The following is a 113,723-nucleotide window of genomic DNA, read 5'->3' as shown; positions in this document are numbered from 1 at the left end:
AGAGCGCGCCAGGGATCTCTTCGAGGGTGAAGAGTTGTTCGCGAACGCCGTCGGACGACGTCTCAGAGATGAAGCGCAATGCGATTCACGCCTTTCGGGATGCCTACTGCGGGCACTCCCCTAGGCCATGCGACGGAGGGAGCCCCGACCTGTCACAGCGTTGATCGGTCTCACCTCCTCAGTTCGCAGCGATGCGCGGCGGTGGCGAACTTATCACGGATCTCGCAAGGCAGGGCTCCTCCCCCACCACGTAACGAATGGGTACAGATGTGGTGTTGCCACATTCCTGAGGTGACGATAACGTGAAAACCATGACTGCCGGGTCGGCCATGGGCCACAAGCGAGTGAGGCACCCGGCCTCGGCGTGAGGGCCGGGCGGGCGCGAGGCCCGCCGCATTTCTCTGACCTCCTGATTCGGAATTCTTCTTCCCGCGTATCGGCGTGCCCGCGTATCGGCAACCCCTCGGCGTCGGCGAAATCGCAGCCGCGCCGTCCCTTCGCCGTGCGCGTTTCCGTCATTCCTTCATAACCGCCGGTCCTCATTCGGCGACGCGGTCGATTCGCCATGCCCGAAACAAGAAAGCAGAGAATGCCGTACGACTTCAACCAGCAGATCATTCAGGAATTCCGCGCGAACCGCGGAATAGTGGGCGGCCCTTTCGAGGGAGCCAGGCTGCTCCTCCTGACCACCACCGGCGCCCGCTCGGGAGTCCGCCACACCGTCCCCCTCGGCTACCTGCATGACGAGGGGGGCCGCATGCTGGTCATCGCCTCGGCCGGCGGTGCGCCGCACCACCCGGCCTGGTATCACAATGTGCGCGCCGACCCCCACGTCACCGTGGAGACGGGCGTCTTCACGATCGAGGCCGAGGCCACTGTTCTGGAAGGCGAGGAACGCGAGCGGCTCTTCGCCCGTGCTGTGGAGGCGGACTCCGGCTGGGCCGACTATCAGGCGAAGTCCGGCCGCGTCCTGCCCGTCGTCGCGTTGACTCCGCGCTCCGCTTCCTTCCCGGACCTTCCGGAAGGCGAGGTGCTGAAGGCGATCCACGACGCCTTCCGGCGGGAACTGGCCTTGATCCGCGCCGACGCCGCGGTCTCGGGCCCGCGTGTGGGCGCGCAGTTGCGGGTCAATTGCCTGGCCGTGTGCGGTGGGCTGCGTCACCACCACACGGCGGAAAGCGGCCAGTTGTTTCCGCACCTGCGTGACCGCCACCCCGAACTCGACGCGGTCCTTGATCGTCTGCACGCCGAGCACGCGGTCCTGGACCGCCTCCTCGACGACCTGCAGAAGCTGCTCTCATCGGGACCGGCCGACCTGCTGACCGAGGTTGACCGGCTCATCGCGCAGATCGACAACCACCTCTCCTATGAAGAACGGCACCTGCTCCCCCTGTTGAACGCACTGCCGCCCCGGCACGAGGACCATCTGAACGTCACGCGCGTCCCCGCCACCTCCGACGACAACGCTGCCGTGACGGCCGCGATCCGGGCTCTGTTCACTCGCACCCCGGCGCTCGCCGCCGATGTGACGCCCGCGCTCGCTCATACCGGAGGCGTACCAGGACAGTGGGTCAGCGCCGCCGGAGGGTCGGCCACCGAGGACGGCGTCACGCTGTACGTGCACGGAGGCGGCTTCGAGCGCACCCAGCCGACGCTGGAGCCTCTCATGGCCTGCCGCCTTTCCCAGGCCACCCGGCGTCCCGCGTTCAGGGTGGACCAGCGCCTGGCCCCCGACCATCCGTACCCCGCCGCCTTGGACGACGTCGTGGCCGTCTACCGGAGCCTGCTGGAGCAAGGCGTTCCCGCCGAGCGCACCATCGTGTGCGGCGAGTCGTCGGGCGGCACGCTCGTCCTGTCGGCGCTGCTGGCGCTCAGGCAAGCGGGCGATCCCCTGCCCGGCGCGGCCGTCGCGATTTCCCCGCTGACCGACCTGACCCTGTCGAGCCGGTCCCTGGACACCAACGACGGCCGCGATGTGATCAACCGCCGTGTCGCCGAACACGTCACCGCCCAGTATCTGGCGGGGGCCCGCGCCGATCAGGCTCCTCAGTCTCCGCTGCACGGCGACCTGCACGGCCTGCCTCCGCTCCTGCTCGTGGCCGGCACCGCAGAGGTGCTGCTGGACGACACCCGTCGCTTCGCCGCAGCCGCCTCGGCCGCCGGCGTCGACGTGGCCCTCGACCTGTATGAGGGCATGCCGCACGCCTTTCACGCGAGCGTGATGGCACAGGACCTACCCCCCATCGCCGTGACGTTCCTGCGCCGCCTCACCGACTGGGTCGCTGAGACCCAGGCAGGGGGCACGAGGCGTTGATCAGCCCATAGACGCCCCTGACCGCCCGAGCAGAACAACCGGCTCAGCGCCCCATTCCGAGAGGGACGCTCGAGAATCGCGGCTGCTCGGGCGGTCACCTCGGGGTCCACGTCTCTTGCGGGGTTGAAGAAGAAGCCCGGAAGGCCGACCGTGTCACCGCCCGATATAGTTTCCAAGGAATATAGTGCAGTGGAAGCTACTTACGGCGGGAGTACACCCATGAGCAAGGAACAGCGCGCTCAGATCGACGCGATGCTGCGACAGCCCCGGCCCGCCGGCCCCCGTTCGGTCGAGGCGATCCGAGCCGGATTCAGGGCGATGATGGCCCAGATGATCGTGCCCGGCGGCATCCGCGTCACGCAGACGACGTTGGGCGCCCGGCCCGCACTGCATGTCGAGCCGGACGACGGGCGCCGCGCCGGGACGATCCTGTACTTCCACGGCGGCGGCTGGGTTTTCGGCTCTCCAAAGACGGCCCTGTCGCTGACGGGAAACCTGGTGGCCAAGACTGGCTTCGGGGCGTACTCGGTGGACTATCGGCTTGCCCCCGAGCATCCGTTCCCGGCCGCGATCGAAGACACCCTGGGCGCCTACCGCGCCCTCCTCGACAGCGGCAGAGATCCCTCGACGATCGCGTTCGTCGGCGACTCCGCGGGCGGCGGCCTCACCGTCACCACCTGCCTCGCCGCCCGCGACGCGGGTCTTCCGCTGCCCGCCGCCATCGTGGCGTTCTCTCCGGGCCTCGACGCCACCCGGACGGGCGAGAGCATGGACACCAAGGAAGGACTCGACCCGATCTTCACCCGTGAGGCGGTCGAACGCACCGGGGCCATGTACCTCGCCGGAGCCGACCCGCACCAGCCCCTGCTCAGCCCGGCCGTCCTCGCCGATCTGACCGGCTTCCCCCCGATGCTGCTCCAGGTGGGCACCAATGAGATCCTGCTGGACGACTCCACGCGCCTGGCCGCGCGCGCCAGGGCGGCCGGAGTGGATGTCATCCTGGACATCACCGCCGACGTGCCGCACGTGTTCCAGTCGTTCGCCGGTGTCCTGGACGAGGCGGACGAGGCATTGGACCGCGCGGCTCTCTTCCTCGGTCAGCGCGTTCGCACTGGGGGCGCGGCGCCCACGCCGGAATAGGACCGGCCCCGGCCCTGGGCCGCCGCCTCGCACCGGCCGCCGCCACCGCGCGGGTCAGGTCAGGTCCGGCGCCGCCTGTTCGCTGGTTGGCGCCGACGTGTCGTCGGGGACGGTGTACGAGGTCTTCCGGCGGGTGCCGAGTGTGAGGAGCAGCGAAGCCGCTGTCAGCGCCACACCGAACCAGACGACTTTCGTGACGCCCAGATGATCGGCGATCAGTCCGCCGAAAAGCGCCCCGAGGGCGATGGACGTGTTGTACGCCATGGTGTTGAGTGACATCGCGGCTTCGAAGGTGTGGGGCGCGGCGGCTTGCGTCATGTTGACCTGGGAGAGCTGGACGACGCCGAAGGAAACACCCCACAGAATCAGCGTGATGATCGACCCCGCGTGCCCGTGGGCGATCGTGAGCAGCGACAGCAGGGACGTCACGAGTCCCCCGCAGCCGACGATGAAGCCGCCCCGCGGATTTCTGTTCACCGTGTATCCGGCGACGAAGTTCCCGGCCGCGCCTCCCGCGCCGTAGACCATCAGCGCCGCGGTGATGAAGAAGGGCGTGGCGGACGCGCTTTGCTCCAGGTAGGGGCGCACGAACGTGTACGCACCGAAATGGCCGAGCACGAAGAGTACGACGGTGAACAGCACCAGACGTAGCGGCACGTTCTTCAGCGGGAGCCCGAAGACTTCCCGCACCGAGACCGCGTTCGTCGACGGCAGGGAGGGAACGACGGCGACGACCGCGAGGAACACCAGCGCGCTGAGGCCGGCCCAGATCAGGAACGTGGTTCGCCAGCTGGTGAGGCTTTCCAGGACTGTTCCCAGTGGTATGCCCACGACCGCGGCGATCGAGATTCCGGACATCACGATCGCGGCTGCCCTGCTCGCGTGGCGTTCCCGAACAAGGCGCATCGCCATGCTCACGCCTATGGCCCAGAACACTCCGCTGGCGAAGCCCATGATGAGCCGTGTTGTCAGGACCAGTGGATAGTTCGGCGAGATGGCGGTGATCGTGTTGCCCAGGGTCAGTGTCGCCAGGAGCGTGGACAGTAGGACGCGTCGGTTGACGCGCCTGGTCCATGCCACGATGAAGGGCACGCCGAGCCCGGCTGAGACACCGTACAGAGTGACCATCAGCCCGGCGGTGCCCACGGATATGCGCAGGCTTGCGCTTATGGGAGTGAGCAGGCCGACGGGCATCAGCTCGGTCGTGAGGAAGACGAAGAGACTGGCGGTGATGGCCGCGACGCCGAGCCATGCTCTCAGGGTCGAGTGCGCGTGTGTGTCGTAGGTGACCAATTTTGTTCTTTCTGATGGTTGATCGTCCGCGAGCTCAAGGGCCGCCGGTGTCAACAAGGGTGCGCGACCATCGATCGATGAGTCCAACACATACTTTTCATCGATATCGATCGTGGTTCACTATGGTCGGGTGGAGCTGCAGCAGCTGAGGTATGTCGTGGCGGTCGCGGAGACCAGGAACTTCACCCGGGCGGCCGAGCGCTGCCGTGTGGTGCAGTCGGCGCTCAGTCATCAGATCGCCGCTTTGGAGCGGGAGCTGGGCGCGCGGTTGTTCGAGCGGACCAGCCGGCGTGTACGGCTGACGCCGGCCGGAGAGGCGTTCCTCGCCGCTGCCCGGGAGTGTCTGGAGGCCGCGGACCGCGCGCGTGCCGAGGTGGCGGCCGCCGCCGGGGAGATACGCGGGCGGCTCGCCGTCGGCACAATCCCCACGGTGACGGCCGTCGACCTGCCGGCCGCCTTGAGGGACTATCGTCGGCGCTATCCGCGGGTGCATATCACGCTCGCCGCGGCGGGCAGCGATGAACTGGTCGAGCGGGTCCGGCAGGGTGGCGTCGACATCGCGTTCCTCGGCCTGCCACCGCGTGCGGAACCCAGGGGTGTGCAGAGTCGCCGCCTCGGCGGAGGCGAGCTGGTCGCCGTGGTCGCGCCCGATTACCACCGGGTGGAGAACGAGGTGGATCTGCGGAGCCTGGCGGACGAACCGTTCATCGACTTCCGCGTCGGCGCGGCCGGTCGAGCGCAGTCGGACGAGGCCTTCGCGGCCGCGGGGGTGCGACGTGAGGTGCCTTTCGAGGTGTCGTCCGCCGAGCTCATGGTCGATCTGGTACGGCAGGGTCTCGGCGTCGGCATGCTGCCTGCCGCGTACGCGCCACGCTTTCCCGACCTGCGGGTCATTCGCCTTCGCGATGCTCCCACGCGGGTGGAGTACCTGATCTGGGACAACCGGCCGTCCCCGGCGGCCACGGCCTTCCTTGAGCTGATTCGCACTGATCCTGCGGACTCCGCGTGATCAGCCATGTGTAGCGGAGCCGAGTCGTCGGTCTGCCCACTCTAGAGGGAGTTACATGATTACAATGCAATCATGATCTTATCCTTCGACAGCGCGGCCCCCGGGGCGATGCTCACATGATCGTCGAGTACATCCGCTACCGGATCGGCCGGCAGGACGCGGAAGAGTTCGAGGCCGCCTACGAACGTGCCGCGGTTCCCCTGGCGGCCGCGCCGCAGTGTGTGGACTACGAACTGTCCCGGTGCGTGGATGAGCCCGAGTGGTACATCCTGCGTATCACGTGGACCTCGGCCGACGATCACCTGCAGGGTTTCCGCGGTGGCGAGCACTTCGCGGCGTTCTTCTCCGCGATCAAACCCTACGTCCGGCAGATCGAGGAGATGCGGCACTACGAGCGCACCGCCGTGCGCGGCACCGGCTCCTCGGTCCCGAGCCTGTACGACTGGGCGGGTGGCACCGAGGCGTTCGAGCGGCTCACCGAGACGTTCTACGAGCAGGTTCTCAAGGACGATCTGATCGGTCCCCTCTTCGCCCACATGGACCCGGGACACCCCAAGTACGTCGCGATGTGGCTGTCGGAGGTCTTCGGCGGGCCGTCCCGCTACACCGACGAGCGGGGCGGCTACCACCACATGCTGGTCCAGCACCTCGGCAAGGCCATCACCGAACCTCAGCGCCGCCGATGGGTGAATCTCCTCATGGACGCGGCCGACGTGGTCGGCCTGCCCGCGGACCCCGAGTTCCGCGCCGCCTTCGCGAGCTACATCGAGTGGGGCACCCGCCTCGCGTTCGCCAACTCCCAGCCCGGCGCCCGCCCTCCGCAGCAGGCTCCCGTTCCCCGCTGGGGCTGGGGTGTGGCCCCGCCCTACTCCCCTACGTCATGATCTGACGAGGCCGGCGGGGGTGATCGATCCCCGCCGGCGCGGTACCGGACATCGACGCGGTGGGTCAAATGAGCGGCACGCCGAGCTGGGCCAGCAGCTCCAGCTGGTCGAAGTAGAGGCGCAGGCTGACGATCAGCCCGTTCTCGATGGCGCAGACATAGCAGCAGCGGAGATTCAGCGGACGGCCTGTCGGCGGGATGACCCGGCCGCCCGGTCCCAGGTAACGCCCCTTGTGGGTGCCGATGAGCACCAGTTCGTCGACCGTCATGTCGTCGACGTCGAACGACTCCAGGACCACCGTGTGCACGTCCGGGAAGGCCGCCCAGAACTCCTCCAGGTAGGAGCCCAGTTCCTCACGGCCCTCGGCCATGCCTTCCGGGGTGAGGAACGCCCCGTCAGGGCTGACCGTGCCGAGCAGCGCGTCGATGTCGTGCGCATTGAACGCGGCGTTGTATCTGTCTCGCACCCGGCGGGCTTCGCCCACGATGTCGATCCCCTCCCCTCTGGGAGGAATGCCCTCAGAACACGACAAGGTGTCCCTCCCGCCGTAGTCTTTGCCGGGGGTTGTTCACGGCCGTTGCCCGCCGGGGGCGTCGTCGTCTCGTACGGTGAAACCGCCCCGGTCGTCGAAGATCACCGTGTGGACCGCGTCGAATCCGTCCGACGGGCGTGGGCGGCGCAGGCGCTTCACCGTGGCGTGGATGCCGACCTCGGGCACTCGCGCGCGGCCGGGCCGCCGCGCGTTGCGGTCCAGGGACGCCGTGAGGTCGGGAGGGAACCAGTAGGCCACAACCCGGGCGCCGTGTTCCTTCGCGGCGACGACGAGCGGGCCCCACTCCTCGGGGGAGGGATTGGTGTTGTCCACGGCCACGTTCCGCCCCTCCTCCAGCGTCTCGGCGATGACCCGGAGCTGGCGTCGCTGCCGGTGGCGGGCGTTGGGCCAGTTGTCCTTGCTGACGTGGGCGTGTGTCGCCGCCAGCCGCTGCAGGTAGAAGGTGGTCTTGCCCGATGCCTGCAACCCGACGAGGACGGCGACCTCCCGGCTCGTCATGGCCGCGTCTTCCGCGCCGGGGTCATACCTCATCCTCCCCCGGGGAGGTCCGGTGAGGTCCCGGTGGGGGCAGGGGGCCGCGCTCTGGTCCGGGGCGTCCGTCCGGGGGCGGGTGATCGGCCACTTCGGGAGTGTCGCCGCCGCTCCCCTGGCCGTGCAACGGGATTTCCCCGCGGGTGGTCTCGTACGATCACGGCATGTCGGATGGGCCGCTCCCCCACGCCAGGGAAAACTTCGATGTCGCCGCGTACGTGCGGCGTGTCAGGGGTGGTCCCTGTTTCGTCTGCGCGGTGGTGGCGGGCGACCCCGCGTACGTCTTCGAACAGGTCGTGTTCGAAGACGATCTTCACATCGCGTTTCTCGACCGTTACCCCACGTTGCCGGGGAAGGTCCTGGTGGCGCCGAAGGCCCACGTCGAGCATGTGGTTCGCGACCTGGACGAGGAGGCGTACGTGCGGCTCATGCGGACGGTGCGCCGGGTCGCCCTGGCGGTCGAGGCGGTCGTCCCCTCGGAGCGTACGTATCTGCTGTCACTGGGCAGCGGGCAGGGCAACGCCCACCTGCACTGGCACATCGCGCCGCTGCCGCCGGGGATTCCGTACGAGCGGCAGCAGTTCCACGCGCTGATGACGGAGAACGGGGTGATCCCGTGGTCGCCGCGGCAGGCGGCCGACCTCGCGGAGAGGCTGCGGGCGGCGCTCGCCGGTCCGGCCGGACCGCGTTTGCCCGAGGGGCGCGAGGAGGAGCTGACCGGGGGTGGGGTCAACCGTGTCGTGCGGGTCGGGGGCACGGTGCGCCGGCCGGCCCGCCGGTGGACGCCGGCGGTGCACGCTCTGCTGGACCATTTGGCGGCGGCCGGGTTCGGTGGCGCGCCGAGAGCTCACGGGTGCGACGGCGAGGGCCGGGAGGTGCTGGATTTCCTCCCGGGTGAGGTGCCGAACTATCCCCTGCCGGCGTACGCGATGACGGATGAGGCGCTGGCCGAGGTCGGGGCGCTGCTGCGGGACTATCACGACGCGACGGTGGGTTTCGCGCCTCCGGAGGGCGCCGAGTGGTACTTTCCGCCACGCGCTCCGGCCGAGGTGATCTGCCATGGTGACGTGGCGCCGTACAACTGCGTGTTCCGGGAGGGGCGGCCGGCGGCGTTCATCGACTTCGACACCGCGCATCCGGGGCCGCGGGTTTGGGATGTGGCCTATGCCGCCTACCGGTTCGTGCCGTTGCATGATCCAGGCCGTGACGAGAGCGCTCCGGGGGTGGAGGAGCAGGCGCGGCGGCTGCGTGTGTTCGCCGATGCCTATCGGCTTGGAGTGGAGGCCCGGGAGGCGCTGACGCGGACGGCGCGGGCGCGGCTGGAGCATCTGGTCGCACACATGCGTGCGGAGGCGGCGGCGGGTCATGAGGCGTTCGCCGCTCATGTCGCGGAGGGGCACGATCTGCTGTATCTCACCGACAGCGCGCATATCGCGCGTCATGAGGTGCTGTTCCTGGCGGCGCTTTCGTCGGAGGGGCAGGGCGGCAGGGTGGGGATGTCGGCGGGGTAGAGCGAGAGCAGCAGCCCGTACGGCTCGCCGCCGGGGGGCGGGGTGCGGCCGGGAGGGGGCAGGAGGTCGCGGAGACGGGCGATGAGCGCGTGGGCCTCCTGCTGGGTGAGCCAGAGGTGGTTCAGCAGGGTGTGCTCGGCCTGTCCGGGCCGGGCGGGCAGCATCTCGGCGAGGGCGGCCCTGACGAGGAAGTCGGGGCCGGCCGCGGCCTCCTCGTGCAGCCGGAAGCCTCGGCTGACCAGGGCGAGGGTCTGTTCGGTGCCGCCGCGTACGTGCCGGGTGCCGGCGAGGCGGACGATGCCGGCTTCGCGCAGGACGCGGACGTGGTAGCCGATGGTGCCCTTGGCGGCCCGCAGTGCCGCGGCCAGTTCGCCGAGCGTCGCGGGGCGCTGGCGGAGCAGGTTGACGATGCGGTGACGGACGGGGTGGCCGAGAGCCTTGAACTGGGCGGGGGTACGTAGCTCCAGGAGGTCGGGCTCGTGCGGGGGTGTGGCGGGGTGTTCCCCCGTCGTCGTCTCGTCGCTCACGGGAGAAAGTGTCGAGGATCGTCGATGCTTTGACAAACGGGTGGGCGGGCCAGCAGAATCGGCGGGCCGGAAGCGTCGAAAACTCTCGACGCTTGATGTGTCAGATGGAGGAAGCCGATGCCTCATTCGACGGCGTACGTCGTCACCGACAGGCCCGAGCGCTACATCAAGCAGCTCGTGTCGCACATGGGCCACAAGGTGGAGACCGTGCTCGGCGGCGACGGCCGGGCGGTGATCGAGCTGCGGTCCGGGCGTTGCGTGCTGAGGCCGCGCGGCGGCGGGTTCGAGATGATCGCGACCGCGGCTGCCGAGGAGGCGCTGCTCGGCGTGCGGGACGTGGTCACCCGTCACCTGCTGCGGTTCGCCACCCAGGAGGAGCTCGTGGTCGACTGGTCGCCGCCGGTCGGGGGTGACGCGGCGTGGACTCTGTCCCCCGTCGTGGACGACTACCTGCTCACGCACTGCTCTCCCGCGGACGAGGTGCTGCGGGATCTGGTGGTCAGGACGCGGGAGGAGACGGGCGGCGCGGCCGGGATGCAGGTCTCGCACGACGAGGGCGCCCTGCTGACGATGCTGACGCGGATGTCGGGTGCCCGCCTGGCCGTGGAGGTGGGGGTGTTCACCGGCTACTCCTCGATCTGCATCGCGCGGGGGCTGCCGCCGGAAGGGCGGCTGCTGGCGTGCGACGTGAGCACGGAGTGGACGTCGATCGCCAGGAACTACTGGGAGCGCGCGGGGGTGGCCGACCGCATCGACCTGCGGATCGGGCCGGCGCTGGAGACGCTGCGCGCGCTTCCGGCCGAGCCGGTCGTCGGTTTCGCCTTCATCGACGCCGACAAGGTGAGCTACCCGGATTACTACGAGGAGGTGGTGACGCGGCTGAGTCCCGGCGGCCTGGTCGTGCTCGACAACGTGTTCCAGGGCGGGCGCGTGTTCGACCCGGCCTTCCAGGGGGACGCGCAGGTGGCCGTACGCCGCCTGAACGACACGATCGCACAGGACAGCCGGGTCGAGTCGGTGATGCTGCCGGTGCGCGACGGCGTCACGATCGCCCGGCGGGTGGGCTGACCCGCCGGGGCCGCCCGATCACCCGCCCACGGGGCTCAAGCTGGGGATCCGCTACCCCGACTCCGCGGCAGGCGCGGCGACGAAGCGGGACATCGGCTACCACGACGACTCCTTCTGCTACCGAGAGGGCTCGCCGCCGGCCGGTGTCACGCTGCCGCAGGCGCTCGGCGGGGCCGGCCTCCTCCGCGGGCCGGCCACGCAGGCGTGCTCAGGCCAGGGCGAGGAGGCTGACGGCGACGGCGGCGGCGCCCAAGCCGACGAGCTGGGCGCGGTGGATGCGCTCGGCGAGCACGCCGCGGGCGAGCAGGACCGTGCCCGCCGGGTAGAGGGCGGTGACGACGGCGACGACGGAGAGGTCCCCGAAGGCCGCGTCCGTGTCGTGGCCGCCGACGCCGTCGCGCCTCCCGCCACGTTCGACGCCGACGCCCCGCACGTCTACCGCTCCTCGGGCACCGGAACCTGCAGCCTGATCATGACTGTCCACCTGCCTCCCGGCCCCGCCTGACGAACCGGCCAGGAGCCGGAAGGGCTGACTGTTCCTTGGGGCGGGGCTTACGATCACCGCATGCCTAACATCGGTCCGTTCGAGCTGTTGGTCCTCGCCGTCATCGTGATCGCGCTTCTCGGTGTGGGGCTCGCCGCCGTGCGGGCCGGTGCCCGCCCCGCCGGGCCGCTGGCGTGGCGCAGCCCCGGCCTGCTGCCGCCGGTCTCGGCCGACCTGCAGCACCGGGTGCGGGAGCTGTACGCCGACAACAAGAAGATCGAAGCGATCAAGCTGATCCGCGAGCAGACCGGGCTGGGCCTGAAGGAGGCCAAGGATCTGGCCGAGGCCCTGGTTTCCGGACGGCCGCTGCCGGTGGCCCCGGGCCACGCGCGGCCCGATCTGGCGTCGCGGGTGCGGGAGCTGAAGGCGGCCGGACGCGGCGAGCAGGCGGTGTTCCTGGTGCGCGGCGAGACGGGCATGGGCCAGTCGGAGGCCGAGCGGTTCGTCGACGCGATCGACGCCGTCGACGCGGAGGGCGGCGAGGGGTAGGAGAGCGCCGTCGCGGCGTTTGCTGTCGGTGCGGCTCGGTACGGTGTCGATCATGCTGCCCGTACAGGTGAACAGGCTGACCGTGCAGGAGGCCGGGGACCGCTATGTGGAGCTGGTCCGGGCCAAGACCGTGACGGGTGCGCTGTCGCCCGCCACGGCCGAGGTCTACGCGCGGGACGTGGCCACGTTCGTACGGCTGGCCGGGCCGGACCGGGTGCTGGACGACCTGACCGGTGAGGACGTGGACGCGGTGCTGCTGGCCTTCGCGCGCAAACCGGACGAGCGCAGGAAGGGCGACGGCCAGGGGAAGGGCACGGGGAAAAGCACGGGGAAGGACACCGGGCAGAGCGCGGCGTCGCAGGCGCGGTTCCGCCGGTCGGTGTCGGCGTTGTTCCGGCACGCCACGTCGGCGGGCTGGGTGCATCTGGATCCGATGGCGGCCTCGTCGGTGCGGGCGCGGGAGCGGGGCGGGCTGCGGCCGGAGCGCCGGGCGCTGACACGGGAGCAGGCCGAGGGCCTGATCGAGGCCGCGGGCTCCCCCGCCGCGCCGCCCGCGGAGGCGACCGGCTCCGGCGCGGGGCGCCGCAGGCGGGCCGACCAGCGGACGGACGTGCGTGACGCGCTGGTGGTGCTGCTGCTGACCACACTGGGTCCGCGGGTGTCGGAGCTGGTGCGGGCCAACGTGGAGGACTTCTACACCAACGACGGGGTGCGTTACTGGCGGATCTTCGGCAAGGGCGGGCGCACCCGGGATGTTCCGCTGCCCGAGGCCGTCGCGGCGGCGCTGGACGCGTACCTGGCGGTGCGGGCGGGCGAGGACGGTGAGAAGGCGCTGTTGCTGTCCTGGCGGGGCAGGCGGCTGGCGCGGGGCGATGTGCAGGCGGTCATCGACCGGGTGCAGCGGCAGGTGGATCCCGGGCGGCGCCGCGCGGTGACCCCGCACGGGTTACGGCACACCACGGCGACGCACCTGCTGGCGGACGGCACCGACATGGACGCGGTGCGGCGGGTGTTGGGCCACAGCGATCTGTCGACGCTCGGCCGCTACCGGGACGACCTGCCCGGGGAACTGGAGGTGGCGATGGGGTCGCATCCGCTGCTGCGCCGCCGGCGCGGCCGGGCCGGGCGGAACGACCAGGCCGGGCCGGACGCCTGACGGAGGGTGTTCAGGCGCTGCGCACGGGTTGCCGCAGGATGGTGCGGATGGCCGCGGGGTCGGTCTCCTGGACGCCGCTCAGGTAGATCTCGTGGTGGAGCCCGGCCGGGACGAGGCCGTGGGCGCGCATGAACTCGTCCATGAGCGCGAGCGACTTCGGTTCCTCGGCGAAGGAGCCGTGGTGGGTCATCTGGACGCACCGCCCGTCGGTGAAGGTGACGAGCTGGACGGCGTCGATGCCGGGGGCGGGGCGGGCGGCCTCGCGGGCCTGTTCGGCGAGGGCGGGGTCGAGGGTGGCGGGCAGGCGCAGGAACAGGTGCCAGTGCCATTCGTCCCTGGGAACGTCGAGGGGATGGCGGGTGACGTCCTCGACCCACCAGCGGCCTTCGAGAACGGGCATGGGCAGTCCCCCGGCGAGGCCGGTGAGGGGTCCCGCGACGGCGTACAGGGCGGTGATCGCGGCGAGGTGCGCGGGCCCGCCGGGTGCGCCGCGTCCGGTGACGCCGAGTCCCGTTACGGGGCCGAAGTCGGCGATTTCGGGGGTGTCGGCGGCGGAATACCAGTTCATTCTTCGTCCTCCAGTCGGATCATCAGATGGGTGACCAGCCGCTCGGGCGGGGTGGTCGCGGGGTCGGAGACGTAGGCCTCGCGGAGGGGGCCGGTTGGGGCGTGCCCGCGTTCCGCGCACCAGGTGAGCAGGGCGTGGGCGGTGAGCGAGATCTGGTCGTAGGGACCGACGTGGGCGGCGGTGGCGAACGTGCCGCCGGGCAGGATCTCGGGGTAGGCACCGGGCACCCGCGGCAGGCCGGTGCCGGTGAGGGCGACGGCGACGGGGATGGACTCGCCGTAGTCGAGCGGGAACAGTCCGACGAGGGCGGGTGCGGGTGGCTCGGCGGCTATCAGCCGGGCGACGCAGGCGGAGGTGGCGCGGCCGATGTCCTCGGGGGTGGCCGCCAGGTCGCGGACGACGATCGCGGGGCGTGGGGGTTCGGTGACGATGGTGACCTCGGCGCCGGGCAGGCCGGTGGCGAGGATGTGTTCGAGGCTCTTGAGGGTGCGCCTGCGCCGGGCGAGTTCGGCCTCCAGGTCGTCCCTGACCCGGGCGAGCGCGGCGGCCGCGGAGTCCCGTCCCCGGGCGTCCTCCCCCTCGTCGCCGTGGGACAGCACTTCCGCGACGACGGGCAGCGGGACGTCGAGGGAGCGCAGCAGGCCGATGACGAGCGCGTCGCGGGCCTGGGCGGTCCGGTAGTAGCGGTAGCCGCTGGCGGGGTCGATCCAGGCGGGTTCGAGCAGGCCGAGTGTGGCGTAGTGGCGCAGTTGCTTGACGCTGAGCCGGGCGAGGCGGGCGAACTGCCCGATCGACAGGAGGTCGTCGTTCACGTGCCCCAGCATGGCCTCTCCCCCAGTGGGAGAGTCCACCGCGGGATTTCTTGAAAAGATGTCGCGCCGGGTGTCGAGAACGCGGCGCCGGCTCCGTCCCAGGGGCAGGAGCGGCGACGTCCGGCCGCGTGAGGAAGAAGGAGAACCACCGTGAAGTACCTGCTGCTGAAGCACTACCGAGGTGGCCCGGCCCACGTCGTCGACTACGGGTCGATGGACCAGTGGACGCCGGAGGAGGTCGACGCGCACATCCAGTACATGCGCGACTTCGCGGCCCGCTTGGAGGAGACGGGTGAGTTCGTCGGCGAACAGGCGCTGGCGCCCGAGGGCACGTTCGTGCGCTATGACGGCGAGGGGCGCCCGCCGGTGACCGACGGTCCGTTCGCCGAGACCAAGGACCTCATCGCCGGCTGGATGATCATCGACGTGGACTCCTGGGATCGCGCGGTCCAGCTCGCCGGGGAGCTGTCCGCCGCTCCCGGGCCCCGCGGCGAGCCGGTTTACGAGTGGCTCGAGGTCCGGCCGTTCCTCACCGAGCCGCCCACGGTGACGGAGTGACGGGTGACGCGGTGAACGAGTCGCTGCTGCGGGAGCTGGTGCCCGCGGTGATCGGCATCCTCGTCCGGCGTGGAGCCGACTTCGCCTCGGCCGAGGACGCCGTGCAGGAGGCCCTGATCCGGGCGCTGGACACCTGGCCCGGCGATCCACCGCGCGATCCGAAGGCATGGCTCGTCGCGGCCGCCTGGCGCAGGTTCCTCGACGCCGCGCGCGCCGAGGCGTCGCGGCGGGGGCGGGAACTGACCGTGGAAGCCGAGCCTCCCGCCGGTCCTGCGCCCGCCACCGACGACACGCTGCGGCTGTACTTCCTGTGCGCGCACCCCACCCTGCCGCAGAGCTCGGCCGTCGCGCTGACGCTGCGCGCGGTCGGCGGCCTGACCACGCGGCAGATCGCGACGGCCCACCTCGTCCCCGAGGCGACCATGGCGCAGCGGATCAGCCGGGCCAAGCGGCGGATCGCGGGGCTGCCGCTCGACCAGCCCGGCGATCTTGGAACGGTGCTGCGGGTGCTCTACCTCGTCTTCAACGAGGGGTACGGAGGAGACGTCGACCTGGCGGCCGAGGCGATTCGCCTGACCCGCCAGCTCGTCGCCTTGACCGACGAACCCGAGGTCGCCGGGCTGCTCGCGCTCATGCTGCTGCACCACGCGCGCCGCGCGTCTCGCACCGGCCCTGGAGGTCGCCTGGTGCCGCTCGCCGAGCAGGACCGGTCGCGCTGGGACACCGGTCTGATCGCCGAGGGGGTGACGATCCTGCAGGGCGCGCTGGCCCGCGACCGGCTGGGCGAATACCAGGCGCAGGCCGCGATCGCCGCCCTGCACGCCGACGCCCGCAGCGCCTGCGAGACCGACTGGGTGCAGATCGTCGAGTGGTACGACGAACTGCTGCTCCTCACCGGCAGCCCGGTGGTGCGGCTCAACCGCGCGGTGGCGGTCGGCGAGGCCGACGGGCCGCGGGCCGGGCTGGCGGCGCTGGCCGGCGTGGACCCCGGTCTGCCCCGCTACGCCGCGGTGACGGCGTACCTGCACGAACGCGCCGGCGACCTCCAGTGCGCCGCCGAGCTGTACGCCGAGGCCGCCCGCGCCGCCACCAGCGTGCCCGAACGCGACCATCTCACCCGAGAGGCCGCACGGGTGCGGCAACTGCCGCGTCGGTGAGGACGGCACGGGGAGGACGGCACACCCGGGCGCCGGGGTGTGCGGCCCCCGGCGCCCGGGTGTTCACACGCCGATATCGGCCTGGGCTGCTCGGCTTGACCCTCACGTCGCGGGAGGCCGCAGGCTTGGACCCCGGAAGGGAGGAGAGCCCATGGGCTACTCGGTCGGCCAGGTCGCCCGCTTCGCGGGGATCACGGTGCGCACGCTGCACCACTACGACGAGATCGGGCTGCTGCGGCCCAGCGAGCGGTCGGCTGCCGGATACCGGCGCTACAGCGATCCGGACCTCGACCGGCTGCAGCAGGTGCTGTTCTACCGGGAGCTCGGGTTCTCCCTGGAGGAGATCGCCGTCATCGTCGACGATCCGGGCGGGGACCCGGTGACCCACCTGCGCCGCCAGCACGAGTTGCTGCGGCGCAGGATCGGGCGGCTGGAGGCGATGGCGGCGGCGGTCGAACGTGCGATGGAGGCGAGGAAGATGGGGTTTTCCCTCACGCCGCAGGAGCGGTTCGAGGTCTTCGGCGACTTCGATCCCGAGCAGTACACCGAGGAGACGGAGGAGCGCTGGGGCGGCACCGACGCGTTCGAGCAGAGCCGCCGCCGGACGGCCCGCTACACCAAGGACGACTGGCGGGCGATCACGGCGGAGGCCGGCGAGGTGCTGCAGGCGTTCGCGGCGGCTTTCGCCGAGGGGGCGCCTGCGGACGGCGAGCGGGCGATGGACGTGGCCGAACGGCACCGTGCGCACATCACCCGCTGGTTCTACGACTGCACCTACGAGATCCACAAGGGTCTCGGGGAGATGTACGTGACCGATCCGCGCTTCGCGGCGAACTACGAGCGGGTCGCCGAGGGGCTGAGCCGCTATGTCCGCGACGCGGTCCACGCCAACGCGGCGCGGCACGCCTGACCCCGGGTGGTGGCCCACTCAGGACGTCCACCCAGGGGTTCAGGGGGTTCAGGCGGTCCGGTGGGGGTCCAGGCGGTCACAGTACGGCGGCGAGCGAGCCGGTCATCAGGCGGCGCCATCCGCCGTCCATGATGGAGCGGGCCCGCCGCTGCATCTCGTTGCCGGGGTCGAAGCCCTCGTGGGTGAGGAACAGCCGGGTGCCCCGGCCTTCGGGTTCGAGCGTCCAGGTGATCGTCCAGTCGGCGCCGCCAGGGCTCGCGGGGTCGGCGTCGCGCCAGCCCAGCCGGAGCATGCGCTCGGGCTCGAAGGCCAGCACCTCGGCCTGGACGGTCCCGGAGAACCCGGTGCCGGGCATGGCCGTCCCGCCCATCGTGTAGCGGTGTCCCACGCTGAGGCGGAAGTCGCCCGGCATGAACCACCGAGCGAGCAGGTCCGGGTCGGTCAGGGCCTGCCACACGCGGGCGGGCGGGTGCGCCAGGTATTCGTCGAGGCGCAGCACGGTCGGGTCGTCGGCGTCGGTCATGGTCTCTCCTCGTCCTGGTCCGTCCGGGGGCCGCTGCCGCTGTCGTGCGGGCGGCCTCCGGCGCCGGTTTCGTCTGTGGTTTCGGTTTCTGTGGTTTCGGTGTCGTCGAGCAGGTGGCGCAGGGCGGACAGCCTGTCGCGCCAGAACCGCTCGTAGGGGTCCAGCCAGTCGCGGACCCGTACCAGCGGGACGGGCTCCAGACGGTAGAGCCGGCGCCTGCCGTCCCTGCGTTCGCTGACCAGGCCCGCCTCGCGCAGCACCCGCAGGTGCTCGGAGAAGCTGGGCCGGGCCATGGAGAAGCAGGAGGCCAGCTCCTGCACGGACTGGGGGCCGCGCTCGCGGAGCAGGCGCAGCACCTCGCGCCGCACCGGGCTGGCGAGTGCGGCGAAGATCTCGTCTTCCGCCGGTGACGACTGCCGTACGGCGGTGGGGGTGACGTCCACGACCCCATAATAGGTAGGAAATTTCCTACCTGTCATCTCCAGTGGGCTTCACAGTCAGGAAACGCGCTGGAAACACGACCCAGTCAAGATGGGGACTCGTGATCAGGGCCATTCTGTTCGACCTCGACGAGACCCTCTTCGATCATCGCCGGGCGGTCGCGCACGCCGCGACCCGCTGGACCGAGTCGGTCTGCCCCGGTCACGAGCTGCTGCCGGAGACGCCGGCGCTGTGGCTCGACCTGGAGGACAAGCACGTCCCCGCGTGGCAGGCCGGGGAGTGCTCGTTCGCCGAGCAGCGGCGCCGGCGGCTGCGTGAGTTCTGCCGGCGGCTCGGGCTGCGCGAGCCGTCCGACCCGGACGCGGCCTTCGCCGGCTTCCTGACCCACTACGAGTCGGCCTGGGCCGCCTTCGCCGACGTGCCCGAGACACTGGACGCGCTGGCTGCCCTCGACGACGCCCCCGTGCTGGGCGTGCTCACCAACGGTGTGGCCGTGCAGCAGGAGGCCAAACTGCGCCGCATCGGGCTGATGGACCGCATGGAGGTGGTGCTGACGCCCGACACGCTCGGCGCGTTCAAGCCCGTCCCGCGGTGCTACCACGAGGCGGCGGCGAAGCTCGGCCTGCGCCCGCAGGAGGTGCTCATGGTCGGCGACAACCTCCTGCTCGACGCGGTCGCCCCCACCCGGGCGGGGATGCGCGGGGTGTGGCTCGACCGCTACCGCGCCGAGCCCGGCACCTCCTCCCCCGCCGTGACGAGGATCACCACGCTGCGCGACCTGCCCGACGTGCTGGCCGCGCTGAGTCCGCGCCTGCTCGGCCCGTCGCGCGCCGCCTGAACCGCGAAAGGCTCAGCCGCGCAGGCCGGTGGCGGCGACGCGGTGGCGGGCGAAGCCGAGCCGTTCGTAGACGACGACGGCCGCCTGGTTCCAGTCGTCCACCATCAGCGCCGCGCGCCCGTGCTCCGCGAGCAGCGCGGACGCCACGAACCTGCACACCCGCTCCCCCAGCCCGCGTCCCCGCGCCGGTGCGGCGGTCGCGACGCCGGCGAGCAGGCCCACCGTCGGCGCGGACCACGCGTCGGCCGCGACCGCCAGCAGAGCGCCCGAGCCGTCCCGGACGCCGGCCCAGCGGCGTACGCGCGGCAGGCCCGGCACGGCGTAGGAGTCGGGGCTGGCGGCGGCGAGCAGCGCCGCCACCTCCGGGGCGGCGGAGTCCGCCAGCCAGGAGGCCGCCCCCTCCCGGGCTGTCGCCTCGTGACGGGGCGGGGCGAGCTTCTCGGTGCCCATCCAGGAGAAGCGGACCGCCGGCTCCAGCTCCGGCACGGCCTCGACGACCTGTTCGATCAGCGCGGCGTCGCCGAGGGGCCGGTACGACGGCCCGGCCTCGGCCAGGGCGTGCCGCACAAGCGGGACGACCTGGGCGGCCGTGCCCCGCACCACCAGGCGGTCGCGCCGGGACGCCCCGGGGCTGGCCACCGCCACCGCGTCCCCGTACGCCCAGGCACGTACGCCGGGCCGCATGCCCTGCGCCGCCCACACGACGAGGTCGTCGTCGCCCGAGGCGGCGACGACCTCGGCCTCGCTCACCAGTTCACGCACGCGCGTCCCTAAAGGATCGCGCCCGGGACGTAGGCGGCGTCATCGGGATGGCGCGCGGTGATCTCGCCGACCCGCGCGGTCACGGCCGCCACCTGACCGGCGGCCGCGCCCGCGAAGGAGGCCCGGTCGCCCAGCAGCGTGTCGAGCTCGGCCCGGCCGAGCGGGAAACGCTCGTCGGCGGCCAGGCGGTCGAGCAGCTCGTTGCCCACGCCGCGTGATCGCATGGCCAGCGCCGAGGCGACCGCGTGCTCCTTGATGATCTCGTGGGCGGTCTCGCGGCCGACCCCGGCCCGCACGGCCGCCATGAGCATCTTGGTCGTGGCGAGGAACGGCAGGTAGCGGCCCAGCTCGGCCTCGATGACCGCCGGGAACGCGCCGAACTCGTCCAGCACGGTCAGCATGGTCTCCACCAGGCCGTCGAAGGCGAAGAACGCGTCGGGCAGGGCGACCCGGCGGACGACGGAGCAGGACACGTCGCCCTCGTTCCACTGGTCGCCGGCGAGCTCCCCGGCCATCGAGGCGTACCCGCGCAGGATCACGGTGAGGCCGTTGACGCGCTCGCAGGAACGGGTGTTCATCTTGTGCGGCATCGCCGACGAGCCGACCTGGCCTTCCTTGAAGCCCTCGGTGACCAGCTCGTGCCCGGCCATCAGGCGGATGGTCTTGGCCAGGGAGGACGGCGCGGCGGCCAGCTGCACCAGCGCGGTCAGCACGTCGTAGTCCAGCGAGCGGGGGTAGACCTGGCCGACGCTGGTGAAGCGGCGGGCGAACCCCAGGTGCGCGGCGACGCGGTCCTCCAGCGCGGCCAGCCGCTCCTCGCCGCCGAGCAGGTCGAGCATGTCCTGCGCGGTGCCGACCGGGCCCTTGACTCCGCGCAGCGGGTAGCGCTCCAGCAGGTCCTCCAGCCGTTCGTAGGCCACCAGCAGCTCGTCGGCGGCGGTCGCGAAGCGCTTGCCGAGCGTGGTCGCCTGCGCGGCGACGTTGTGCGAGCGCCCCGCCATGACGGTCGAGGCGTGCTCGGCGGCCAGGCGGCCCAGGCGGGCCAGCAGCGCCACGACCCTGCCGCGCACCAGCAGCAGGCTGTCGCGGATCTGCAACTGCTCGACGTTCTCGGTCAGGTCGCGGGAGGTCATGCCCTTGTGGACGTGCTCGTGCCCGGCCAGGGCGTTGAACTCCTCGATGCGGGCCTTCACGTCGTGCCGCGTGACCTTCTCCCGCTCGGCGATGGAGGCCAGGTCGACCTGCTCGGCCACCTTCTCGTAGTCGGCGATCGCCTGCTCGGGCATCTCGATCCCGAGGTCGGCCTGGGCCCTGAGCACGGCGAGCCAGAGCCGGCGTTCCAGCACCACCTTGTGCTCGGGAGACCACAGACGGGCCAGCTCCGGCGAAGCGTAACGGGCGGCCAGGACATTCGGGATACGCGGCTTGGCATTCACGTTGGCCCAGTCTATTGAGCCCGTTCCTTCCGGCTGTCCGCAGGTGCCGGACACGCACGGGGGGCCTCACGCCACAGGCTCGGCCGCCCGCGACTCCCGAGCGCCCCGGCCGCGCAGGCGGTCCATCTCACGCCACTGCGGCAGCAGCGCGGCCAGGTTGGTGGTCAGGAAGTACGCCGCGCCGGCCGTCAGCAACACCGGTGCGAGCCCGGACCACGCCACCGCGGCCCCGGCGATCAGCCCGCCCAGAGGGATGCCCGCCCACGCCATCGAGTCGCCCAGGGCGTTGACCCGGCCGCGCAGGCCGTGCGGCACCCGCTCGAAGGCGATCGCCCCGAGGATCGGGTTGAGGAAGCCCCCACCGGCCCCGCTCACCGCGAAGACCGCCAGCGCCGCCCACATCGGCGGGTCGGCGGCCAGCACCAGGAACCGCGGCGCCCCGGCCAGCAGGAACCCGGCGAAGAACACCACCCGGCGCGGCATCCGGTGCGCGACGGCCGCGGCGACCAGGCTTCCCGCGACCGCCGTGGCGCTCCACACGCCGTTGCTCAATCCGATCGCGGTCGGGCCGTTGCCGGATCGCTCGGCCCACACGGGCAGCAGGACGGTGTTGAACGCCGCGTCCAGCAGGTTGGTGATCCCGACCATGACGATGATGGTGAGCAGCAGCGGTTCGCCGCGCAGGAAGGCGAAGCCCTCGCCGAACCGCCGCCAGTAGCCGGAAGCGGCCGGGGCTTCGTCGGCCGGGTGACCCATGCCGCGCGGCAGGGCCAGCGAGATGATCAGCGACCCGAGGGCGAAGCACGCGGCGTTGAGCACGAGACCGGTCAGCGGGCCCAGCAACGCCACCAGGAGGCCGCCGGCCGCCGGACCGACGGTCGAGGCCAGCCGCTCGGTCACGCCGGACAGGCCGGTGGCCCGCTCCAGCGGCACGCCGGCTCGCTCGGCCGCCTCCGGGATCATCACCTCCTTGGCCAGGTCGCCGGGGCCGCGTACGGCGCCGATCACCGCGACCAGGGCCAGCAGCACGGGGAAGGACAGCAGGCCCACGGCGTGCAGCAGGGGAATCGCGCCGGCCGCGGCCGCGCTGACCGCATCGGTGCTCCAGGAGACGACCCGCGGGCCCGCCCGGTCCACCAGCGGTCCCGTCAGCGCCTTGACCACCACGTACGGAGTCATCTCGCAGAAGGCCACCAGCCCGGTCTGGGTGGCGCTGCCGGTCGTGACCAGAACGAACCACGGCAGCGCGATGGCCGAGACCCGGGTGCCGGTCAACGCGACCGCCATGGCCGCGAGCAGCCCGCCCAGCGGCCGCAGCCTGCGCGCGCGGGAAGAACCTCCGGTGGACGCGTCCTCTTCCGTCATCGGGCGTCGTCTTCCTGAGCGATGGGCGCGTCCAACTCGGGCAGGATGTGCATGATCACCGACACCCGCTCGGCGTCGTCCGGGGCGCCGGCCGCCTCCGGGCTGTCCCTGCGGTACCGCGTCACGACCGCCCACAGCTCCTCCCGCAGGGCGGTGGCCTCCTGCGGGGTCAGCCGCAGCGCCCAGTCGCTCATGTCGGCCGCGTTCCGCCATGCGCGCGGCATCGTCTGGAGCTCGTTGATCGTCCGCTGGGCGCGCATGGTGTAGATGGCGGCGACGGACTGCAGGTACGCCAGCGTCGCCTCCGGCTCCCGCTCGGCCAGGTCCAGGTCGTCGAAGTGCGTCGACTGATGGACCGCACGCCACCAGCGTTCCCGCGCGTTCCCGCGCCCGGCGTCCTCCTCGACGAAGCCGGCGGCGGCGAGCCGGCGCAGATGGTAGCTGGCCGCGCCGGAGTTGATGCTCAGCAGCTCGGCGAGCCGGGTGGCCGTCGACGGGCCGTGCTTGCGCAGCAGGCCCACCACCTGCACGCGCACCGGATGCGCGAGGGCGCGAAGCCCCTTGGCGTCGAGGACGACCGCGTCCTCCGCGTTCGGAGAGAAGGGCGTCTCGCCAGGATCACTCATGCCCCCACCGTAAACCGCAAACAGTTCTTCGCAAAGACTCCTTCGCGAAGAACCGTTTGCGGTTATATCTGTGTGGCGGCCGGGCTCACTTGGCCGGTTCGAGGGCCTCCTCGCCGTACACGGTCAGGTCACCGTCGCCGTCGCCCGACGCGGGCTGCTTCGGCGTACGGCGCATGCGCTCCTTCAGCCGCTCCACCATCGTGTAGAGCGTCGGCACCAGCACCAGCGTGAGCAGCGTCGAGGAGATCAGGCCGCCGATCACGACGATGGCCAGCGGCTGGGAGATGAACCCGCCCGAACCGGTCACGCCCAGCGCCATCGGGGTGAGCGCGCAGATCGTCGCGATCGCGGTCATCAGGATCGGGCGAAGCCGCCGCCGGCCGCCCTCCATGACCGCCTCCACCACGCCCAGCCCCTGCTCGCGGTACTGGTTGATCAGGTCGATCAGCACGATCGCGTTGGTGACGACGATACCGATCAGCATCAGCATGCCGATCAGCGCGGGCACGCCGAGCGCCGTGTCGGTGATCAGCAGCAGCCCGATCGCGCCGGTGGCCGCGAACGGAATCGACACCAGCAGGATCAGCGGCTGCACCAGGCTGCGGAACGTCGCGACCATGATCATGAAGACGATCGCCACCGCGAGCAGCATGGCCACCCCCAGATCGGCGAACGCGTCCTGCTGGTCGGAGCTCGCACCGCCGATCTTGTACGTCACCCCGGCCGGCAGCGTCAGCGTCTTCAGCTTGTCGGTGACCTTCGTGGTGATCGCACCCAGGTTGGACGCGTCGGCCGTGCCCGACACCGTCGCGGTGCGGTCGCCGTCCTGCCGGGTGATCTGGGTCGGGCCGTCGGCCTTCACCACGTCGGCGACGTCGCCGAGCTCCACCATGCCCGTCGCCGTGGGAATCGCGATCTTCCTGATCGCCGCGATGTCGTCGGGCGCGTCACCGCCGGCGCGCAGGATCACGTCGCTGGAGCGGCCGTCGACGTCGATCGAGCCGATCGGCGCGCCGCGGAACGCCTGCGCGACCAGCTGCCCGATCCCGGCCTCGGTCAGGCCCCTGGCGGCGGCCTTCTCCCGGTCCACGTGCACCTCGACCCGCGGGACGCTGTCTTCGAGGTTGGAGGCGACGTCCCGCAGCCCGTCGATCCCGGCCATGGTGTCGCGCACCGTGGTGGCCGCCGTCTTCAGCGCGGCCTGGTCCGCGCCCTGCACGATGACCTGCACCTGGTCGGAGTTGAACCCGCCGCTGCCGCCGACTGTGATGTCGCCGATCCCCGTCAGGCCCTTCAGCCTCTCCCGCAGCCGGTCCTCCAGGGCGGAGGTCTCCACGTCCTCCTTCAGCGTGACCGAGAACGACGCGCGGTCGGAGCCGCCGCCGACCCCGCCGAGGAAGCGGTTCCCGCCGCCGACCGTCACCTGGTAGGACTTCACGCCCCCGTCGGCCGCGAGCACCGCCTCGACCTTCTTGGCCGCCGCGTCGGTGGTCGCCAGGTCGGTCCCGGCCGGCATCCGCTGGCTGATCTGCGTGGTGTCGTTGCCCGAGTTGTCGAGGAAGTTCGTCTTCAGGTTGGGCGCCAGCGCCATCGTGGCGACGAACACCACCACCCCGATCAGCACCGTGACCAGGCGCCGCCGCGTCGCGAACCGCAGCACCGGCAGGTAGATCCGCTGCAGCGGGCTGCGCAGCTCCCTGCGCTCGGCGTCCTCGCGTACGGCCTGGGCCTCCTGCGGTGTGAGCGCCGGCGCCTTGAGGAACCAGTACGCCAGCACCGGGATGACGGTCAGCGCCACCAGCAGCGACGCCAGCAGCGCCACGGTCACCGTGATCGCGAACGGGCTGAACAACTGCCCCACCATCCCGCCGACGAAGGCGATCGGCAGGAACACCGCGACCGTCGTGAGCGTCGAGGCGGTCACCGCGCCGGACACCTCGCGCACCGCGTCGAGGATCGCCCGCCGCTTCTCCTCGCCGTAGGCGAGATGGCGCTTGATGTTCTCCAGCACCACGATCGAGTCGTCGACCACCCGGCCCACCGCGATCGTCAGCGCCCCCAGCGTCAGCAGGTTCAGCGAGTAGTCGCCGATCCACAGCGCGATCAGCGCGATCACCACCGACAGCGGGATCGAAACGGCCGTGACCAGGGTCGAGCGGACCGACAGCAGGAACACCAGGATCACGAGCACGGCGAACGCCAGACCCAGCAGGCCCTCGGTGGTGAGGTCCTCGATGGACCGCTCGACGTACGGCGCCTGGTCGAACACCACGGTCAGCTCGGCGCTGTCGCCGAGGGCGCGCGTCAGGTCCGGCAGGGCGTCGTTCACGTCGTGGGAGATCTGCACGGCGTTGCCGTCGGGCACCATCGTGATCGACACGCCGAGGCTCGGGGTGCCGTTGGTGCGGGTGAGCGTGGCCGCGGAGGCGTCCTCGACCTTGATGTCGGCCACGTCGCCGAGTTTGACCGGCTTCGGCCGGGCCGCGGCGGCCCGCGCCTGAGCCTGCGCCGCCGACGACGCCGCGCCCTGCCCGGCGGCAGCGCTCTGCCCCGCGCCCTGTCCTGCGGACTGTCCGGCGCTCGCGCCGGCGCGCTGCCCTGCCGCGGCACCCTGCCCTGCCGCGGGCGCGGCGGGGGTCAGGTAGAGGTTCTCGAGGTCCTTCACCGTACGCACCGGGTCGCCGATCTGCACGGTCAGCGACTTGCCGTCCTCGGTCAGCGTGCCTGCGGGGATGGACACCCCGTTGGCCCGCAGGAGGTCGGGGATGGCCGCGGCCGACAACCCCCGCAGGGCGAGCCTGCCCTGGTCGGGGGTGATGACCACCTGTTCCTCGCTGGCGCCGCTGACGGTGACGTCCCGGACGCCCTCGATCGACTGCAGCTCCGGCACCATGATCTTGTCGATCTTGTCGACCATGGCGTGCTGGTCGCCGCCGTCGCCCACCGCGATCGCCATCACCGGGATGTCGTCGGTGCTGCCCGCGACCACCTGCGGATCGACATCGGCCGGAAGCTGCGCCTTGATACGGCTCACGGCCTGTTGCATCTTCCCGATCATCTGGTCGATGTCGGTGCCGTACTCATAGGCCACCTGCACCTGGGACATCCCCTCCCGCGAGGTGGAGGTGATGTCGGTGACGCCGGCGATACCCTGGAACGCGCTCTCGATCGGTTTGGTGACCTGCTCCTCCACGATCTCGGGAGCGGCACCCGGATAACTCGCCACCGTGAACGCCGCCGGGAACTCCAGCGACGGGAAAAGCTGTTGCTTCAGCGAGGGAATCGCGAACAAGCCGAAACCCGCGAGCACCAGCGTGATCATGATCACGAGAGTGCGGTTGGCAAGGCTCAGCCTGGCCAAGGAGGTCATCCGAGCTCCTGACATCGGGGGAAGTGTTTGCCCAAGCCTAACACTTCGCCTTGTCCGAACATTCAGCTGTCGCATTAACGGCTGGTAACCTCTTGACCCGAGAGGTGACAGTGAACGACAGCCCAGCCGATCGCCGCGCCGGAACCGGCGCGGCGGCCACCCCCCGCCCGCAGGACGAACCCGCCACCCTCAGGGAGAGCGGTGAGGACCCCGAGCGCGGATGCCTCATCGCCCGCCTCGCGGAGCTGCAGCGCAGCATGGGCCGGTTCTTCGCCCGCGACCGCTCGATGCCGCTGCTGGCCTCCACTCTCACCATGCAGCAGCTCAAGGTCGTCATGTTCCTGTCGTTCGCCGGGTCCACCTCCGGGCAGGAACTCGCCCGCCACCTCGGCGTCGGCCTGGCCACCGTCACCGGCATCGTCGACCGCGTGGTCGCCCAGGGCCTGGCCAGCCGTCACGAGGACCCCCACGACCGCCGCGTACGCCGCGTCCAGCTCACCGAGGCCGGACGGCGGCTCACCAGCGAGATCATCGAAGCCGGCACCGGCGGCTACATCCGCCTCCTGCGGCGCCTCGACACCGAGACCCTGCGCACCATGGAGACGGTGATGCGCAAGATCGAGGACGTGATGCGCGAGATGCACGCCGAAGACGCCGAAGACGCCGGTCCCGCCTGACCCGTCCGCAGGTCCCGCCCCGGCCTGCTGCTACCTTCCGGCGATATGCCGATCTACATCCAGGAACTCTTCTCCCTCAACGGCCGGGTCGCCCTGGTCACCGGAGGCAGCTCCGGCATCGGATACGCCATCGCCGAGGCACTCGGACGCGCCGGCGCGGCCGTGGTCCTGGTCGCCCGGCGGCGCAAGGAACTCGCCGAGGCCGTCGGCGGGCTCGAAGGCCACGGCGTGCGCGCGGCCGCGATCAGCGCCGACCTCGGCGACCGCGCCGACGTCGCCCGCGTATGCGAGGAGGCGGGCGATTTCTTCGGTGAGATCGACATCCTGGTCAACGACGCCGCCAACAACATCCGAAGGCCCATGGCCGAACTGACCGTCGACGACTACGACCAGACCATCGCCGTCAACCTCACCGCGCCGTTCCTGCTCGGGCAGCACTTCGGTCCCCGCATGGCCGCCCGGGGCCGGGGGCGGATCATCAACATCGGCTCCCAGCAGTCGATCAGCGCCTTCGGCGACAGCGGCGTCTACGGCGCGGCCAAGGCCGCCGTCTGCGGCCTGACCCGTTCCCAGGCCGAGGCGTGGTCGGCGCACGGGGTCACCAGCAACACGATCATCCCCGGCTTCGTCCTGACCCCGCTGACCGCGCCCGCCCAGGCCGTCCCCGGGCGGGTGGAGCAACTGGCCGCCAGGTCCATGACCGGGCGCAACGGCGTCCCCGACGACTTCCGCGGCGTGGCCGTCTTCCTCGCCTCCGACGCCTCGTCGTACGTCACCGGCCAGGCCATCTGCGTCGACGGCGGCTTCAGCGTCCACTAGCGGCGCCGTCGCCGCTCGTCCGCGATCGGGGTGGTGCGACCGCGGCAACACACCCCGACCGCGTGGTCGAGCGTGTCCGGCCGAGCCGGCAGTCGTATGCCGCGACGCCACCGCGAACCGGCGGACACTGCCGGCTCCGGTGACGAGTGCGCGTTGATCATCGGTCTACCTGCGGGTTTCCGGGGCCGTGGGCGAGAGCTGATCGCTACTTGGCCCCGCGCCGCAGCTACGGAGATCCAGGCCGGGTATGAGGGTCACGTCCCGGCGGAAGCGGACGAGCGACAGCGAACGCCGGGTCAGGAACAGGAAGGCACCTACCGAGATGTCCCGCTCCCGCACGCGCGACCCGCGCGACACCAAGGTCCCCGCGATGGGCCTCTCGACCCGGCGGCTGGCCATGGTCGCGCTCGTGATCAGCGCGGCGGGGATCACGCTCGCGCGGCCCGCGATCGCCCGTGTCGCCCCGCATCACCCGCGCGAGGGACTCACCGCCCTCCGCAACCCCGGCCCGGGCGGAGGCGGCGGTCAAATGATCAGAAGGGGGCGCTCGGGTGGCGGACAGGTGATCAAGGGAGGGCGCGCGGGCGGTGGCCAGGGGCACTCCGGCGCGGGCCGTTCCAATCAGAACCTGACCGGCGTCGTCAGCCCCGCCTTCGTCCGGGGACAGGCACAGCAGGCCATCACCGACCAAGGCGGGTTCGAGGTGCAGGCCACCTTCTGCGGATCCCAGCCGGACGTCTGCTGGATCGGACAGAACATGCCGGTCCGCCACGGGTCGTGACACCGCGGCGACCCGGGCGCGTCAGCGCGCCAGGCTGGGCGTGAGCTCGTCGGCCACCGGCCGGGTGACCCTCCGGCCGATCAGCGCCATGAGCTTGCGCGGCCGGCGCGGCATGAGGTGAGCCATCATCAGGGTGCCCCGGCCCGGTGCCACGTAGCCGCGGTCACGGTCGAAGGCCCTCAGGGCCGAGGTGACGACCTGGTCGGGTGTGGTCATCTTGGCCCCGATGGCGGCCTTCCTGGTGCCGATCCGGTCGAAGAACGCCGTCTCGACCGGTCCGGGCGTGACGGCGAGCACCTTCACGCCGCTGCCGCGCAGTTCGCTCCACAGCGCGAGGCTGAAGTTGAGCACGAAGGTCTTGGACGAGCCGTAGGTGGCGAAATACGGGGTGATGCTGAAGCCGGCCGTGGATCCCACGTTGATCACCCCGCCGGCGCCCCGCGCGAGCATCCCGGGCACGAACGCGTGCGTCAGCCCCACCAGCGCGACGACGTTGACCATGAGCTCCCGATGCTCGCGTCCGGGGGCGATCTGAGCGAAGTGACCGGCCGTGCCGAAGCCCGCGTTGTTGACGAGCAGATCCACCGTGAGTCCGCGGGCGGCGACCTCCTCGGCGACCCGCGTGGCCGCGTCGGGGGCGGACAGGTCCTGGACGATCACCTCGGCCCGTACGCCATGGTCGCGGCGCACCTCGTTCGCGAGCGCTTCGAGCGCCGGCGCGGACCTGGCGACCAGGACGACGTCGTGGCCGCGGGCGGCGAGCCGGCGCGCGAATTCGGCGCCGATGCCGGAGGAAGCTCCGGTGACGAGGGCGGTTCCCTGAGAAGTCATGAGCAGAAAGGTAACAGATCTCCAAATATCTGCAACATATAGTCTCAGTTAGTGGCGGTACTGTTTCCCGTGTGGGACACAACAGGCCGCTGAGGGCGGACGCCGAACGCAGCATGCGAGCGATCATGGCGGCGGCGGAAGAGGTGTTGAGCGGCAACCCGCTGGCCACGATGGAGCAGGTCGCCGAGGCGGCGGGCGTGGCCAGGGCCACCGTGCACCGCAGGTTCGCCAGCCGCGAGGCGTTGATCGAGGCCATGGAGCTGGCCGCGTGGCGGGAGATCCAGGAGGCGGTGCTCGCCGCCCGCCCGCACACCGCTCCTGCCCTGGTGGTGCTGCACCAGGCCACCGCCACCATCGTGCAGATCAAGCTCGGCTGGCGCTTCACCCTGGCCCGCGAGCTGCCGCTCAGCCAAGAGGCCCAGGCTGTGCAGGCCGAGGTGATGAAGGTGTGCGAGGCGGTCTTCGGCAAGCTGCTGGGCCCCGACGCCGACATCGTGTGGGCCAGGCAGGTCTACCTTGCGCTGCTGGGGGAGGCCGCGCACTCCGCGCTCCCACACTCCGATCCCGACGCGCTGGCCACGAAGGTGATCGACACCCTCATGCACGGCGTCTCAGGTCGTAGGTGACGGTCCTGGCGGGTTGCCGACGATGCGAGCGCCGGGCGGGAGCCGTGGGCGTGAACATGTCGATCAGGCGGTGAGGTGCGTCCGGCGTGATTCGACTGTCGCTGCATCCGGTCGCCAACGACAGGCCGCGAACCGCACGGTGATGGACAGGCCGCCTTCGGGGCGCGCGCCGGCGGTGAGGGTGGCGCGGTGAGCTTGGGTGACGGCATCGACGATGGCCAGGCCGAGGCCGTAGCCGTCGCGGCGGCCGTGACGTTCAGGCGCGAGTTTCTGGAAGGGGTGGAAGAGGCGCTGGATCTGGTCTCCGGGGACGACCGGCCCGGTGTTGGCCACGGTAAGGGCCACCTGCGCGCCGGAGGTCTGCGTGGTGACCTTCACGTGCCCGTCTGCGTGGTTGTGGCGGATGGCGTTGTCGATGAGGTTGGCGACCAGGCTTTCCATCAGTCTCGGGTCCCCGGCCGTCACCGCGGGCGCCAGATGTTCGGCAAGGTCGATGCCTGCCTCCCTTGCCTGGTCGCGGCGGGAGGCGAGCACTCCTTCGACGACGTGGGCGAGGTCGACGGTGTCCCAGCGGGTGACGCCGCGCTCGCTGGTGGCCAGGGTGAGCAGTGCTTGGACGAGCCGCTCCTGGTGTCCGCCCAGAGCGAGGGCCTCCTGGCAGGCCGAGCGCAGGGCTTCGGCGTCGGCGTCGGGGTCGGCGAGGGCGACTTCAAGAAGGGTGCGCAGACCGGCGAGCGGGGTGCGCAGCTCGTGGGAGGCGTTGGCGACGAAGTGGCGCTGGGCGTCGAAGGACGATTCAAGGCGCGCGAACAGGTCGTCCAGGGTGTGGCCGAGTTCGGTCAGCTCGTCCGTGGGCTCGCCGAGGTCGAGACGCCGGTGGAGGTTTCCGGCGGAGATGACTTTGGCGGTCGCGGTGATGGCGCGCAGCGGGCGCAGGAACCGGCCGGCGACGTACCAGCCGAGAGCCAGGGCGACGGGAATCAGAACGACCAGGGCGACGGCGGATCCCGCGAGGAGCTGGGGCAGGCTGATCCCGGACCCGGTTTCGGTGATCGCGCTCGATGAGGGGTGGCCCTCGGGCCTGGCTGCCTGGATGCTGACGAGCGGGAGGTCGACGAATACGAGCACCACGACCCCGGCCGCGTAGATGCCCGCCGCGTAGGCGAGCGCGAGCCGCTTCTGCAAGGACCTTCTGGCGAGTTGCCGGCAGGTCATGACGGTCCGATGCGGTAGCCGCCTTCGCGGATCGTCTCGATGACGGGCGGGTCGCCGAGCTTGGCCCGTAAGCGGTGCATGGTGTGCTTGACGGCACTGCTGAAGGGGTCGGCGGCCTCGTCCCAGACGCGTTCGAGCAGTTCTTCCGCGGAGATGACCAGGCCGGGCACCGCGAGCAGGCATTCCAGCAGGCCGAACTCCCGCGGGCTCAGCTCGAGGCGCCGGCCGGCCCGGAACGCGATACGACGGGCCGGATCAAGGGTGATGTCCCCGCACACCAGGGTGGGCGGTAGCGGCGGGGTGGCGCGACGGGCCAGTGCGCGGACGCGGGCGACCAGTTCGGCGAACGCGAAAGGCTTGGGCAGATAGTCGTCGGCGCCGAGGCTGAGCCCGTCGACACGGTCTTCGATCGTGCCGGAGGCGGTAAGCATCAGTACGCGGGTCTCGCAGCGGCCGCGGGCGAGTCGCCGGCAGATCTCGTCCCCGTGGACGCCCGGCAGGTCGCGGTCGAGGATCACCACGTCGTAGCGGGTGACGGCCAGGCGGTCGAGGGCGGCGGTTCCGTCCAGGACGACGTCGACGGCCATGCCCTCGCGGCGCAGCCCGGTTCCGATGGAGCGGGCGAGGACCTCGAAGTCCTCGACGACGAGGACCCTCACCGCCGCTCACCGCCGGCCGTCGTGCGGGCGGTGCGGCCGGGTTCAGGTGCCATGCCCGCCACGATGCCAGATTCCCGGTCGCAGCCGGGTCGCAGCCGCTGGGACCTCGCCGAGACCGGGTGCCCCGTACAACCGTCGGCATGAATCCATTCACGCCTCACCGCTCCGGCCGGCGGGCCGGGCAGGACGGCTTCCCCCGTGTGCTGCACGCGGAGTGGACCACGTTCCGCACCGCGCGCGGCTGGGTGCTCGCCATGGCGGCCTCCGTGCTGGTGACCGTGTCGCTCGGACTGCTGGTCGCCGGGGGCGTCCGCACCGCTTGCGTGACCGGGAAGGGCGAAGGCCCCTGCCCCGCGCCCGTGGTGGGACCCGACGGCACGGCGGTCAGGGACAAGTACTACTTCGTGCACCAGCCGCTCAAGGGAAACGGCAGCATCACCGCCCGTGTGTCGGACATGACCGGGCAGATACGGCGGCCGGACGCCGTACCCGGGGTGCGCAACATCGAGGAGGGGGTGGTGCCGTGGGCGAAGGCCGGGCTCCTCGTCAGGCAGAGCCTCAAGCAGGGCACACCGTATGCCGCCGTCATGCTCACCGGAGATCACGGCGTGCGGATGCAGTACAACTACGTCCACGACGTGGCCGGCGGTCCGCACAACGGCCCGCAGTGGCTGCGGCTGACCAGATCGGGCGACACCATCGGCGGCTACGAGTCGGACGACGGCAAGACGTGGACCGAGGTCGGCACGGTCAAGCTGACCGGGCTGCCGGAGACGGTCGAGATCGGGCTGTTCGCCACCTCGCCAGGCGTGCTGTGGGATATGGCGAAAGCCTTCTCCCAGGTCACCGCCACCTTGGACCAGATCGGACTGCAGGGCGCCAACGGTTCGTGGCGCCGCGACGACGTCGGCGTCGGCATGGAGTCCGACGGCAAGACCCCGCACCACCCGGGCGGGGCCGTCGAGTCCGGCGACAAGCTCATCGTGACCGGGGGTGGTGACATCGGGCCCGCCACGGTGGAGGGCGGCATACGCGCCGACCTCGTGCTGATCGGCGGGGCCGTGGGGCTGATCCCGGTGCTCGTGGTGGCGGTCACGTTCTTCACGGCGGAACACCGGCGCGGGCGCAACAGGACCAGCCCGCCGGCCGCGCCGCATCCGGCGCGGCCGCTGGCGGCCAAGGCCATGGTGGTCGGCGTGGTCACGTTCGTGGCGGGGCTGGTGACCTCGGGGGTCGTGGTCCCCGTCGGCCTGGCGATACTGCGCGCCAATCAGAACCCGGTTCAGCCGATCACCTTGAGTACCGAGCTCCGGGTGATCGTCGGCTACGCGGCGCTGGCCGCGGCCGCCGCCGTGCTGGCTCTGGGCCTCGCCGCGCTGGTCAAGCGGGCCGTCGTCGCCATCGGGCTGGCCATCGCGCTGGTCGTCGTGCCCTACCTGCTGGCGACCGCGGGCTGGGCGCCATGGCTGCTGATGATCACCCCTGCCGCCGGGTTCGCGATCATGCAGAGCGTCCCCACGTTCGCACATGTGGACGTCGGCCCGTCGCTACTAGAGGGCTATTACCCGCTCCCGCCCTGGGCTGGTTTGACCGTGACCTGCGGATATGCCGCCCTCGCCCTCGGGGCGGCGATAGCCGTACACGCCCGGCTGGATCACTCGGAGCCTGGGTGAGCCGCCCTGAGCTCCCGGCACAGCCGGGCCGTGCCGCCACCTGCGGCATTCTGCGTGAAAGTTGCACGACCCGCCTAACTCTGCCGCAGCTCAGGGCCCCACCGGGGGGCTTCTGCTTGACCGCTCCAGACGTCCTGATCATGATCACACGGGCAAGATCCTCCAGAAAAGGGACGTAATGAGCACCCTGCGCATCGCCAGGCCGGCCATCGCACTCCTCACGGGCGCAGCGGTGGCCGCCCAGGTCCTCACCGGCGTACCCGCCGCCACCGCCGACACCGCGCCCGTCAACGTCACCGTCAACACCCGCGCGGGCCTGGCCGCCGCGTCCGACACCGCTGTGGGCGCCAACCATGCGATCTGGGACAGCAATCTCGGCACGAACGAGACCGCCGACCTCCTCAAGGCCGCCGGCGTCAAGATGCTGCGCTACCCGGGCGGGTCGTACGCCGACATCTACCACTGGAAGACCCACACCGCCCCGGGCGGCTACGTCGCCCCCGGCACGGACTTCGACACCTTCATGCGGGCTGCGCAGCGCACCGGCGCGCAGCCTCTGGTCATCGCCAACTACGGCACAGGAAGCGCCGCGGAGGCCGCCGACTGGGTGGAGTACGCCAACGTCACCAAGAAGTACGGCGTGAAGTACTGGGAGATCGGCAACGAGAACTACGGCAACGGCCACTACGGGGCCAACTGGGAGGCCGACGACCACGCCGACAAGAGCCCCGCCGAGTACGCCAGGAACCTCGTGCAGTACGCGGACGCCATGAAGGCCGTCGACCCGACCATCAAGATCGGCGCGGTGCTCACCACCCCCGCCAACTGGCCCGACGGCATCGTCGCCGCCGGCGACCAGGCCACCTGGAACGACACCGTCCTGTCGGTCGCCGCCTCGAAGATCGACTTCGTCATCCTGCACTGGTATCCCGCGCACAACGACGTGGCCGACGTCCTCACCAAGACCGCGCACATCCCCGACATGCTCTACCTGGTCCGCAAGCAGATCGCCAAGCACGCCGGCGCCCGCGCCGGCGACATCGGCATCGCGATGACCGAGATCAACAGCGGGATCGCGCCGAACACCCAGCCCGGCGCGCTGTTCGCCGCCGACGCCTACGCCGGCCTCATGGAGCAGGGCGTGTTCACCATCGACTGGTGGAACGTCCACAACGGCGCCGGCACCATCAGCACCGTCGCCGGCCACACCGACTACGGCGACTTCGGCATGCTGTCCAGCGGCACGTGCTCGGGCGACACCTGCGAACCCCCGCTGAACACGCCCTTCGCCCCCTACCACGCGCTTTCCATGATCAGCGCGTTCGCCCGCCCCGGCGACCGGTTCGTCCGCGCGGCGACCGACGAGCCGCTGGTCGCCGCGCACGCCGCCCGCCGCCCCAACGGCGACCTCGCCGTCCTGCTGATCAACCGCGATCCGGACGGCGAACACCAGGTGAAGATCGACTATGACGGGTTCACCCCCGCCGGCGAAGCGCCCACGGTGCAGACCCTCATCAACGGCGCCACCTCGGTCAGCACCGGCCACGGCGGCACCGCCACCACCCAGACCCTCCCGCCGTACTCGCTGACCACGCTGGTGCTGCACCCGGCCACCGCCACCACGGGCGCCCCCGCGGCCCCCGGGCAGCCCACCGCGAGCGACGTCACCGACAAGACCGCCGCCATCTCCTGGCCCGCCGCCGCCCCCGGCGCGAGCCCCGTCGCCAAGTACGAGATCCACCGCCAGAACGGCGCCGTCACCGAGCAGCTCGGCGAGACCTCCGGCACCTCCTTCACGGTCCGCAACCTCGTCCCCGGCACCCGTTACACGGTCAACGTCATCGCCCGCGACACCGCCGGCCGCGTCTCCTGGGCCTCCGCGCCGCTCACCTTCACCACCGGCACCCCCGGCGAGAGCTCCTGCTCGGTACGCCTGAGGGACACCAGCGACTGGGGCAACGGGTTCGTCGCCACCGTGGATGTCACCAACACCGGCACGGCCGCCGTCGACGGCTGGACGCTCCACTTCACCTGGCCCACCGGGTGGCAGACCGTCAGCAGCGGATGGAGCGCCAACTGGACGCAGAACGGGACCTCGGTGAACGTCACCAGCACCCCGGACAACGGTAAGCTCGCACCCGGCGCGAGCACCTCCATCGGCTTCGTCGGCGCCTACAGCGGCCCCAACGTCTTGCCGGCCGCCTTCACCCTGAACGGCACCCTCTGCACCGCCCAATGAGGTGCGCCCGATGATCTCCAGCTTGACTTAGAGCGCGCTCTAACTCCCAGACTGGTCCCCATGGACGACGGCATGACCATCGCGCAAGTAGCGCAGCGTACCGGCCTCACCGCCCACACGCTGCGCTACTACGAACGCGCCGGCCTCATGCTGGAGCCGCCGCCGCGCGGCGACAACGGCCACCGGCGCTACACCGAGCGGGACGCCGAGTGGATCGCGCTGCTCACCCGCCTGCGGGCGAGCGGCATGCCCATCGCCGCGATGCGCCGGTACGCCGAACTCGTCCGAAGGGGCCGGGACACCTACGTGGCCCGCAAGGAGCTGCTCGAGGCCCACCGGGCCGACGTCATCGCCAAAATCGAGCAGCTCCGAAGCGATCTCGAGATCGTCGACTACAAAATCGACCTCTACAGCCGCAGAATCATGGGAGAAGAATGAAGCAGCACACGCTCGGCCAGGGCCTTCGAACCTCGGCGCTCGGCCTGGGCTGCATGGGGATGAGCGACTTCTACGGTCCGGGCGACGAGTCCGAATCGATCCAGACCCTTCACCGCGCGCTCGACCTGGGGATCACCCTCCTCGACACCTCCGACGCGTACGGGCCGTTCACCAACGAGAGGCTCGTCGGCAAGGCCGTCGCCGACCGGCGCGACCAGGTGGTGCTGGCGACCAAGTTCGGCATCGAGCGTCTGCCCGACGGCACCCGTGTGGGCGTCAACGGCCACCCCGACTACGTGCGCCGCTGCTGCGACGCCTCGCTGCAACGGCTCGGGGTCGACCACATCGACCTGTACTACCAGCACCGCGTCGACCCCGGCGTCCCCGTCGAGGAGACCTGGGGCGCCATGAAGGAGCTGGTCGAGGCCGGGAAGGTCCGCCACCTCGGCATCTCCGAGGCCGCGCCCGCCACCGTGCGCCGCGCTCACGCCGTCCACCCCATCACCGCGGGACAGTACGAGTACTCCCTGTTCACCCGGGACATCGAGAACGAGCTGCTGCCCACGCTCCGGGAGCTCGGCATCGGCCTGGTCGCCTACAGCCCCCTCGGCCGCGGCCTCCTGACCGGTGCGATCACGAACACCGGGGAGCTGTCCGGCGACGATTTCCGTCACCACAACCCCCGCTGGCAGGGCGACAACTTCGCCGCCAACCAGGCCCTGGTGGCCAAGGTCGGCGAGATCGCCGCCACGCTCGGAGCGACCCCGGCCCAGGTCGCCCTCGCCTGGGTGCTGACCAGAGGCGGGGACGACGTCGTGCCGATCCCCGGCACCAAGCGGGTCACCCGGCTGGAGGAGAACGTCGCGGCCCTCGAGATCAAGTTCGAGCCGGACCACCTCGACGCGCTCGACGCCCTCGCCGGTCAGGTCTCCGGCGACCGGTACAACCCGGCCGGAATGAGCACCGTCAACCACTGACCGGGCACGGAGGCCCGGCACGAACCTCGTGCCGGGCTCCACCTGTTGCTGGTGGCCATCAACAGGATCAGCGTGGCGCGCTCCGCCGGGACGACACCCCGCTCAATACCCTGGGCATTTTGGGCGTCACGGCCTCCACTGCTCCGTCGGCGTCAACGGCCTCGCCGGCCACAGGCGAAATAGTCACAGATCGCTACCGCTGATTGCTTTACTCAGCCTCCTCGAAGGCCGTCAGGGCTCGGTGGCGAGCACGGTCACCGGGTCGCCGACCTGGATTTCGCCGTAGTCACGGGGGACGAAGCGGACACCGAACCAGGTCTTGCCGTCCCAGCGGCGGTGGCGGGCCAAGGTGCGGAGGGGTTCCTTGCCCTTTTCCAAGGTGGTGGGGTCGTAGGTGGGCACGGCGCAGCGGTCGCAGAGTTCGGACATGCGGAAGCGGAGGGCGCCGATGCGGATCTCGCGCCAGGTGTCCTCGACGTAGGGGGCGAAGCCGTCCACGACGAGGTTGGGGCGGAAGCGGGCCATGTCGAGGGGGGCGGGGACCTCCTCCTGACGTTCGAGGGCGCCCTCGGTGATCCAGTCGTCGAGCCGGCGGAGGGAGGAACGGGAGGTGAGCAGGAAGGGGGCGTCCCCGGCCAGGCTGACGACGTCGCCGGGAAGGCCGCCGTGGGAGGCCGGGACGGCGCAGCGGCGGGGGTCGTCGAGCCAGACGAGGCGGGCGGGTTTCCCCAACAAGCGGGTGAACCAGGCGTGGGCCTCCGGGTGGGCGAGGACCACCGTGTCCACTTCCACGAAGTGGACGGGGACGTGCTCACCGGTGGCCGGGGGGACCTTCAGCTGCGGCAGACCGGGGGCCTCAAGCAGGAGGCCGTCCTCGGCGGTGGGGGTGGCCACGACGGAGAGCAGTCGCGGATTCTCCCCGACCCAGTGCAGGTTGCCCGATTCGTCCACCACGGCCCACCGGCGATCCCCCGCCAGCCCCCACGGCTCCACGACCGCCGAATCAACAATCCACCCAGAAACCGACTTAACCGGATATCTGCGGATCTCGGCCAGCTCCATTTCGCCAGCCTACGTCCGAGAATCACTCCTCGAAAGCCGTGAGCTGCGGTCGTTTCGCCGTCATATTGCCCACGACGAAGTGCCGCGCAGCCGTCGCCCCAGCCACTGCCCGGGGTGTCCCCGCAGGCACGCCGCTTCCTTTCGGCGCTTGACCCGCGCATCCACCCGCTCTCTGTACGGCGCGCCTTTCGCCGGCCGTCCTCCGCCGGAGAACGGCGAATCACACAATCACAGAGTGGACCTCATTGGCAGGAAACCACCGGCGCCGAAATTCCGCAGGCGCGAGTGGGCACTCGTGAACGTTTCACCATGGAGCCGGCCGGTCTCGCTCTCAGGAGTGAGGCCACGGCCACCGGGTGTCGGGGATACTGGCCGGATGCGTCGTGTACCTCCCACGGTGGTCGACGCGGTACTCGCGATCGGGTGCTTCCTCAGCATCATGATCATGGCCGTGCTCAATCATCGCCTGGAGTGGTGGGTGGCCGCCCTGGCCGCGGTGAACACGCTGCCGCTCCTGTGGCGGAGGCGGTTCCCCCTGCTCGTGAGCACCGTGACGGGGATCGGCACCGGCGCTCTCTTCCTCACCGACTCGATGGGCGGGATCCCCGCCGCGTCGCTGATCGCGACCTACGGCCTGGCCTCACTGTCCCCGGCCGCGCGGATGCTGGCCGGGGTGCTCGGCACCATCGCGGGGTTCGCCTCCGCGGCGGTGCTGCAGCATCACCAGCCGCTCAGCTACGGGCCCACTGCGGCGGCGTTCGTCGTCGCCTACGCCCTGGGCACCGGCGCGCGAGCGCGCAGGGACCGTATCGCCGTCCTCGAAGAGCGTGCGCGGCGGCTCGCCGAGGAGCGGGAGGTCGCCGCCGTACGCGAACGGGAGCGCATCGCACGGGAGATGCACGACATCGTCGCCCATGCGATGAGCCTGGTGATCCTGCAGGCGGAGGCCGGGCCCGTGGCGCTGCGCACCGACCCGGCCAAGGCCGAGCGGATCTTCGACACGATATCGACGACCACCAGGGACGGCCTGTCCCAGCTCCGCAGGGTGCTCCTCGCACTCAGGTCCGAAGGGGCCGAGCGCCACCCGCAGCCCGGCATCGAGTCCCTCCCCTCCCTGATCGAGGGGGTGCGGCAGGCCGGGCTCGACGCCACCTTCGAGGAGCGCGGCGAGCCCCGCCCCTGCCGCTCCGACCTCGCCGTCACGGTGTACAGGATTGTGCAGGAGGCACTGTCGAACACGATCAAGCACGCCGAGGCGACCCGGGTGCGGGTCCGCCTCACGTGGCGGGACGATGCCCTCGACCTGGAGGTCCACGACGACGGGCGCGGCGTGAGCGGAGAGCGCGGGCATGGCGGGCATGGCGGGCACGGACTGATCGGCATGCGCGAGCGCGTGGCGGTGGCCGGCGGCCGGCTCGTCACCGGCTCAGACGGGACGGGCTTCCGCGTTGCCGCCAGCCTGCCGCTCGCCGGCGCTCTCACAGACTCGCGGGCTCCATAGACTGAGGCGTGCCGACGCAGAACAGCATCCGGGTGCTCATAGCCGACGACCACACCCTCGTCCGCGACGGCCTGGCCATGATGCTGGCAGAGCAGCCCGACCTCGAGGTGGTGGGCGAGGCCGCCGACGGCGCCGAGGCGATCAGCGCGGCCCGCGAACTCGAGCCGCACGTGGTGCTGATGGACGTACGGATGCCGAAGGTCGACGGCATCGCGGCGACCGCTGAGATCTGCCGCGACACCACCGCGAAGGTGCTGGTCCTGACCACATTCGACCTCGACGAGTACGTCTACGACGCGCTGCGTGCGGGCGCGAGCGGCTTCCTGCTCAAGGACATGCGGCGAGCCGAGCTGGTGGAGGCGGTCAGGGTCATCTCAGCGGGTGAGTCGCTGCTCGCGCCGACGGTGACCAGGCGGCTGATCGGCGACGTGGTGGGCCGCTCGCGCCCCGCCGCCGCACGCCCCACCGCACACCCTGCCACCGCACACCAGGCCGACGACCGCAGGCTGGCCGCGCTCACCGCCAGGGAACTCGAGACACTGCGCCAGGTCGCGCGAGGCCTGTCCAACGCGGAGATCGCCGCCGAGCTGTTCGTCACGGAGCACACCGTGAAGACGCACGTCAGCAGCGTGCTGGCCAAGTTGGGCCTGCGCGACCGGGTGCAGGCGGTGGTGCTCGCGTACGAGTCGGGGCTGGTCACGCCCCGCTCTCAAGAGTGAGGCGGGATCCCGCTCCTACGGGTGATCCACCGGCCCGTGCCCTACGCCCAGCATGAGGACATGAAGCGAAAGTTGCTCGTGGCCGCCTCCGCGCTGACGGTCCTGGTGATAGGAGGGATGGGAGCGGGTGCCTGGTATGTCAGCGACGTCACGCTGGTGCCGAAGCACCCGGAGACGATCACCTATCCCGAGGTCGTCCTGGGCGTGACGGACAGGACCATCACCGTCACCGCGTCCGCCGCCACCACCCGCCCTGGCACGTGGTCGCTCAACTGGAGCAGCGGCTCCGCCATGGTTGGCGACATCGTCAAGAGGTCGGCCGGCCGGGTGGAGCGCGTGCGTGTCAGCGGTCAGACCCCGCCGACCGGGATCCGCGCGTAGATGTACATGACCTACAGCGGCGACCCGAAGACGGCGCTCGGCCTCGACTTCACCGAGATCATGGTGCGGACCGAGTTGGGCGACGCGCCCGCATGGTACGTGCCCGCGCGTGGCGACACTTGGGCGATCACCGTGCACGGCAGCAACGCCTACCGCAACTCCAGCCTGCACGCCATCGCGACCATGCACCGGGTCGGCATGCCGGTGCTCGACATCACCTACCGCAACGACCTCGGCGCGCCCGCGTCGCCGGACGGATTCCTGCACCAGGGCGAGTCGGAGTGGCGTGACCTGGAGGCCGCGATACGCAAGGCGCAGTCCATGGGCGCCAGGCACATCGTGCTCTACGGCGGCTCGATGGGCGGCGCGATCGTCGGCCAGCTGCTCACCCGCTCTCCCCTGGCGGACGTGGTCTCGGCCGCCGTGCTGGAGAACCCGGAGATCAGCAGCCGGCGTACCGGTGAGTTCGCCGCTGCCCAGATGCACATGCCGTCGTTCATGGTGCCGGTCATGGAGCAGGTCATCGACTGGCGCGGCGGCTTCGACATCGGCACGATCGACCTGCTCGGCCACCCGCCGCGGGTGAAGCCGCCCACGCTGCTGCTCATGGGCGACGCCGACAAGGAGCATCCGGTGGAGACGGCACGTGAGCTGGCCAAGGCGTCGAGCGCGATGAACTGGCCGATCCAGTACGAGGAGTTCCCCGGCGCCGGCCATTCCGAGATCTGGAGCACCGACCGCGAGCGCTACGACCGCACGCTGGCCGCCTTCCTCACCCGCACCGAGAGGTGAGCACCTCAGTGCGACTGCGGCGTTGGACAGGGTGCGGATGGCGTCTGCGCGTACGTCATGTCGCCGCGCCGCTTGACCCTGACGCTGGGTCAATCTCTCAGCATCGCGGCATGACCACGAAACCCAGTGCAATCGAGATCCACCACGACGGCGTCACGATCCCGGTGTCCCGCGACGGCCAGGGACGACCGCTGGTCCTGTGCCCTGGGCTGAACTCGACACAGGCCGACCTACACGAGCTGGCCGAGCTGCTACGGCGCGACTACGACGTGGTGACCTTCGACCTGCGGGGACACGGCCTCGCCTCGGCCGCCGACCGGTACTCCTTCGAGGCATTCCTCGGCGATCTCGGCGCAGTGATGGCGGAGCTGGGAAACCGAGGCCTGCCCGCGGCGCCCGTACTGGTGGGCTACTCGCTGGGCGCTGACCTGGCGGTTCACTATGGCGCCGAGCATCCCGGCACCGTCGCCGGGCTCGTTCTCATCGACGGGGCGAACCCGGTGCCCGAACCGTTCATCACCGAGGCCGTCCTGCCGGAGTTCCGCGCCATGTGGGAGGATCTGGCGGCGCAGCGGGAGGCCGAGCGGGCGGACACCGCACGTCAGGTGTCGCTCACCGCCCAGGACATCCTCGACCTGAACCTTGAGATCGATGTGATTCGGTCCGAGATCCTCGACCGGTACAAAAGGATCGACCGGCCCATCAGCATGATCATGTCGACCTCGATGGCCGGCGACAGCGGCGAAGGGCACGCGCCGCGGTTCAACCGGATCTGGCGTGCCGGCGTCGCGCGGCTTGTCCGCGAGCACCCGCACATCGCCACCACATGGCTCGACGCCGACCACCGGCTGGTCTTCACCCACGCCCCGGAAATCGCCCAGATCATCCGTAGTGCAGAAGGCCCAGCCGGCCAGGCGACCTCTTAAGCGACTCCTGGAGACTGGTGTCATGCTGACCATCGGCGAGCTGGCGTCCTACGCCGGAGTAACGGTGCGCGCGGTGCGGCACTACCACGCCAAGGGGTTGCTGCCGGAGCCAGAGCGGGACCGCTCCGGCTACCGCAGATACGGCGCCGGCGCCGTGATCGAGCTGATCAAAATCCGAACCCTCGCCGAGGCCGGGGTCCCGCTGGCGCGAGTGAGGGAGCTGCTGCGGGTCGGCGAGGAGGAGTTCGCCGCGGCGATCGAGGACATCGACAGGCGGCTGCGTGCGGAGATCCGGGAACGGCAGCGGCACCGCGAGCGGATCGCCCGCCTCGCCTCCGGGGACAGCCTGACGCTACCCCCAGAGGTGGTCGAGTATCTCGACCGGCTGCGGGCGCTCGGGGTCGACGAGCGGATCGTCCAGGCCGAGCGTGACGGCTGGATCCCGCTGGCCGCGCACTCACCCGCGCGAGTCCCGGAGTGGATGGCACGCAAGCGGGAGCAGCTCGACGACCCGCGGCTCGTCGACTTCTACCTCACCCTGAGCCAGGCTCTCGACCGAGCCGACGACGACCCGCGGCTGGTCGAGCTGGCCGACAAGCTGGCCGTCTACATCACCCGTATGGCCGACGAGCGAGGCGAGGACTATGTCGACGACACCGATATCGAGTCACCGCTTGTCAAGCTGATGGACAGACTGGCGTTCGACACTGTGCCGCCGGCGCGCCGGCTGATCGAGCTGCTGAAGCAGCGAGGCTGGACCGGCTGGACCAAGCTCGTGCGCGTGGCCCCGAGACCGGGTGCGGCTCCCCCCACGGCTTCCTAACGCGACTGGCCGTTCGGTTGCTTCTCGGCCCTCGCCGCTCGGCTGCTTGCGGTCTCGTCGTTGTGCACCGGCTTCGCGGCCGGCCGGTGGCTCGCCGGCTTATCGGCCGGAAGAGTCATGGCAGGGATGACCGCGGCCGTGGCGATACCGATCGCCCACCAGAACGCGCCCCGGAAGGCACCGGTGGCGCCGTGGCCGAGGAGCGACTGCAGGACGACGGCCACGATCGCGGTGCCGAACGAGGCGCCCACCTGCTGGACGATGCGGGTGCTCATAGTGGCGTGCGGGATGCCTGCCGGTTGGACGTCCTGGTAGGCGATGGACATCGGCGGGATCAGCACCGCCCCGATCCCCAGACCGCGAACCAGCAGCACGGCTCCCAGCCACCACAGGCTCGTGCCCGGCCCGGCAAGCGCGAACGGAACGGTAGCGACGGCGGTGAGCAGGAAGCCGGCGATCGTCAGGGCCCGCGCCCCGAACCGGTCGACCAGCTTGCCGATCACGAAGCGCGAGGCGAGCGCACCCACACCCTGCGGGATCATCAGAAGCCCGGCATCCAGCACACTGTCGCCCCGCAGCTGCTGGTAGTACAGCGGCAGTAGGAACATGCCGGCGTACATCGCCGCACCGGCGGTGAACAGGACCGCGGAGGCGCTGCCGAGCGAGCGCACGCGCAGCAGCCGCACGTCGACGATCGGCTCGCGCTCACCAGGCCGTGACGCCCAGGCGATGAACGCGGCAAGCAGGACGACCCCGGCCGGCAGCGGCACCGGCACCCCGGCGTGGCCGATCCCGCCATCCTCGGACAGCTGCGAGAGGCCGAGCAGGATCCCCGTCAGCGCCGGCGCGAGCAGCACCAGGCCGATCCAGTCCAGGCGCCCGCGCCCGGCCGAGGAGCCGGGGCGGTCGCCGGGCAGGAACCGCCACGCCAGCAGCAGCCCGGCGGCGATCACGGGCACGTTGATGAGGAACAGCCAGCGCCAGCTCAGCCAGTTCAGGATCACGCCGCCGATCACCGGGCCGAGGATCGGGCCGAGCGCGATCGGCAGACTGACGGCCGCCATCAGCCGGCTGCTGACATGCCCGCCCGCGGCTCTCACTGCGAGCGTCTGCATCAGCGGGAAGATCAGCCCGGCACCCAAGCCCTGCAGTGCCCGGAAGCCGATCAGGCTGGCGTCGTTCCACGCCACCGCGCACAGCACCGAGGCGAGCACGAACAGCACCAGCGCGGCCATCCAGACCCGCTTGCCGCCCCAGCGGCGCTCCGCCCACCCGGTGACCGGGATCGCGACGGCCATCGCCAGCAGGAAGCCGGTGGTGACCCACTGGATCGTGTCGGCGGTCGAGTGCAGCTTCACTGCCAGCGTGTGGATCGCCAGCGTCACCATCGTCGAGTCGAGGATCGCCGCGATCCCGCCCACGACCAGCGCGATCAGCGCGTTTTTCACCTGCGACGGCAGCTTCGCCTCGGTGGTCTCCGTCATCGCCCTGCCTCCGAAATAAGAGTTGAATCCATCTCTTATGCGGAGAGTAGAGCGCCTTGATAGGGAATGCAAGCCTTCCTTATAGTGGACCCGTGACCACATCCGCCGCCGCGACCTCTCGCCAACGCCGACGCGGGCCCGAGCTCGAGGCCGCGTTGCTGGACGCAGCCTGGGACGAGCTGGTCGAGATCGGCTTCGCGAAGCTGACCATGGAGTCCGTCGCCTCCCGCGCCAGCACCGGCATCGCCGTGCTGTACCGCCGCTGGGCCAACAAGGACCAGCTCGTGCTCGCCGCGCTCGAGCACTACCGGAACAGCCACCCGGTCGACGTCCCCGACACCGGAACCCTGCGCGGCGACCTCCTCGCCGCACTGACCGGCATGGGCGAGGCCCGCGCCGCCTTCTTCGCCATCGCCGCGGCCGCCGCCTTCTCTGGGCTAGTGGCCGACACCGGGCTCACCCCCGCCGAGGTGCGCGACCGGATCATCGGCGGCCAACGGCTTTCACGCGTTCGGAGCATCTACCAGCGGGCCCATGACCGGGGCGAGATCGACCTGGAACGGATCCCTTCCGCGGTGCTCGCCATGCCGTTCGACCTGGTGCGCCACGACCTGCTGATGGACCTCGAACCCCTGGAGCCCGCACGCATCCAGTCGATCATCGACGAGCTCTTCCTGCCCCTCGTCCACAGCCACCACAACGCGCCGGGTTCGGCAGGAGCCGCCTGACCTCACTCATGCCCCGGCGCCCGGAGGGGTTCGGGCCGCCTGGTGACGGGGTCCTGGTAGCCCTGGCCGATTGCGCCCGGCCGCTGTTGAGCCGAGCCTGTGCCCATGACGGGTTCTTGAGGGGCTGGGTAAGGTTCCGGGTCAGGCCGAACGGCGAGCCGCCATGTGCGTGGGCTTGGAGGAGCGAGGCGGGGAGAGGAGTGGGCCGGCATTCAACTGCCGAGGGTGCGCTTTTGTGGGTGGATCGCCTCGCCGCGGGCGAGCATGTCGACGAACTGGGTGATACGGCGGGCTCGGGTCTCGGCGCGTTTGGCGTTCGCGATCCGATAGAGAACGGCGTAGCGGTTTTGGGAGGTGAGGATGTCGAACATCGCTTGTGCCTGGGGTTTCGCGGCCAATGCGGCGGCCAGGTCGGCTGGTACCTCGATGCCGGCTTGTCCCGCGTAGGCCGTGTCCCAGCGGCCGTCGGCCTTGGCGCGTTCGACCTCGGTCATTCCGGCCGGATGCATCCGGCCCTCGCTGATCAGACGGGTGACGATGGAAACGTTCCGCGCTGACCAGGCACTTTGCCTTCCGCGAGGGGTGAAGCGCCGATAGAAGGTGATCTCATCCCGCCGTCGTAGCCGACCATCGATCCAGCCGTGGCACAGGGCTTCGTCGAGCGCCTGGTCATAGGTCAGGCTGGTGGGCTGGGTCGTGTTCTGCTTGGCGAGGACCAGCCACACCCCTGCCGAGCTGTCGTGGTGCCTGCTGAGCCACTCCCGCCAGGCTCGGGCATCGGTAACGGTCAGTTCCAGTAGTTCGTTACTCATCGTCATGTGCCCCTGGTGATCATCAAAGGTATGGTTGTCGGCGGTCACCCGAAGGTGGGAGTCCAGGACGGGGGCCTGCCGGAAGTGGCGCTGGATCGGTCAGCGGTGGAGCTGGCCGATCACACCCTTCGCCACGTCGCCACCGCGGCCTCTGGACGGATGACGCCCGCCCGCCTTCACCAGGTCTTGCCGGCCTGCTCCCGGATCGTGTGGTTGATCCGGTTGAAGAAGTTGGTGATTGCGATGTTCAGGATGATCGCGGACATCTGTTTCTCATCGAAGTGGGTGGCAGCAGCGTCCCAGATCTCGTCGGTCACGCCCGGCGCGCCGTCCTGGATCCGGGTGGCGGCCTCGGTCAGCGCGAGCGCCGCCCGCTCCGCCTCGGTGAAGAACGGGGTCTCGCGCCACGTCACCACGTTGTGCAGCCGCTCGTCGGTCTCTCCGTGCTTCTTCGCCGATGCGACCCCGGCGAACACACACGGGCTGCAGCCATTGATCTGGCTGGCCCGCAGATGGACCAGCTCGAGCACGAGCGGGTCGACGCCACCGGCGTGAATCGCCTTGTGGAGATGCTGGATCCCTGTGATCACGTCGGGATTCGCCACGCTCTTCATGCGTGCTTCCATGGGTCCTGCCCCTCGTCGGTTGACGTGCACCCATCCGGGCCCGTCATCTAACAACGCACCTCGGCGGAGGTCATCGTCGTCGTAATGGACTTTTCGGCCGAGGAGTTCTCGGTCATGCCGGCGACGTTACGGTATGACCCGGTCAAAAACGGTCCTGGTTATCGAGCAGACTGTTAGCCGTGGTCAACACCTCGGCGCGGCTGCTGCGGCTGCTTTCTCTGCTGTCAACGCGGCAGTCCTGGACGTGCGCTGATCTTTCCGCCCAGCTGGAGATCACCGAACGGACGGTTCGCCGGGACATCGCCCGGCTACGTGAACTCGGCTACGGCATCGAATCGGAGATGGGCCCATGGGGCGGCTACCACCTCGGGCCCGGAACCAGCATTCCGCCACTGATCCTTGACGAGGAGGAGGCCCTCGCGGTCGCTGTCGGGCTGCGCACCGCCGCCTTCAGCGGAGTCTCCGGCAGCGACCAGGCAGCCCTGTCGGCGCTGCTGAAACTACGCCAGGTGCTGCCGGCCAGGATCGCAGGCCGGCTCGGCGAGCTGGACGCCGCGTTCACCCACACCGCACGACCCGACGACAGCCAGATCTCCCCCGCGCTGCTGCTCGACCTGGCCACCGCGTGCCGGCGAGGCGAACGCACCCAGTTGACCTACCGCGACAGGGCCGGAACGACGTCCACCCGACGAGTAGACCCCTACCGGCTCATCTACACAGGCCGCCGCTGGTACCTACTCGCCTACGACCCGACGCGGCAGGACTGGCGCACCTTCCGTACCGATCGCATCATCGATGCCACAGCCACCGGGCAGGCCACTGCCCTGCCCGACCCACCAGATCCAGCACAGATGGTGAGCAGGGGGATCGCGCTGAGGCCCTACCCGGTGCGGGTGACCATCCGCCTGGCCGTACCGGCCGATGAGGCCCGCAGGCTGGTGCCACCAACGGTCGGCGTCCACCACCCGGACGGCGATGACGCCACGATCATCGACATCGGGGGGCCAGACGCCGACAGCCTGGCCCGCTACCTGCTCAGCCTCGGCCGACCACTCCAGATACTGCAGCCAGAAGAGGTCCGCCAGGCATTCCTCGCCCGCACACGACAACTCCTCAAGGACAACCAGTAACACAAACCCCCGCCGCCGGAACCCCGTGACGAACCCTTTTCGGCACGTCACGGTCCCGCCTTTCTCGACGCCCAAAGCGCGGCGGAACTCCATGTCGAGGTCATCGCGGTGGCACGCCCCTCCGACCGGGCGCGTTGTATACACAACCTTTGACTACGCGCTCAGACGAAGTACCGGGCCTGCAGGCGGAACAACTCGGCGTAAAGTCCGTCGGCCTCACTCAGCGTGTCGTGAGTGCCGACCTCGACGACCCGGCCGCCGTCCAGAACCACGATGAGATCAGCCGCCCGGGCGGTGGTGAAGCGATGCGTGACGAGGATGGTCACCCCGCCTTCCAGGCGGCTCAAGTCGGCGTACCGCTGGAACAGCCACTCCTCGGCCCGTGCGTCGAGGCTGGCGGAGGGCTCGTCCAGGACCCGCAGCAGCGGCGCCTGCCGCATCGCCGCCCGGGCGTTGGCCACCGTCTGCCACTGGCCCCCTGACAACCCCTCGCCGGCCCACGATTCTCGCCCGAGCCGGGTCTCCAGGCCCTCGGGCAGCGAAGCGCGAAGCTTGTCCCCGCCGGCCGTCCGCAGCGCCTCGAGGATCCGCTCCGAGTCGTCGCGATGCTCGAGCCAGCCCAGCCCGATCGTGTCCTTCAAGGACATCTCGATGTGTACCGGCTCCTGGAAGGCCACCGTGATCCGGGCGCGCCAGTCCTCCGGCGCGAACTGCGCGAGATCGGTCCCGTCCACCAGGACGCGCCCCGCGCTCGGCCGGTAGAGGCCGCTGAGCATCTTGACGAGCGTCGACTTCCCCGCGCCGTTCTCGCCGACCAGGGCCACCACGGCGCCGGCCGGGAGCTCGAGGTCGATGTCGTTCAGTGAGGGCTGATCGCGGTTCCAGTACTGGAAGCTGAGACCCTCCACCTTGATGCCGCCGTCCAGCCGGGCCGGCACCGTCACCGGCGTGGCCGGCACGACGGCCGCCCGCTCCACGGCGCCGTCCTCCACCACGTCGAGGAACGCCCGGGCTGCCCGAAGCGACTCCAGTGTCCAGAAGGTCAACGTCAACGAGCTCTGCACCTGCCCGGTTATCTGGCTCGCGACGGCGATGGCCGCGACGACGAGGCCCAGCGAGGCCTCGCCGGCCAGGCCGGCCCGCACCATCAGGACGATGGCGGTCGCGTACGCCAGCACGAAGAACAGCCAAGCCAGCGCGACCGGCACCCGGGTCCGTCGATCGGTCCGGGCGATGTCTCGGCCTCCGGAGTCCCACTCCTCGCGGTGCCTGCGCCGCAGCTCGCTCGCCAGTCCGAAGAGGCGGGTCTCGCGACCGGGTGCGGCCGCGGTGGCGAGCGTGAACAGATGACCGGCCAGCCGGGTCCGGGGCGTGGCGCGCTGCACGGCCCGACCGCGCTCCCTGTCCGCCGCCTGGGTGGCCAGCACAGCGGGGACGGCGAAAAGCGGCAGCACGGCGAGGATGGGAACGACCGAGGCCATCAGGACGGCCGAGGCGATCAGGGCCAGCGCGGCTCCGGCCAGCCACAGCAACCGGTCGAAGGCCGGCCCGATGTCGCCCCGCGCACCACGGACCGCCGCCGCCTTTTCCGAACGGCTCGAACGCTCGTGGATCTCCAGCGTCGGCGTGGTGCCGACCACGTCGATGAACTGGCGCTCGACTTCGTTCTGGATCTCCTCCTGCAGGCGAAGGCGGGTGAAATAGCCGGCGATGAAGGTGCCCTGGGTGAGCATCACGAAGATCGCCACACACAGCGCAAGTGTCACCGCACCGCTGGTCGAATGCCGGCTCGCCACCTCGCTGAACAGTCCGAGCAGCACCGCGAGACCGACCCCGGTGACCTGTTCGAGAATCGCCACCGCCACCACGAGCAAGGACCGGACCCAGTCGATGCGGGGTCCGGTCGTGAGGACGAAGCGCAGGGCGCTGATCAAGACGGGGTCTCCTCGAAACGCTTCGCCTGCAGGCGGAACAGCTCGGCGTACCGGCCGTCGGCAGTGATCAGATCCTCGTGCGTGCCATCCTCGACGATCTGGCCGTTATCGAGCACGACCACCCGCTCCGCCTTGCGCACGGTCGCGAACCGATGCGAGATCGCGACGGTGGTGGCGCCCGCGGTGAGCTCGTGGAACGTGTCGTAGAGCTGAGCCTCGGCGCGGGCGTCAAGGCTCGCGGCCGGCTCGTCCATGATCAGCAGCCGTGCGCCGTGCCGCAGACCGAACAGCGCCCGGGCGATGGCGATGCGCTGCCACTCCCCGCCCGACGCGTCGACCCCGCCGTCGAAGCCACTGGACATCACCGTGTCCCAGCCCTTCGGGAGTCCCTCGATGAACTTCAGGAGCCCGGCCTGGCGCGCCACAGCCCGCAGGCCCTCCTCGTCGTCCGCATGGTCCAGGGAACCGAAGGCGATGTTGTCCCGCACGGTCAGCTCATAGCGGCCGAAGTCCTGGAAGACGGCGACCACCTGACGCTGCCAGCTCCGGCGGTTGGCGTCCTCGATCGGTGTCGCACCGACGCGCACGCACCCCCCGCTCGGAGCGTCCAGGCCGGCGATGAGCCGGGCCAGCGTCGTCTTGCCGGCCCCGTTGAGACCGACGACGGCGAGCGACTGACCCGCGGGAATGGCGAGGTCGATACCGTGGAGCACCTCGCCGGAGGCGCCACCGTAGCGGAAGCGCAGATCCTCGCAGGAGATGGTCTCGACCGGCGCCGGCCAGGGATCGGTGTCAGGCCCGACCGGCGTCGCCACGACCGGAAAAGCGAACGCCTCGGCGGCCGCCTTCGAGCCGAAGCCGATGCGAAGGTCGTCCTCGTCCGCCCGGAGCACCTGGAGGAGCGCCCGGACGGCAAGGCCGCCGAGCGCCATATCACCCACCGTCGAGCCTCCGGTTGCCGCCCGATACCCCAGGTAGTAGAAAACCGAGGCGACCGTGACGCCGGTGACCACGACCACAGTGACAACGAACAGGCGATGCTCACGCCGCCGTTGCCAGACCTCCATCATGTTCACGCGCCACTCCGACTGGTAGGCATCGCGGAAGAAGGCCGCGAGGCCGAACAGACGGACTTCCCGGGCCACACCCGGCGTGGTCGGCACATCCCGCAAGTAGGACGTACGGCGCAGTTTCGTCGTCTGACTCACGGTCTCGATGACGGCGATCCGGTAGTTCCGGACCAGCCGGGAGTGGATCACGACGAAGACCGCGAAGACGATGAGCCCCAGCCCCCAGGTGACACGGGTAAGCAAAGCCGCGGAGCCGATGCTGGTCACCCACAGCGAGGCCCTGGTGGAGAAGCCGAAGATCGCTTCCCCGGGCGGCATGTCGATGGTCCCATTGCCCCGGGCACGCTCGATCCGGCCGAGGTAGGCCGGATCCTCGAGGTGGCCGATGGTGGCCGGCCCGGAGGCGGCCATCATCACTCGCTCGCTGAGCCGGCCGGTGACCCGGCGGCCGAGTGCCCGGCCCAGAGCCGTCCGCGCGGACTCGGTGATATGAGTGAGGAAGAACAGCACGACGATGAGGACGACCCAGCGATAGCACTCCCGCGCCGCCGGGGTGCCCAGCCCTTGGCCGATCGCCGAGGTGAGCCCGTCCACCAGCTCACCGATCCCAATGGTGATGCCGACCGGGGCCGCACCGGCGAGGACGGCCAAGACCGTGGTCAGGGTGGTCAAGGCCGGTGCCACCGAGAAGGAATATCCGACCAGGGCGGGCATCACCCATCGCGTCGCCGGAGGCGGCAGCCGACTCGTATGCGCGCTCACGCCTGCCCTTCCGGCCTTGTCTGCCGGGGTTTTTGCAGATACCGCGGCGACCTCTTTTTTCTGCGGCAAGCGGGCGCCTTTACAAAGTAGATTAGGAAAGGAATCCGGCCAGCAGACGGGTGACCTCGGCGGGGCGCTCCAGGCTCGGCAGGTGACCGGCCCAGTCGAGGTCGAGCAGCGTCGCGTCCGGAAGCGCCTCCGCCATGTGACGCCCGCTCTCCCGGAAGTACGGCAGGTCGTGGCCGCCCGTCACCACCAGCGTGGGCGCGGTGACCACCGTCAGGTCGATCGGTTCCCTCCGCCTCTCGGGCTGCGGATCGGCGGCCAGTTGCACCTCGAACGCGTGCCGCTGCATCGCCGCCAGCCGCGCCCTGTCCGGCTCGTCCGCCTCGGGACCCAGCCACGTGCGGACGTTGAGGTCCACCGCTCCCTCGACGTCGCCCGCCTCGATCAGCCGGTCCTCCTCTCCCCCGAACGCCTCAAGGTCGGGGGACGGAGGCAGGCCGCAGCCCGCGTTCAGCAGCACGAGCCGCGACACGAGATCGGGATGGCCCGTCGCGAGCTCCAGCGCGACCCGCCCGCCGTACGACGATCCGACGAGCCCGACCCGGCGCAGCCCGAGCGCCGCGAGCAGGTCCGCGACGTCGCCGGCGTCCGAGTACGGCCCCTCCGCAGCGCACGGTGTGCGCCCGTGCCCCCGGAAGTCGAGCCGGATGACGCGGAACCGCTCCCCCAACGGCTCCCACTGGGGATCCCACATGCCCGAGTCGGCGACGCCGGAGTGCAGCAGGACGACGGGCTCACCGGAGCCCCGTTCCTCGTGCCAGACCGTCACCGGGCCTCCAGCGCGACGCGGACGCCGAGGGCGACCAGGACCGTCCCCGACACCTGCTCCAGACGGCGGCGGACCGCGGGTCTGCCGAGCACGGCACCGGCCCGGCCGATCAGCCAGATCACCCCGACATACCAGACGACGTCCACGACCACCCAGATCACCGCGAGCATCGTCAGCGTCAGCGGCACGTGGGCGCCCTGGGGCACGAACTGCGGCAGGAACGACATCGCGAACACGGCGGCCTTGGGGTTGGCGCCGCACGTGGCGAGCCCCAGACCGTACGAGCGGCGCCATCCGCCCGCGGTCCGCACCTCTGCCCCGCCGTACGGCACGGACGCGTCGAGGGCCGCCGGCGCGCGCCTGGCCTTCCACAACGACTGGACGCCCATCACGATCAGAAGCGCCGCGCCCACCGCCTTCATCGCGCCGTAGGCCACCTCCGAGGCCACGACCAGCGCCGACAGACCGAACACGGCGGCCATCGCCCACAGGAAGATGCCGGTTTCGTTGCCGAGGAGGGCGGCGACTCCAGACGAGCGCCCGGCCCTGAGCGTCTGCCGCAGGATCACCGCGGTGCTGACACCCGGGATCATCGCGAGCAGGAGGCAGGAACCGACGAAAGCAAACCAGATCACGTGCTCATCGTTCCGGTGGGGGTTCGAGCACCGCAACCGCTTTCCCACCCGGTGCACCGCGCCGGCGCGGCCGAAGGGCGATGTGGCGACGGGAGGGTAGTCCGTCCGCAGCGGACGATGCAAAGGAAGGGGACTCCTCACTCCCTTCCATTCTCAACGTATAGCGGACAGGGGGGCTTGCGGCAAGACCCAGGTCGTGCCGCACAATCGTCGGCCGGAAGCAGCGCATGCGGAAACGGGGGACGCGACGTGCGTGTGGTGTCGTCGATGTATGGGTCAGGCGGGGAGTGTTGCCCGTCATGGTCACCAGGTCGTCACGGCGGTTCGGGCGCCTCGGTGCGCGTAACGGTGCAAGCAACCCAGATCGGAGCTGATGACGTGAACCCGCTGCCCACCAGCGCGTTCGACCTTCCCGACCGCCTCTCCCACAAGGCCGATCCGAGGCTGATCGCCGCCGACGAGCAGCACTTCGCAGCCATCGCGGACAGCCTCGAACAGTCGATCGCCGACCTGGCCGGCCGCCTCGAGGCCGAGCTCAAGGCACCCGGCGGCAAGGGCCGGCAGGCGATGGACCGGGACCTGGAAGTCCATCGGCTGACCGCTCGCCTGCGCGTGCTGCGTCGTTTCGGCCTGGACCTGTGCCTCGGGCACATGGTCGGCGAGGACGACCCCGAGCCCGTGTACATCGGACGGCTCGGCCTCACCGACAGCGCGGGTCGCCGGCTGCTGCTCGACTGGCGCTCCCCGGCGGCCGAGCCGTTCTTCGGAGCCACCCACGCCAATCCGATGGGTCTGACGAGCCGCCGCAGGTATCGGTGGAGCCGCGGCCGGATCAGCGACTACTGGGACGAGGTGTTCACCCCGGACGGGTTCGAGGGGCACGCCGCGCTCGACGACCAGTCCGCCTTCATCGCCAGCCTCGGCAGCAGCCGGTCGCCGCGGATGCGCGACGTGCTCGGCACCATCCAGGCCGACCAGGACGCCATCATCCGCGCGGGATCCCAGGGCGCTCTCGTCGTCGACGGCGGTCCGGGAACGGGGAAGACCGTCGTCGCCCTGCATCGCTCCGCCTATCTCCTCTACTCCGATCCTCGCCTCGGTCACCGCCGGGGCGGCGTGCTGTTCGTCGGCCCGCACCAGCCCTACCTGGCGTACGTCGCCGACGTCCTGCCCAGCCTCGGAGAGGAGGGCGTGCAGACCTGCACCCTGCGGGATCTCGTCCCCGAAGGAGCGGCGGCGACGATCGAGACCGACCCGGACGTGGCGCGCCTGAAGTCGTCCGCGGATCTGGTGAAGGCGATCGAGCCGGCCGTCAGGTTCTACGAGAATCCGCCCACCAAGGGGATGACGGTCACGACCCCCTGGTCCGGCCTCTGGCTGAGCGCCGAAGATTGGGCCGAGGCGTTCGAAGCACCCGACCCGGGCACTCCGCACAACGAGGCGCGCGACCAGATCTGGGAGGAGCTGCTCACCATCCTGGTGGACAAGTACGACGGCGACGCGCCGCCTGACCTGGTCCGCAAGTCGCTGCTGCGCGACAGGGAGCTGCTCACGACCTTCAACCGCGCGTGGCCGCTGATCGAACCGACCGATCTCGTCGGAGACCTCTGGTCGGTGCCCGCCTACCTGCGGCTGTGCGCACCCTGGCTCAGCCCCGAGGAGATTCGGAAGCTGCAGCGCGCGGACGCCCAGGCCTGGACGGTGTCCGACCTGCCGCTCCTGGACGCGGCACGACAGCGGCTCGGCGACCCGGAGGCGTCACGGCGCAAGCGCCGGCGGGACGCCGCTCTCGCCGCCCAACGCGAGCACATGGCCCAGGTCGTCGACAACCTGATCGAGGCCGATGACGACGGTGAAGGCCTCGTGACGCAGCTGCGCCGAGAGGACCTCCAGCGAAATCTGGTCGACGAGTCCGAGCTGCCCGCCCTCGACCCGGACGTGCTCGCCGGCCCGTTCGCGCACATCGTCGTGGACGAGGCTCAGGAGCTCACCGACGCGGAGTGGCAGATGCTGCTGCTCCGCTGCCCGTCCCGGAGCTTCACCATCGTCGGGGACCGCGCCCAGGCCAGGCACGGGTTCACCGAGTCGTGGCAGGAACGGCTCAAGCGGATCGGGCTCGACCGGATCGAACTCGCCTCTCTGAGCATCAACTACCGGACGCCGGAAGAGGTCATGGCGGAGGCCGAGCCGGTCATCCGGGCCGCGCTCCCGGACGCCAACGTGCCGACCTCCATCCGCAGCGGCGGCGTCCCCGTCGTCCACGGATCCGTTTCGGAGCTGAGCGCGATTCTCGACACCTGGCTCGCCGAGCACGCCGAAGGGACCGCCTGCGTCATCGGCGATCCCGCGTTCGAGGGGACCTCCCGCGTCCGGTCGCTGACCCCGGAGCTGTCGAAGGGGCTCGAGTTCGACCTGGTCGTCCTCATCGACCCGGAGAGGTTCGGCGAGGGCATCGAAGGAGCGGTCGACCGCTACGTCGCCATGACCCGGGCGACCCAGCGACTCGTCATCCTTTCGAGCTCCTGACGCCGGCCGGGCGGGCGACGGCCCTGTCCGGCTCGGGGCGGGGGCCCGGCTCGTATCGCACGGCCGGGCCCTGCTTCCCCTCAGCGGAGGCGATCACGAAGTCGCCAGGTGCGCGGCGGTCACCACGCGACGGGACCGAGGCGGTCGGTGAAGGTCCCCGTCGGCCCGTCGGCGTCGATCATCGCGAGTCCGACGATCGAGTCTGTGCCCTCGGTGACCGTCAGCTGACCGGTGTGATTGTTCATGTCGGTGGCGGCGAACGTGTGGTTCGCGACTTCTCCGGGAGTGGTCGCATTGAACTTGATCTTCGGGAGTGCCTGGGCGTACCGGACGGTGATCATGTTCAGTGCCGCTTTCGACGAGCTGTAGGCGAGCTCGTGCATTCTCGAGACCGGCTGCTCCGGATCGGTCACGACCGCGAAGGAGCCGCCGGCGCTGGACACCATCACCACGCGCGGGTGGTCCGCCGCCTGCAGCAGGGGAAGGAACGCGTGCGTGACCCTGATCGGTCCGTACACGTTGGTCTCGTAGACGGAATGGATCTCGTCCGCCGTCGCGTCCGCGGGCGCGACGACCCTTCCCGGCGCGCCGGCGTTGTTGATCAGGACATCCAGCCGGTCGGTGTGCTCCCGGACGAGCCGTACGGCGCCGGCCACCGACTCGTCCGAGGTCACGTCCAGCGGGACCATGACCACGTTGACGCCACCGGCGGTCAGCTTGTCGGCGGCCGCCCGCCCCCGGTCCTCGTCACGCGAGCCGAGAAAGATCGTCCACCCCTCTTCCCCTAGCCGCCGGGCCGCTTCGAAACCGAGTCCCTTGTTGCCTCCGGTGATCAGCACCGAGGTCTGCTCCGAGTTCGTCATCCGTCCTCATTCCGTGGAGTCGCGTGCCGCTCGTTCGCGCGGCCGTCCTGACGAACACGAGATGCCGGCGTCCACCTCCCTGTGACAGCACGGCGATGTGACGTACGCCACCGGTCGCGGGAGTCACAGAGCCGCGAGGAGCGGCATCTTGTGCGTGTGGCACAGTCGAGACTGATCAGGCAGGAGCCGGTGATGAACGGGGGACAGGTGGACGCAGCCGAGCCGCTTGCATATGGGGAACCCGTGGACTCCTTCGTGGACCCGGCCACGGAGGTGTTCGTCGCTCATCGCAACCTGTTGTTCACCGTCGCCTACGAGATGCTCGGTTCGGCCGCCGACGCCGAGGACGTGCTGCAGGACACCTGGCTGCGATGGGCGGGCGTCGACCTTGGCGCGGTGCGGGATCAGCGTGCCTACCTGGTGCGGATCGCCACCCGCCAGGCGCTGATCCGGTTGCGTACGCTTGGCCGGCGCAGGGAGTCCTATGTCGGGCCGTGGTTGCCCGAGCCGTTGTTGACGGCGCCGGATGTGGCCGAGGACGTCGAGCTGGCCGACAGCGTCTCGATGGCGATGCTGCTGGTGCTGGAGACGCTGTCGCCGACCGAGCGGGCGGTGTTCGTGCTGCGCGAGGTGTTCGATCTGGACTACGACGAGATCGCCGATGCAGTCGGCAAGAGCCAGGCCGCGGTCCGCCAGATCGCCCACCGCGCACGCGCGCACGTCGCCGCCCGCCGGCCCCGCGACGTCGTCTCCCCCAACGCGACCCGCGACGCGCTCCAGGCTTTCCAGCAAGCGGTCGAGACCGGCGACCTGCAACGCCTGCTCGACATCCTCGCCCCCGACGTCGTCCTCCTGAGCGACGGCGGCGGAATCAAGAAGGCCCTGACCCACCCCGTCGTGGGGGCCGGCAAGGTGGCTCGTCTCCTGGCCGCCGGCCTGGACAGGTTCGGCACCGAGGTGTCGGTCGAGCCGGTGCAGGTCAACGGCCACCCGGGTCTCGTCATGCGGATCGACGGGGAGATCGACGGCGTCGTGGCGATGCGAATCGAGGACGGCCTCGTCGCCGGGGTCTACTTCATCCGCAATCCCGACAAGCTGTCGCGTGTGGAACGACAGACCGTGCTGAGCCGCTGAGACCGGAACGACCCGGCAGTCCGCGCCGGGACCCGGTGCCGGTCGCTTCAGCTTTCGTGGGCGGCGCCGGACTCGCTCTCCCTGACCGCGCCGTACATGCGAGACAGGTCCGCGACGGCCTCGGCCATCAGCGCGCGGAGGTCGGCCGGCTCCAGCACCTCGACGAGGGCGCCCATGCGCAGGAACAGCCATCGGGCGTGCGTCAGGGACTCGATCGGCAGCGTCAGCCGGGTCCAGCCGCCGGGCTCCGGCTGCCCGTCGGCCAGCGCCTTGTCGACCACGTCTCCCCCGAGGGTGTATCGCAGCAGGTCCTCCGCGCCCGGCGCGAGCCGCACCACCGCCTCGGCCGTGTACATGCGTGAGGCGAACTCCGCGGCGAAACCGCGCCAGAAATCGGCGAGATCGAAGTCCTGCGGCCGTTCGAAGCGCTCCGGCAGCACCTCGGCCTCGATGATCCGGCTCACCCGGTAGGTCCGCACCGTGCCCGAGCAGGCGGCGGCGAGATACCAGGAACCACCCTTGAGAACCAGCCCGTAGGGATCTACCAGCCGTTCCACCTCGGTCGGCCCCCACCGGCGGTAGCGCAACCGGAGGACCCGCTCCTCCCATACCGCCTCGGCGACCTCCGTCAGGAACGGCGCCTCGTCGGCGCCGCGATACCAGCCCGGCACGTCGAGGTGGAACCTCTCCCGCATCCTGGCCGCATGGGAACGGGGTTCGGGCGGCAGCGCGGCCAGCAGCTTCAGCTCCGCCGCCGCGGCGAAGTCGGCGAGCCCGAGTTCGGCGGCCGGGCCGGGCAGTCCGGCCAGGAACAGCGAGGACGCCTCCTCCACGGTGAGCCCGTTCAGACGGGTACGGTAGCCGTCGAGCAGCCGGTATCCGCCGAGCGGCCCACGGTCGGCGTAGACGGGCACGCCGGCGGCCGACAGGGCCTCGACGTCCCTGTAGACCGTGCGGACCGACACCTCCAGCTCGTCGGCGATTTCCGTGGCGGTCATCCTGCCGCGCGTTTGCAGGAGGAGCAGCAGGGACAACAACCGGCTCGCACGCATGCGACCAGTCTGCCACCTTTACAAAGTAGATTTATTTGCTTTCGCACATGGGCTGTGTTCAAATGCACGCATGGAAAGTGCCGATCGGATCCGGGCCATCATGAACGCGCTGCGTACGTCCGACAGCGTCTCGGTGGCCGAACTGGCGCTGGCATACGGTGTCTCGGAGATGACCATCCGGCGTGACCTGGACGAACTCGCCCAGCAAGGGGTGGTGCGGCGGGTTCGCGGCGGCGCCCTGAGCCTGCTGTTGCGCGGCGAGGAGCCGCCGTTCGGCGTGCGTGAGCGAGAGGCGATCGACGCCAAGCGCCGCATCGGCGCCGAGGTCGCCGGTCTGCTGGCCGACGGCGAGGCAGTGCTGCTCGACGGCGGCACGACCGCGCTCGAGGTCGCCAGGGCCGTGCACGAGCGCCGTCTGACCATCCTGCCGCTGGCACTGCAGGCGGCGCAGGAGCTGGCGGGCGCACCCCGCATCCGCCTGGTCCTGCCCGGCGGCGAGGTGCGGCACGGGGAGATGAACTTCGTGGGACCGCTCACCGAGACGTCGATCAAGGCCCTCCGGTTCGACACCGCGGTGATCGGCTGCTGCGGCCTGTCGGCCGAACACGGCCTGACCGCGCACGACCTGCCCGAGGTGGCCATCAAACAGGCCGCGATCGCCTCAGCCCGCCGTGTCGTCGCCGTGTGCGACTCGGGCAAGTTCACCCGTACGGCGTTCGGCGCGGTCTGCGGGCTCGATCGGCTCGACGTGGTCGTCACCGACGAGAACATCCCTCGGGACCAGCACGACGCTCTCACCGCCGCCGGCGTCGCCGTGCGCACCGTTCCCGCCTCCGTTCCGGTCACCTGAGCACCCCCTCGCCCCCGCGGGAACCAGCGCCGTCCGGGTCGCGTCGGTCCGGGTCGCGTCGGTCCGGGTCAGGTCGGTCCGGGTCGGTCCGGGTCGCGTCGGTCCGGGTCACAGGGTGCCGCCGTCCGGGGGTCGCACCCCGCGTCCGACCTCGGGTCAGAGGGATGCGCGAGGCCGGAACACGCCCCAAATCCTGCCCCCCCGGAGTCTCGCCCCCAGATCCCGCCTCCCAACTCCCGCCCCCCGAGTCCCCGCTTCGGAGCGGTCGCCAGGCCGGGCGTCCCCGCGAGGGAGGCGCGAACACCTCCCTTGATCGTTCGCACAGCTCGCCGGCGCAACCGGTTCACCCAGCCCGTCCACACAGCTCTCCATCGCACACCCCGATCGCACGCGAGCGTGCCGGACCCGATGCCCCGCAACCCCGCACCGGCCACCGCTCTCTCCGGCCACCGCTCTCTCCGGCCACCGTCCGCGATCACGCTCCGCCACGACACCCGCGGCGACACCCGCGACACCCGCGAAAACACAGACGAACCTTCCGGTACGAACCTCTCAGCGCCCTGAGGAGCACCACATGGCCCTGTCCGCCCCCGCCCGCCCGGCGCTCCTGCGCGCTCGCGTGGCCGTCTACGGACTGTTCCTGCTGGCCGGCATGGCCATCGGCACCTGGACAAGCCGGATCCCCGCCATCAAGGCGGACCTGCGGCTGAGCGACGGCGCGCTCAGCCTGGGGCTGCTCGGCATCGCGGCCGGGGCCATCACCGGCATGCAGGTCGTCGGCCGGTTGGTGGACCGCTACGGCAGCTACCGGACCATGCTGCCGATGGCCATCGCCCAGGGCCTCGTCCTCGTGGTTCCCGCCTACATGCCGAGCCTGCCGGCGCTCGCTCTCTCCCTGTTCGCGTTCGGTGCGGTCAGCGGCACGCTCGACGTCGCGATGAACGCCAACGCCGTGGTGGTGGAGCGGGCGTCGGGGAAATCGATGATGTCGTCCTTCCACGCGGTGTTCAGCGTCGGAGGGTTCGCCGGAGCGTCCGCCGGCGGCATGTTCGCCCACGCCGGGATGAGCCCGGGCGTCACCTTCGCGGCGATGGGCGCGGCGATCCTGCTCATCGCCCTGCTGAGCGCCCGCTGGGCGATGCGCGACGACCCGGCGCGGGAGGCGGCGCAGGCGGGCTCCCCCGAAGGCGGGCCCGCGCGCCGGCGCGTCGGCGGCGGTGTGCTGCTCCTCGGCGTCCTCGCGTTCTGCTGCATGATCGGCGAAGGCGCCGCCGCCGACTGGGGCTCGGTCTACCTGCGCGACAACCTCGGCTCCTCCCCCGGTTTCGCCGCGGCCGCGTACGCCGCGTTCTCGATCATGATGACGGCCGGCCGGTTCGCCGGGGACCGCCTCGCCGCCTGGCTGGGGCCTGTCACGCTGGTGCGCTGCTGCGGAGGTCTCGCCGGGGCCGGTCTCGCGGCCGGGATCGTCGCCGGCGACCCGGTTGCCGGGGTCGTCGGATTCGGCCTGTTCGGCGCGGGCCTGTCGTGCATCATCCCGCAGGTGTTCTCGGCCGCCGGACACCGCGATCCGGCTCAGTCGGGCCGCGCGCTCGCCGCCGTGGCGAGCCTCGGGTACACCGGCTTCCTCGCCGGGCCCGTTCTCATCGGGGGCCTGGCCGAGGCCGTCACCCTTCCGCACGCGCTGCTGGTGCCCGCCGTGCTCGCGTTGTTCGTTGCCCTCACCGCTCCGGCGATGCGCTCGCCCCGTCCCGAACCCGCGACCGAGCGCCATGCCGAGCCTGCCCGCGACTGAGGCGGGCGCCGTCTACGGCGCGTAAGCCGAGGGTTGGATCGGGCGGGGCCGGGCAGTGGTGGGGCGTGGCCGTCACCAGCGATCCCGAGGAGCCGGTCCCCGCATACCGGCGGCTCGCGGCGATGCTCCGCGAGGAGATAGTCCACGGCCGGATCGAGCCCGACCGCCCCCTGCCGTCCGAGGAGCGCCTCGTGCGCGAGCACGGGTTCGCCCCCGAGGACGTCCGCCGCGCCGTCGAGGTGCTCAGCGGCGAGGGCCTCGTGTACACGATCGAGGGACAGGGAGCGTACGTGTCCACCCGGGCCGAGGAGACGGGCGGCGGCTGAGGGGTCAGCCGGCCGTCCCGTCCCCGGCCGGTACGGCTATCCGGCCTGAGCGGACGAGCGGGGCTCGCGCCACATGGGGTACATGACCGGGCCGCCGGGCAGCCGCAGCAGCTCGGGCATGTCGACGTAGCCGTGGCGGAGATAGAGCCGCCGGCTCGCCTCGCTGCTCGCCTCCAGGTAGGCCGGGACCCCTTCGGCGTCGAGCCTGCGGTGATGCTCCTCCAGCAGCAGGCTGCCGAGGCCGCGGCCGGTCCTCCCCCGCTCCAGCGCGATGAACGCCAGATAGTGGTGCGGCTCCCGGGGGTGGAGCTTGTCCGCCAGTTCCCCGAAGACGCGGTAGCGTTCGGCGTTGTCTCCCGCGAAGGACGCGATCGCCTCCTGCTCCCCGGAGATCTCGGGGAACGGCGCGGCGAACCAGACCGCCACACCGGCCAGTTCGCCCGACTCGTGGATGCCGTAGACGTCGCCGTGCTCAAGCGCGTGCGCGGCCCACATCGTGAAGAACAGCCGCTGCATCGGCAGCCGGTCTTCCGCCCGCGGGATGAGCCATCCGGTGATCTCGTCGGTGTGGAAGGTGTCGGCGATGAGTCCGCCGGCCGCGGCCGCGTCGGTCATCCGGGTGATCTCGATCGTCACTTGCCACCCCCGTTGACGGCCTGGGCGCCCAGGCCGATGTTGGCGTACACCTCGGGCCGGATCGACTTCAGCACCCGCCCCCAGATGAGGCCGAAGACGATCGCGACGACGAAGATGCCGGGCAGGATCCAACGGAGGACCGAGTCGGGCTCGACCCCGAGGACCGTGTCGAAGTTGATCAGGGTGAGGCCGATGATCACGCAGAGCGCCACGATGGCCAGGGCCGGGGCTATGCGGGTGCGCCAGGCCGTCTCCCCTCGCGGATCACGGGCGAAGAACACGATCACCGAGATCGAGGTGACGGTGAGCAGGGCCAGCAGCCCGAGACCGCCGAAGGTGCCGAAGATGAAGAACATCTTGGTGACCGGGTCGAGGCCGGAGACCGCGTAGACGGTGATCACGATCAGCCCGAGCACCGTCTGCAGCAGCGACCCGGAGATCGGAGCGGCGGTGCGGGCCGAGGTGCGGCCGAAGATCGAGGGCAGGACGTTCTCCCGGCCCAGGGCGAAGATGTAGCGGGCCGTGGTGTTGTGGAAGGCGATCATGCAGGCGATGCTGCTGGTCACGAACAGCACCGAGCCGATCGTCGAGACGGCGGTGCCGAGGTGGAGGGCGGCCTGGTTGAAGATGAGCCCGGTCCCCTGCTGCTCGGCGGCCTTGACGATCCTGTCCGGCCCGGTCGGCACCGTCTGCGCCCAGGCGGAGACGGAGTACAGCACGGCGATGATCGCGATGCCCAGGTAGGTGGCGATAGGCACGGTCCTGTGGCGGTCCTTGGACTCCTCGGCGAAGACCACCGACGACTCGATGCCGGCGAACCCCGCGACGACGGTGGCGAGCGCCGCGCCCACGCCGGGCACGAACAGCGCGCCGGGGGTGAAGCCCTCGAAGCTGATACCTTCCGGGGCGACGTGGGTCACGTCGCCGAGGTCGAACAGCAGCACGATGGCGATCTCACTGACGAGCAGGATGGACAGGATCTTTCCGTTGACGTCCACCCGCAGCAGGCCGAGCACACCCGTCAGCGCCCAGGCCACGAGCGCGATCACCCACCACGGGGGCGAGCCGCCGAACCAGTCCACGAGCAGCGGCTCGGCCGCCGAGCCGATGATTCCGTAGAGGCCGAGCTGCAGCGCGTTGTACGCGAGCAGCGCCACCCAGGCGGTCGCGACTCCCTGGGTCCGGCCGAGCCCTTGGGCCGCATAGGCATAAAAAGCACCCGCGTTCACCACGTGCCTGGCCATCGTCACGTATCCGACGGCGAATAGCGCGAAAATAGCGCCCAGCATCAGGAATGCGAACGGGACACCGATGACGCCCGTCACCGTGTACGCCGTCGGGACCGAACCCGCGACGACCATCAGCGGCGCCGCCGCGGAGATGACGAAGAACACGATGGACGGCACGCCGAGCCGATCCTCGGCCAGTGCGGCGGTGACGGCGCTGGGCCGTTGCTGTGTGAGGGACACCTGGAACTCCGAGTGAGGGGGGGTGGATGTCACCGGCGGCTGATGACGGCCTGACCGACGGCGACCTTGGTCTGGGCGATGAGTCTCCGCAGGGGCATGGGAAGCATGGCGGTCGCGGCGGCCACGAACCGGGGATCGTGCTCGGACAGGACCCGCTGGGCGCAGCCGGCCGCGACCAGGAGCCCCAGGAGGACGCAGTCCCGGTCCACCGGCGGCCTGCGCCGCTGGATGGCGAGATTCAGGCGGGCGAGCGGCCACGCGGCCGTGTTCATGTCCGCAGGGGCGGGGGGCTGCTGCTTCAGCAGGTGCCTGACCGGCGGCTTGAGCAGCTTCGCGGCGATCATCCGGGCGGCGACGTCGGCGTAGATCGTCCGGGCGAAGAAGAGGAGCCACGTGCCGATCGGATGGTGCGGTTCGGCGATGACGTGCCCGAGAACGGCACGGGTGAGCGGGTCGCCGGAGATCTCCCCGGCCGTCGGGTAGAGGCGTTCCGGGTTCGCCGCGAAGTCGAGCGCCACGCGCTCGGCGAGCATCAGTTCACCGAGGACCCCGCCGGCCAGCGCCAGCCCCGTGAGCCGGGAATGAAGCAACGGATGACCCGTCACATTGTCGTGCAGGACAAAGTACAGGTCATCGACAAGGGACGGGCTCGAAAGATCGCTTTCAGCCACGGTCGGCGATGATATAGGCGAAATGTTCAATCTGTCATCGCGCAAATGCACGGCCGAGCGATCTGTACGCGGAATGCGAGAATTGTGCCAACCGGAACGCACTTTTCGGCTAATGCAATTATGGCCCGTCTCATATAGGGTCACAACGGGCGATCAACTTCGGCCGGAGGCCCCCGCGGCGAATGCCTGCGATTGGGCCGGGAGGACAAAGGCGGTGCACCGTCCGCGAGGAGCCCGCCGGGCCTCTCATCGGAGCAGGGCGTTGGCCAGGACGGTGAGCAGGATCGACGCGACGATCGAGATGATGATCATCAGGAGGCAGCCCGCCGCTCCCCCGAGTGGCCGAATCTTGATATTTCCGGGCATGGCGTCCTCCCCCAGGCTGTCTCGATTTGCGCCTACCCCCGGCCCCCCTGCCGAACCGAGCCCGGTTTGTCCGTTTTGCGGCCGGGCATCGTCGGCCTATGACCATCCAGGACGACAGGGGCGCGGCGGCCCTGGCGCGCGCCCACGGGCTCTTCAACATCGCGGGCGGCCTGTGGCCGCTGCTGCATCTGCCGAGCTTCGAGAAGGTGTTCGGCGCGAAGACCGACCGCTGGCTGGAGCGCACCGTCGCCGGGCTGCTCGTGGGCATCGGATGGACGCAGATCCGGGTCGCGTCCACTCCCGGCGGCGCCGACCACGCGCGCCGTCTCGGCATGGCCACGGCGGCGACGCTGCTCGCCGTCGACCTGGTCTACGTGCCCACGGGCCGCATCCGGCCCACCTATCTTCTCGACGCGGCGGCCGAGGCGATGTGGCTGCGTGCCTGGCGAGCCCGCGCCGTACGGCCGGAGCCTCCGTCCACCCGCGCCGGCTCGGCGTTCGCCGCGGCGGCGGCGCTGGCCGCCGGATGTGTCACGGGCGGTGTGCTGGCCGCGCGGCTGCTGCGGCGGCGACGGGCGGAGCCGGACGAGTCCGAGCTCACCCGGGCCCGGTACATGCGCCACCCCGCGGCGCGGTGAGCGCAGGTTACGGACCACGACGGCGGGTAGAGCGAACGGCAGTTCGACAATGGAGGAGTCATGGACCGAGGACCTGTGGAGAAGGACCCCGAGGAGTGGGCGACCGGGGACGAGCCGATGACCGCGCCGCAGGAGTCCTACCTGCGCACGCTGGCCAGGGAGGCCGGGCGGGACGTGCCGGAGACGGAGGGGCTCAGCAAGGCCGAGGCCTCCAAGCTGATCGACGAGCTGCAGGACCAGAGCCGCCGCCTCAGCGAGAACGGGTGAAGGAAGTCCAGGGGCCGCCCGGGAAAGACCTCGGGCGGCCCTGTGACATCGACCCGTGACATCGGCCCGCGACATCGACTCGCAACGTCGGCCGGCGCCGTCATCCGGGTAGCGTCTCGCCGCCGATCGGGGCGAGGACCTCACCCGTGTAGTACGACGACAGCCGGTTGGCGGCGAAGAACACGTACGAGGGAGCGATCTCGTCCGGGTCGGCCGGCCGGCCCATCGGGGCCTGCCGGCCGAACTTCTCCACCTTCTCCTCGGGGAACGTGGACGGGATGAGCGGCGTCCAGACCGGGCCGGGGGCCACGGCGTTGATCCTGATCCCCCGCTCGACCAGCACCTGGGCCATGGAATAGGTGAACGCGTTGATCGCGCCCTTGGTCGCCGAGTAGTCGATCAGGGTCTTGTTGCCGCGCAGCCCGTTGATCGACGAGGTGTTGACGATCGAGCCGCCCTCGGGCATGTGCCGCAGCGCGGCCTTGGTCACCCAGAAGTAGCTGTGAATGTTCACCGCGAAGGTGCGCTCCCACTGCTCGTTCGACAGCTCTTCCAACGACTGCACCGGGGACTGGGTGGCCACGTTGTTCACGAGCACGTCGAGCCCGCCGAGCTCGCGGACCGTGCGTTCCACGACCTCCTCGCAGTGGCGGGGGTCGGCGAGGTCACCCGGGACGATCAGGCAGCGGCGGCCCTCCTGCTCCACCAGCTTCCTGGTGTGCTCGGCGTCCTCGTGCTCGGTGAGGTAGGCGATCGCGACGTCCGCCCCCTCCTTGGCGAACGCCACGGCGACGGCCCGCCCGATGCCGGAGTCGCCGCCGGTGACGAGGGCCCGCTTGCCCGCCAGCAGGTCGCGTCCGGTGTAGTCGCGCATCTCGTCCCTGGGCTCGGGCGTCATCTCGCCCGTCCGGCCGGGATACGGCTGCGTCTGCGGTGGCGGTGTGGAGTTCGACTGCTCAGACATGCACGTCGGGTACCCCTGCCTGTCCAGGGCAAACGATCGGCACGCCACGCGGCGGCGATCGCCCGATGGATACACACTGTTACCTATCCATCACGCTTTAACGTCCTGAGACGGGACATCGGGTATGACGTTGCCATGACACCCCGGTCGCGGATCGCTCCGCTCGACGTGGTCTGGAGAACGTGTGACGCCGCGCCCGAGTGCCTCGGCGTCGCCCACGAGCCGTACGGCAGATGCCTGGCGCACCTCACGCCGGCCGAGGCGGCCGAGCTCCTGCGGGGCCTGACGCCCGGCCAGGCCCTCGATCTGCGTGGCACCCTCCTGTCGGAGGACCTGCTCGCGCGGGTCCTCGACCGCATGGAGCGCCACCTGGGCAGGGCGAGGTTCGACCGCGCGGTCTTCACCGGCCCGGCCCGCTTCGGCGAGGTCGTCTTCGCCGGTGACGCGACCTTCGACCACACGAGGTTCGACCGCCTCGCCTCGTTCTACGGCGCCCGGTTCCTCCGCAACGTCTCCTTCCGCGAGGCCCGGTTCCTGCGCGAGTTCTCCCTGCACGACGCGCGGGTGTGCGGCCACGCGACGTTCGACCACGTCACGGTGCGCGGCGACGCCCTGTTCGGCGCGGCGCGGTTCGGCGCCCCGCCGCCCACGGTCGCGGGGAACGCCTCCATCCAGAAGCCGTCGTTCCAGCAAGCCTCGGTCCAGAAGGCCTCGTTCCAGAAAGCACAGTTCCACGGATTCGCCGCGTTCGACGCGGCCACCTTCCACGGGGACGCCTGCTTCCGCGGCGCCCGGTTCCACCGGGCCGTGTCCTTCCGCGGCTCGGACTGCGGGGCGAGCGCCGAGTTCCAGGGCGCGCGCTTCGAGGGGGCGGCCTACCTCGGCCCGATGCGGATCGTGCGGCGCCTGTCGCTCGCGGGCGTACGGGCCTGCGCGCCGTTGCACATCGACACCGGCGGGTGCCGCGTGGTGCTTCGCGCGGCGGCCGTCCTCGGGCGGCTCGCCGCACGGCTGTCCGACGCCGAGGTCGACCTGCGGGACGCGACGCTCGCCGGGCTGTCGACGGTCACCCGGCGCTCCGGCCGGCTGCGCGTGACCTCGCTCGACGGCCTCGACGCGGACGCGCTCACGCTGACGGGGGTGGACCTGCGGGGATGCGGGCTCGGCGGGCTGCGCCGTCCCGAGGGTCTGCGTCTGCGGGAGTGCGTGTTCGCCGCACCCCCGGGCGGGCTCGGGCTGCGCCTGGGATGGCCGCCCGTACGGTGGTGGAGCCGCCGCCGGGTCATCGCCGACGAGCACCTGTGGCGGGGATGGGCGGCGCAGAGCGCCGACGAACACGCGGCAGGTCCGGCCGGCGACCGAGCGCCCGACCCGGCGCGCCTGGCGGTTCTGTACGAGCGGCTGCGGCCGGGAGTCGACGACACCCACGTGGCCGCCGACTTCGCGTTCGGCGCCATGGAGATGCGGCGGCTCGGCAGCCCGCGCGGCCGGATCAGGCTGCTGCTGTCGCTGTACTGGCTCGCCTGCGGGTACGGCCTGCGCGCGGGGCGGGCCCTCGGATGGCTCGCGCTGGTGGCGGCCGTCGCCGCGGGCGCGGTGTGCTGGGCCGCCGGGGCGCGCCCGGAGGGCAAGCCCACCGTCCACCGTCCTCGGGTCGCGGTCGTACGGCCCGCCGCGTCGGTCTCCCGCCCGGCGCACGGGCTCGGGGGCTGACAACCAGAGGCTCTTGGGGCCGACGAGCCAGAAACCCCTGCAGTCGCCGTGAAGTACTCGGGGTCCGTGCACCGGCCGGTGATCACCGGCTGCGCCGCACCCGACCCATCAGCATCGAAGACTTCGATGCTGAGGACCACAAGCGTTCACGATTGTTACGGCTGTTACCTCCTGTCGCCAGCATAAGCTCAATCGTTCGCAAAACAGGAGGTTCCATGACAAAGCGCCTATATGTGGCCATAGTCGGCGCGCTGGTCGTGTCGGCGCTCGCCGGCGGCTGCGGGCGTTCGTCGTCGGGGACCGCCGCGGGCGAGAACGCGGCGGCGACGACGGGCAAGACCGCGAAGGACCTGGTTCCCGAGGACGTGCGTAAGACGGGCACGCTGCGGGTCGCCACGTCGGAGGGCTACCCGCCGATGGAGATGTACAAGAAGGGCACCCAGGAGCTCACCGGTGTCGACCCCGACCTCGGCGCCGCCATCGCGGCCAAGCTCGGGCTGAAGTTCTCGATCACCAACGCGGCCTTCGACGGGCTCATCCCCGGCCTCCAGGGCGGGCGCTGGGACATCGTGATGTCCTCGATGAGCGACACCGAGGAGCGGCGCGCCGCGGTCGACTTCGTCGACTACTTCAACGCCGGCGGCGCCATCATGGTGAAGAAGGGCAACCCGGAGGGCATCAAGAACCTCGATGACCTGTGCGGCCGCACGGTGGTGCTGGCCAAGGGCAGCTCCAACCTCGCCATCGGCGAGAAGCAGAACGAGAAGTGCGCCACGAAGATGAAGATCATGCAGAGCGAGGACGCGCCCACCGGCCTGCTCTCGATCGACTCCGGGCGCGCGGTGGCCACGATCGTGGACTACCCCGTCGCCGTCATGTACGCCAAGGACACCGGCAAGTACGACGTGCTGCCCGAGCAGTACGAGGCCGGCCCGTGGGGCATCGCGATCGACAAGCGCAAGACGGCGCTGCGCGACGCGGTCGCCAAGGCGATGGAGGAGCTCCAGGCCGACGGCGGCTACACGTCCGTGCTGGACGAGTACGGCGTGACGGCCAACGCCGTCGACGGCGTGCTGGTCAACACCCAGCCGTGGAAGTGACCCGAGAGGAGGCGGCCGGCGTCGAGCTGCCGATCGAGGCCGTGCGTCCCGTACGGCCCGGCCGGTGGCTGGGGGCGGCCGTCGCCCTCCTCTTCCTCGTCTGGCTGGCCTACACGGTCATCGTCAACGAGAACCTGCATTGGGACGTCATCGTCGCCTACCTGGCCGACGGCAGGATCCTCGGCGGTCTGTGGGTCACGATCCAGCTCACCGTGCTGTCCATGGCCATCGGCCTGGCGCTGGGCGTGCTGGCCGCCGTCATGCAGCTGTCGGACAATCCCGTGCTGCGCGGCACCTCCGCTCTCTACACGTGGTTCTTCCGCGGCACGCCGCTGCTGGTGCAGCTCATCTTCTGGTTCAACATCGGGCTGGTCTTCCCCACCTTCGCGATCGGCGTGCCGTTCGGCGGGCCCAAGCTGATCGAGTGGCAGGCGAACGCGGTCATCACGCCGTTCACCGCCGCGCTGCTCGGCCTGGCCATCAACGAGGGCGCGTACATGGCGGAGATCGTCCGCGCGGGCATCCGCTCCGTCGACCCGGGTCAACGGGAGGCGGCCGAGTCGCTCGGCATGTCGCACCGGCAGGTGCTGCGCCGCGTGGTGCTGCCGCAGGCCATGCGGGTGATCATCCCGCCGACCGGCAACCAGTTCATCTCGATGCTGAAGACCACCTCGATGGTCTCCGTGATCGCCGGGGCCGAGCTGCTGACCGTGGCGCAGCGCATCTACCTCGGCAACTTCGAGGTCATCGCGATGCTCGTGGTCGCCTCGATCTGGTACGTCGTGCTCACCACGATCGCGAGCATCGGGCAGCACTTCATCGAGAAGCGGTTCGAGCGCGGGCATGTGCGGCTGTCCTCCCGGGTGCGCCGCAACCTGTCTCCGCTGCCGTCCAAGGAGCCCCTGTCGTCCAAGGAGCCACTGTCGCCGAAGGAGCCCCCGTCGTCGAAGGAGCTGTCGTGAACGCGCAGGACCAGCCGATGGTGCGGATCCGCTCCGTCCGCAAGTGCTTCGGGTCGCTGGAGGTGCTCAAGGGCATCGACCTCGACGTCCCCGCCGGCGAGGTGGTGTGCGTCGTGGGCCCGTCGGGGTCGGGCAAGTCGACCCTGCTGCGCTGCGTCAACCGCCTGGAGACCATCGACTCGGGCCGGATCTGGGTGAACGGCGAGCTGATGGGCTACGCCGAGCGCGGCGGCCGGCTGCACGCGCTGCGCCCCCACGAGCTGTCCCGGCAGCGGCGCGGCATCGGCATGGTGTTCCAGCGCTTCCACCTGTTTCCGCACCGCACCGCGATCGAGAACGTGATGGAGGGGCCGGTCACCGTGCTGGGCACGTCCGCCGCCCAGGCCAGGCGGCAGGCGCAGGAGCTGCTCGATCGGGTCGGCCTGGCCGACCGGGGGCACCACTACCCGGCCCAGCTGTCCGGCGGCCAGCAGCAGCGGGTGGCCATCGCCCGCAGCCTGGCGATGCGGCCCAGCCTGATGCTGTTCGACGAGCCGACCAGCGCGCTCGACCCCGAGCTCGTGCAGGAGGTGCTGGCCGTCATGCGGGACCTCGCGGCGACCGGCATGACCATGATGGTCGTCACCCACGAGATGAACTTCGCCCGCGAGGCCGGCGACCAGCTCGTGTTCATGGACGACGGCGTCATCGTCGAACGCGGCAACCCGCGCGAGGTGCTCGCGGCACCCCGCCACGAGCGGCTGCGCGCCTTCCTCGGGCAGGTCCAGTGAGCGGTTTCGATCTGCTCATCCGGGGCGGCCTGCTGGTGGACGGCACCGGCCGTCCCGGCAGGCCCGCCGACGTCGGGGTCGCCGCCGGGCGGCTGACCGTGCTGGCTCCGGGTGAGGCGCCGCGTACGGGCGCGGCCGAGGTGATCGACGCGCGCGGACGCGTGGTCGCCCCCGGATTCGTCGACGTGCACACGCACTCCGACGGCGTCACGCTGCTCGGCCCGTCCGGCGGCCGCTCCGCGCTGGTGCGGGCGTCGGTGCTGCAGGGCGTGACCACCGAGATCTGCGGCAACTGCGGGTCCAGCCTCTTCCCCGGGCTGCCGGAGCGGCTGCCCGCCATGCGGGCAGAGACGCGGATCACCTTCGGCGGCGACGTCGGCGCGTACGCCGACTTCGCGGGCTTCGCCGCCGCGCACGCCGAGGTGCCCCGGGCCAACCATCTGGCCTCGCTCGTCGGCCACGGCACGCTCCGGGCGGGCGTGCTCGGCCCCGTGGACCGGCCCGCCCGGCCCGACGAGCTGCGCACGATGTGCGCGCTGCTCGACGCCTCCCTGGCACAGGGCGCGGCCGGGCTGTCCACCGGCCTGATCTACACCCCGGGCTCGTACGCGGGCACCGACGAGGTGGTGGCGCTGGCGGCGGTGGCCGCCCGGCACGGCAAGCCGTACGTCACCCACCTGCGGGACGAGATGTCGCGCGTCGAGGAGGCGCTGGAGGAGGCGATCGAGATCTCCCGGCGCAGCGGCGCTGCGCTGCACGTCTCGCACCACAAGACCGCGGGACGGTACGCCTGGGGCCGCACCGAGCGCACGCTGCCGCGCATCGCCGCGTTGCGCGCCGAGGGCATGGACGTCACCTGTGACGTCTATCCCTACACGGCGGGCAGCACGGCACTGGCCGCCATGCTGCCGCCCTGGGCGAACGACGGCGGCCTGGGGGCGCTCACGGCGCGGCTCGGCGACCCCGCCCAGCGCGACCGCATGCGCCGCGCCATCGCGGAGGGCGTGCCCGGCTGGGAGAACACGGTCGGCAACGGCGGCTGGGACCGGATCTCGGTCGCCTGCGCGCCCCGCCACCCGCAGGCCGAGGGCAGGACCGTCGCCGACCTCGCGGCGTCGGCGGGCGCCGACCCCCTCGACGTGGCCGCCGATCTGCTGGTGGCGGAGGCCGGCGAGGTGACGATCATCAGTCACTCGATGGTCGAGGAGGACGTGCGGCGGGTGCTGGCCGCGCCGTACGCGATGATCGGCTCCGACGGCGTGCCGAAGCCGGGCGGGCGCCCGCACCCGCGCTGGGCCGGGACGTTCCCCCGGGTGCTCGGCCGGTATGTCCGGGAGCTGGGGCTGCTGCGGCTGGAGGAGGCGGTGCACAAGATGACCGGGATGGCCGCGGCGCGCTTCGGGCTGACCGGGCGCGGCGTGGTCGGCGACGGAGCGCACGCCGACCTGGTGGTCTTCGACCCCGCGGCGGTGGCCGACCGGGCGACGTTCACCGAGCCGCTGCTGCCGCCCGCCGGGATCGACGCGGTCGTCGCGGGCGGTGAGGTCGTGGTGCGCGGCGGCGAGGAGACCGGCGCCAGGCCGGGAAAGGTACTGACCCTGTGAGAGGGACGAGGTCATGAGCGGAAAGGCCACCGGCGGCGTGGGCGCCACCGGCTCCCGCGGGTCGGAAGCGGTGCGGCTGGAGGAGGTGGCGGCCTCCTGTCCGGGCACGCTGGCCGTCTGCGTGCCCGGGGCGCTCGGCCTGAACGAGGACGTGGTGCTGCCGCTGGCCAGCACCGGCAAGGTGCTGCTGCTCGCGACGCTCGCGCAGGACGTGGCGGCGGGCGTCGTGGACCCCGACGAGCGCGTGACGCTGCTCGACGAGGACTACGCGGGCGGGTCGGGCCTGCTGACCGTCCTGTCGGCCCGCGATTGGACGACCGGCGACCTCGCGCTGCTCACCGCCGCCGTCAGCGACAACACCGCGACCAACGCGCTGCTGCGGCGGCTCGGGCTCGGCCGGGTGGACGCGGCCGCCGCCGCGCTCGGGCTGGCCAGGACCCGGATCCACGACAAGATCCGTGAGCCCCGGTTCCCCGAGCATCCGCCGTCCTTCGCCACCGGGACGGCACGCGAACTGGCGGGCCTCACGCGGTCGCTGGCGTACGGGCGCGAGCCGTGGCAGCGGCTGCTGCTCGGCTGGATGGCGCACAACACCGACCGCGCGCTGGTCCCCGCGCTGCTCCCGCACGAACCCGAGGACCGCGACCCGCCGGCGGCCCTGCCGTACGCCGCGGGGGTCTGGGTGGCGAACAAGACCGGCACGGACGCCGGGACGCGGGCCGACGTGGGCGTCATGGCCGGGGCGCGGTGGGAGGGCTACGCCGTGCTCGCGCACGGGCCGGCGGGCCGCGAACACGCCCTGGTCCAGGCGATCCGGCAGGCCGGTCTCGCCATAGCGGAAACCGTCCTCCCGGCCGCGTGACAGGGCCGCAGCGCGCGCTCATCATCGGCGGCCTCTTGCGCGCCATCATCGATCGGCCGGCCAACCCCGCTGTGCCCCTCCCTGCCAGCGCTGCCGAGCCACCCGCCAACGATGAAAAGGGTGACGGCAGTCAGAGCAAGGACACCGGGGAAGGGGCCCCTGCTCCCGCAAAGCAGGGGCCGTCCTCCTAATCGGGGCGTAGAGTTCTTCGGGTCGCTAAATCGTCAGCTCACCTCCAACCTTGCCAGGTTCGTGGACGACGACCACGCGGCACTGCGGCGGCTCCTCCTGCGAGGAGTGAGTCACCAGGTAGAACACGGCGCAGGCGCCTGCTGCGAACAGGCACACCGCGCCGAGCCGGGCGGTCTTGGGCCAGCTCTCGATAGCAGCCCGGACCGTCCGGCCCGTTTCCTCGGCAACACCGCCGTCCGACGGTGGACCGTCTTCGTCGGTCATGGGCGATTTCACTCCTTCCCTGGGGCAACAGAAAAGCGCCCATGCGGATGTCCCTAGCACGTGGGTTTCCTGGTAACCCACTAGGTCCAGCCGTATAGACGCTCGGTTTGTATTCAATTATGTGTGGTGGTTCTCAGCGCTGTCTCACCAGGAGAGACGGTCCCTTCCCTGAGCCCCGCCCCGGGGAAAGGGGGCGGTAAATCAGGTGCGCTTCCTCAGGCGCTCGCTCCACGCTTCGAACGCTTGAGTGGGCACCAGTGTGCCAGAGGGCGCTCCGGCGCGGAGGTGGAATTCCCGAGAAAGCGGCGGTATTCCGGCGGCGGATCGTGCACCGTCCGAGACTCGGCCGTCGACACGGCGTGGTGCACCCACTCGTGGAGCAACGCGAGGGCCACCCAGACCATCCGCGAGTCGCTGTCCGGCGACCCGTGGGCCGCCCCCGAGGCGCCGATGTTTGGCAGCCTGACGGTGCCGGGCGCCAACTCGGTCTCGAACCGCGGGCCCCCGGGCGACCCGCACCTCTGATCACATATGACCAGGTCCGATGCCAGGTCGCCGATACTGGGGGAATGCTCAGCAGCCACCGCCTCAAGGTGCTCCTGGAGGTCTTCAGGACCGGGAGCATCGCCGGAGCCGCCAAATCCCTGCGGCTGTCGCCCTCCGCCGTCTCCCACCAGCTCGCCCGGCTGGAGGAGGAGGCGGGGGTCGGGCTGGTGGAGCGGGCCGCGCACAGCCTGCGGCTGACCGCGGCGGGCCGCCGCCTGGCCGGGCGGGCCCAGGAGGTGCTCGACCTCATCGAATCCGCCGAGAAGGACCTGCTCGCCCAGGCGCGGGCGGACGCCGGGCAGCTGCGCATCGGGTTCTTCGCCTCGGCCGGCTACCGCCTGCTGCCGATGGCGTTGTCGTCCTTCACCGCGCGCCACCCGGGCGTCGAGCTCGATCTGGTGCTCGGGCAGCCGCACGAGCTGCTGCCCGACGTGGAACGCGGCGAGCTGGACGTGCTGGTCGTGTTCGAGCACGCGCTGGATCCCTGGAAGGCGCCGAAGGGCGTCGAGGTCGTCCACCTGTTCGACGAACCGCAGCTCCTCGTCATGCCGCTCGGCCATCCCGCGGGACACCGGCCCCGTGTGCGGCTGACCGACCTGGCCGACGAGCCGTGGATCACCACGTTCGGCACCGAGACCCCGGTGTCGGTGCTGGAGCGGGCCGGCGCCCTGGAAGGGATCACGCCCACCATCCGCTGCCGCAGCGACCACTACGAGGTGACGCTCGGCCTGGTCCGGGCCGGGCTCGGTGTGGCCCTGGTGCCGAGCCTCGGCGTGCAGGGCGCGGCGGGCATCCAGGTGTGCCAGGTGGAGGGACCCAAGCTCTACCGGCGGGTGGGCGCCGCCCTGCGCCCGACCAATCCCAATCCCGCGCTGCGCGCGTTCGTCGACTACCTCAGGGACGCCTCGGCCCGCCTCAGCGTCACCCTCCGCTGAGCCCCCTCCCGGCTCGACAACGAAATTACCCTTGGTTTCTTGCGAATACCCGGTTCCGGCACACCGATCTCCATCGCCTTTCCGGGACCACGAGAATTTCTTTCAGCCGCACAACCGACGCCCGGTGCAGGGGGGTGGGCTGACTGTATGAAAAGGCTTTACAAGCTGCTCGGTGCTTTGACAATGCCGCACTGCTTAACCTGGCGGACATGCGGATCGAAGACTATGCCCTAGTAGGGGACATGCAGTCGGCGGCCCTCGTCGGACGGGACGGTTCGATAGACTGGCTCTGCCTGCCCCGCTTCGACTCTCCCGCCTGCTTCGCCCGTCTGCTGGGCGACGAGTCCAACGGTTTTTGGCGCCTGGCCGCCGTGGGACAGCACATGGCCTCCCGCCGATCGTATGTCGGAAACACGCTCATCCTGGAGACGATCTGGGAGACACCAACGGGAACGGCCAGAGTTCTCGATTTCATGCCACCACGGCACGCCAATCCCGATCTAGTACGAGTGGTCGAGGGCGTCTCGGGAACCGTCGAGATGACGACGGAGATCCGCATCCGCTTCGACTACGGTCACTTGGTCCCGTGGGTGCGCAGGGAGGGCGGCCACCCGCTCGCCATCGGCGGCCCGGACGCCGTCTGGATCCATACGCACACAGACGTTCCCTTCCAGGGCGGCGACTACCGGCATACGGCGACATTCACGGTCACCGCCGGAAGGCAGGTGCCGATCGTGCTCACCTGGCGCCCCTCTCATGAGGGGGAACCGGAGCACATCGACGCTCTGGACCAGCTTGAGCAGACCAGGCTGATGTGGGAGGAGTGGTCCTCCCGGTGCCAGTATCGCGGGCGCTGGCGCGACGCCGTGGTCCGTTCGCTGGTCACCCTCAAGGCGCTGACGTACAAGCCGACCGGTGGCATCGTCGCGGCGCCCACGACCTCGCTACCCGAGCACATCGGCGGCGAACGCAACTGGGACTACCGCTACTGCTGGCTGCGCGATGCGGCGATGACACTCGACGCGCTCCTGCGGGCCGGATACGTCGAGGAGGCCGACGCCTGGCAGACCTGGCTGCTGCGCGCCATCGCCGGCCGCCCCGAGGATATGCAGGTCCTGTACGGCGTGGCCGGCGAACGCCGGGTGCCGGAGATGACGCTCAAGTGGCTGTGCGGATACGAGGGGTCGCGGCCGGTCCGCATCGGCAACGACGCCACCGATCAGCTGCAGCTCGACATCTACGGTGAGGTCGTCGACACGCTTTACCATGCGCGCAAGCAGGGGATAACGCCCGACGGTCGGGCGTGGGCCATGGTCACCGAAATCATGGAGTTCTTCGAGAGCCACTGGACCCAGCCCGACGAAGGGCTCTGGGAGGTACGCGGCTCTCGCCGGCACTTCGTCTACTCCAAGGTCATGGCCTGGGTCGCGGCCGACCGCATGGTCCGCATCATCGAGGAGCTCGGCCAGCACGGCGAGGTCGAGCGCTGGCGTGCCCTGCGCGACCGCATCCACGCCGAGGTCTGCGACAAGGGCTACGACCCCGAACGCAACACCTTCACCCAGTCCTACGGCTCCCGCGAACTCGACGCCGCCCTCCTGCAGATCCCGATCCTCGGTTTCCTGCCCCCCGACGACCCCCGGGTGATCGGGACCGTAGAGGCCGTCGAACGCGAGCTCATGGTCGACGGCCTCGTCCTGCGCTACCCCGTCGCCGAGCAGAACCCGATCGACAACCTGCAAGGCGGCGAGGGCGCCTTCCTCGCCTGCAGCTTCTGGCTCGCTGAGGCACGCGCCCTGATCGGTCGCCACGACGACGCCGTCGAACTGTTCGAGCACCTCATCGGCTTGTCCAACGACGTCGGCCTGCTCGCGGAGGAGTACGACACCCGGTCCGGCCGCCAGGTCGGCAACTTTCCCCAGGCGTTCACCCACATTCACCTGATCCGCACCGCGCTGGCCCTGGGGTGATCCCGCCGCCCGCCGTCACAAATGCCGCGGTTGGAAAAGGAACGGCACTGGTTTCTTTCCCGGGACTGAACCGCGCCGGCTATTCACGAACGCGTGTCCGCGCCCTGAGCGTTTCCGTTGACGCTCTCCTGGAGGACTCTGAACAGATGTGAACTCTGGCAATGCTCCCGCGAGACCCGGGTCTTCCTAGCGTGGATTTCGTGGAAGACAACGCGCCGCTCCTCATACAGTCCGGGAATCCGGACCAACTCCGGGAGCTGTACGCCTGGCTGGCGGAAGAGCCCGACCTACGCGGCCGTGTACAGGTGGCCGAGCAGGAGCCGGCACCCGGGACGATGGGAGCGCCCGTGGCGGCGCTGGAGATCGTGCTCGCCGGCGGAAAGGCGATCGTCGCCGTGGCCTCGGCCGTCGTCGCATGGCTCCACACCCGTTCAGGTGAGGTGAGCATCAGGCTCAACCGCGGCGGGCAGGAGATCGAGGTCAGCGCGAAGGGGGTGAAGAACCTCGACTCCGATGGGGTCGTCGACCTGACGAGACGGGTCGCCGCGAACCTGGAGGCGCCGCATGGTGGATGATCGGCCCTGTGCCACCGGCACGAGCCCCCAACCCCCCGCTTTCCCTCTCATGCTCTCCGCGCCCGGAGCGAGAGTGCTCCTCGCGGGGACCGGCGTTCATGACCCTCCATCACGATTGCCGGGGATACCCGCCGTACCGGCCACTGTCCGCGATCTGGGCGATCGCCTGATCAAGCGGGCCGGGCTCGACCCGGCCGCGCTCACGCGCGTGGTCGATCCGCCCGATCCCCGGGCGCTCAGCGACGCCCTGGTGCGCACGGCGGCCGAAGCCACATCGGTCGTGATGTTCCATTACGTCGGTCACGGGCTGGTCAGCCCGCGCAACGAGCTGCACCTGGCCACTCGGGCCACGGCTGACCTCACCCGGGGCGTCCCCGCGTACCAGGCGTTGCCCTTCGCCGTCGTCCATGAGGTGCTCTCCCAGTGCCGGGCCGAACTCGTCGTCATCGTGCTTGACTGCTGCTTCGCCGGTCGCGCGCACGGCGTCGCGCATGACTCCGTGAGCGCGGTGTTCGACACGGCCTGGTCGGGGGCCTACCTGCTCACCTCCTCCAGTAGAGACGAGTCCTCATGGGCGTTACCCGGCGAGCGGTACACCGCGTTCAGCGGAGAACTGATTCGGTTGGTGGACGAGGGTGATCCGGCCGGTCCGCCGCTCCTCACGCTCGACCACGTCTACCGGAGCCTGGTCCACGCTCTCGCGGAGAAGGGATTTCCCCGGCCGCGTCGGCAGGCGACCGACCTCGGAGACCGTTCCCCATTCCTGGCGAATGCCGCCTATCGTACGCCCGCCGCGCCAGGGGCTCCGGAGCTGTCACCCGACGAGGAGGAGAGTCCCTACCGGGGCCTGGCCGTGTTCGGTCCCCAGGACGAGGACGTCTTCTTCGGCCGTGAAGAGCTGACGCGGACGCTCGTACGGCGGGTGGAGGCACGGCGCCGCAGAGGCGGCCCGCTGCTGGTTACCGGTCCGTCCGGCTCGGGCAAGTCGTCGGTGCTGCAGGCAGGCGTGATTCCCGCCCTACGGCGCGCGTCCGGCGACCTCTGCTGTTCGATCTTCACTCCGGGAGCCGACCCGTTGCGGGAGCTATCCCGGCGGGTCACCGCGCTGACCGACGGCGATCCGGACGACTTCAGGACAAAACTGGAAGCCGATCCATTCGCGCTGCGCCGCGCCCTGCAGGGCTGTCCCAGTCCGCCGCTCATCCTGGCCGACCAGTTCGAGGAGCTGTTCACCATCTGCGGGGACGAGACCCAGCGGCGCATCTTCGTCGAGGCTCTCACCGACGCCTGCCGCCCTGGCGACCGGCGGGAAGAGCCGCCCGCGACGGTCGTGATAGGCATCCGGGCCGACTTCTTCGGTTACTGCGCCGCCTATCCCGAACTACTTGAGGCGCTCAAACACCCTGAGATCGTCGGCCCGATGACCAAGGCTCAGCTCCGCGAGGTCATCGAGAGGCCGGCGGAACGCTACGGGCTGGTGTTGGAGGAAGGTCTGGCCGACCTGCTGCTGGAGGATCTGAGGGCGGACGACGTGTCCGGGCCGGGACTTGCGGGCGTGCTGCCCCTGCTCTCCCATGCCCTGCTGTCCACCTGGCAGCGCCGCAGCGGCCGTCTCCTCACCATGGCCGCCTACCGGGCGTCCGGCGGCATCTCCCGATCCCTGTCCCTGAGCGCCGACGAGACCCTGAGTCGTCTGGGACCGGACGCGCAAACGGTCGCTCATCAGTTGCTGTTACGGCTGGTCCACCTCGATGACAGGACCGACGACACCCGGCAGCGCGTCGCCCTGCGCAATCTGCTCGCCAGTCAGGAGCCGGTCGCGCGCGACGTGCTCGGCGCCTTCGTCCACGCCCGTCTCGTCACCGTGAGCGAGGACAGCGCCGAGCTCACCCACGAGACCCTCATTCACGCCTGGCCGCGCCTTCGTTCGTGGATCGACGCCGACCGGGCGAGCCTGCTCGTCCGCCAGCACCTGGTGGCGGACGCCGAAGCGTGGGACGAACACGGACGCGACCCCGCCTACCTCTACCCCGACAGCCGTCTCGCCGCGGCTCAGACCGCCGTATGCGACGCTCCGGACACGGAGCTGACCGGCCTGGAACAGAATTTTCTCGCTGCGTCGGCGCGCCGCGGCCGTAGGCGCAGGCGTACGGCGGCCGCGGTGATCGCCACGCTCACGGCCCTGCTCCTGGCGGCGGTCTCGACAGGCGTTCTCGCTGTGGTCAAGCAGACCGAGGCGGAGCGGCAGCGCAACGAGGCGGTCGCCCGCCAGTTGGTGGACACGGCGCAGAAAGCGAAGGACCGGAGCCTCGCCGCCTACCTCTCCCTCGCGGCGTACCACATAGCCGACCTGCCCGAGACCCGCGGCGCCGTCGTCGGCTCAAGGCGCTGGCCGATCAGCGGCAGGCTCCACGGCCACACGGGATCGGTGCTCGACGTCGCCTTCACTCCCGACGGCCGTACCCTCGCCTCCGTCTCGGTGGATCACACCCTTCGCCTGTGGGCGACAGGCGAAGGGCGCGCGAGGCAGGTGTTCCGGCATGTGGGCCGCGACGAGATGCGCGCCGCCGCGTTCAGCGCCGACGGCGGGACGCTTGCCGCGTCGTCCCGCGACGGCATGGTCACGCTCTGGAACTCGGCCGATCCACGCCACCCTCGCCTGGTCTCCTCGTTCCGCGCAAGTGCCCGGCCGTTGAACGAGATCGCCTTCAGCCCGCGGGGACGCCTGCTCGCGGTGTCCTCGGCGGACGGGACTGCGACGCTGTGGGAGGTGCGCGACCCGCGGCGTCCCCGGCTCGCCGGGGTTCTGCATGGCCATGCGGGCGAGGTGCGGGACGTCGCGTTCAGCCCGGACGGCAGGTGGCTCGCGACCGCATCCTTCGACCGCACCGTCCGCCTGTGGGACATCGCCGATCCCGGGTCGCCATGGCTGTTGTGGGAGTCGCAGAGGCGCGCGAAACCGCTGGAAGCCGTCGCATTCTCCCCTGACGGCGACGCGCTGGTCGTCGGCGGGCAGGCCAGCGAGGTGCTGAAATGGGATCCGCACAACCTGGCCAAGCCGCCGGTCCTCCTGCCGCTCGACGGCGAGACCCCCATTCACGATCTGGCATTCCGCCCCGGCAGCCGCACTCTGGTCGGCGCGTCGAACGACGATTTCGCCCACATCTGGGACGTCCCCCGTAAGGGCCGTCCACGGCAGACCTACAGCCTGCAGGGACACACCAACGGGTGCCAGGCGGTCGCCGTCGATCCGAAAAACGGCACGATAGCCACCGGATCGACGGACCGCACCGTACGGCTGTGGCACGTCGGCGCCCCCGGGTTCGTTCCCACGCTGCCGCCGGCGCCCACGCGCGACAGATCAGAAGTCAATCAGGTGGCCCTCAGCCCCGGCAGAGGCACACTGGCCAGTGTGTCGGCGGACAAGACCGTGCAACTGATCGACGTTCGAGATCCGCGGCATCCGCGTCCGCTTTCCGTGCGCACAGGTCACACAGCAGGCGTCACCAAGGCGCGCTTCAGCCCGGACGGTAATCTGCTGGCGACCGCCTCCGACGACGCAACCGTACGGCTGTGGGACGTCCGCGATCCGAGCCGGGCTTCGAGAGCCCTCGCCGTCGTCCGGCCCGGTGTGCTCAAGACGTGGGCGGTGGAGTTCAGCGCCGACAACCGGACGCTCGTCACCTCCTCCGAGGACATGACGGTGCAGCTCTGGGACGTCTCCGACGCCCGGTCGCCGCAGCCCCTTCTCACCCTGCCGAACTTGTCAGCGCCGGTACGCGACCTGGCGCGCAGCCCGGACGGGCTGCTCCTTGCCCTCGCCTCGAGCGACGGCAACGCCTACCTCTACGACATCGGCACACCGCGGCTGCCGGTCCGGATCGCCGTCCTCTCCGGCCACACCCAGAGACTGCAGGCGGTGACCTTCAGCCCCGACGGGCGCACGCTCGCGACGACCGCCACCGACGGCACCGCACGCCTGTGGGACGTGACCGATCCCCTCAGGCCGCGCCCGCTGGCCACGCTCCCCGAGCAGACGGAAGAAGTCGTCGCCGCGGCCTTCAGCCCCGACGGGCGGAGACTCACCACGGCCGGAGTCGGCCTGCTGCACCTGTGGGACGTCGCCGACAGGAGGCATCCGCGATCCAGGCTGCTTCTCGGCGGCAGCAGGCACCTGGGAGAGGGACTGTACGGCGTGGTGTTCCTCACTCCCAGCATGTTCGTGACCGCCGGGCAGCGCGGCGACGTCCAGGTGTGGGAGGACGACCTCGGCCAGGCGCTCAGCTACATCTGCCAGAGCACCGGGACCGCCGGGATAACCGAGGATGAGTGGCACCGGTACCTGCCGGGCAGGGAGTACGACCCGCGATGCCCGTGAGCGGCCGGGCCGCCGGTCGGCCCCGCTTGACGCCCGGCCCGGCCTCACACGCACACCGGCGATCGCCGTGGGCGGCCGGCCGCCTCCTGGGCACGATGATGATCACGCTACTGCTTCTGGCCTGCGGCTTCGCCGTCGTTCCCCGGCACTCGACGGCCATCGGCTCGCGGGATCTGACGACCGGGTGGTTTCTCAGACCCGCGGACGAGACACGGGACGGCGGCGCCGCCGTCTCCCGGACCGGCTACGACACGACGGGCTGGAAACCGGTCGCACTGCCGTCGACCGTGCTCGCCGCGCTGGTGGCGAACAATCTTTACAAGGACATCTATGTCGGAACCAATCTGCGGTCCGTCCCGGATCTGACCCGGCGGCGGTGGTGGTTCAGGGGCGAGTTCACCATTGCCGCCGCCGGAGGGAGGCATGTGCGATGGCTCCGGTTCAAGGGCATCAGCTACCGGGCGCAGATCTGGCTGAACGGCAGGCTGCTCGACCCCGGCGCCGCGGGCAGCATGGTCGTCCACGAGTACGACGTCTCCGGCCGGCTTAGGCCCGGAACCAACGCACTGGCCGTCCTGGTGACGCCCCCGCGGCACCACTGCGCGGACCTTTCCTTCTGCACCGTCGACTGGAACCCCGAGGCCCCCGACATGAACGCCGGCCTGTGGGGGAAGACCTCGATCATCACGAGCGGTCCCGTCGCGTTGCGCGAGCCGTACGTGAAGACGAAGCTGCCGCTGCCGAGAACGGACAGCGCGGACCTGACCGTCTACGTCGAAGCGGTCAACGCCACGAACAGGCCAGTGGACGCCACCGTGAGCGGAAGCGTCACCAAGCCGGGCCGTCCGGCAGTCATCTTCAGCCGGAACCTTAGGCTGAAGCCCGGTGAGCGGCGCGAGATCGCGTTCACGCCCGAGACGCACCCAGCGCTGCACCTCACCGATCCCGCTCTCTGGTGGCCGCATCGGTTCGGCTCCCCGGAGCTGTATCGGCTCACCATGTCGGCGCACACCGGCACAGCCCTCTCGGACATCGCAGCCATCCATTTCGGCATCCGGCAGTTCACTGCGTACCGGACCGTCGTGAACGGCACCTCGTTCGTCGGCTACCGAGTCAACGGACGCAATCTGCTCTTCCGGGGCGGCGGATACACCTGGGACCTGCTCCAGCGGTGGGACACCCGCACCAACGCCACCCATATCAGGTATGCCAAGGAGATGGGGCTGAACATGATCCGCCTCGAAGGCACGCTCGGCAACGAGGAGCTGTACGACCTGGCGGACCGTTCCGGCATCCTGATCATGGCCGGCTTCGCGTGCTGCAGCGCCTGGGAGAACGACCGCGGCTGGTCCGCCGAGCAGGAGCACATCGCGCTCGCCTCCCTGAACAGCCAGATGCGCGCCCTGCGAACGCACCCGAGCGCCTTCGTCTGGGCCTACGGCAGCGACAAGCCCGTGAGTGCGGCTCATCTGGCGGCCTACAAGAAGATCGCCCATCACCTCCACTGGCCGAACCCCACCCTCGACAATGTCGCCACCTGGTCCAACCCGCAGGCGGGCGTCAAGATGGACGGCCCCTATCAGTGGGAGCCGCCCGTCCTCTGGTGGGACGAGACCAGGGCGGGCGGCGCGTCCGGCACGACCGCCGAGGCCGGAACCGAGGTGCCGCCGCCCCTTGAGAGCCTGCGGCGGTTCATCCCACCCCGAGATCTATGGCCGATCGGTAGCGTCTGGAACTACCACGCGGGCAGGCCGGGCAGCCCCTTCGCGAGCATCGCCCCCTTCACCCTTGCTGTGATGCGCCGGTACGGCGAGGTCACCGATGCGCCCGGCTACGCGAGAAAGGCGGAGCTGCAGGCCTACGAAACCATCCGATCGTTCTTCGAGGCCTGGAACGCGCATCAGCACGTCAAGACCTTCGGGACGGTCTTCTGGATGCTCGACAGCGCATGGCCGTCGATGCGATGGAGCCTGTACGACTACTACTTCAAACCCGGCGGCGGCTACTTCGGCGCGAAGAAGGCCAACGAACCGGTGCACATCATGTACGACTACGTCACGCGTGACGTGTACGTCGCCAACTCCACCCTGTCGGCACGACGTGGCCTGTCCGCCACGGTCACCGTCTACGGCGTTCCGAATCTGACCACAAGGTACGAGACAAGGGTCACACTGGACGTCCCGGCGAACGCCTCCACACGGTTGACGACGATCCCGGCTCTCACCGGACTGCCGACCACCTATCTCATCAGGCTGCGACTCCACGACGTGCACGGGTGCGTCGTGAGCAGAAATCTGTACTGGTACTCGGCTTCACCGGACGTGCTCAGCCCCGGAAGCGACTACAAAGGAACACCCGCGGCCGCGTATGCCGATCTCAGCGGCCTGAACCGGCTGCCCGTCAACTCTCATCTGAGCGCCGCCGCCTCGCGAGCCCGGCACGGTGGCCGAGAGACGGTCACCATCATCCTGACCAACGCGAGCGCGACGGACATCGCCTTCTTCGTGCGGGCCGAACTCACCGCCGGCAACAGTGCCACCGAGATCTTGCCTGTCTTCTACAGCGACAACTACGTGTCGCTGTGGCCCGGCGAACGCACCATCATCACGGCCTCCTATCACGACCACGATCTACGCGGCCGACCCCTTCGTCTCCGGCTTGGCGGCCACAACGTTCCCGTCACATCGACCCCGATACCGTGAGGACGGCACGGCGGCCCTCGTCGATCATGGGTGGTGGACGCATTTCCTGTGCTGCGGATCGTCCAATCGTCCGGTTGACACAGTGTCACGATTGTCCGCTTTTTGTGGCCATGAGTGAGGCTGGCGACCCGCCGCGCGTCGTGGACATGCTCGTCAGCGGTGCCGAACACCCGGACGAACGGGGGTCGAGAAACGTGCGGTGCACGGCAGTCACAGCAGGCGCCTGGGGACTGTCCGCCGCAGCCGAGCTGTCCGCGCGGGGCCACCGGGTCACGCTGGTGGAGCGCCACGGGATAGGCAACGCGCTGTCCTCCTCCCGTGGGCCGACGCGGTTGTGGCGGCTGGCCGTTCCGGACCCGCTGAAGATCCGGCTGTCCCTGCGTGCCCGGGACGCCATGCGGCGGCTGGAGCGCGTCACGGCGGCGACGCTGCACCTGCGCTGGGGGCTGCTGTGGCGGGACACGGAGTCGCCGGCCCGTCTGGCGTCCGCGCTGCGCGCGGCGGGCGTGCCCTACACCGAGGGGAGGCGGCCGACGTCGGCCGGTTCTTCCCGGGTCTGGCGGGCGACGGCCGCGACGCGGTGTTCCAGGCCGATGCCGGAGTGGTGCTCGCCGAGGCATACCTGACCGCTCAGGCGGAGCGGTTCCGGGCGAGCGGCGGACGCCTGCTCCCGGGAGAGGTGGTCGCCGCGGACGCCTGGGCTGGACGCGCCGCTGCGGCCGCTCAAGCCAGGGGACGACGACCGCAGCACTCCGGACCCGGGGCGGACGGCCGAACTGACCCGCCGTGTCGCGGCCATGTTCCCGGGAGTGACGCCGAGGGTCGTGGACGAGCAGGTGTGCAGCTGGACGACTCACCCGACGGCCGGTTCGCCATCGACAGGGTCGGCCGCGCGACGGTGCTGGCCTGCGGCGACAGCGGCGAGGGCTTAAAGTACGCCGCGCTCGTCGGCGACGTACTCGCCGACCTGGCGGAGGGCCGACCACCGGACGACGACATCTCGACCCTCTCATTCGCGCGCCTGCGCGCGATCGCGGACGACCCCGGCCGGGCGCCGACCGCCCTCGGGACCGGTCCCGCGGAGTGAAGCGGCGCCCGGCCCACCGCAAGGCGGGCCGGGCGCCGGTTCGTCACCAGTTGCCGAGCCTGCGCGCGCTTCGCTCGCCCCGCTCGTGCCGGCGGAACACCTGCGCCATCGCCAGTGCGGCGGCTCCCAGCGCCACGGTCACGATGCCGATCGCGACGTTGTTCCAAATGGTCGTCGCCGTGGCCTCACGTCCCGCGCGCAGCACAAACGGCGAGACGATCGCCCACACGCCGAGCAGCGGGAGAAGCCACCCCATGCCGTAGGTGCGCCCGTACGCGGACGCGAGCCCTAGAGCGAGGGCGCTGATCACGAGGCCGGTGATCAGGTTGTTGACGGTCATGCCCCGGAATCCGAAGAACCCGACGATCCACGGCGAGAGGGCCAGATACAGGCCGGCCAGGAAGGCTAGCCCCTCCAACACCTGGGCGGGGGCCGTCGAGCCCGCCCGATCGTACGTCTGGCGCAGTTCACTGACGTCGGGATGACGCTCGAGGCCGGTGGGTCCAACCATGTCTGGTTCCGCCTTTCCTGCTGCGTGCGTTTGTGCCGACCGCCATACCCCCCGAAATCTCGACATTCTCGATTTTGATTAATATTCGCGTATTTATTCAGCAATTGCCGGATAAATGCTTTCGAGCGTCCGAGGCGACATGCGGCGGGCATGGCCGGGGAGGGTACCGGTAGGGCCTCATTCGGAGGCCCCGCAACGAGAAGGCCGGAGACGGGGCGCTGGGGTCATGATCGCTGTTGTCCTGGCGGTGCTCGCCGCGGCGGCCAACGCCGTCGCGTCCGTACTGCAGCGCCAGGCCGCCCGCAGCGCCCCGGCCGACGAGGCGTTCCGGCCCGGCCTGATCTGGGACCTCTTACGACGGCCGGCCTGGCTGGGCGGCATCGGCGCGCTCATCGCGGGCTTCCTGCTGCAGGCGGCCGCCCTGACGTCCGGAGGGCTCGCGCTCGTCCAGCCCCTGCTCGTCGCGGAACTGCCGTTCACGATGCTCGTGGCGGGCTGGATGTTCCGGGTTCGCGTCACCCCTCAGACGTGGCTGGCCGTCGGCGCGCTGACTGCCGGCCTGGCCGGGTTCCTCGCGGCGGCGTCACCCACCCCAGGCCACCGGCTTCCCGGCCTGCTGACCTGGGTGGTCTCGGCGGCCGTGACCGCCGGGCTCCTCGCCTGCTGCGTGGCCTTCGCGATCGCCACCGGCGGACCCGCCCGCGCGGTGCTGCTCGGGGTCGCCGCCGGCCTCGGCTTCGCCTACACCGCCGTCCTCATGAAGCGCACGGTGGAGGAGCTGCCGGGGGGCGCGCGGACGCTCGCCGGCTCCTGGTCTCTGTGGGCCATGGTGGCCGCCGGTCTGTGCAGCCTGTTCCTGCTGCAGAACGCCCTGCACAGCGGTCCGCTCGTCGCCGTGCAGCCCGCGCTGACCGTGACCGACCCCGTGGCGAGCACGGCGTACGGCGTGGCGATGTTCGGCGAGGACATCCGCACCGGCCCGTGGGTGCTGCCCGAACTGACGGGCATGGCCCTCATCCTGTACGGCAGCGTGCTGCTGTCGAGATACGCACCGCTCAGGGAGCAGGCTCGCATGGCCGGGGCACGGCGTGACCCGGGAGCAGAAGGTCGGGGAGGAGAAGGGACTCGGCCGGCGCCGATGTGAACAGGGCGGCCGCCCGCGCGGTGAGCGCGGCCCGCCCGGGCAGCCCGGGTTCGAGCCGGTCGAGTGCCCGCAGCAGATCCGCGCGGCGGCGCGCGTGCACGCTCACCCCGGCGCGCGCCATCGCGAGCACCCCGTCCCTGCCGTGCCCCGCGATGGGCCGGTAGGTGACGACCGGCACCCCCGCCGCGAACGCCTCCCTGCAGGTCAGCCCGCCCGCGTTGTCGACCAGCGCGTAGGCGGAGGCGAGCAGGTCCGCCAGGTCGTCCCGCCAGCCGAGAGCCGCCCCCGCTCCGGCGCGGCCGAGCAGGCGCCCGAGACGGCGGCGCAGCCGCTCGTTGCGCCCGCACAGCACGACGGGCGCGTACCGGCCCGAGCGGGCCAGGAGCCGGGCGGTCTCCGCGACCCGGCCGACCCCCCAGGACCCGGCGCAGACGAGCACGATCCGGTCGCCGTCCCGCAGGCCGATGCGGGCCCGGACCTCCGCCGCATCGGCACCTCGACCTCGCGTCACATCGGCACGGCCGGTCACATCGGCACCGTCCGTCACATGGGCACCGGGCGCCCCGAACCCGGGGCGGACGATCGGTGCGCAGCGGAAGGCCGGGCGGCCGACGGCGGCCGTCACGGCGAGGGCGGTGGCCGTGTCCGGGCACAGGTAGCGGTCGTTGCCGGGGTGCAGCCAGAGGCGGTGCACGGCGAAGTCGGTCAGCACGACCGCGCTCGGCACGGCGAGCCGCCCCCGCGCCCGCAGGTGCCCGGCGGCCTGCGCGGCCACGTGGAAGACCGGCACCACCAGGGAGGGCCGGACACGGCGCACCGCCCGGGCCAGCCCGGCCGCGGCCACGACCGTCAGCGGCGAGGTGGAGGGGGCCCGGCGGGAGACGAAGAAGACGCGGTAGACCAGCGCGTACAGCCACGGCGCCCGCAGCATGACCCCGCGATACCACCACCGAAGGAGCGCGCCCAGTCGCAGCGGCAGCAGGGCGAGCACGTCCACGACCTCCGCACGCGCACCTGAGGCGGCCAGGCGGCGGGCCAGTTCGGCGGCCACGGCGTCGTGGCCCGCTCCCATCGAGGCGCTGACGATCAAAGCCCGGTCCCTCATGACCCTCCTTCCCGGGTGGGGGGCGGCGTGGCGGACACTGGAATGCGATGAGACCTCACGCGCTCGTCGTCGCCGGACCGGCCCTGCTGGCCGCCCTGGTGCATGCCGGGCCGGGGGCCACCTGGCTGCCTCCGGTCCGCCGCCTGCTGCCGTCCCTCGCGGGCGAGGGCGATCCCGGGCACGTGGCGCTGACCTTCGACGACGGGCCCGACCCGCGGTCGACCCCGCTCTTCCTCGACGAACTGGACCGGCTCGGGTGCCGGGCGACCTTCTTCCTCCTCGGCGAGATGCTCGACCGCCACCCCGGGGTCGGGCGGAGCATCGCGCGGGCCGGTCACGAGGTCGCCGTGCACGGCTGGCGGCACGACAACGCCCTGGTCACCCGGCCGGGCAGGGTCGCGGCGGAGATGGGCAGGGCCGCGCGCCTCGTCGCCGCCGTCACCGGCGCACGCCCCTCGTGGTATCGCCCGCCGTACGGCGTGCTGAGCGCCGAGGCGCTGCTCGCGGCCCGGTGGCACGGCCTGCGGCCGGTGCTGTGGACGGCCTGGGGCGAGGACTGGACGGAACAGGCCACGCCCGGCTCGGTGCTGCGCACCCTGGAGCCCGGCCTGCGCGGCGGGGCGACGCTGCTGCTGCACGACTGCGACCACACCTCCGCCCCGGATTCCTGGCGCTCGGCGCTGGGCGCGCTCGCCGGCGTGGTCGGCCGCTGCCGCGCCGCCGGGCTCCGTGTCGGACCGCTCGGCGCCCACGGCGTCGGTGTACCCGGTGGCGTGCGGCCCCATCGGCTCCCGGTCCCGGCAAGCTTTTACCTGCGACCGGAAACATAAAAACCCGGGAAAAGGGCCACTCGCTCTCGACGTCATTCTCGACCACCTTTTTGCCGTTTTTTCCTAGCATTACCCGGCCGCGTACGCCGGTTTTCCCGCGGGGTTGCCCGTGTAAAAGCGCCTGCCGTGTCTGTCGGGTTTTGTGGTGAATTGCGGTGGAGATTCTTCAGGCATGTCCGCAGCGGACGTACGCGACGCCGCGCGCCGGGAGAACTTCCCGGTGGCCTCCCGCCTGCTTCCGCGCGCGTACCGCCGCGACCTGATGGCGGTGTACGGCTTCGCCCGCTACGTGGACGACGTCGGCGACGAGGCGGACCCGGCCGAGCGGCCCGCCCTGCTCGACGTGGTGGAGGCCGACCTCGGCCGCCTGTACGCCGGGGGGAGCCCGCGACTGCCCGCCGTACGCGCGCTGGGGCCGCTGGTCGCCGGGCGGGGCGTGCCGCGGACGCCCTTCCTCCACCTCGTGGAGGCCAACCGGCGCGACCAGGTGGTGCGGCGCTACGACACCTTCGGGCAGTTGCTGGGCTACTGCGAGCTGTCCGCCAACCCGGTCGGCCGGATCGTCCTGCACGTCTTCGGCGTGGCCACCCCGGAGCGGGCGCGGCTGTCGGACCGCATCTGCTCGGCGCTGCAGGTGATCGAGCACTGTCAGGACGTGGGCGAGGACCACGCGCGCGGCCGTGTCTACCTCCCCGCCGAGGACCTGCGCAGGTTCGGCTGCCGCGAGTCCGACCTGGACGCCCCGCGCACCTCCCCGCGGCTGCGCCGGGCCGTCGCGCTGCAGGCCCGCCGCGCCGCCACCCTGCTGGACGAGGGAATGCCGCTGCTGGAGACGCTGAGCGGGTTCGCGCGTACCGCGGTCGCCGGATACGTCGCGGGCGGCCGGGCGGCGCTCGCGGCGCTGGAGCGAGGCCGGCACGACGTCCTCGGCGGGGCGGTCCGCGCGCGCCGCCGCGCGGTGCTGAGCGAGTGGGTGCGCGTGCTGAAGGAGGTGAACGGTGACGGTTCCCGGCGCGATTCCTGATCCCGTTCCCGATCGCCCGCCCGGCCCCGCCCCGCGTCGCGTGGGCGACGACCCGCCCGGCCCCGCGCTGCGCCCCGTCACGCCCGTATCAGTGCCGGTGTCCGTGCCGGTGCCTGTGGCCTACCGGTACTGCGAGCGCGTCGTCCGCACCCGGGCCCGCAACTTCGCCTACGGCATCCGCCTGCTCGCCCCGCCCAAGCGCCGCGCGCTCAGCGCCCTCTATGCCTTCGCCCGGCGGATCGACGACATCGGCGACGCGGCCGGGCCGGTGGACGCGCGGCTGTCGGCCCTGGAGGAGGCGCGGACGGGACTGCGCGCACCGCGGCCCGATCCCGCCGACCCCGTCCTCGTGGCCCTGCGCGACACCGCCGCGCGTTTCCCCGTCCCGCTGGAGGCGTTCGAGGAGCTCATCGACGGGTGCGCCGACGACGTCGCGGGCGCGCGCTACCAGTCCTACGAGGACCTGGTCGGCTACTGCCGGGAGGTCGCCGGGTCGATCGGGCGGCTGTCCCTCGGCGTGTTCGGCCTCGCCCACGGGGCGGCACGCGGCGACGGGGCGCTGCGGCGGGCGGCGCGGCTCGCGGACTCCCTGGGGGTGGCGCTCCAGCTCACCAACGTGCTCAGGGATCTACGCGAGGACCGGTGCGCGGGCCGCGTGTACCTGCCCGCCGACGACCTGCGCAGGTTCGGCTGCACGCTCGATCTGGACGCGTCGGGGGCGTTCACCGACCCGCCCGAGCGGCTGGCGCGGCTCATCCGGTATGAGGCCGGGCGGGCGCTCGGCTGGTACGCCGAGGGGATGAGCCTGATCCCGCTGCTCGACCGGCGCAGCGCGGCCTGCACCGCGGCGATGGCGGGCATCTACCGGCGCCTGCTCGCCCGCATCGCCGCCGACCCCGGCCGGGCGCTGGCGGGGCGCGTGTCGCTCACGCCGTGGGCGAAGGCGATGGTGGCGGCGCGCGCGATCACGGGAGCGGCCAAATGAACGGCCAAATGAACGGCACGGTGAACGGCCCGATGAGCGGCATGGGGAGCGCCGGGGAGGGCGCGACGGTCCCGCCCGTGGCCGTGGTGGGCGGCGGCCTCGCCGGCATCACCGCGGCCCTCGCGCTCGCGGAGGCAGGGTGGCCGGTGACCCTGTACGAGGCGAGACCCCGGCTCGGCGGCGCCACCCACTCCTTCGCCCGGGGCGGTCTGACGGCCGACAACGGGCAGCACGTCTTCCTGCGCTGCTGCACGGCCTACCGCGGGCTGCTGGACCGGCTCGGCGGCGCCGGGCGGGTACGCCTGCAGGAGCGCTTCGACGTGTGCGTGCTCACCCCGCACGGGGGGCGGGGACGGCTGCGCCGGGCCGCGCTGCCGGGGCCTTTCCACCTGCTGCCCGCGCTCGCGGGCTACCGCCTGCTGTCCCCCGCCGACCGGCTGCGCGCGGTGCGCGGCGCGCTCGCGCTGCGCGGGCTCGACCCGGCGGAGCCCGCCCTCGACCAGGCCGCGCTCGGCGGCTGGCTGGCCGAGAACGGCCAGCGGGAGACCGTGCGGCGGGCGCTGTGGGACCTGTTCGCGGTGGCCGCGCTCAACATCCCGTCCGACGAGGCGGCGCTGGGGCCGGCGGCCATGGTCTTCAGGACGGCCCTGCTCGGCCGTGCAGGCGCCGCCGACATCGGCGTGCCGTCCGTCCCGCTGGGCGAACTGCACGGCGGCGCCGCGCTCTCCGCGATCGCCGGGCTGGGCGGCGAGGTGCGGCTGGCGGCGAAGGTCGACCGGGTGCTGCCGTGCCTGCCGGGCCTGAGCGGACCTTCGATCCTCGTGGGCGGTGCGCGGGTCGGCGCGTCGGCCGTCGTCGTCGCCACCCCGCACGGCCAGGCCGCGCGGCTCGTGCCGGCGGAGGCCGCGCCGGACCGGGACGCCTGGGCGGGCCTCGGGGCGAGCCCGATCGTCAACGTGCACGTCGTCTACGACCGGCCCGTCACCCGGCTGCCGTTCGCCGCCGTCGTCGGCTCGCCGGTGCAGTGGATCTTCGACAGGACCGCCTCGGGCGGGCTCACCCGGGGCCAGTACCTGACGGTCTCGGTGTCGGCGGCGCGGCGCTGGATCGACGTGCCCACGGCCGTGATGCGGGAGGTGTTCCTGCCCGAGCTGGAGCGGCTCCTTCCGGCCGCGCGGGCGGCGCGGGTCGTGGACCTGTTCATCACCAGGGAGCGGCGGGCGACCTTCCGGCAGGTCCCGGGCAGCGGGGGGTTGCGCCCCGGCGCAGCCACCCGGTGGCCCGGGCTGTTCCTCGCCGGCGCGTGGACCGACACGGGCTGGCCCGACACGATGGAGGGAGCCGTGCGCAGCGGACTCCAGGCAGCCCGCCTCGCCAGGCGGCATCTCGAACGGGAGCAGGCGCGGTGACCGGCATCACCACCGGCATCACCACCGGGGTCGCCACCAGCGCCGCCCGCGCCGCGACCGCCCTGAAGGCGGCCCGCGACCACCTGCTCGGGCTGCAGGCGCCCGAGGGGTGGTGGAAGGGCGAGTTGCAGACCAACGTGACCATGGACGCCGAGGACCTCCTGCTGCGCGAGTTCCTGGGCGTGCGCACCGACGCGGAGACCGCCGAGACCGCCCGGTGGATCAGGTCCCAGCAGCGCTCGGACGGTACGCATTCCGGCACGTGGGCCAACTTCCACGACGGGCCCGCCGACCTGTCCACCACCGTCGAGGCGTACGCCGCGCTGCGGCTCGCGGGCGACCCGCCCTCCGCTCCGCACATGCGCGCCGCGGCGGCGTACGTACGCGGGGCCGGCGGCATCGAGTCGGCCCGGGTCTTCACCCGGATCTGGCTCGCCCTGTTCGGTCAGTGGCGGTGGGAGGACCTGCCGGTCATCCCACCGGAGATCATGTTCCTGCCGCCCTGGTGCCCGCTGAACGTCTACGACTGGGCCTGCTGGGCGCGGCAGACGATCGTCCCGCTCACGATCGTGACCGCGCACCGGCCGGTCCGGCGCCTGCCGTTCGGCCTGCCGGAACTGCGCACCGGAAGGCCCGCGCGGCGGGCGCCGCGCACCGGCTGGGACGCGGCGTTCGCGGCCCTCGACCGCGCCCTGCACCGCTACGAACGGCGCCCGGTCGCCGGGCTGCGCCGCGCCGCGCTGAGGCGGGCCGCCGAGTGGGTCGTGGCCCGGCAGGAGGCCGACGGCTCGTGGGGCGGCATCCAGCCGCCCTGGGTCTACTCGCTGATCGCGTTGCACCTGAGCGGGTACGACATCGGCCACCCCGTCATGCGCGCCGGCCTGGCCGGGCTGGACAGGTTCACCATCAGGGAGGACGGCACGCGCAGGCTGGAGGCGTGCCAGTCGCCGGTCTGGGACACCGCGCTCGCGGTGACCGCCCTCCTGGACGCCGGCCTGCCCCGCGACCATCCCGCGCTGGCCCGGGCGGGTGAGTGGCTGCTGCGCGAGGAGATCCGGGGACCGGGCGACTGGATGGTGCGGCGCCCCGGTCTCGCGCCGGGCGGCTGGGCGTTCGAGTTCGACAACGACGGCTATCCCGACGTCGACGACACGGCCGAGGTGATCCTCGCGCTGCGCCGGTGGGGCAGGCCCGACGCCCGGCCCGCCGTCGAGCGGGGGCTGCGCTGGATGGCCGGAATGGCCTCCCGCGACGGCGGCTTCGCCGCCTTCGACGCCGACAACACCCGCGAGCTGTGCCTGCGGCTGCCGTTCTGCGACTTCGGCGCGGTCATCGACCCGCCGTCGGCCGACGTGACCGCGCACGTGGTCGAGGCGCTCGCGGCCGAGGGCATGGCCCGCTCCCCCGTCGTACGGCGGGGCGTGGTGTGGCTGCTGCGGGCGCAGGAGGCCGACGGCTCGTGGTTCGGCCGGTGGGGGGCCAACCATGTGTACGGCACCGGGGCCGTGCTGCCCGCCCTCGCGGCGGCCGGGGTGCGGCCGGGAGCCCCCTGCGTACGGCGGGCCGTGGCGTGGCTGGAGGCGCACCAGCATCCCTGCGGCGGCTGGGGCGAGGACATGCGTTCCTACCGCGACCCCGCCTGGATCGGACGGGGCGAGCCGACCGCCTCACAGACGGCCTGGGCCCTCATCGGCCTGCTCGCGGCCGGGGAGCGAGGCCCGTCCGTGGACAGGGGGGTGGCCTGGCTGGCCGACAGCCAGCGTCCCGACGGCACCTGGGACGAGCCGCACTACACCGGGACGGGCTTCCCCGGCGACTTCTTCATCAACTACCACCTCTACCGCCTCGTCTTCCCGGTCAGCGCGCTCGGCCGCTACCTGCGCCTGCACGAGACGGCCGGACCGGAGGCGACGCCATGACCGAACTGATCGTGTGCACCGCGCTGGGAATGGAGGCCCGGGCCGTCGCCCGGGGGCTGCGGCCTCGGCCGGATCTCGGGAGCGACCATCCGCGTGTCCGGGTCGTGCGGATCGGGATGGGGCCCGAGCGGGCGGCGCGCGCGGCGGCCCTGCTCCCGCCCGCCGCCGCCCTCGCCGTCACCGGCTTCGGCGGAGCCCTCCACGACGGGCTGCGCCCGGGGGACGTGCTCGTCGCCACCGAGGTCCGCTCCGGCGACCGGGTCTGGCCGTGCCCGTCGGCCCCGCTGCTCGCCGGAGAACTCGTCCGCGCCGGACTGCCCGCCCGCACCGGCCCGCTCGTCACCTCCCCTCGCATCGTCACGGGCCGCGCCCGTCACGCGCTGGCCCGCGAGGGCGCGTACGCCGTCGACATGGAGAGCGCCCCGCTGGCCGCCGCCGCGGGGGCTCGGCCGTTCGCGGCCGTGCGGGTCATCGTGGACACCCCCGACGCCCCTCTGCTGAACCTCGCCACGATGGGCGGAGCGGTCGCCGCGCGGCGCACGCTCGCCCGGATCGGCCCGGTGCTGGCGCGGTGGGCGGCGGCCACGGGCCCGCGGCGGGTGCTGCTGGCCTCGCCCCGCTCGTTCTGCGCCGGGGTCGAACGGGCCATCGAGATCGTGGAGCGCGCGCTGGACCGGTTCGGCGCGCCCGTGTACGTGCGCAAGCAGATCGTGCACAACATCCACGTCGTACGCGACCTGGAGCGGCTCGGCGCGGTGTTCGTCGACGACCTGGCCGAGGTGCCGGAGGGCGCGATCACCGTGTTCTCCGCGCACGGGGTCTCGCCCGACGTACGGGAGGAGGCGGCGCGGCGCGGGCTGCGCGTCGTCGACGCGACGTGCCCGCTGGTCGCGAAGGTCCACGCGGAGGCCCGCAGGTTCGCCGCCCGGGGCGACCTCGTCGTGCTGATAGGCCACGCCGGGCACGAGGAGGTCGAGGGCGTGCTCGGGGAGGTGCCCGGCGCGGGCGTGCTGGTCGAGGACGAGGCCGGGGTGGCCGACGCGGCGGCGAACGTGCCGCGGGGGCGCGGGGTCGCCTACCTGACCCAGACCACGCTGGCGGCCGACGAGGCCGGGCGGGTCGCGGCGGCGATACGGCGGCGCTTCCCGGACGCCGAGGGCCCGCGCGGCGACGACATCTGTTATGCGACGACCAACCGGCAGCACGCGGTGCGGGCCGTCGCCGCGGAGGCCGACCTGGTGCTGGTCGTCGGCTCGGCCAACTCCTCCAACGCCCTGCGCCTCGCCGAGGTCGCCGCGCGCTCCGGTCACGATGGGGCGCCGCTCGCCCGCCTGGTCGACGGCCCCGGCGACGTCGCGCTCGACTGGCTGCGCGGCGCGCGCACGGTCGGGCTGACCGCCGGGGCGTCCACCCCCGGCGCGATGGTGGACGCCGTCGTGGCCGCCCTCGGCGGGCTCGGCCCGCTGGAGGTGGAGGAACGTCGGGTGACCGAGGAGAACGTCGAGTTCACGTTGCCGAAGGAGGTGCGGCCCTGATGCCGATGCCCGTACGCCAGAGTCTGCGCGTCGGCGCGTACATCCTGGCCCAGCGGCTGCGGCGGCGGGAGAGGTTCCCGCTGCTGGTCGAGCTTGAGCCGTTGTTCGCGTGCAACCTGAAATGCGCGGGCTGCGGGAAGATCCAGCACCCGGCCGGCGTGCTGAGGCAGCGCATGCCGGTCGAGCAGGCGGTGGCCGCCGTCGAGGAGTGCGGCGCCCCGATGGTGTCGATCGCCGGCGGGGAACCGCTCATGCACCCCCAGATCGGGGAGATGGTCGAGGAGCTGGTGGCGCGCAGGAAGTACGTCTTCCTGTGCACCAACGCGCTGCTGATCCCGCGCAAGATCGACCGGTTCACGCCCTCGCCGTACTTCGCCTGGGCGGTCCACATCGACGGCCTGCGCGAGCGGCACGACGCGTCGGTGTGCAAGGAGGGCGTGTTCGACGAGGCGGTCGCGGCGGTGCGCGAGTGCCGGCGGCGCGGCTTCCGCGTCACCACCAACACCACGTTCTTCGCCGGGGACAGCCCGCGCACCGTGATCGAGGTGCTCGACTTCCTCAACGACGACCTGTGCGTCGACCAGATGATGATCTCGCCGGGGTACGCGTACGAGAAGGCGCCCGACCAGGACTGCTTCCTGGGGGTGCGGCAGACGCGGGAGCTGTTCCGCGCCGCGTTCGCGGGCGGCAACCGCAAACGCTGGCGGTTCAACCACTCGCCGCTGTTCCTCGACTTCCTGGAGGGGAAGACCGACTTCCCCTGCACGGCCTGGGCGATCCCGTCCTACTCGGTGTTCGGCTGGCAGCGGCCCTGCTATCTGATGGCCGACGAGTACGCCGCGACCTACCGGGAGCTGGTCGAGGAGACCGACTGGAGCGCCTACGGCCGGGGACGGGACCCGCGCTGCGCCAACTGCATGGCGCACTGCGGCTACGAGCCGACGGCGGTCTTCGCCACCCTCGGCTCGCTGCGCGAGTCCCTGCGCGCGCTCCGCGGCACCTGATCGGTTCGGATCAGCCCGCGGCGACGATGTTCCACTGCTGGTTGGTGCTGCCGCTGTGCTGGGCCAGGCCGGCGCCGTTGGACGTGCGGCCCATGCCGTCGAGATGGAGATCGGTGGTGCGGTCGCCCCGTTCCCCAGGCGTATCGCAGCCTGACCAGCCCCGAGGGGTCGACCGGCGACAGCCTGACGGGAGCGGACTCGGTCAGGGGCGGCCGAAGCGGCGGGCGAGGACGCGGAACGCGCCGGGCGCGGCCCCGTGCAGGCGGGCGGGCAGCCGCAACCAGGCGGGCACGTACACCTCGGCGCGGTCGCGCTCGACGGCGACCGCGATGGCCCGGGCCACCCGCTCGGGCGGGACGGGCGCGGGCCTGCGGCGCGTGTACGGCCTGCCGCGCCGGGCGAAGAACGGCGTGTCCACCACCCCGGGCACCACGGCCGTCACGCCGACCCCGGGCAGCTCGTAGCGCAGGCTCTCGGCGAAGGCCAGCAGACCCGCCTTGGTCGCGGCGTACACCGCCTCCTCCCGCACGCCCACCACCCCGGCGATCGAGGCGACGTACACGAGGTGGCCCCGGCCGCGCTCCAGCATCCCGGGCAGCAGCAGCCGGGTGAGCTGCACGTGCGCCGTCAGGTTGACCGCGATCATGCGTTCGGCCGTGCCGCCGGACATCCGCGCGAGCGGCCCGCTCCAGCCCTCGCCCGCGCACGCCACCAGCATGTCCACCCGCCCGGCGCGTACGGCGAGGTCGGCCGAGGGATCGGACAGGTCCGCGGGCAGGATCTCGCCGCCGGTCCGGGCGGCGACACCCGCGAGCGCCTCCTGGTCGCGCCCGGACAGCACCAGCCGCGCGCCGCGCGCCGAAAGCTCCAGCGCCGTGGCGGCGCCGATGCCCGACGACGCCCCCGTGACGAGCACCCGAGCCCCCGCCAGCCGCATGCGCCCCCTCCCCTTCCTTCCTGGGTTGTACCCGCCCATCGGATACGTGCCGCGAGCGGCAGGTGTGACGTGAGGTGAGGCCGGGCAACCCCAGACTGCTCGCGCGTACAAGCGGCCGCAAACACCCCGGCGAATACTTCAGCAGCACTGCCCCCAGAGGTCAGATCCTCGATGGCCGACAGGAACGCTTGGGTCAAACGCCCTAGACGGCTTCGCGCGGCCCGGCGGAGGATCGAGACAAGGCCGTGAGGCGCGATGCCGCCCGGCGAAACCCACCCCTCGTTCATCACACCGATTCCGTCATCCGGCGGAACAACCCAGAGGTGAGCCGCGGCCGAATCCAGGAGACCGGGAAAACCCCGGTGATCTGCATCTGCCCAGCCCAGTCGGGCTCAAGGAGGCACCATGTACCGGAAGTGCAGACAGCTGGCATTAGCGACCGTCTTCGTCTCGGCGATGACGGCGGGAGGCGCCGCGGTCCTGAGCGGACCCGCCCTCGCCACAGACGGCTATGCCGCAGCCGGTATCGCGCCTCAGAGGAGCGAGCCCGGCGGCTCGACGGAGATCATCTCCTACCCGGAGAGCCCGTCGATGATGACCGCCGAGCAGGCGCGGGCCGAGGAGCAGAGCATCGTCGATCAGGCGCGGGCCGAACGGGATCGCATCAGAGCCCAGGGCCGGGCCGACCGGGACCGCATCAGGGCCCAGGCCCGCGCCGAGCGGGACCGCATCAGGGCGAGCGAGTGGGAGTCGTCCGGAAGCGCCGGGTCCGACCCGCCCGCCTCGTATCACGACGGCTCGCGCACTCGGTCCGAGTACCGTTCCGAGCGCTACAGGGCACGTTCGGTGAGCTACGGCACGGTCCGTACGGCCCCGGTGCGCTACCGGATGTCGGAGCGCCTGTCCGAGCTGCGCATGCGGGAGTCGGCCCGGACCGCACGGGTGGCCAAGAGGGTCGACGAACGGCGCTCCCGCCTGGTCGAGAGGGTGTCGGGCCGGCGCGAGCGCCTGGTCAAGCGGGTGGAGGCCCGGCGCAGCGAGCGCGTGAGGGAGACGGCGTATCGGAGTGGCGGCCGGTTCGAGCAGCGGCAGTTCAAGAGCGTCCGGTACGAGCGCCGGTCGTCGTTGCGGACGCGCTGACCGGCCTGGGGCGCATACGGCCCGGCACCACGTCGGTATCGGGCCCGGTATCAGAGACGGCCCCGCGCCCTCCGGGTGCGGGGCCGTCCGCGTGCCGGCGCGGGCCGGAAGTTTTCCGCGAACCGGTGGACCGCCGACGGTATGACTGGGTAGCCTCCCGAGTATGACCAAGAAGATTACGATCTCTTTGCCGGACGAACTCGCCGACGAGGCGCAGGCGTCCGGCAACGCCTCGGCCTACATCGCCGCGGCGCTGCGGGAGCGGCGGCGTATCCAGGGCGACCTGGCCATCATGGCCGATTTATGGGGGCCGGGCTGGCAGGACGGCATCAGCGATGACGACAGCGCCCGCGCGGCGCGCCTGGTGACCGGCGACGCCAAGGCGGACGCCGCGTGACCGACCCCGTCCCACCGGCCGGTGTCCTGTCCGGCCACGTGCTGGACCTCGACGCCGTCGTCCACCTGATCGAGGGCAAGAGCATGTACGGCAGGGCCGTCGTGCGGCAGTCCTCGGCCCACGGCGTCACCCTCCTCGTCCCCGCGCTCGCCGTCCAGGTGCTGTCGCTGGGCCCCATCCAGCCCCGGCTCGAACGCTTCCTGCGCATGTCGATGGTGGTCACCGGCGCGCTCTCCCCCGACGACGCCGTCGAAGGCGGGCCGTACGCGCAGGCGATCATGACGAGCCTGCGGCGCCACCGGCCGTCCGCCGCCGACGCGCTCCTGCCCGACGTCCTGGTGGCCGCCCACGCGGCCGTCCACGCAACCCGCCGCGGCTGGCGGATCATCACCGCCACCCCCTACCTGTACGAGGGCCTCGGCGTCCGCCTGGAGATCCTCCCCTAGATGAGCCCGCGCTCCATGGCCACGACGACGGCCGCGGCCCTGCTGTCGACACCGAGCTTGGCGAAGACGTGCTTGAGATGCGTCTTCACCGTCGTCTCGCTGATCAGCAGGGCCCTGGCGATCTCCTTGTTCGCCGAGCCCCGCGCCACCAGGCGGAGCACCTCCACCTCGCGTGGGCTCGGCTCCTGGGCCGTGGGCCTGCTCATCAGAGCGGACGCGACCGATGGCGCCAGGACCGCTCCGCCGGCGGCGGCCGTACGGACCGCTCTGTGCAGTTCCTCGCGTGGCGCGTCCTTCAGCAGGTAGCCCGCCACCCCGGCGGCCATGGCCCGCGCCACGTCCGCGTCCGTGTCGTACGTGGTCAGCACGACCACCTTGATCTCCGGGTGGTCGGCCCGGAGCCGCTGGATCGCGCCGACACCGTCCAGGCCGGGCATGCGAAGGTCCATCAGCACCACATGCGGCCGCGCCCTCCTGGCCATCGCCAACGCCTCGAACCCGTCGGACGCCTCCGCCACCACCTCGATGTCCGCCACATGGTCGAACATGCCGCGCAGTCCGTCGCGGACCACCGGATGATCGTCGACGATCATCAATTTGAGGGGATCCGCAGGCACAGCGCCGTCCCCTCCCCGGGAGCGGACTCCACGGTCAGCGTTCCCCCGACGCCGCCGGCCCGCTCCCGCATGGCCGCCAGCCCGTAACCCGCGCCGCGCACGTCCGGATCGAAACCCGCCCCGTCGTCGAACACGTCGAGCATCACCTCATCGTCCATGTAGGTCAGCGTGATCGCGACCCTGCCCGCCCGGGCGTGCTTGGCCGCGTTCGACAGCCCTTCCTGCGCCGCCCGCAGCAGCGTCGTTCCCACCTCACCGGACAGCGGCCGGGGCGTCCCCTCCACCGACACGGTCGCCGCCACCCCCGACGTCCGCGACCACCGGGCGGCCACCTCCGCGAGCGCCGCCTCGAGGCCCGCGCCGGCGAGAGGACCCGGCCGCAGCGCGTCGACCGAGCGCCGCGCCTCCTGCAGGTTGTCGCGCGCCAGCTCCTTGGCCAGCGCGATCCTCTTCTGTACGGCGTGCAGGTCGGGCATCGCCTGCTCGGCCGCCTCCAGTTGGGTGACGATCCCGCTCAACCCCTGCGCGAGGGTGTCGTGGATCTCCCTGGCCAGCCTCGCCCGCTCCTCCAGCACCCCGACCGTCCGGTTCTGCGCGCTCTGCCGGGACACGTAGTCGACGAACAATCCGATCGCCACGACGAGACCGGAACTCCCGACGAGCCGCCACAGGACGTTGGGATCGTCCAGATAACCTCTGGCGGCGAACGTGCTGAGGACCGTCGTCACCGCCCCCGCGTAGGACCAGGGACGGGGCAGCATCAGATACGGCTGGGGCATCAGCCCGAAGACGACCACGTCGAAGGACCGGTCCCGCACCACCAGCGCGATGTAGAGCGCGCAGACGACCGCCAGGTGGAACGCCATCGGGTTCGGCCGCCCGAGCAGATGCGGCCGCCGTGCGACGAAGAAGCCGTGCCAGCCGGCCATGAGCGCGACGATTCCCAGCGTCAGCGGGCCGGGAGCCGTGCCCTCACCCGCGCTCTCGCCCGACGAGAGGATCAGCCCGAGCGCCAGGCAGGCGTAATACAACATGTGGAAGGCGCGCAACCAGCGCGCCTCCCAGACATTCACTGTCCTCACTCCCATCGGAACAGCGCGGCGCCGGCGGCCGTGGCCGCCACGATTATCCCGGCCAGGATGAGCAGGGGGAAGACCGCGGCGGTGCCGGACCAGGCGTCGCCCAGGGCATCCACAGCCGGGGTCAGGGGCAGGAAGTCGCCGATCTGACGCAGCGAGCCGGGCAGGGCCTTCCTGGGCACGGCCGCACCCGACAGGAAGATCATGGGAAACATGACAAGCATGCCGATCAGGCTCGCGCCCCTGGTGTTGCGCACGACCGCGGCGACCACGAAGCCCAACGCGCAGGCCATCACCGAGCAGAGCACGAACGCGGCGGCCAGCATGAGGACGTCGCCGGGCGCCCGCGCGCCGAACACCGCGATCGTCACAACCACCAGCAGCGCGGAACCCGCGAGGCCCGCGGCGACCTGTGCCACCAGCTGGGCCCCGAGCAACATGACGGGGGAGATCGGCGTGGTGGCCAGCCGCTTGAGCACCTTGCGCTCGCGGTAAGAGGCCAACAGGCCCGGCAGCGCGCCCATCCCGCCGATGGCGGCGATCATCGCGAGGTAGCCGGGGACCGCGCCGCTGTCGCCGCGTTTGAGCACCAGCAGCATGAGAGGGAAGGCCACCATGAAGAACAGCGAGGCGGGGTCGCGCGACAGCAGCCTGAGCTCGGCGGCCGTCAGAGCCGTGAACGCCTTCATCGGTCTGCTCCCTCCAGGGCGAGGTATGCCTCTTCCAGCGAGGCGGTTCCGGTCCGGGCGATGAGCTCGCCCGTGGTGCCCGTCGCCTCCGCACGGCCGCGGGCGAAGACGGCGACCCTGTCGCAGAGCGCCTCTATCTCGTCGAAGTAGTGGCTGACCAGCACCACGGTGGTGCCCGCCGTCTTCAGGTCGCCGATGAGCCGCCAGGTCTCGCGGCGCGCGATCGGGTCCAGGCCCGTGGTCAGCTCGTCGAGCACGACCACCTCGGGGTTGCCGACCAGGGCGAGCGCGAGCATCAGCCGCTGCCTCTGCCCGCCCGACAGGTCGCCGAAGGCCTTCCTCGCCAGCGGGCGCAGGCCCCAGCGCTCCATCACCCGCCGCCAGTCGGCCGCGTCCCGGTAGAAGGAGCCGAACATGCGCAGCGCCTCGGCCACCTTGATCCGCTCGGGCAGGGAGCTGTCCTGCAGTTGCACGCCGAGGCGGTGGGCCAGGGCTCGCCGCCTGCGCGCCGGATCCTCGCCGAGCACGCGGACCGTGCCCGCGTCGGCTCGCCTGAGCCCGATCAGGCACTCGACGGTCGTGGTCTTGCCGGCGCCGTTGTGGCCGATGATCCCGAACGTCTCACCGGCCCGGACCGTGAACGTCACCCCGTCCACGGCGCGGGTGTCCCCGTACGACTTGCGGAGGTCTGTCACCTCGATGGCTTCCATGCCTCAAGGTTCGCGGCGGCGCCGATCAGGCGGCATCACCCGACACGTCGCCCGGCATCCCCCGTTCGGAGGATGGCGGCGCGCGTCCCGGACAACGGCGTGCAGCACGTGCCGCGGTCATTGCGGCTCCTGTGCTGCGGGCGAAGGGATGACCCCCTCCGAACGGAAGTCGTCTATCTCACCCGGGCTGAACCCGAGCTCGGCCAGGACTTCGTCGTTGTGCTCGCCGAGCCGGGGAGCACGCCTGGGCGGCACCTTGGGGCTGGCGAGCATGCTGATCGGGCTGTTGATGGTGGAGTCGAGATCGTCCACACCCTCGATCGGGACGACGATGTCGGTGGCCCTCAGCTGGGGGTCGCCCGCCGCCTCTTCCGGTGTCTGGATGATCCCGTAGGAGACCCGCGCCCGGCCGAGCGCCTGTTTCCAGTACTCCAGCGGCCGGCCGGCGAACGCACGATCGAGGATGTCCGTCAGCGCATGCACGTTTTGAGCGATCGCACGCGGATCGGTGAAGCGCGGATCTTTGAGCAACTCCGGGTGGCCGATCGCGTTCGCGAGCCGGGGCCAGTGCGGCAGGAACACGACGAGCATCAGCCAGCGGCCATCGGCAGTCGTATAAGTGTTGATGAGCGGGTTCGACGGGTTTTCCCGGTCATGGAGGCCGTAGAACTGTCCACCGGCCAGCGCCCCGGACACCAGCATGCCGGTTGCCCAGACGCCCTGCGCGAGCAGGGATGTTTCGACACACGTCCCCCGGCCCGTCCGCTCACGGAAATACAGGCCGGTCACGATCGCCGAGTACAGGCCCATGGCCGACGCGTAATCACCGCTGCCCGCAACGGGCAGCGTCGGCGGCGCGCCGGCGTCACGGGTCATCGCCAGCAGGCCGCTGCGCGCCCAGTAGGCGGTGATGTCGAAGCCCGGAAGCGCCGCGTCCGGTCCGACGTTGCCGAAGCCGGTGAAGTCCGCGTAAATGATCAGCGGATTCCACTCGGCGACCTCGTCGTAGGTGAGGTGCAACCGCTCGCGCGCCGCGTGCGGGTAGTTGGTTATCAGCACGTCCGCCCACTTGACGAGCCGCTCGAGGATCCGTGCGCCGGCGGGGGACTTCAGGTCCACCGCTATCCCGCGCTTGTTGCGATTCGTCTGATGCCAGGCGTAATTCGCGCGGGCCCGCGGATTCGGCGGCACGAGCGCCAGGCGGCGCTGGGGGTCGCCGGCACCCGGCGGCTCGAGCTTGATCACGTCGGCCCCGAAGTCGGAGAGCACGGTGGCGGCGGCAGGGCCGGCGATGAAGCTGGCGACGTCGAGCACCTTGACGCCCGTGAACACCGCTTCGTTCGTCATGGTCATCACCTAACGAGCGAACGCGGACAGCCCGGTTACCGCACGTCCCACGATGAGCGTGTTTATCTCCCTCGTGCCCTCGTAGGAGTAGATGGCCTCGGCGTCGGCGACGAAGCGGCCGATGTTGTAGTCGAGGACGATTCCGTTGCCCGCGAGCAACTCGCGGGCCCATCCGACGGTCTCGCGCATACGTTCCGTGCACATCGCCTTCGCCAGCGAGGACTGCTCGTCGCGATAGACGCCCGCGTCCTGCAGTTGAGCCAGCCGGCAGCACAACGTGAGCGACGCGGTGACGTTCCCCAGCATCCTCACCAGCAGATCCTGCATCATCTGGAACGTGGCGATCGGCCTGCCGAACTGTTCTCGCTCCTTCGCGTACGCGAGCGCGATCTCGTAGGCGGCGAGCATGAGACCCGTCGCCTCCCAGGCCACGCCGGCGCGCGTCGCCCGCAATACCTCCGCGGTGTCGCGGAAGGAATTCGCATTCTGCAACCGGTTCGCCTCCGGGACGCAACATTTGTCGAGCAGGATGTCCGCGTTCTGCACGATGCGCAGCGCCATCTTCCTTTGAATCTTTGTCGCGTGGAAGCCGGGCATATCCTTTTCGACGACGAACCCGAGCACATGCCCGGTCTCCACGTCACGGGCCCAGACGATGACGAGATCGGCGAAGGTCGCGTTCCCGATCCAGCGCTTCGCACCGTCGAGAATCCAGGTGCCGCCCTGGCGGCGCGCTGTCGTCTCCATTCCCCTCGAAACGTCCGAGCCCCCACTGGGCTCGGTCAGCGCGAACGCTCCGATCTGCTCGAAGCGACTCATCGGCGGCAGCCAGCGCAGCCGCTGTTCCTCCGACCCGAGCTTCCTGATACTGCCCATGGCGAGCCCGCTGTGCACGGCGAAGAACGTCGCGATCGACGCGTCGGCATGCGCGATCTCCATCGCGGTGAAGCCCGTCAGCAGGTTGCTCGGCGGCTCCTCGGTTGAACGCGGATCAGCCCAGGCGAGCGGGCCGAGCTCACGGAAGCGGTCGATGATCTCGAAAGGGAACTCCGCGCGCGCCCAGTAGTCGTTGACGATCGGCGCTATCTCGGCGCGCGCGAACTCCCGGACGCGCTCGACCTTGGTCCGCTCTTCGCCGGACAGCAATTCCTGACAGGCGTAGAAGTCCCCCGGAAGCGGCCCCGGTTCGAGCCAAGGGCCGGTTGGAGCATCCAGCGCGGGCTTGGTCACGCTCATCGGAACCTCTCCTTCTCCTCTTCCCGGGCAGGCCCGGGAAGCTCGCCGAGCACGCGCATGACCGCGATCTGCGCGGCGTCGCGTTCCGCGGCGAGCTCTGCGACGCTGCCCCCGAAGTTCTGCGCCTGCTCATTCAGCAGAGCCACGGTCGGCCCGTCGAGGTGCGGCGTGCCCAACCGCCCCCACCATTCCTCCAGAGCCCCGCCGAGATGCCGGAAGAACGCCGGCAGGCCGCCCGGCCCGCCGCCGAGGTGAAAGGTGCGGAAGGGACCGGCGGCCGCCCACCGCATCCCGATCGAGCCGGTCACGATGTCGTCGAGTTGCTGCTCCGTCACGACACCCTCGGTGACCAGATGGATCGCTTCGCGGAAGAGCGCGGCCTGAAGGCGATTGGCCACAAAGCCGGGAATCTCCTTCGCCAGCACCTGCGGTCGCTTCCCAAGACCTCGGTAGAACTGGCTGGCCCGCTCCACGACGGCCGGATCGGTGTGCTCGCCCGGCACGATCTCGACAAGCGGCACCAGATGCGGCGGGTTGAACGGGTGACCGATCAAAAGCCGCTCCGGCTCGCGCATGTGTTCCGCCATCGCGGTGGCCGGAATCCCCGAGCTCGAGCTGAGCAGTAGCGCATGGGGTGGCGCCGCCTCCTCGATCGCCGCCCACAACCCTTGCTTGATGCCGAGGAGTTCGGGACCGTTCTCCTGTACCGCGTCCGTACCCGCGACCGCTGCGGCCAGGCGAGGTTCGAACCGTAGCGCTTCCGTCCGCGCGGCCACGTCGGCGATCGGCAGGCCAAGCTCGCGCATCGTCGGAGCGATCTCGGCAAGTCCGGCGCGAACGACGTCCTCGACGTCGGGGCGCGGGTCGTTGACCGTGACGCGCAGGCCATGGCCGAGGAACAGCGCCGTCCAAGACACACCGATCACACCCGCGCCGACAACCGCGACCGAGCGGTACGCGTTGTCGGCGCCGGCGTTCATCTCACTTCTCCAGGTAGTCGTGGACCGTCTGGGCTTCTCCGAGAGTCAGATCGGTGAGGGTGTGCGTCGCGGAGATCACCTCGCGCACGGGAAGATCCGCGAGGGGCGCGAGCGCGTGCTCGAACAGCTGCAGCCTGCCCGGCGCCGTCCAGGCGCCCTTGACGACGAGGTCGGTCATCGACGTCTGGACGAGCTCGCAGGCACGAAGGGCACCGCCGTTTCCCCGTGCCACTTTGAGCTGGTAGACCGGCAGGCAGAGCTCCTCGATCGCTTCGTTCCCATCCCGCTCGTGATGTTTGAAGCCCATCGTCCCGATCGCGACGCGCAGCGTTCCGTAGTCGAGCGTGGCCACAAGCGTGTCGGAGTCGACATACAGCCTCGGCGTGCCGCCTGTCTTCGGATAGCCGCCGAGCTCACGACCGCTGACGATCGCGCTGACGCTGTCGACATAGAGCCCGATGTTGAAATCGACCTGCCGTCCGTCATGTTCGACGATGGCTATCTGGCCACACTCGTGATAGGAGCCGAAGCCGGTGCTGTCAGGCATCCTGATCACTTCGAACCGGACAACAGGATCGACCACCGTCAGCGGCTCGGGCACGACACCGCGAACGGCCTCGAGATCAGTCCGGTAGACGATCCTGAAGTATTCCCTGTCCGTGAACTTGTACGGAGGCGACGCGTACGCCGGCGCGTTCACCGGCGTGCTGAACGCCGTGAGCGGATCGCACCTGGCACGCCGCCCGCCCACGCCGCCGCTCACGGGAGCGCCTCCCCGGTGGCGGAGGCGCTCGCGGGAGCGCCCCCCGCCAGGTGGAGTCCCGTCCTCATACAGAGGACTGTGCCCAGTGACAGCAACGCACTCACATGTGGCGCCGCACCACTCACCAGGGCGCCGGTTCGCCGCCGGCTGCACCTCTCGGCACAGCCGGCATGGACAGGAACCAGCAGGTCAAGCGGTACGCGCCGGGCTCGCCGGGGTACCAGCAGGGCATGGCCGCCCTTCCGGCGTACGCGCCGATGATGGCCCGGCTCGGGCGGCTGCCCGAGCCCGAGGGCGACTACGCGCACGAGATGAAGTGGGACGGCGTCCGCGCACTCGGCTACGTCGAGGACGGCACGCTGCGGCTGGTCTCCCGGAACGGCAAGGACATCACCGCCGCCTATCCCGAACTCGCCGGCCTGGCCGGCGCCACGGGCGGGCACGCGGCGGTGCTCGACGGGGAGATCGTCGCCTTCGACCAGCAGGGCAGGCCGTCGTTCGAGGCGCTGCAGCCGCGCATGCACCAGCGAAACCCGCTCAAGATCAGGCAGCTCCTGGTCACCACGCCCGTGACGTACCTGCTGTTCGACGTGCTGCACGTCGATACCGCGACCGCGACCACGTTGACCTACACCGAGCGGCGGCGGCGCCTGGAGGACCTCGTCCACGCCGGCCGCCACTGGGCCATCCCGCCCTACTACGCCGACGGCGGCGAGCACGCGCTGGCCGACTCCCGGCGGCTGGGGCTGGAGGGCGTCGTGGCCAAGCGGCTCGCCTCGCCCTACCGCCCCGGCCGCCGCTCCCCCGACTGGGTGAAGGTCAAGAACGTCCGTACGCAGGAGGTCGTCGTCGGCGGCTGGCGGGCCGGAGAGGGCCGCCGCGCGAACACCGTCGGCTCGCTGCTCGTGGGCGTCAACGACGACTGCGGGCGCCTGCGGTACGCCGGCAGCGTCGGCACCGGCTTCACCGACGAGGCGCTGCGGCGGCTGGGCGAGCGCCTGGCGCCGCTGCGGCGGGACACGCCCCCCTTCGACGGCATCACCCGGGAGGAGGCCAGGGGCGGCCGGTGGGTGGACCCGGTCCTGGTCGGCGAGGTGCAGTACGCCGAGTGGACGGGCGAGGGGCGGCTGCGCCACCCCTCCTGGCGGGGCCTGCGCGACGACAAGGACCCCGGCGAGGTCGTCCGCGGGGAAGGATGAACGCCCGAGTTCCGGCACCCCGCCGAGCTGCCGTCGCCCCTCCCCCGGCGCCCGTCCGAGGCCGCACAGATTCACATGGGCATAGGGTCGGCCAGGGCGACTGTCGTGGATCGTCCTCACCGACCCGGAAGGAAACGAGTTCTGCGTCCTCACCCCGGGCTGAGGCGCCGGTAAAACCGTTTGAGCCTTCCTTCCGCGATCCCGTAGGTTGCCTGCAGCCCGTCGCAGTGAGGACAGAGGAAAAAACCGCGTGACCCCGCCTGCTCTTCAGACCTGACACCCTCTTCCGCTCACCTGTAGCCGACGCTCCCGTCGGTTCTGCCGGGCTGCCCTCGCGCGCCCGGTCATTCAGCGTTTGAGGTCGCGCGTAATCGGCCTCGTGTCAGGTCTAGAGAGATCATGTCTTCACAACCTCATATCGTGCTGCCCTGGGTCGTTCGCCGGACCAGGCTGCCTCTGCTGTCGCTGCGGTGCGTGGACTGCGGGTCGGAGTCGGCCACCACCGGCGAGGGCAGGTTCCGCGTCAACGCCAACGGCAAGCTGCTGGACGTGTGGCTGCTGGTCCGCTGCGTATCCTGCGATCGGACGGGCAAGCTCACCGTGCACGAGCGAGCACCGGTCAGATCCTTCGATCCGGCCGAGCTCCACGGCTACCGCGTCAACGATCCGGAACTGGTGGCGGCGAGGCTGTTGGATCCGCTGCTCGCCCGGCACAACCGCTTCACCCTCGACTGGACGGGGGCCTGGCGGCTGGACACCCCGTCGGCACGGCTCGACGAGGCGTGGCCGGTCCAGGTGGAGGTCGTCTTCGAGGATCCGGTACCGGTGCGCCCGGAACGGCTCATCGCGCAAGGGCTCGGCCTCAGCAGGAACGAGGTACTGCGCCGGATCAAGTGCGACATTCCGCTGCGCCGTCCGACGAGCGCCGGATTCACCTTCACCGTGATGGCCGGCGACTAGAGGGGATTCAGTCGGGCGGGCCACCCGGCCCGCCCGGCTTCACCCCAGGCTTACCGCCGGTTTCCGTTCCGATGTTCCTCAACTCCTTGTCGTGCGAGCCCGCGGTGCCTCGACGCCGCGTCGCCAGGACGCCGAGCAGCACCGCGCCCGCGAGGAACGCGACGTTGTGCGCGTACTTCGCGACCGGCGCGACATCACCCAGCGGGACCACGAGGAACCCGACCGCCACGCGCGCGGTCAGGGCTCCGGCGGCGAGCGCGGCGACGTGGCGGCCGGTCCACCCCGCCGAGCGGGACAGACGGCCGGCGACCGCGGCGCACAGAGCGATCACCGCGAGCCCGGCCGCGACCCCGGCCCAGGTCGAGGGCAGAAAGTTGAAGGCCAGGCCCGCCACCAGGCCGCCCACCGCCACGACGACCGGCCGCGGCGGGGTGCCTGCAGACGGTGCCGGGGGTTCGGGCCGTCGCCGTCTTCTCGCGGCGGAGGTCAGCGCGACGAGCACGAGCAGGGCGACGACCGCGAGCGATCCCCCGATCTGCGCGGCCGTCGCGTGGTCGTGCTCGGTCCGCAGGTGGTCGCGCAGCACGATCGCCGCCGCCGCGAGGTACAGCGCCGCGGCCGTGACCAGGCCGGGCGTCCGCAGCCAGGGCGTACGCGACAGCCGGGGGCTCAGCGCCTCCGTCAGCGCGATCGGCACGCCGAAACTCCAGATCGCGTGACCGGCGACGAAGGACAGCGTGGTGTAGGCCGCCAGTCCCAGTGGCGCGACGTACGTCGGGCGGACCATCTCCTCCCAGTACGGGATGTCCCGATAGCCCTCGCTGAACATGGACTGGTCGATGACGCCGGCCTGCAGCACGCCGAAGGCCGCCGTGAGGGCGAGGATGCCCGGCCAGCGCACGTCCAGGCGGCGGGCCGTCTCACGGATGAGCAGCGCGGGCGCGCCGTACAACGGACTGAAGATCAGCAGGCTGACGGCGAGCACGAACGGGTCGCCCGTGCTGTCGTCGTAACCCGTGACGTACTCGGCGCACATCGGCGCCAGCACCAGGAGCCCGGCCGCCATGGCGAACCGCCGCACGTCAGGCGTCTTCATTTCGCCTCCATGCGGCGGCGAGGACGACGGCGCCGACGACCGCGACGAGAAGGTTGGCGTAGACCTCGTAGCCGGTCAGGAAGGACAGGCGCGGGATGACCTGCCGGTTGAAGACGTTGAGTATCGCGCCCCAGAACGGCTGCGCGGCCAGGTGGTCGATGGTCCCGCTGATGCCCGCGACGACCAGGAACGCCCCGGCGAGTTGGATGGCGTTGCGCATGACGCCGACGCTAGGGACCGGCCCGCCCGGCGGGGATCGGGCATCGGCATCCTCCCCGCCGGCGAAGGTCGCCGGCGTGCGGCATGCCGTACGACCGAAGTCGGACGCCACCCGACTTCGGTATGGTCGTCGCCGCTCAGCCGTGGGCGGGCCTCCTGCGAGGTCGTACGCTGCGGGGGATATGGATTCCCCCGCCGCCCCCCGGCACCGGCGAAGCCGACGCGACTGGCTCGTGGACTCGGCGATGTTCGTGCTCGTCGTGGCCTTCACCTTCTTCATGTCGGTGGACCGCCTCGGCACCGCGCCGCTGCCGCCGGCGTGGCTGTTCCCCCTCGACCAGTTCGCCGGCGCGCTCGGCTGCGCCGCGTTGTGGCTGCGCCGCCGGTGGCCGGTCGAGCTAGCGGTGACGCTCGTCGCGCTGTCGGCCGCCTTCGAGATGGTCGCCGGCCCGATGCTGGCCGCGCTCTTCTCGGTCGCGGTCCACCGCCGCCCGCGGACCAGCGGCACGGTGTTCGGCCTCAGCGTGCCGGCCGCGATCGTCTTCACGTGGCTGCGCCCGGAACCGGCGGAGCCGCCGCTCGCGATGTTCACGCTGGGCCTGGCCCTGCAGGGCGCGGCGGCCGGCTGGGGGCTGTTCGTCCACCACCGGCGGCGGCTGGTGCTGGCACAGCGCGACCGCGCGGCCCGGATGGAGACCGAGGCGAGGCTGCGGGCCGAGCAGGCGCAGCACCAGGTCCGCGACGCCATCGCCAGGGAGATCCACGACGTGCTCGGCCACCGGCTGTCCCTGCTGAGCGTGCACGCGGGAGCGCTGGAGTTCAATCCCGGCGCCGACCCCGCCGACGTCGCCCGGGCGGCGCGGGTGATCAGGGAGAGCGCCCACCAGGCCCTGCAGGATCTGCGCGAGGTGATCGGCGTGCTGCGCGCCCCGGCCGGCGAACCGTCCGCGCCCACGCGGCCCGGCCTGCCCACCCTCGCCGACCTGCGGGAGCTCGTCGCGGAGTCGGGCCGGGCCGGCATGCGGGTGGAGCTGTGCGACGATCTCGGCTCGCGGGAGACGGCCCCGGACCGGACGGGCCACACCGCCTACCGGGTCGTGCAGGAGGCCCTCACCAACGCGCGCAAGCACGCGCCGGGAGCCGGGGTCCGCGTACGGGTCGCGGGTGCGCCCGGCGAGGGCCTGACGGTCGAGGTGGTCGACGACGCCCCTGCCCCCATCGCACGGGATGCCGGGAGCGGAGGCGGCCACGGCCTCGCCGGCCTGGCCGAGCGCGTCACGCTGGCAGGGGGACGGCTGGAGCACGGCCCCGTGGACGAACCCCTGGACGGGGGCGGCGACGGGGGCCCGGGTGGCTGGCGCGTGCGGGTCTGGCTACCGTGGCCGGCATGACCATGCCCGACTCCGCCATCGGCGTGCTCATCGCCGACGACGACCCCCTGGTCAGGGCCGGCCTGGTGATGATGCTCGGCGGCGCCCCGGACATCCGCGTGCTCGCCCAGGCCGGCGACGGCGCCGAGGTGCTGCCGCTGGCCGGCCGGCACCGCCCCGACGTGGTGCTGATGGACATCCGGATGCCGGTGATGGACGGCCTGGCCGCCACCGAGGCGCTGCGCGCCGGTGACGGTGCGCCCGAGGTGATCGTGCTGACCACCTTCGACGCCGACGAGCACGTGCTGCGCGCCC

At 71.1% G+C, this 113,723-nt stretch carries 109 protein-coding genes (2 of these 109 cut by a window edge); 63 read left to right on the top strand and 46 right to left on the bottom strand.

Translation table 11 applies throughout. The annotated features are described in order from the left end of the window. Positions 1–79, bottom strand: the 5' portion of a protein-coding gene (locus tag HHX35_RS23520) for a dienelactone hydrolase family protein (protein WP_182900904.1). 677 nt of this gene lie to the left of the window's left edge; the window shows 79 of its 756 coding nt (coding positions 1–79); the start codon lies at positions 77–79; its stop codon lies off the left edge, out of view. Positions 80–589: 510 nt separating this feature from the next. On the opposite strand from HHX35_RS23520, the gene HHX35_RS43690 reads away from it, so the two are divergent. Beyond that, the gene (locus tag HHX35_RS43690) at positions 590–2,314 is read left to right on the top strand and encodes a nitroreductase/quinone reductase family protein (RefSeq protein WP_259405309.1); all 1,725 of its coding nucleotides are present in this window, start codon (positions 590–592) and stop codon (positions 2,312–2,314) included. A gap of 219 nt (positions 2,315–2,533) precedes the next feature. Continuing rightward, positions 2,534–3,454: an alpha/beta hydrolase gene (locus tag HHX35_RS23505; RefSeq protein WP_182900903.1), complete on the top strand. Its 921-nt coding sequence runs from the start codon at positions 2,534–2,536 to the stop codon at positions 3,452–3,454. Positions 3,455–3,508: 54 nt separating this feature from the next. Here the strand turns inward: HHX35_RS23505 and HHX35_RS23500 are convergent, their stop codons facing one another. Further along, positions 3,509–4,747, bottom strand: coding sequence for an MFS transporter (locus tag HHX35_RS23500; RefSeq protein WP_182900902.1), 1,239 nt, complete (start codon positions 4,745–4,747; stop codon positions 3,509–3,511). Positions 4,748–4,877: 130 nt separating this feature from the next. Here HHX35_RS23500 and HHX35_RS23495 point away from each other — a divergent pair, with 130 nt between their 5' ends. Together HHX35_RS23495 and HHX35_RS23490 are read left to right on the top strand one after the other, a co-directional pair. Further along, positions 4,878–5,756 carry a LysR family transcriptional regulator gene (locus HHX35_RS23495; protein ID WP_182900901.1) on the top strand — a complete coding sequence of 293 codons (879 nt, stop codon included), beginning with the start codon at positions 4,878–4,880 and terminating at the stop codon, positions 5,754–5,756. A gap of 116 nt (positions 5,757–5,872) precedes the next feature. After that, positions 5,873–6,640, top strand: a complete 768-nt coding sequence (locus HHX35_RS23490) for a group II truncated hemoglobin (protein WP_182900900.1) — start codon at positions 5,873–5,875, stop codon at positions 6,638–6,640. Between the two features lie 64 nt (positions 6,641–6,704). On the opposite strand, the gene HHX35_RS23485 is transcribed toward HHX35_RS23490, so the two are convergent. Together HHX35_RS23485 and HHX35_RS23480 are read right to left on the bottom strand one after the other, a co-directional pair. Then, entirely contained in the window at positions 6,705–7,124 is a 420-nt protein-coding gene (locus HHX35_RS23485) for an ester cyclase (protein ID WP_182900899.1), read from the bottom strand. Positions 7,125–7,208: 84 nt separating this feature from the next. Further along, the gene (locus HHX35_RS23480; RefSeq protein WP_220505764.1) at positions 7,209–7,724 is read right to left on the bottom strand and encodes an ATP-binding protein; all 516 of its coding nucleotides are present in this window, start codon (positions 7,722–7,724) and stop codon (positions 7,209–7,211) included. A 164-nt stretch (positions 7,725–7,888) separates the two neighbouring features. Between HHX35_RS23480 and HHX35_RS23475 the strand changes: the two genes are divergently transcribed. Next, positions 7,889–9,235, top strand: coding sequence for a phosphotransferase (locus HHX35_RS23475; protein WP_259405307.1), 1,347 nt, complete (start codon positions 7,889–7,891; stop codon positions 9,233–9,235). On the opposite strand, the gene HHX35_RS23470 is transcribed toward HHX35_RS23475, so the two are convergent. After that, positions 9,163–9,762, bottom strand: coding sequence for a transcriptional regulator (locus HHX35_RS23470; RefSeq protein WP_182900898.1), 600 nt, complete (start codon positions 9,760–9,762; stop codon positions 9,163–9,165). The two genes, HHX35_RS23475 and HHX35_RS23470, sit on opposite strands and share 73 nt — an antisense overlap. Before the next feature lie 117 nt (positions 9,763–9,879). Between HHX35_RS23470 and HHX35_RS23465 the strand changes: the two genes are divergently transcribed. Continuing rightward, the gene (locus HHX35_RS23465) at positions 9,880–10,830 is read left to right on the top strand and encodes a DUF2218 domain-containing protein (RefSeq protein WP_310739255.1); all 951 of its coding nucleotides are present in this window, start codon (positions 9,880–9,882) and stop codon (positions 10,828–10,830) included. 208 nt (positions 10,831–11,038) lie between these two features. Here HHX35_RS23465 and HHX35_RS23460 read toward each other — a convergent pair whose 3' ends face one another. Continuing rightward, positions 11,039–11,263: a hypothetical protein gene (locus HHX35_RS23460; protein ID WP_220505763.1), complete on the bottom strand. Its 225-nt coding sequence runs from the start codon at positions 11,261–11,263 to the stop codon at positions 11,039–11,041. A 132-nt stretch (positions 11,264–11,395) separates the two neighbouring features. Between HHX35_RS23460 and HHX35_RS23455 the strand changes: the two genes are divergently transcribed. Then, the gene (locus tag HHX35_RS23455) at positions 11,396–11,863 is read left to right on the top strand and encodes a ribosomal protein L7/L12 (protein WP_182900897.1); all 468 of its coding nucleotides are present in this window, start codon (positions 11,396–11,398) and stop codon (positions 11,861–11,863) included. Between the two features lie 52 nt (positions 11,864–11,915). Next, positions 11,916–13,019: a tyrosine-type recombinase/integrase gene (locus HHX35_RS23450; protein ID WP_182900896.1), complete on the top strand. Its 1,104-nt coding sequence runs from the start codon at positions 11,916–11,918 to the stop codon at positions 13,017–13,019. 10 nt (positions 13,020–13,029) lie between these two features. Here the strand turns inward: HHX35_RS23450 and HHX35_RS23445 are convergent, their stop codons facing one another. Next, positions 13,030–13,587, bottom strand: a complete 558-nt coding sequence (locus tag HHX35_RS23445) for a GyrI-like domain-containing protein (protein WP_182900895.1) — start codon at positions 13,585–13,587, stop codon at positions 13,030–13,032. After that, positions 13,584–14,411, bottom strand: a complete 828-nt coding sequence (locus HHX35_RS23440) for a MerR family transcriptional regulator (protein WP_182900894.1) — start codon at positions 14,409–14,411, stop codon at positions 13,584–13,586. The genes HHX35_RS23445 and HHX35_RS23440 overlap by 4 nt, the downstream gene beginning before the upstream one ends. Before the next feature lie 138 nt (positions 14,412–14,549). Here HHX35_RS23440 and HHX35_RS23435 point away from each other — a divergent pair, with 138 nt between their 5' ends. The 3 genes from HHX35_RS23435 (at position 14,550) to HHX35_RS23425 (ending at position 17,024) form a co-directional block, all read left to right on the top strand. Beyond that, the gene (locus tag HHX35_RS23435) at positions 14,550–14,957 is read left to right on the top strand and encodes a YciI family protein (RefSeq protein ID WP_182900893.1); all 408 of its coding nucleotides are present in this window, start codon (positions 14,550–14,552) and stop codon (positions 14,955–14,957) included. An 11-nt stretch (positions 14,958–14,968) separates the two neighbouring features. Then, a complete protein-coding gene (locus tag HHX35_RS23430) occupies positions 14,969–16,114 on the top strand; it encodes an RNA polymerase sigma factor (protein ID WP_182901047.1) in 1,146 nt (381 codons plus the stop codon). A gap of 151 nt (positions 16,115–16,265) precedes the next feature. Next, entirely contained in the window at positions 16,266–17,024 is a 759-nt protein-coding gene (locus tag HHX35_RS23425; protein ID WP_182900892.1) for a MerR family transcriptional regulator, read from the top strand. Between the two features lie 76 nt (positions 17,025–17,100). Here HHX35_RS23425 and HHX35_RS23420 read toward each other — a convergent pair whose 3' ends face one another. Together HHX35_RS23420 and HHX35_RS23415 are read right to left on the bottom strand one after the other, a co-directional pair. After that, entirely contained in the window at positions 17,101–17,547 is a 447-nt protein-coding gene (locus HHX35_RS23420; RefSeq protein ID WP_182900891.1) for an SRPBCC domain-containing protein, read from the bottom strand. Further along, a complete protein-coding gene (locus tag HHX35_RS23415; RefSeq protein ID WP_310739254.1) occupies positions 17,544–17,990 on the bottom strand; it encodes a metalloregulator ArsR/SmtB family transcription factor in 447 nt (148 codons plus the stop codon). Before HHX35_RS23415 ends, HHX35_RS23420 begins: the two co-directional genes overlap by 4 nt. 98 nt (positions 17,991–18,088) lie before the next feature. Between HHX35_RS23415 and HHX35_RS23410 the strand changes: the two genes are divergently transcribed. Beyond that, a complete protein-coding gene (locus HHX35_RS23410) occupies positions 18,089–18,826 on the top strand; it encodes an HAD family hydrolase (protein ID WP_182900889.1) in 738 nt (245 codons plus the stop codon). 12 nt (positions 18,827–18,838) lie between these two features. Here HHX35_RS23410 and HHX35_RS23405 read toward each other — a convergent pair whose 3' ends face one another. From HHX35_RS23405 to HHX35_RS23385, 5 genes are all read right to left on the bottom strand, one after another. Then, positions 18,839–19,588 carry a GNAT family N-acetyltransferase gene (locus tag HHX35_RS23405; RefSeq protein WP_220505762.1) on the bottom strand — a complete coding sequence of 250 codons (750 nt, stop codon included), beginning with the start codon at positions 19,586–19,588 and terminating at the stop codon, positions 18,839–18,841. 8 nt (positions 19,589–19,596) lie between these two features. Beyond that, the gene (gene purB / locus HHX35_RS23400; RefSeq protein WP_182900888.1) at positions 19,597–21,024 is read right to left on the bottom strand and encodes an adenylosuccinate lyase; all 1,428 of its coding nucleotides are present in this window, start codon (positions 21,022–21,024) and stop codon (positions 19,597–19,599) included. Positions 21,025–21,090: 66 nt separating this feature from the next. After that, a complete protein-coding gene (locus HHX35_RS23395; protein ID WP_182900887.1) occupies positions 21,091–22,389 on the bottom strand; it encodes an MFS transporter in 1,299 nt (432 codons plus the stop codon). Then, on the bottom strand, positions 22,386–23,015 hold the full coding sequence (locus tag HHX35_RS23390) for a helix-turn-helix domain-containing protein (RefSeq protein ID WP_182900886.1): 630 nt from the start codon (positions 23,013–23,015) through the stop codon (positions 22,386–22,388). The genes HHX35_RS23395 and HHX35_RS23390 overlap by 4 nt, the downstream gene beginning before the upstream one ends. Before the next feature lie 85 nt (positions 23,016–23,100). Next, on the bottom strand, positions 23,101–26,385 hold the full coding sequence (locus HHX35_RS23385) for an efflux RND transporter permease subunit (protein WP_182900885.1): 3,285 nt from the start codon (positions 26,383–26,385) through the stop codon (positions 23,101–23,103). A 110-nt stretch (positions 26,386–26,495) separates the two neighbouring features. Here HHX35_RS23385 and HHX35_RS23380 point away from each other — a divergent pair, with 110 nt between their 5' ends. The 3 genes from HHX35_RS23380 (at position 26,496) to HHX35_RS23370 (ending at position 28,662) form a co-directional block, all read left to right on the top strand. Continuing rightward, the gene (locus tag HHX35_RS23380) at positions 26,496–27,062 is read left to right on the top strand and encodes a MarR family transcriptional regulator (RefSeq protein ID WP_310739253.1); all 567 of its coding nucleotides are present in this window, start codon (positions 26,496–26,498) and stop codon (positions 27,060–27,062) included. A 45-nt stretch (positions 27,063–27,107) separates the two neighbouring features. Then, positions 27,108–27,881: an SDR family NAD(P)-dependent oxidoreductase gene (locus tag HHX35_RS23375; RefSeq protein WP_182900884.1), complete on the top strand. Its 774-nt coding sequence runs from the start codon at positions 27,108–27,110 to the stop codon at positions 27,879–27,881. A 322-nt stretch (positions 27,882–28,203) separates the two neighbouring features. After that, a complete protein-coding gene (locus HHX35_RS23370) occupies positions 28,204–28,662 on the top strand; it encodes a hypothetical protein (protein ID WP_182900883.1) in 459 nt (152 codons plus the stop codon). Positions 28,663–28,683: 21 nt separating this feature from the next. On the opposite strand, the gene HHX35_RS23365 is transcribed toward HHX35_RS23370, so the two are convergent. Further along, positions 28,684–29,493, bottom strand: a complete 810-nt coding sequence (locus tag HHX35_RS23365; RefSeq protein WP_182900882.1) for an SDR family oxidoreductase — start codon at positions 29,491–29,493, stop codon at positions 28,684–28,686. A 71-nt stretch (positions 29,494–29,564) separates the two neighbouring features. On the opposite strand from HHX35_RS23365, the gene HHX35_RS23360 reads away from it, so the two are divergent. Continuing rightward, positions 29,565–30,119: a helix-turn-helix domain-containing protein gene (locus HHX35_RS23360; protein WP_310739252.1), complete on the top strand. Its 555-nt coding sequence runs from the start codon at positions 29,565–29,567 to the stop codon at positions 30,117–30,119. A 63-nt stretch (positions 30,120–30,182) separates the two neighbouring features. Here the strand turns inward: HHX35_RS23360 and HHX35_RS23355 are convergent, their stop codons facing one another. Further along, entirely contained in the window at positions 30,183–31,334 is a 1,152-nt protein-coding gene (locus tag HHX35_RS23355) for a HAMP domain-containing sensor histidine kinase (RefSeq protein ID WP_182900881.1), read from the bottom strand. Further along, complete coding sequence (locus tag HHX35_RS23350) at positions 31,331–31,993, bottom strand: response regulator transcription factor (RefSeq protein WP_182900880.1); 663 nt, start codon at positions 31,991–31,993, stop codon at positions 31,331–31,333. Before HHX35_RS23350 ends, HHX35_RS23355 begins: the two co-directional genes overlap by 4 nt. A 140-nt stretch (positions 31,994–32,133) precedes the next feature. On the opposite strand from HHX35_RS23350, the gene HHX35_RS23345 reads away from it, so the two are divergent. From HHX35_RS23345 to HHX35_RS23330, 4 genes are all read left to right on the top strand, one after another. Next, entirely contained in the window at positions 32,134–33,666 is a 1,533-nt protein-coding gene (locus HHX35_RS23345; protein ID WP_182900879.1) for a hypothetical protein, read from the top strand. 178 nt (positions 33,667–33,844) lie between these two features. Beyond that, entirely contained in the window at positions 33,845–35,905 is a 2,061-nt protein-coding gene (locus tag HHX35_RS23340; RefSeq protein ID WP_182900878.1) for a cellulose binding domain-containing protein, read from the top strand. 60 nt (positions 35,906–35,965) lie between these two features. After that, positions 35,966–36,343 carry a MerR family transcriptional regulator gene (locus tag HHX35_RS23335; RefSeq protein WP_182900877.1) on the top strand — a complete coding sequence of 126 codons (378 nt, stop codon included), beginning with the start codon at positions 35,966–35,968 and terminating at the stop codon, positions 36,341–36,343. Beyond that, complete coding sequence (locus HHX35_RS23330) at positions 36,340–37,320, top strand: aldo/keto reductase (protein ID WP_182900876.1); 981 nt, start codon at positions 36,340–36,342, stop codon at positions 37,318–37,320. The genes HHX35_RS23335 and HHX35_RS23330 overlap by 4 nt, the downstream gene beginning before the upstream one ends. Positions 37,321–37,551: 231 nt before the next feature. Here the strand turns inward: HHX35_RS23330 and HHX35_RS23325 are convergent, their stop codons facing one another. After that, on the bottom strand, positions 37,552–38,382 hold the full coding sequence (locus HHX35_RS23325; RefSeq protein ID WP_182900875.1) for an MOSC domain-containing protein: 831 nt from the start codon (positions 38,380–38,382) through the stop codon (positions 37,552–37,554). 376 nt (positions 38,383–38,758) lie between these two features. On the opposite strand from HHX35_RS23325, the gene HHX35_RS23320 reads away from it, so the two are divergent. From HHX35_RS23320 to HHX35_RS23295, 6 genes are all read left to right on the top strand, one after another. Next, complete coding sequence (locus tag HHX35_RS23320) at positions 38,759–39,883, top strand: sensor histidine kinase (RefSeq protein ID WP_182900874.1); 1,125 nt, start codon at positions 38,759–38,761, stop codon at positions 39,881–39,883. An 8-nt stretch (positions 39,884–39,891) separates the two neighbouring features. Further along, positions 39,892–40,602: a response regulator transcription factor gene (locus HHX35_RS23315; RefSeq protein ID WP_310739249.1), complete on the top strand. Its 711-nt coding sequence runs from the start codon at positions 39,892–39,894 to the stop codon at positions 40,600–40,602. Between the two features lie 60 nt (positions 40,603–40,662). Continuing rightward, positions 40,663–40,983, top strand: a complete 321-nt coding sequence (locus HHX35_RS23310) for a hypothetical protein (RefSeq protein ID WP_182900873.1) — start codon at positions 40,663–40,665, stop codon at positions 40,981–40,983. Continuing rightward, entirely contained in the window at positions 40,984–41,775 is a 792-nt protein-coding gene (locus HHX35_RS23305; RefSeq protein ID WP_182900872.1) for a S9 family peptidase, read from the top strand. A gap of 110 nt (positions 41,776–41,885) precedes the next feature. Beyond that, positions 41,886–42,701 (top strand): alpha/beta fold hydrolase, encoded by an 816-nt coding sequence (locus tag HHX35_RS23300; RefSeq protein WP_182900871.1) that lies wholly within the window; start codon positions 41,886–41,888, stop codon positions 42,699–42,701. Positions 42,702–42,723: 22 nt separating this feature from the next. Next, positions 42,724–43,524 (top strand): MerR family transcriptional regulator, encoded by an 801-nt coding sequence (locus HHX35_RS23295; protein WP_182900870.1) that lies wholly within the window; start codon positions 42,724–42,726, stop codon positions 43,522–43,524. Here the strand turns inward: HHX35_RS23295 and HHX35_RS23290 are convergent. Next, positions 43,521–45,008: an MDR family MFS transporter gene (locus HHX35_RS23290; protein ID WP_182900869.1), complete on the bottom strand. Its 1,488-nt coding sequence runs from the start codon at positions 45,006–45,008 to the stop codon at positions 43,521–43,523. The genes HHX35_RS23295 and HHX35_RS23290 overlap by 4 nt on opposite strands. 92 nt (positions 45,009–45,100) lie before the next feature. Here HHX35_RS23290 and HHX35_RS23285 point away from each other — a divergent pair, with 92 nt between their 5' ends. Beyond that, positions 45,101–45,736 carry a TetR/AcrR family transcriptional regulator gene (locus HHX35_RS23285; RefSeq protein WP_182900868.1) on the top strand — a complete coding sequence of 212 codons (636 nt, stop codon included), beginning with the start codon at positions 45,101–45,103 and terminating at the stop codon, positions 45,734–45,736. Positions 45,737–45,948: 212 nt separating this feature from the next. On the opposite strand, the gene HHX35_RS44720 is transcribed toward HHX35_RS23285, so the two are convergent. Both HHX35_RS44720 and HHX35_RS23275 read right to left on the bottom strand, forming a co-directional pair. Next, a complete protein-coding gene (locus HHX35_RS44720; protein WP_220505761.1) occupies positions 45,949–46,596 on the bottom strand; it encodes a YdeI family protein in 648 nt (215 codons plus the stop codon). A gap of 128 nt (positions 46,597–46,724) precedes the next feature. Beyond that, positions 46,725–47,162, bottom strand: coding sequence for a carboxymuconolactone decarboxylase family protein (locus HHX35_RS23275; protein ID WP_396780641.1), 438 nt, complete (start codon positions 47,160–47,162; stop codon positions 46,725–46,727). Between the two features lie 191 nt (positions 47,163–47,353). Here HHX35_RS23275 and HHX35_RS23270 point away from each other — a divergent pair, with 191 nt between their 5' ends. Next, on the top strand, positions 47,354–48,304 hold the full coding sequence (locus HHX35_RS23270; protein WP_182900866.1) for a YafY family protein: 951 nt from the start codon (positions 47,354–47,356) through the stop codon (positions 48,302–48,304). Between the two features lie 161 nt (positions 48,305–48,465). Here the strand turns inward: HHX35_RS23270 and HHX35_RS23265 are convergent, their stop codons facing one another. The 4 genes from HHX35_RS23265 to HHX35_RS23250 all read right to left on the bottom strand — a co-directional run bounded on the left by HHX35_RS23265 (position 48,466) and on the right by HHX35_RS23250 (position 53,540). Further along, the gene (locus HHX35_RS23265; RefSeq protein ID WP_182900865.1) at positions 48,466–50,238 is read right to left on the bottom strand and encodes an ABC transporter ATP-binding protein; all 1,773 of its coding nucleotides are present in this window, start codon (positions 50,236–50,238) and stop codon (positions 48,466–48,468) included. After that, entirely contained in the window at positions 50,235–51,992 is a 1,758-nt protein-coding gene (locus tag HHX35_RS23260) for an ABC transporter ATP-binding protein (protein WP_310739247.1), read from the bottom strand. Before HHX35_RS23260 ends, HHX35_RS23265 begins: the two co-directional genes overlap by 4 nt. Positions 51,993–52,161: 169 nt before the next feature. Continuing rightward, positions 52,162–52,905, bottom strand: a complete 744-nt coding sequence (locus HHX35_RS23255; protein ID WP_182900863.1) for an alpha/beta fold hydrolase — start codon at positions 52,903–52,905, stop codon at positions 52,162–52,164. After that, positions 52,902–53,540, bottom strand: coding sequence for a LysE family translocator (locus HHX35_RS23250; RefSeq protein WP_310739246.1), 639 nt, complete (start codon positions 53,538–53,540; stop codon positions 52,902–52,904). The genes HHX35_RS23255 and HHX35_RS23250 overlap by 4 nt, the downstream gene beginning before the upstream one ends. Before the next feature lie 378 nt (positions 53,541–53,918). Here HHX35_RS23250 and helR point away from each other — a divergent pair, with 378 nt between their 5' ends. Next, positions 53,919–56,066 (top strand): RNA polymerase recycling motor ATPase HelR, encoded by a 2,148-nt coding sequence (helR, locus tag HHX35_RS23245; RefSeq protein WP_182900862.1) that lies wholly within the window; start codon positions 53,919–53,921, stop codon positions 56,064–56,066. Positions 56,067–56,185: 119 nt separating this feature from the next. On the opposite strand, the gene HHX35_RS23240 is transcribed toward helR, so the two are convergent. Further along, positions 56,186–56,929, bottom strand: a complete 744-nt coding sequence (locus HHX35_RS23240) for an SDR family oxidoreductase (RefSeq protein WP_182900861.1) — start codon at positions 56,927–56,929, stop codon at positions 56,186–56,188. Between the two features lie 192 nt (positions 56,930–57,121). Here HHX35_RS23240 and HHX35_RS23235 point away from each other — a divergent pair, with 192 nt between their 5' ends. After that, entirely contained in the window at positions 57,122–58,063 is a 942-nt protein-coding gene (locus HHX35_RS23235) for an RNA polymerase sigma-70 factor (protein WP_182900860.1), read from the top strand. Positions 58,064–58,110: 47 nt separating this feature from the next. Here HHX35_RS23235 and HHX35_RS23230 read toward each other — a convergent pair whose 3' ends face one another. Beyond that, on the bottom strand, positions 58,111–59,115 hold the full coding sequence (locus HHX35_RS23230) for a YafY family protein (RefSeq protein ID WP_182900859.1): 1,005 nt from the start codon (positions 59,113–59,115) through the stop codon (positions 58,111–58,113). 70 nt (positions 59,116–59,185) lie between these two features. Between HHX35_RS23230 and HHX35_RS23225 the strand changes: the two genes are divergently transcribed. From HHX35_RS23225 to HHX35_RS23215, 3 genes are all read left to right on the top strand, one after another. Beyond that, entirely contained in the window at positions 59,186–59,965 is a 780-nt protein-coding gene (locus tag HHX35_RS23225; protein WP_182900858.1) for a DeoR/GlpR family DNA-binding transcription regulator, read from the top strand. Between the two features lie 574 nt (positions 59,966–60,539). After that, on the top strand, positions 60,540–61,760 hold the full coding sequence (locus tag HHX35_RS23220) for an MFS transporter (RefSeq protein ID WP_182900857.1): 1,221 nt from the start codon (positions 60,540–60,542) through the stop codon (positions 61,758–61,760). A gap of 65 nt (positions 61,761–61,825) precedes the next feature. After that, positions 61,826–62,086 carry a winged helix-turn-helix domain-containing protein gene (locus tag HHX35_RS23215; protein WP_220505760.1) on the top strand — a complete coding sequence of 87 codons (261 nt, stop codon included), beginning with the start codon at positions 61,826–61,828 and terminating at the stop codon, positions 62,084–62,086. A gap of 36 nt (positions 62,087–62,122) precedes the next feature. On the opposite strand, the gene HHX35_RS23210 is transcribed toward HHX35_RS23215, so the two are convergent. Genes HHX35_RS23210 through HHX35_RS23200 form a run of 3 tightly spaced genes read right to left on the bottom strand, consistent with a single transcriptional unit; the run spans position 62,123 to position 64,862 of the window. Beyond that, positions 62,123–62,722, bottom strand: a complete 600-nt coding sequence (locus tag HHX35_RS23210) for a GNAT family N-acetyltransferase (RefSeq protein WP_182900856.1) — start codon at positions 62,720–62,722, stop codon at positions 62,123–62,125. Next, entirely contained in the window at positions 62,719–64,191 is a 1,473-nt protein-coding gene (locus tag HHX35_RS23205) for an APC family permease (protein WP_182900855.1), read from the bottom strand. The genes HHX35_RS23210 and HHX35_RS23205 overlap by 4 nt, the downstream gene beginning before the upstream one ends. A gap of 29 nt (positions 64,192–64,220) precedes the next feature. Beyond that, positions 64,221–64,862 (bottom strand): GPP34 family phosphoprotein, encoded by a 642-nt coding sequence (locus tag HHX35_RS23200; protein WP_182900854.1) that lies wholly within the window; start codon positions 64,860–64,862, stop codon positions 64,221–64,223. 464 nt (positions 64,863–65,326) lie between these two features. Here HHX35_RS23200 and HHX35_RS23195 point away from each other — a divergent pair, with 464 nt between their 5' ends. Further along, positions 65,327–65,866, top strand: a complete 540-nt coding sequence (locus HHX35_RS23195; RefSeq protein ID WP_220505759.1) for a hypothetical protein — start codon at positions 65,327–65,329, stop codon at positions 65,864–65,866. A gap of 60 nt (positions 65,867–65,926) precedes the next feature. Next, the gene (locus HHX35_RS23190; protein WP_182900853.1) at positions 65,927–66,133 is read left to right on the top strand and encodes a DUF3072 domain-containing protein; all 207 of its coding nucleotides are present in this window, start codon (positions 65,927–65,929) and stop codon (positions 66,131–66,133) included. 100 nt (positions 66,134–66,233) lie between these two features. Here the strand turns inward: HHX35_RS23190 and HHX35_RS23185 are convergent, their stop codons facing one another. After that, positions 66,234–67,097: an SDR family oxidoreductase gene (locus HHX35_RS23185; protein ID WP_182900852.1), complete on the bottom strand. Its 864-nt coding sequence runs from the start codon at positions 67,095–67,097 to the stop codon at positions 66,234–66,236. Positions 67,098–67,232: 135 nt separating this feature from the next. Between HHX35_RS23185 and HHX35_RS23180 the strand changes: the two genes are divergently transcribed. The 6 genes from HHX35_RS23180 (at position 67,233) to HHX35_RS23155 (ending at position 74,108) form a co-directional block, all read left to right on the top strand. Next, positions 67,233–68,810: a pentapeptide repeat-containing protein gene (locus HHX35_RS23180; RefSeq protein ID WP_182900851.1), complete on the top strand. Its 1,578-nt coding sequence runs from the start codon at positions 67,233–67,235 to the stop codon at positions 68,808–68,810. A gap of 215 nt (positions 68,811–69,025) precedes the next feature. Then, positions 69,026–69,910 carry an ABC transporter substrate-binding protein gene (locus HHX35_RS23175; protein ID WP_182900850.1) on the top strand — a complete coding sequence of 295 codons (885 nt, stop codon included), beginning with the start codon at positions 69,026–69,028 and terminating at the stop codon, positions 69,908–69,910. Next, the gene (locus tag HHX35_RS23170) at positions 69,901–70,872 is read left to right on the top strand and encodes an amino acid ABC transporter permease (protein ID WP_310739244.1); all 972 of its coding nucleotides are present in this window, start codon (positions 69,901–69,903) and stop codon (positions 70,870–70,872) included. Before HHX35_RS23175 ends, HHX35_RS23170 begins: the two co-directional genes overlap by 10 nt. A 17-nt stretch (positions 70,873–70,889) precedes the next feature. Further along, positions 70,890–71,642: an amino acid ABC transporter ATP-binding protein gene (locus tag HHX35_RS23165; protein WP_182901038.1), complete on the top strand. Its 753-nt coding sequence runs from the start codon at positions 70,890–70,892 to the stop codon at positions 71,640–71,642. Further along, on the top strand, positions 71,639–73,246 hold the full coding sequence (locus HHX35_RS23160) for an amidohydrolase family protein (protein WP_182900849.1): 1,608 nt from the start codon (positions 71,639–71,641) through the stop codon (positions 73,244–73,246). The genes HHX35_RS23165 and HHX35_RS23160 overlap by 4 nt, the downstream gene beginning before the upstream one ends. Before the next feature lie 13 nt (positions 73,247–73,259). Continuing rightward, positions 73,260–74,108 carry a serine hydrolase gene (locus tag HHX35_RS23155; RefSeq protein WP_182900848.1) on the top strand — a complete coding sequence of 283 codons (849 nt, stop codon included), beginning with the start codon at positions 73,260–73,262 and terminating at the stop codon, positions 74,106–74,108. Positions 74,109–74,324: 216 nt separating this feature from the next. On the opposite strand, the gene HHX35_RS23150 is transcribed toward HHX35_RS23155, so the two are convergent. Beyond that, positions 74,325–74,564 carry a hypothetical protein gene (locus tag HHX35_RS23150; RefSeq protein WP_182900847.1) on the bottom strand — a complete coding sequence of 80 codons (240 nt, stop codon included), beginning with the start codon at positions 74,562–74,564 and terminating at the stop codon, positions 74,325–74,327. A 569-nt stretch (positions 74,565–75,133) separates the two neighbouring features. On the opposite strand from HHX35_RS23150, the gene HHX35_RS23145 reads away from it, so the two are divergent. The 7 genes from HHX35_RS23145 to HHX35_RS23115 all read left to right on the top strand — a co-directional run bounded on the left by HHX35_RS23145 (position 75,134) and on the right by HHX35_RS23115 (position 86,757). Further along, entirely contained in the window at positions 75,134–76,045 is a 912-nt protein-coding gene (locus HHX35_RS23145; RefSeq protein ID WP_182900846.1) for a LysR family transcriptional regulator, read from the top strand. 209 nt (positions 76,046–76,254) lie between these two features. Then, positions 76,255–78,015, top strand: coding sequence for a glycoside hydrolase family 15 protein (locus HHX35_RS23140; protein ID WP_182900845.1), 1,761 nt, complete (start codon positions 76,255–76,257; stop codon positions 78,013–78,015). Between the two features lie 200 nt (positions 78,016–78,215). Next, positions 78,216–78,590, top strand: a complete 375-nt coding sequence (locus HHX35_RS23135) for an effector-associated constant component EACC1 (RefSeq protein ID WP_182900844.1) — start codon at positions 78,216–78,218, stop codon at positions 78,588–78,590. 115 nt (positions 78,591–78,705) lie between these two features. Further along, positions 78,706–82,968 carry a caspase, EACC1-associated type gene (locus HHX35_RS23130; RefSeq protein WP_182900843.1) on the top strand — a complete coding sequence of 1,421 codons (4,263 nt, stop codon included), beginning with the start codon at positions 78,706–78,708 and terminating at the stop codon, positions 82,966–82,968. A gap of 95 nt (positions 82,969–83,063) precedes the next feature. Then, the gene (locus tag HHX35_RS23125) at positions 83,064–85,670 is read left to right on the top strand and encodes a glycosyl hydrolase 2 galactose-binding domain-containing protein (protein WP_182900842.1); all 2,607 of its coding nucleotides are present in this window, start codon (positions 83,064–83,066) and stop codon (positions 85,668–85,670) included. 110 nt (positions 85,671–85,780) lie between these two features. Beyond that, positions 85,781–86,296 (top strand): FAD-dependent oxidoreductase, encoded by a 516-nt coding sequence (locus tag HHX35_RS23120; RefSeq protein WP_182900841.1) that lies wholly within the window; start codon positions 85,781–85,783, stop codon positions 86,294–86,296. Positions 86,297–86,508: 212 nt separating this feature from the next. Beyond that, positions 86,509–86,757, top strand: coding sequence for a hypothetical protein (locus HHX35_RS23115; RefSeq protein WP_182900840.1), 249 nt, complete (start codon positions 86,509–86,511; stop codon positions 86,755–86,757). A gap of 43 nt (positions 86,758–86,800) precedes the next feature. Here HHX35_RS23115 and HHX35_RS23110 read toward each other — a convergent pair whose 3' ends face one another. Beyond that, the gene (locus HHX35_RS23110; protein WP_139572398.1) at positions 86,801–87,268 is read right to left on the bottom strand and encodes an SPW repeat protein; all 468 of its coding nucleotides are present in this window, start codon (positions 87,266–87,268) and stop codon (positions 86,801–86,803) included. A 226-nt stretch (positions 87,269–87,494) separates the two neighbouring features. Here HHX35_RS23110 and HHX35_RS23105 point away from each other — a divergent pair, with 226 nt between their 5' ends. Then, complete coding sequence (locus HHX35_RS23105; protein WP_182900839.1) at positions 87,495–88,412, top strand: DMT family transporter; 918 nt, start codon at positions 87,495–87,497, stop codon at positions 88,410–88,412. Here the strand turns inward: HHX35_RS23105 and HHX35_RS23100 are convergent. Then, complete coding sequence (locus HHX35_RS23100) at positions 88,324–89,517, bottom strand: MGDG synthase family glycosyltransferase (protein ID WP_182900838.1); 1,194 nt, start codon at positions 89,515–89,517, stop codon at positions 88,324–88,326. The two genes, HHX35_RS23105 and HHX35_RS23100, sit on opposite strands and share 89 nt — an antisense overlap. A gap of 47 nt (positions 89,518–89,564) precedes the next feature. Here HHX35_RS23100 and HHX35_RS23095 point away from each other — a divergent pair, with 47 nt between their 5' ends. The 7 genes from HHX35_RS23095 (at position 89,565) to hpnH (ending at position 98,223) form a co-directional block, all read left to right on the top strand. Next, on the top strand, positions 89,565–90,347 hold the full coding sequence (locus HHX35_RS23095; protein ID WP_182900837.1) for a polysaccharide deacetylase family protein: 783 nt from the start codon (positions 89,565–89,567) through the stop codon (positions 90,345–90,347). 172 nt (positions 90,348–90,519) lie between these two features. After that, positions 90,520–91,371 (top strand): squalene synthase HpnC, encoded by an 852-nt coding sequence (hpnC, locus tag HHX35_RS23090; protein WP_182900836.1) that lies wholly within the window; start codon positions 90,520–90,522, stop codon positions 91,369–91,371. Next, the gene (locus tag HHX35_RS23085; RefSeq protein WP_310739243.1) at positions 91,346–92,356 is read left to right on the top strand and encodes a squalene/phytoene synthase family protein; all 1,011 of its coding nucleotides are present in this window, start codon (positions 91,346–91,348) and stop codon (positions 92,354–92,356) included. Before hpnC ends, HHX35_RS23085 begins: the two co-directional genes overlap by 26 nt. After that, complete coding sequence (gene hpnE / locus HHX35_RS23080; RefSeq protein ID WP_182900835.1) at positions 92,353–93,765, top strand: hydroxysqualene dehydroxylase HpnE; 1,413 nt, start codon at positions 92,353–92,355, stop codon at positions 93,763–93,765. Before HHX35_RS23085 ends, hpnE begins: the two co-directional genes overlap by 4 nt. Continuing rightward, a complete protein-coding gene (gene shc, locus HHX35_RS23075; RefSeq protein ID WP_310739242.1) occupies positions 93,762–95,684 on the top strand; it encodes a squalene--hopene cyclase in 1,923 nt (640 codons plus the stop codon). The genes hpnE and shc overlap by 4 nt, the downstream gene beginning before the upstream one ends. Next, positions 95,681–97,219, top strand: coding sequence for a 4-hydroxy-3-methylbut-2-enyl diphosphate reductase (gene ispH, locus HHX35_RS23070; RefSeq protein ID WP_182900834.1), 1,539 nt, complete (start codon positions 95,681–95,683; stop codon positions 97,217–97,219). The genes shc and ispH overlap by 4 nt, the downstream gene beginning before the upstream one ends. After that, positions 97,219–98,223 (top strand): adenosyl-hopene transferase HpnH, encoded by a 1,005-nt coding sequence (gene hpnH, locus HHX35_RS23065; RefSeq protein ID WP_182900833.1) that lies wholly within the window; start codon positions 97,219–97,221, stop codon positions 98,221–98,223. The genes ispH and hpnH overlap by 1 nt, the downstream gene beginning before the upstream one ends. Positions 98,224–98,425: 202 nt before the next feature. Here hpnH and HHX35_RS23060 read toward each other — a convergent pair whose 3' ends face one another. Beyond that, positions 98,426–99,160: an SDR family oxidoreductase gene (locus HHX35_RS23060; protein ID WP_182900832.1), complete on the bottom strand. Its 735-nt coding sequence runs from the start codon at positions 99,158–99,160 to the stop codon at positions 98,426–98,428. 405 nt (positions 99,161–99,565) lie between these two features. On the opposite strand from HHX35_RS23060, the gene HHX35_RS23055 reads away from it, so the two are divergent. The 3 genes from HHX35_RS23055 (at position 99,566) to HHX35_RS23045 (ending at position 101,143) form a co-directional block, all read left to right on the top strand. Next, positions 99,566–100,300: a hypothetical protein gene (locus tag HHX35_RS23055; RefSeq protein ID WP_182900831.1), complete on the top strand. Its 735-nt coding sequence runs from the start codon at positions 99,566–99,568 to the stop codon at positions 100,298–100,300. A gap of 163 nt (positions 100,301–100,463) precedes the next feature. Beyond that, positions 100,464–100,697: a hypothetical protein gene (locus HHX35_RS23050; protein ID WP_139572390.1), complete on the top strand. Its 234-nt coding sequence runs from the start codon at positions 100,464–100,466 to the stop codon at positions 100,695–100,697. Beyond that, positions 100,694–101,143 carry a hypothetical protein gene (locus HHX35_RS23045; protein ID WP_139572389.1) on the top strand — a complete coding sequence of 150 codons (450 nt, stop codon included), beginning with the start codon at positions 100,694–100,696 and terminating at the stop codon, positions 101,141–101,143. Before HHX35_RS23050 ends, HHX35_RS23045 begins: the two co-directional genes overlap by 4 nt. On the opposite strand, the gene HHX35_RS23040 is transcribed toward HHX35_RS23045, so the two are convergent. The 8 genes from HHX35_RS23040 to HHX35_RS23005 form a co-directional block, all read right to left on the bottom strand. Next, the gene (locus HHX35_RS23040; protein WP_182900830.1) at positions 101,140–101,736 is read right to left on the bottom strand and encodes a response regulator transcription factor; all 597 of its coding nucleotides are present in this window, start codon (positions 101,734–101,736) and stop codon (positions 101,140–101,142) included. The two genes, HHX35_RS23045 and HHX35_RS23040, sit on opposite strands and share 4 nt — an antisense overlap. Then, positions 101,736–102,833: a sensor histidine kinase gene (locus HHX35_RS23035; RefSeq protein WP_182900829.1), complete on the bottom strand. Its 1,098-nt coding sequence runs from the start codon at positions 102,831–102,833 to the stop codon at positions 101,736–101,738. Before HHX35_RS23035 ends, HHX35_RS23040 begins: the two co-directional genes overlap by 1 nt. 5 nt (positions 102,834–102,838) lie before the next feature. Continuing rightward, positions 102,839–103,528, bottom strand: coding sequence for an ABC transporter permease (locus HHX35_RS23030; RefSeq protein WP_182900828.1), 690 nt, complete (start codon positions 103,526–103,528; stop codon positions 102,839–102,841). Next, on the bottom strand, positions 103,525–104,238 hold the full coding sequence (locus HHX35_RS23025) for an ABC transporter ATP-binding protein (protein ID WP_182900827.1): 714 nt from the start codon (positions 104,236–104,238) through the stop codon (positions 103,525–103,527). Before HHX35_RS23025 ends, HHX35_RS23030 begins: the two co-directional genes overlap by 4 nt. 117 nt (positions 104,239–104,355) lie before the next feature. Then, a complete protein-coding gene (locus HHX35_RS23020) occupies positions 104,356–105,585 on the bottom strand; it encodes a CaiB/BaiF CoA-transferase family protein (RefSeq protein WP_182900826.1) in 1,230 nt (409 codons plus the stop codon). Between the two features lie 9 nt (positions 105,586–105,594). After that, positions 105,595–106,821: an acyl-CoA dehydrogenase family protein gene (locus HHX35_RS23015; RefSeq protein WP_182900825.1), complete on the bottom strand. Its 1,227-nt coding sequence runs from the start codon at positions 106,819–106,821 to the stop codon at positions 105,595–105,597. Further along, positions 106,818–107,801, bottom strand: a complete 984-nt coding sequence (locus HHX35_RS23010) for a 3-hydroxyacyl-CoA dehydrogenase family protein (RefSeq protein ID WP_182900824.1) — start codon at positions 107,799–107,801, stop codon at positions 106,818–106,820. The genes HHX35_RS23015 and HHX35_RS23010 overlap by 4 nt, the downstream gene beginning before the upstream one ends. Before the next feature lies 1 nt (position 107,802). After that, on the bottom strand, positions 107,803–108,564 hold the full coding sequence (locus tag HHX35_RS23005; protein WP_310739241.1) for an acetoacetate decarboxylase: 762 nt from the start codon (positions 108,562–108,564) through the stop codon (positions 107,803–107,805). A 170-nt stretch (positions 108,565–108,734) separates the two neighbouring features. On the opposite strand from HHX35_RS23005, the gene ligD reads away from it, so the two are divergent. Both ligD and HHX35_RS22995 read left to right on the top strand, forming a co-directional pair. Next, complete coding sequence (gene ligD / locus HHX35_RS23000) at positions 108,735–109,763, top strand: non-homologous end-joining DNA ligase (RefSeq protein WP_259405304.1); 1,029 nt, start codon at positions 108,735–108,737, stop codon at positions 109,761–109,763. A gap of 420 nt (positions 109,764–110,183) precedes the next feature. Next, the gene (locus tag HHX35_RS22995; RefSeq protein WP_310739240.1) at positions 110,184–110,723 is read left to right on the top strand and encodes a DUF1062 domain-containing protein; all 540 of its coding nucleotides are present in this window, start codon (positions 110,184–110,186) and stop codon (positions 110,721–110,723) included. A 7-nt stretch (positions 110,724–110,730) separates the two neighbouring features. Here the strand turns inward: HHX35_RS22995 and HHX35_RS22990 are convergent, their stop codons facing one another. After that, positions 110,731–111,819 (bottom strand): hypothetical protein, encoded by a 1,089-nt coding sequence (locus HHX35_RS22990; RefSeq protein ID WP_182900822.1) that lies wholly within the window; start codon positions 111,817–111,819, stop codon positions 110,731–110,733. After that, entirely contained in the window at positions 111,806–112,039 is a 234-nt protein-coding gene (locus HHX35_RS22985; RefSeq protein ID WP_182900821.1) for a hypothetical protein, read from the bottom strand. Before HHX35_RS22985 ends, HHX35_RS22990 begins: the two co-directional genes overlap by 14 nt. A gap of 181 nt (positions 112,040–112,220) precedes the next feature. Here HHX35_RS22985 and HHX35_RS22980 point away from each other — a divergent pair, with 181 nt between their 5' ends. Next, the gene (locus HHX35_RS22980; protein WP_182900820.1) at positions 112,221–113,429 is read left to right on the top strand and encodes a sensor histidine kinase; all 1,209 of its coding nucleotides are present in this window, start codon (positions 112,221–112,223) and stop codon (positions 113,427–113,429) included. After that, positions 113,426–113,723: the 5' portion of a response regulator transcription factor gene (locus HHX35_RS22975; RefSeq protein WP_182900819.1), read on the top strand. It continues 395 nt past the right edge of the window; 298 of the gene's 693 nt are visible here — the first part of the coding sequence; its start codon is at positions 113,426–113,428; the stop codon falls past the right edge of the window. The genes HHX35_RS22980 and HHX35_RS22975 overlap by 4 nt, the downstream gene beginning before the upstream one ends.

It is taken from the genome of Microbispora sp. H10830 (assembly GCF_014161375.1).
Classification (GTDB): Bacteria; Actinomycetota; Actinomycetes; order Streptosporangiales; family Streptosporangiaceae; genus Microbispora; species Microbispora catharanthi.
The sequence above is the reverse complement of the archived record's forward strand: the minus strand, read 5'-3'. Positions and strand labels throughout refer to the sequence as shown.

Coding starts and splice junctions, on each gene's coding strand:
- HHX35_RS23295 (WP_182900870.1), top strand. CDS start 42,724: ATGCTGACCATCGGCGAGCTGGCGTCCTACGCCGGAGTAACGGTGCGC.
- HHX35_RS23185 (WP_182900852.1), bottom strand. CDS start 67,097: ATGTCTGAGCAGTCGAACTCCACACCGCCACCGCAGACGCAGCCGTAT.
- HHX35_RS23175 (WP_182900850.1), top strand. CDS start 69,026: ATGACAAAGCGCCTATATGTGGCCATAGTCGGCGCGCTGGTCGTGTCG.
- HHX35_RS23105 (WP_182900839.1), top strand. CDS start 87,495: ATGATCGCTGTTGTCCTGGCGGTGCTCGCCGCGGCGGCCAACGCCGTC.
- HHX35_RS23370 (WP_182900883.1), top strand. CDS start 28,204: ATGTCCCGCTCCCGCACGCGCGACCCGCGCGACACCAAGGTCCCCGCG.
- HHX35_RS23145 (WP_182900846.1), top strand. CDS start 75,134: ATGCTCAGCAGCCACCGCCTCAAGGTGCTCCTGGAGGTCTTCAGGACC.
- HHX35_RS23300 (WP_182900871.1), top strand. CDS start 41,886: ATGACCACGAAACCCAGTGCAATCGAGATCCACCACGACGGCGTCACG.
- HHX35_RS23480 (WP_220505764.1), bottom strand. CDS start 7,724: ATGAGGTATGACCCCGGCGCGGAAGACGCGGCCATGACGAGCCGGGAG.
- HHX35_RS23140 (WP_182900845.1), top strand. CDS start 76,255: ATGCGGATCGAAGACTATGCCCTAGTAGGGGACATGCAGTCGGCGGCC.
- HHX35_RS22985 (WP_182900821.1), bottom strand. CDS start 112,039: ATGCGCAACGCCATCCAACTCGCCGGGGCGTTCCTGGTCGTCGCGGGC.
- HHX35_RS23310 (WP_182900873.1), top strand. CDS start 40,663: ATGAAGCGAAAGTTGCTCGTGGCCGCCTCCGCGCTGACGGTCCTGGTG.
- HHX35_RS43690 (WP_259405309.1), top strand. CDS start 590: ATGCCGTACGACTTCAACCAGCAGATCATTCAGGAATTCCGCGCGAAC.
- HHX35_RS23220 (WP_182900857.1), top strand. CDS start 60,540: ATGGCCCTGTCCGCCCCCGCCCGCCCGGCGCTCCTGCGCGCTCGCGTG.
- HHX35_RS23330 (WP_182900876.1), top strand. CDS start 36,340: ATGAAGCAGCACACGCTCGGCCAGGGCCTTCGAACCTCGGCGCTCGGC.
- HHX35_RS23425 (WP_182900892.1), top strand. CDS start 16,266: ATGGGCTACTCGGTCGGCCAGGTCGCCCGCTTCGCGGGGATCACGGTG.
- HHX35_RS23110 (WP_139572398.1), bottom strand. CDS start 87,268: ATGGTTGGACCCACCGGCCTCGAGCGTCATCCCGACGTCAGTGAACTG.
- HHX35_RS23010 (WP_182900824.1), bottom strand. CDS start 107,801: ATGAACGCCGGCGCCGACAACGCGTACCGCTCGGTCGCGGTTGTCGGC.
- HHX35_RS23290 (WP_182900869.1), bottom strand. CDS start 45,008: ATGACGGAGACCACCGAGGCGAAGCTGCCGTCGCAGGTGAAAAACGCG.
- HHX35_RS23505 (WP_182900903.1), top strand. CDS start 2,534: ATGAGCAAGGAACAGCGCGCTCAGATCGACGCGATGCTGCGACAGCCC.
- HHX35_RS23450 (WP_182900896.1), top strand. CDS start 11,916: ATGCTGCCCGTACAGGTGAACAGGCTGACCGTGCAGGAGGCCGGGGAC.
- HHX35_RS23055 (WP_182900831.1), top strand. CDS start 99,566: ATGTACCGGAAGTGCAGACAGCTGGCATTAGCGACCGTCTTCGTCTCG.
- HHX35_RS23015 (WP_182900825.1), bottom strand. CDS start 106,821: ATGAGCGTGACCAAGCCCGCGCTGGATGCTCCAACCGGCCCTTGGCTC.
- HHX35_RS23420 (WP_182900891.1), bottom strand. CDS start 17,547: ATGACCGACGCCGACGACCCGACCGTGCTGCGCCTCGACGAATACCTG.
- HHX35_RS23050 (WP_139572390.1), top strand. CDS start 100,464: ATGACCAAGAAGATTACGATCTCTTTGCCGGACGAACTCGCCGACGAG.
- HHX35_RS23095 (WP_182900837.1), top strand. CDS start 89,565: ATGAGACCTCACGCGCTCGTCGTCGCCGGACCGGCCCTGCTGGCCGCC.
- HHX35_RS23340 (WP_182900878.1), top strand. CDS start 33,845: ATGAGCACCCTGCGCATCGCCAGGCCGGCCATCGCACTCCTCACGGGC.
- HHX35_RS23165 (WP_182901038.1), top strand. CDS start 70,890: ATGGTGCGGATCCGCTCCGTCCGCAAGTGCTTCGGGTCGCTGGAGGTG.
- HHX35_RS23345 (WP_182900879.1), top strand. CDS start 32,134: ATGAATCCATTCACGCCTCACCGCTCCGGCCGGCGGGCCGGGCAGGAC.
- HHX35_RS23120 (WP_182900841.1), top strand. CDS start 85,781: ATGAGTGAGGCTGGCGACCCGCCGCGCGTCGTGGACATGCTCGTCAGC.
- ispH (WP_182900834.1), top strand. CDS start 95,681: ATGACCGAACTGATCGTGTGCACCGCGCTGGGAATGGAGGCCCGGGCC.
- HHX35_RS23365 (WP_182900882.1), bottom strand. CDS start 29,493: ATGACTTCTCAGGGAACCGCCCTCGTCACCGGAGCTTCCTCCGGCATC.
- HHX35_RS23445 (WP_182900895.1), bottom strand. CDS start 13,587: ATGAACTGGTATTCCGCCGCCGACACCCCCGAAATCGCCGACTTCGGC.
- HHX35_RS22980 (WP_182900820.1), top strand. CDS start 112,221: ATGGATTCCCCCGCCGCCCCCCGGCACCGGCGAAGCCGACGCGACTGG.
- HHX35_RS23040 (WP_182900830.1), bottom strand. CDS start 101,736: ATGATCGTCGACGATCATCCGGTGGTCCGCGACGGACTGCGCGGCATG.
- HHX35_RS23390 (WP_182900886.1), bottom strand. CDS start 23,015: ATGAGTGATCCTGGCGAGACGCCCTTCTCTCCGAACGCGGAGGACGCG.
- hpnC (WP_182900836.1), top strand. CDS start 90,520: ATGTCCGCAGCGGACGTACGCGACGCCGCGCGCCGGGAGAACTTCCCG.
- HHX35_RS23375 (WP_182900884.1), top strand. CDS start 27,108: ATGCCGATCTACATCCAGGAACTCTTCTCCCTCAACGGCCGGGTCGCC.
- HHX35_RS23395 (WP_182900887.1), bottom strand. CDS start 22,389: ATGACGGAAGAGGACGCGTCCACCGGAGGTTCTTCCCGCGCGCGCAGG.
- HHX35_RS23440 (WP_182900894.1), bottom strand. CDS start 14,411: ATGCTGGGGCACGTGAACGACGACCTCCTGTCGATCGGGCAGTTCGCC.
- HHX35_RS23325 (WP_182900875.1), bottom strand. CDS start 38,382: ATGGAGCTGGCCGAGATCCGCAGATATCCGGTTAAGTCGGTTTCTGGG.
- HHX35_RS23025 (WP_182900827.1), bottom strand. CDS start 104,238: ATGGAAGCCATCGAGGTGACAGACCTCCGCAAGTCGTACGGGGACACC.
- HHX35_RS23275 (WP_396780641.1), bottom strand. CDS start 47,162: ATGAAGAGCGTGGCGAATCCCGACGTGATCACAGGGATCCAGCATCTC.
- HHX35_RS23305 (WP_182900872.1), top strand. CDS start 40,984: ATGTACATGACCTACAGCGGCGACCCGAAGACGGCGCTCGGCCTCGAC.
- hpnH (WP_182900833.1), top strand. CDS start 97,219: ATGCCGATGCCCGTACGCCAGAGTCTGCGCGTCGGCGCGTACATCCTG.
- HHX35_RS23230 (WP_182900859.1), bottom strand. CDS start 59,115: ATGCGTGCGAGCCGGTTGTTGTCCCTGCTGCTCCTCCTGCAAACGCGC.
- HHX35_RS23060 (WP_182900832.1), bottom strand. CDS start 99,160: ATGCGGCTGGCGGGGGCTCGGGTGCTCGTCACGGGGGCGTCGTCGGGC.
- ligD (WP_259405304.1), top strand. CDS start 108,735: ATGGACAGGAACCAGCAGGTCAAGCGGTACGCGCCGGGCTCGCCGGGG.
- HHX35_RS23225 (WP_182900858.1), top strand. CDS start 59,186: ATGGAAAGTGCCGATCGGATCCGGGCCATCATGAACGCGCTGCGTACG.
- HHX35_RS23100 (WP_182900838.1), bottom strand. CDS start 89,517: ATGAGGGACCGGGCTTTGATCGTCAGCGCCTCGATGGGAGCGGGCCAC.
- HHX35_RS23465 (WP_310739255.1), top strand. CDS start 9,880: ATGCCTCATTCGACGGCGTACGTCGTCACCGACAGGCCCGAGCGCTAC.
- HHX35_RS23455 (WP_182900897.1), top strand. CDS start 11,396: ATGCCTAACATCGGTCCGTTCGAGCTGTTGGTCCTCGCCGTCATCGTG.
- HHX35_RS23195 (WP_220505759.1), top strand. CDS start 65,327: ATGACCATCCAGGACGACAGGGGCGCGGCGGCCCTGGCGCGCGCCCAC.
- HHX35_RS23020 (WP_182900826.1), bottom strand. CDS start 105,585: ATGACGAACGAAGCGGTGTTCACGGGCGTCAAGGTGCTCGACGTCGCC.
- HHX35_RS23355 (WP_182900881.1), bottom strand. CDS start 31,334: ATGACCTGCCGGCAACTCGCCAGAAGGTCCTTGCAGAAGCGGCTCGCG.
- HHX35_RS22990 (WP_182900822.1), bottom strand. CDS start 111,819: ATGAAGACGCCTGACGTGCGGCGGTTCGCCATGGCGGCCGGGCTCCTG.
- HHX35_RS23475 (WP_259405307.1), top strand. CDS start 7,889: ATGTCGGATGGGCCGCTCCCCCACGCCAGGGAAAACTTCGATGTCGCC.
- HHX35_RS23030 (WP_182900828.1), bottom strand. CDS start 103,528: ATGAAGGCGTTCACGGCTCTGACGGCCGCCGAGCTCAGGCTGCTGTCG.
- HHX35_RS23180 (WP_182900851.1), top strand. CDS start 67,233: ATGACACCCCGGTCGCGGATCGCTCCGCTCGACGTGGTCTGGAGAACG.
- HHX35_RS23385 (WP_182900885.1), bottom strand. CDS start 26,385: ATGACCTCCTTGGCCAGGCTGAGCCTTGCCAACCGCACTCTCGTGATC.
- HHX35_RS23490 (WP_182900900.1), top strand. CDS start 5,873: ATGATCGTCGAGTACATCCGCTACCGGATCGGCCGGCAGGACGCGGAA.
- HHX35_RS23320 (WP_182900874.1), top strand. CDS start 38,759: ATGCGTCGTGTACCTCCCACGGTGGTCGACGCGGTACTCGCGATCGGG.
- HHX35_RS23190 (WP_182900853.1), top strand. CDS start 65,927: ATGGACCGAGGACCTGTGGAGAAGGACCCCGAGGAGTGGGCGACCGGG.
- HHX35_RS23155 (WP_182900848.1), top strand. CDS start 73,260: ATGAGCGGAAAGGCCACCGGCGGCGTGGGCGCCACCGGCTCCCGCGGG.
- HHX35_RS23240 (WP_182900861.1), bottom strand. CDS start 56,929: ATGACGAACTCGGAGCAGACCTCGGTGCTGATCACCGGAGGCAACAAG.
- HHX35_RS23125 (WP_182900842.1), top strand. CDS start 83,064: ATGATGATCACGCTACTGCTTCTGGCCTGCGGCTTCGCCGTCGTTCCC.
- HHX35_RS23335 (WP_182900877.1), top strand. CDS start 35,966: ATGGACGACGGCATGACCATCGCGCAAGTAGCGCAGCGTACCGGCCTC.
- hpnE (WP_182900835.1), top strand. CDS start 92,353: ATGAACGGCCAAATGAACGGCACGGTGAACGGCCCGATGAGCGGCATG.
- HHX35_RS23235 (WP_182900860.1), top strand. CDS start 57,122: ATGAACGGGGGACAGGTGGACGCAGCCGAGCCGCTTGCATATGGGGAA.
- HHX35_RS23150 (WP_182900847.1), bottom strand. CDS start 74,564: ATGACCGACGAAGACGGTCCACCGTCGGACGGCGGTGTTGCCGAGGAA.